This is a genomic window from Mycolicibacterium aromaticivorans JS19b1 = JCM 16368, assembly GCF_000559085.1.
Lineage (GTDB): Bacteria > Actinomycetota > Actinomycetes > Mycobacteriales > Mycobacteriaceae > Mycobacterium > Mycobacterium aromaticivorans.
Window position 1 is genome coordinate 975,290 of sequence record NZ_JALN02000001.1, and the last position, 113,987, is coordinate 1,089,276.

111 protein-coding genes, 1 tRNA gene and 1 pseudogene (2 of these 113 running past the window's edge) are annotated in these 113,987 nt (G+C 64.6%); 54 read left to right on the forward strand and 59 right to left on the reverse strand.

Annotated elements, in window-relative coordinates:
* The 16 genes from Y900_RS04700 to Y900_RS04775 all read right to left on the reverse strand — a co-directional run.
* Positions 1-138, reverse strand: partial view of a hypothetical protein gene (locus Y900_RS04700; protein WP_036345841.1) — the 5' portion only. 546 nt of this gene lie to the left of the window's left edge; only the first 138 of its 684 coding nucleotides appear in the window; its start codon is at positions 136-138; its stop codon lies off the left edge, out of view.
* A 1-nt stretch (position 139) separates the two neighbouring features.
* Complete coding sequence (locus Y900_RS04705) at positions 140-1,453, reverse strand: phytoene desaturase family protein (protein ID WP_036339558.1); 1,314 nt, start codon at positions 1,451-1,453, stop codon at positions 140-142.
* Positions 1,454-1,475: 22 nt separating this feature from the next.
* A complete protein-coding gene (locus Y900_RS04710) occupies positions 1,476-2,636 on the reverse strand; it encodes an acyl-CoA dehydrogenase family protein (RefSeq protein WP_036339560.1) in 1,161 nt (386 codons plus the stop codon).
* A 3-nt stretch (positions 2,637-2,639) separates the two neighbouring features.
* A complete protein-coding gene (locus Y900_RS04715; RefSeq protein WP_051659885.1) occupies positions 2,640-3,848 on the reverse strand; it encodes an enoyl-CoA hydratase-related protein in 1,209 nt (402 codons plus the stop codon).
* Between the two features lie 158 nt (positions 3,849-4,006).
* Positions 4,007-5,545 (reverse strand): class I adenylate-forming enzyme family protein, encoded by a 1,539-nt coding sequence (locus tag Y900_RS04720; RefSeq protein WP_081845271.1) that lies wholly within the window; start codon positions 5,543-5,545, stop codon positions 4,007-4,009.
* A gap of 59 nt (positions 5,546-5,604) precedes the next feature.
* Entirely contained in the window at positions 5,605-7,218 is a 1,614-nt protein-coding gene (locus Y900_RS04725; protein ID WP_036339565.1) for a class I adenylate-forming enzyme family protein, read from the reverse strand.
* The gene (locus Y900_RS04730) at positions 7,215-8,075 is read right to left on the reverse strand and encodes an SDR family oxidoreductase (protein ID WP_036339568.1); all 861 of its coding nucleotides are present in this window, start codon (positions 8,073-8,075) and stop codon (positions 7,215-7,217) included. Before Y900_RS04730 ends, Y900_RS04725 begins: the two co-directional genes overlap by 4 nt.
* A 25-nt stretch (positions 8,076-8,100) precedes the next feature.
* Entirely contained in the window at positions 8,101-9,303 is a 1,203-nt protein-coding gene (locus tag Y900_RS04735) for an acetyl-CoA acetyltransferase (protein ID WP_036339571.1), read from the reverse strand.
* On the reverse strand, positions 9,293-10,648 hold the full coding sequence (locus Y900_RS04740) for a zinc ribbon domain-containing protein (RefSeq protein WP_036339574.1): 1,356 nt from the start codon (positions 10,646-10,648) through the stop codon (positions 9,293-9,295). The genes Y900_RS04735 and Y900_RS04740 overlap by 11 nt, the downstream gene beginning before the upstream one ends.
* Positions 10,645-11,853 carry an acetyl-CoA C-acetyltransferase gene (locus Y900_RS04745; protein WP_036339576.1) on the reverse strand — a complete coding sequence of 403 codons (1,209 nt, stop codon included), beginning with the start codon at positions 11,851-11,853 and terminating at the stop codon, positions 10,645-10,647. Before Y900_RS04745 ends, Y900_RS04740 begins: the two co-directional genes overlap by 4 nt.
* On the reverse strand, positions 11,850-12,077 hold the full coding sequence (locus tag Y900_RS04750) for a hypothetical protein (RefSeq protein ID WP_237752505.1): 228 nt from the start codon (positions 12,075-12,077) through the stop codon (positions 11,850-11,852). The genes Y900_RS04745 and Y900_RS04750 overlap by 4 nt, the downstream gene beginning before the upstream one ends.
* 7 nt (positions 12,078-12,084) lie before the next feature.
* Entirely contained in the window at positions 12,085-12,615 is a 531-nt protein-coding gene (locus Y900_RS04755) for an aromatic-ring-hydroxylating dioxygenase subunit beta (RefSeq protein ID WP_036339581.1), read from the reverse strand.
* Positions 12,616-12,617: 2 nt separating this feature from the next.
* Positions 12,618-13,886 carry an aromatic ring-hydroxylating oxygenase subunit alpha gene (locus tag Y900_RS04760; protein WP_036339583.1) on the reverse strand — a complete coding sequence of 423 codons (1,269 nt, stop codon included), beginning with the start codon at positions 13,884-13,886 and terminating at the stop codon, positions 12,618-12,620.
* Positions 13,883-14,668: an enoyl-CoA hydratase/isomerase family protein gene (locus tag Y900_RS04765; protein ID WP_036339586.1), complete on the reverse strand. Its 786-nt coding sequence runs from the start codon at positions 14,666-14,668 to the stop codon at positions 13,883-13,885. Before Y900_RS04765 ends, Y900_RS04760 begins: the two co-directional genes overlap by 4 nt.
* Positions 14,665-15,465 carry an enoyl-CoA hydratase/isomerase family protein gene (locus tag Y900_RS04770; RefSeq protein ID WP_036339588.1) on the reverse strand — a complete coding sequence of 267 codons (801 nt, stop codon included), beginning with the start codon at positions 15,463-15,465 and terminating at the stop codon, positions 14,665-14,667. The genes Y900_RS04765 and Y900_RS04770 overlap by 4 nt, the downstream gene beginning before the upstream one ends.
* Positions 15,462-16,229, reverse strand: coding sequence for an enoyl-CoA hydratase/isomerase family protein (locus Y900_RS04775; protein WP_036339591.1), 768 nt, complete (start codon positions 16,227-16,229; stop codon positions 15,462-15,464). Before Y900_RS04775 ends, Y900_RS04770 begins: the two co-directional genes overlap by 4 nt.
* Before the next feature lie 108 nt (positions 16,230-16,337).
* Between Y900_RS04775 and Y900_RS04780 the strand changes: the two genes are divergently transcribed.
* Complete coding sequence (locus Y900_RS04780; RefSeq protein WP_036339593.1) at positions 16,338-17,135, forward strand: SDR family NAD(P)-dependent oxidoreductase; 798 nt, start codon at positions 16,338-16,340, stop codon at positions 17,133-17,135.
* Here the strand turns inward: Y900_RS04780 and Y900_RS04785 are convergent.
* Both Y900_RS04785 and Y900_RS04790 read right to left on the reverse strand, forming a co-directional pair.
* Positions 17,120-17,905: a hypothetical protein gene (locus tag Y900_RS04785; protein ID WP_036339596.1), complete on the reverse strand. Its 786-nt coding sequence runs from the start codon at positions 17,903-17,905 to the stop codon at positions 17,120-17,122. The two genes, Y900_RS04780 and Y900_RS04785, sit on opposite strands and share 16 nt — an antisense overlap.
* A 12-nt stretch (positions 17,906-17,917) precedes the next feature.
* Positions 17,918-18,919: a spirocyclase AveC family protein gene (locus tag Y900_RS04790; protein ID WP_036339598.1), complete on the reverse strand. Its 1,002-nt coding sequence runs from the start codon at positions 18,917-18,919 to the stop codon at positions 17,918-17,920.
* Positions 18,920-19,030: 111 nt separating this feature from the next.
* Between Y900_RS04790 and Y900_RS04795 the strand changes: the two genes are divergently transcribed.
* The gene (locus Y900_RS04795) at positions 19,031-19,630 is read left to right on the forward strand and encodes a TetR/AcrR family transcriptional regulator (protein ID WP_036339600.1); all 600 of its coding nucleotides are present in this window, start codon (positions 19,031-19,033) and stop codon (positions 19,628-19,630) included.
* Here Y900_RS04795 and Y900_RS04800 read toward each other — a convergent pair.
* On the reverse strand, positions 19,618-20,244 hold the full coding sequence (locus Y900_RS04800; RefSeq protein WP_109751020.1) for a TetR/AcrR family transcriptional regulator: 627 nt from the start codon (positions 20,242-20,244) through the stop codon (positions 19,618-19,620). The genes Y900_RS04795 and Y900_RS04800 overlap by 13 nt on opposite strands.
* 209 nt (positions 20,245-20,453) lie before the next feature.
* On the opposite strand from Y900_RS04800, the gene Y900_RS04805 reads away from it, so the two are divergent.
* The 5 genes from Y900_RS04805 (at position 20,454) to Y900_RS04825 (ending at position 24,858) form a co-directional block, all read left to right on the forward strand.
* Positions 20,454-21,488, forward strand: a complete 1,035-nt coding sequence (locus Y900_RS04805; protein ID WP_036339605.1) for a hypothetical protein — start codon at positions 20,454-20,456, stop codon at positions 21,486-21,488.
* Between the two features lie 88 nt (positions 21,489-21,576).
* Positions 21,577-23,298, forward strand: coding sequence for a phytoene desaturase family protein (locus Y900_RS04810; protein WP_036339608.1), 1,722 nt, complete (start codon positions 21,577-21,579; stop codon positions 23,296-23,298).
* Complete coding sequence (locus Y900_RS04815; protein WP_036339611.1) at positions 23,295-24,002, forward strand: hypothetical protein; 708 nt, start codon at positions 23,295-23,297, stop codon at positions 24,000-24,002. Before Y900_RS04810 ends, Y900_RS04815 begins: the two co-directional genes overlap by 4 nt.
* On the forward strand, positions 23,999-24,586 hold the full coding sequence (locus tag Y900_RS04820; protein WP_081844986.1) for a cytochrome c oxidase subunit 3: 588 nt from the start codon (positions 23,999-24,001) through the stop codon (positions 24,584-24,586). Before Y900_RS04815 ends, Y900_RS04820 begins: the two co-directional genes overlap by 4 nt.
* Before the next feature lie 2 nt (positions 24,587-24,588).
* A complete protein-coding gene (locus Y900_RS04825; RefSeq protein WP_036339614.1) occupies positions 24,589-24,858 on the forward strand; it encodes a cytochrome C oxidase subunit IV family protein in 270 nt (89 codons plus the stop codon).
* Between the two features lie 6 nt (positions 24,859-24,864).
* On the opposite strand, the gene Y900_RS04830 is transcribed toward Y900_RS04825, so the two are convergent.
* From Y900_RS04830 to Y900_RS04845, 4 genes are read right to left on the reverse strand one after another with little or no spacing between them, the layout of a single operon-like run.
* Positions 24,865-26,475: a phytoene desaturase family protein gene (locus Y900_RS04830; protein WP_051660313.1), complete on the reverse strand. Its 1,611-nt coding sequence runs from the start codon at positions 26,473-26,475 to the stop codon at positions 24,865-24,867.
* Positions 26,476-26,497: 22 nt separating this feature from the next.
* The gene (locus Y900_RS04835) at positions 26,498-27,487 is read right to left on the reverse strand and encodes a spirocyclase AveC family protein (protein ID WP_036339616.1); all 990 of its coding nucleotides are present in this window, start codon (positions 27,485-27,487) and stop codon (positions 26,498-26,500) included.
* A gap of 7 nt (positions 27,488-27,494) precedes the next feature.
* Positions 27,495-28,604: a phosphotransferase family protein gene (locus tag Y900_RS04840; protein ID WP_036339619.1), complete on the reverse strand. Its 1,110-nt coding sequence runs from the start codon at positions 28,602-28,604 to the stop codon at positions 27,495-27,497.
* Between the two features lie 13 nt (positions 28,605-28,617).
* Entirely contained in the window at positions 28,618-29,673 is a 1,056-nt protein-coding gene (locus Y900_RS04845) for a DUF7064 domain-containing protein (protein ID WP_051659887.1), read from the reverse strand.
* Positions 29,674-29,757: 84 nt separating this feature from the next.
* On the opposite strand from Y900_RS04845, the gene Y900_RS04850 reads away from it, so the two are divergent.
* Entirely contained in the window at positions 29,758-30,408 is a 651-nt protein-coding gene (locus Y900_RS04850; protein WP_036339622.1) for a TetR/AcrR family transcriptional regulator, read from the forward strand.
* Between the two features lie 4 nt (positions 30,409-30,412).
* Here Y900_RS04850 and Y900_RS04855 read toward each other — a convergent pair whose 3' ends face one another.
* Both Y900_RS04855 and Y900_RS04860 read right to left on the reverse strand, forming a co-directional pair.
* Positions 30,413-31,282, reverse strand: coding sequence for a hypothetical protein (locus Y900_RS04855; RefSeq protein WP_036339625.1), 870 nt, complete (start codon positions 31,280-31,282; stop codon positions 30,413-30,415).
* A gap of 86 nt (positions 31,283-31,368) precedes the next feature.
* Positions 31,369-31,941 carry a S1 family peptidase gene (locus Y900_RS04860; protein ID WP_237752667.1) on the reverse strand — a complete coding sequence of 191 codons (573 nt, stop codon included), beginning with the start codon at positions 31,939-31,941 and terminating at the stop codon, positions 31,369-31,371.
* A gap of 137 nt (positions 31,942-32,078) precedes the next feature.
* Between Y900_RS04860 and Y900_RS04865 the strand changes: the two genes are divergently transcribed.
* A complete protein-coding gene (locus tag Y900_RS04865; RefSeq protein WP_036339631.1) occupies positions 32,079-33,587 on the forward strand; it encodes a flavin-containing monooxygenase in 1,509 nt (502 codons plus the stop codon).
* Positions 33,588-33,905: 318 nt separating this feature from the next.
* On the opposite strand, the gene Y900_RS04870 is transcribed toward Y900_RS04865, so the two are convergent.
* The 3 genes from Y900_RS04870 to Y900_RS04880 are packed head-to-tail and all read right to left on the reverse strand — an operon-like array spanning position 33,906 to position 36,083.
* Entirely contained in the window at positions 33,906-34,952 is a 1,047-nt protein-coding gene (locus Y900_RS04870) for a zinc-dependent alcohol dehydrogenase family protein (protein WP_036339634.1), read from the reverse strand.
* A gap of 58 nt (positions 34,953-35,010) precedes the next feature.
* Positions 35,011-35,223 (reverse strand): hypothetical protein, encoded by a 213-nt coding sequence (locus Y900_RS04875; RefSeq protein ID WP_036339637.1) that lies wholly within the window; start codon positions 35,221-35,223, stop codon positions 35,011-35,013.
* On the reverse strand, positions 35,220-36,083 hold the full coding sequence (locus tag Y900_RS04880; RefSeq protein ID WP_036339639.1) for a slipin family protein: 864 nt from the start codon (positions 36,081-36,083) through the stop codon (positions 35,220-35,222). Before Y900_RS04880 ends, Y900_RS04875 begins: the two co-directional genes overlap by 4 nt.
* A 675-nt stretch (positions 36,084-36,758) precedes the next feature.
* On the opposite strand from Y900_RS04880, the gene Y900_RS04885 reads away from it, so the two are divergent.
* Both Y900_RS04885 and Y900_RS04890 read left to right on the forward strand, forming a co-directional pair.
* A complete protein-coding gene (locus tag Y900_RS04885; RefSeq protein ID WP_051660314.1) occupies positions 36,759-39,230 on the forward strand; it encodes a plasma-membrane proton-efflux P-type ATPase in 2,472 nt (823 codons plus the stop codon).
* A gap of 47 nt (positions 39,231-39,277) precedes the next feature.
* A complete protein-coding gene (locus tag Y900_RS04890; RefSeq protein WP_081844987.1) occupies positions 39,278-40,210 on the forward strand; it encodes a PPK2 family polyphosphate kinase in 933 nt (310 codons plus the stop codon).
* Positions 40,211-40,225: 15 nt separating this feature from the next.
* Here the strand turns inward: Y900_RS04890 and otsB are convergent, their stop codons facing one another.
* Together otsB and ppsA are read right to left on the reverse strand one after the other, a co-directional pair.
* Positions 40,226-43,888, reverse strand: coding sequence for a trehalose-phosphatase (gene otsB / locus Y900_RS04895; RefSeq protein ID WP_036339643.1), 3,663 nt, complete (start codon positions 43,886-43,888; stop codon positions 40,226-40,228).
* A 52-nt stretch (positions 43,889-43,940) separates the two neighbouring features.
* Positions 43,941-46,337: a phosphoenolpyruvate synthase gene (ppsA, locus tag Y900_RS04900; RefSeq protein WP_036339646.1), complete on the reverse strand. Its 2,397-nt coding sequence runs from the start codon at positions 46,335-46,337 to the stop codon at positions 43,941-43,943.
* 445 nt (positions 46,338-46,782) lie between these two features.
* Between ppsA and Y900_RS04905 the strand changes: the two genes are divergently transcribed.
* Positions 46,783-47,151, forward strand: a complete 369-nt coding sequence (locus Y900_RS04905) for a SpoIIAA family protein (protein WP_036339649.1) — start codon at positions 46,783-46,785, stop codon at positions 47,149-47,151.
* Positions 47,152-47,227: 76 nt separating this feature from the next.
* The gene (locus Y900_RS04910; RefSeq protein ID WP_051659888.1) at positions 47,228-48,031 is read left to right on the forward strand and encodes a GAF and ANTAR domain-containing protein; all 804 of its coding nucleotides are present in this window, start codon (positions 47,228-47,230) and stop codon (positions 48,029-48,031) included.
* A 100-nt stretch (positions 48,032-48,131) separates the two neighbouring features.
* Here Y900_RS04910 and Y900_RS04915 read toward each other — a convergent pair whose 3' ends face one another.
* Positions 48,132-48,461, reverse strand: a complete 330-nt coding sequence (locus Y900_RS04915; RefSeq protein ID WP_036339652.1) for a hypothetical protein — start codon at positions 48,459-48,461, stop codon at positions 48,132-48,134.
* A gap of 352 nt (positions 48,462-48,813) precedes the next feature.
* On the opposite strand from Y900_RS04915, the gene Y900_RS04920 reads away from it, so the two are divergent.
* Genes Y900_RS04920 through Y900_RS04935 form a run of 4 tightly spaced genes read left to right on the forward strand, consistent with a single transcriptional unit; the run spans position 48,814 to position 53,254 of the window.
* A complete protein-coding gene (locus tag Y900_RS04920; RefSeq protein WP_051659889.1) occupies positions 48,814-49,578 on the forward strand; it encodes a FadR/GntR family transcriptional regulator in 765 nt (254 codons plus the stop codon).
* A gap of 30 nt (positions 49,579-49,608) precedes the next feature.
* Positions 49,609-51,201: a class I adenylate-forming enzyme family protein gene (locus Y900_RS04925; RefSeq protein WP_036339655.1), complete on the forward strand. Its 1,593-nt coding sequence runs from the start codon at positions 49,609-49,611 to the stop codon at positions 51,199-51,201.
* Complete coding sequence (locus Y900_RS04930; protein ID WP_036339658.1) at positions 51,198-51,971, forward strand: class II aldolase/adducin family protein; 774 nt, start codon at positions 51,198-51,200, stop codon at positions 51,969-51,971. The genes Y900_RS04925 and Y900_RS04930 overlap by 4 nt, the downstream gene beginning before the upstream one ends.
* A 14-nt stretch (positions 51,972-51,985) precedes the next feature.
* Complete coding sequence (locus Y900_RS04935; protein ID WP_036339661.1) at positions 51,986-53,254, forward strand: amidohydrolase family protein; 1,269 nt, start codon at positions 51,986-51,988, stop codon at positions 53,252-53,254.
* On the opposite strand, the gene Y900_RS04940 is transcribed toward Y900_RS04935, so the two are convergent.
* Positions 53,255-54,202, reverse strand: a complete 948-nt coding sequence (locus Y900_RS04940; RefSeq protein ID WP_036339665.1) for a D-2-hydroxyacid dehydrogenase family protein — start codon at positions 54,200-54,202, stop codon at positions 53,255-53,257.
* Positions 54,203-54,347: 145 nt separating this feature from the next.
* Between Y900_RS04940 and Y900_RS04945 the strand changes: the two genes are divergently transcribed.
* Together Y900_RS04945 and Y900_RS04950 are read left to right on the forward strand one after the other, a co-directional pair.
* Positions 54,348-54,770 (forward strand): nitroreductase family deazaflavin-dependent oxidoreductase, encoded by a 423-nt coding sequence (locus tag Y900_RS04945; protein ID WP_036339668.1) that lies wholly within the window; start codon positions 54,348-54,350, stop codon positions 54,768-54,770.
* A gap of 16 nt (positions 54,771-54,786) precedes the next feature.
* On the forward strand, positions 54,787-56,226 hold the full coding sequence (locus Y900_RS04950) for an FAD-binding oxidoreductase (RefSeq protein WP_036339671.1): 1,440 nt from the start codon (positions 54,787-54,789) through the stop codon (positions 56,224-56,226).
* A gap of 10 nt (positions 56,227-56,236) precedes the next feature.
* Here the strand turns inward: Y900_RS04950 and Y900_RS04955 are convergent, their stop codons facing one another.
* Positions 56,237-58,762, reverse strand: coding sequence for a cellulase family glycosylhydrolase (locus Y900_RS04955; RefSeq protein ID WP_051659890.1), 2,526 nt, complete (start codon positions 58,760-58,762; stop codon positions 56,237-56,239).
* A 55-nt stretch (positions 58,763-58,817) separates the two neighbouring features.
* Entirely contained in the window at positions 58,818-59,510 is a 693-nt protein-coding gene (locus tag Y900_RS04960; protein ID WP_081844988.1) for an alpha/beta fold hydrolase, read from the reverse strand.
* Positions 59,511-59,577: 67 nt separating this feature from the next.
* Here Y900_RS04960 and Y900_RS04965 point away from each other — a divergent pair, with 67 nt between their 5' ends.
* Positions 59,578-59,976 (forward strand): VOC family protein, encoded by a 399-nt coding sequence (locus Y900_RS04965; RefSeq protein ID WP_036339674.1) that lies wholly within the window; start codon positions 59,578-59,580, stop codon positions 59,974-59,976.
* A gap of 60 nt (positions 59,977-60,036) precedes the next feature.
* Here the strand turns inward: Y900_RS04965 and Y900_RS32305 are convergent, their stop codons facing one another.
* Positions 60,037-61,560, reverse strand: coding sequence for a hypothetical protein (locus Y900_RS32305; protein ID WP_157838228.1), 1,524 nt, complete (start codon positions 61,558-61,560; stop codon positions 60,037-60,039).
* 709 nt (positions 61,561-62,269) lie between these two features.
* On the opposite strand from Y900_RS32305, the gene ctaD reads away from it, so the two are divergent.
* Complete coding sequence (ctaD, locus tag Y900_RS04975) at positions 62,270-64,012, forward strand: aa3-type cytochrome oxidase subunit I (RefSeq protein ID WP_036339677.1); 1,743 nt, start codon at positions 62,270-62,272, stop codon at positions 64,010-64,012.
* 96 nt (positions 64,013-64,108) lie between these two features.
* Here the strand turns inward: ctaD and Y900_RS04980 are convergent, their stop codons facing one another.
* The gene (locus tag Y900_RS04980; protein WP_237752668.1) at positions 64,109-64,741 is read right to left on the reverse strand and encodes a TetR/AcrR family transcriptional regulator C-terminal domain-containing protein; all 633 of its coding nucleotides are present in this window, start codon (positions 64,739-64,741) and stop codon (positions 64,109-64,111) included.
* Positions 64,742-64,998: 257 nt separating this feature from the next.
* Here Y900_RS04980 and Y900_RS04985 point away from each other — a divergent pair, with 257 nt between their 5' ends.
* The 3 genes from Y900_RS04985 (at position 64,999) to Y900_RS04990 (ending at position 65,921) form a co-directional block, all read left to right on the forward strand.
* Positions 64,999-65,451 carry a hypothetical protein gene (locus Y900_RS04985; protein WP_237752506.1) on the forward strand — a complete coding sequence of 151 codons (453 nt, stop codon included), beginning with the start codon at positions 64,999-65,001 and terminating at the stop codon, positions 65,449-65,451.
* Positions 65,452-65,517: 66 nt separating this feature from the next.
* Complete coding sequence (locus Y900_RS30775; RefSeq protein WP_081844989.1) at positions 65,518-65,691, forward strand: CsbD family protein; 174 nt, start codon at positions 65,518-65,520, stop codon at positions 65,689-65,691.
* A 50-nt stretch (positions 65,692-65,741) separates the two neighbouring features.
* Entirely contained in the window at positions 65,742-65,921 is a 180-nt protein-coding gene (locus Y900_RS04990; protein WP_036339683.1) for a DUF6131 family protein, read from the forward strand.
* A gap of 66 nt (positions 65,922-65,987) precedes the next feature.
* Here Y900_RS04990 and Y900_RS32310 read toward each other — a convergent pair whose 3' ends face one another.
* Entirely contained in the window at positions 65,988-66,410 is a 423-nt protein-coding gene (locus Y900_RS32310; RefSeq protein WP_157838229.1) for a hypothetical protein, read from the reverse strand.
* A gap of 294 nt (positions 66,411-66,704) precedes the next feature.
* Here Y900_RS32310 and Y900_RS05000 point away from each other — a divergent pair, with 294 nt between their 5' ends.
* Both Y900_RS05000 and mgtA read left to right on the forward strand, forming a co-directional pair.
* Positions 66,705-67,121 (forward strand): hypothetical protein, encoded by a 417-nt coding sequence (locus Y900_RS05000; RefSeq protein WP_036339687.1) that lies wholly within the window; start codon positions 66,705-66,707, stop codon positions 67,119-67,121.
* A gap of 277 nt (positions 67,122-67,398) precedes the next feature.
* A complete protein-coding gene (gene mgtA / locus Y900_RS05005) occupies positions 67,399-70,032 on the forward strand; it encodes a magnesium-translocating P-type ATPase (RefSeq protein WP_051660316.1) in 2,634 nt (877 codons plus the stop codon).
* Between the two features lie 58 nt (positions 70,033-70,090).
* On the opposite strand, the pseudogene Y900_RS32950 reads toward mgtA, so the two are convergent.
* Positions 70,091-70,225: pseudogene (locus tag Y900_RS32950) on the reverse strand (phosphate transport system regulatory protein PhoU); the annotation flags it as partial.
* A gap of 615 nt (positions 70,226-70,840) precedes the next feature.
* Between Y900_RS32950 and Y900_RS05015 the strand changes: the two are divergent.
* Positions 70,841-71,041, forward strand: a complete 201-nt coding sequence (locus tag Y900_RS05015) for a hypothetical protein (RefSeq protein ID WP_036339695.1) — start codon at positions 70,841-70,843, stop codon at positions 71,039-71,041.
* Between the two features lie 183 nt (positions 71,042-71,224).
* Here the strand turns inward: Y900_RS05015 and Y900_RS05020 are convergent, their stop codons facing one another.
* On the reverse strand, positions 71,225-72,361 hold the full coding sequence (locus tag Y900_RS05020; RefSeq protein ID WP_036339698.1) for a hypothetical protein: 1,137 nt from the start codon (positions 72,359-72,361) through the stop codon (positions 71,225-71,227).
* A 456-nt stretch (positions 72,362-72,817) separates the two neighbouring features.
* On the opposite strand from Y900_RS05020, the gene Y900_RS05025 reads away from it, so the two are divergent.
* Complete coding sequence (locus tag Y900_RS05025) at positions 72,818-73,354, forward strand: DUF6790 family protein (protein ID WP_131536090.1); 537 nt, start codon at positions 72,818-72,820, stop codon at positions 73,352-73,354.
* A gap of 183 nt (positions 73,355-73,537) precedes the next feature.
* On the opposite strand, the gene Y900_RS32315 is transcribed toward Y900_RS05025, so the two are convergent.
* Positions 73,538-73,696, reverse strand: coding sequence for a hypothetical protein (locus Y900_RS32315; protein ID WP_157838230.1), 159 nt, complete (start codon positions 73,694-73,696; stop codon positions 73,538-73,540).
* A gap of 54 nt (positions 73,697-73,750) precedes the next feature.
* Positions 73,751-74,008: a DUF3297 family protein gene (locus Y900_RS05030; protein ID WP_036345882.1), complete on the reverse strand. Its 258-nt coding sequence runs from the start codon at positions 74,006-74,008 to the stop codon at positions 73,751-73,753.
* A 954-nt stretch (positions 74,009-74,962) separates the two neighbouring features.
* On the opposite strand from Y900_RS05030, the gene Y900_RS05040 reads away from it, so the two are divergent.
* The 6 genes from Y900_RS05040 (at position 74,963) to Y900_RS05065 (ending at position 81,628) form a co-directional block, all read left to right on the forward strand.
* Positions 74,963-75,274, forward strand: a complete 312-nt coding sequence (locus tag Y900_RS05040) for a hypothetical protein (RefSeq protein ID WP_225509169.1) — start codon at positions 74,963-74,965, stop codon at positions 75,272-75,274.
* Between the two features lie 319 nt (positions 75,275-75,593).
* Positions 75,594-76,217, forward strand: a complete 624-nt coding sequence (locus Y900_RS05045; RefSeq protein ID WP_225509170.1) for a TetR/AcrR family transcriptional regulator — start codon at positions 75,594-75,596, stop codon at positions 76,215-76,217.
* 58 nt (positions 76,218-76,275) lie between these two features.
* Positions 76,276-76,719 carry a PaaI family thioesterase gene (locus Y900_RS05050; RefSeq protein WP_036345885.1) on the forward strand — a complete coding sequence of 148 codons (444 nt, stop codon included), beginning with the start codon at positions 76,276-76,278 and terminating at the stop codon, positions 76,717-76,719.
* The gene (locus tag Y900_RS05055; RefSeq protein ID WP_047329672.1) at positions 76,719-77,633 is read left to right on the forward strand and encodes an alpha/beta fold hydrolase; all 915 of its coding nucleotides are present in this window, start codon (positions 76,719-76,721) and stop codon (positions 77,631-77,633) included. The genes Y900_RS05050 and Y900_RS05055 overlap by 1 nt, the downstream gene beginning before the upstream one ends.
* 355 nt (positions 77,634-77,988) lie before the next feature.
* Complete coding sequence (locus Y900_RS05060) at positions 77,989-78,411, forward strand: DUF6188 family protein (protein WP_036339711.1); 423 nt, start codon at positions 77,989-77,991, stop codon at positions 78,409-78,411.
* Between the two features lie 121 nt (positions 78,412-78,532).
* The gene (locus Y900_RS05065) at positions 78,533-81,628 is read left to right on the forward strand and encodes an MMPL/RND family transporter (protein ID WP_237752669.1); all 3,096 of its coding nucleotides are present in this window, start codon (positions 78,533-78,535) and stop codon (positions 81,626-81,628) included.
* A 20-nt stretch (positions 81,629-81,648) separates the two neighbouring features.
* Here the strand turns inward: Y900_RS05065 and Y900_RS05070 are convergent, their stop codons facing one another.
* Positions 81,649-82,674, reverse strand: coding sequence for an AraC family transcriptional regulator (locus Y900_RS05070; protein ID WP_158423529.1), 1,026 nt, complete (start codon positions 82,672-82,674; stop codon positions 81,649-81,651).
* 318 nt (positions 82,675-82,992) lie between these two features.
* On the opposite strand from Y900_RS05070, the gene Y900_RS05075 reads away from it, so the two are divergent.
* Positions 82,993-84,090 carry a cytochrome P450 gene (locus Y900_RS05075; RefSeq protein WP_232248313.1) on the forward strand — a complete coding sequence of 366 codons (1,098 nt, stop codon included), beginning with the start codon at positions 82,993-82,995 and terminating at the stop codon, positions 84,088-84,090.
* A gap of 127 nt (positions 84,091-84,217) precedes the next feature.
* Here the strand turns inward: Y900_RS05075 and Y900_RS05080 are convergent, their stop codons facing one another.
* The gene (locus Y900_RS05080; protein WP_230986017.1) at positions 84,218-85,375 is read right to left on the reverse strand and encodes an MCE family protein; all 1,158 of its coding nucleotides are present in this window, start codon (positions 85,373-85,375) and stop codon (positions 84,218-84,220) included.
* 326 nt (positions 85,376-85,701) lie between these two features.
* A complete protein-coding gene (locus Y900_RS05085) occupies positions 85,702-86,349 on the reverse strand; it encodes a TetR/AcrR family transcriptional regulator (protein WP_036339721.1) in 648 nt (215 codons plus the stop codon).
* Positions 86,350-86,603: 254 nt separating this feature from the next.
* Between Y900_RS05085 and Y900_RS05090 the strand changes: the two genes are divergently transcribed.
* The 4 genes from Y900_RS05090 (at position 86,604) to Y900_RS05100 (ending at position 88,477) form a co-directional block, all read left to right on the forward strand.
* Positions 86,604-87,125 carry a PaaI family thioesterase gene (locus Y900_RS05090; protein ID WP_047333248.1) on the forward strand — a complete coding sequence of 174 codons (522 nt, stop codon included), beginning with the start codon at positions 86,604-86,606 and terminating at the stop codon, positions 87,123-87,125.
* 112 nt (positions 87,126-87,237) lie between these two features.
* On the forward strand, positions 87,238-87,549 hold the full coding sequence (locus Y900_RS32955; protein WP_225509265.1) for a TetR/AcrR family transcriptional regulator: 312 nt from the start codon (positions 87,238-87,240) through the stop codon (positions 87,547-87,549).
* Positions 87,485-87,769: a hypothetical protein gene (locus Y900_RS32960; RefSeq protein WP_225509175.1), complete on the forward strand. Its 285-nt coding sequence runs from the start codon at positions 87,485-87,487 to the stop codon at positions 87,767-87,769. Before Y900_RS32955 ends, Y900_RS32960 begins: the two co-directional genes overlap by 65 nt.
* 165 nt (positions 87,770-87,934) lie before the next feature.
* Entirely contained in the window at positions 87,935-88,477 is a 543-nt protein-coding gene (locus tag Y900_RS05100) for an HD domain-containing protein (protein ID WP_036339723.1), read from the forward strand.
* 16 nt (positions 88,478-88,493) lie between these two features.
* On the opposite strand, the gene Y900_RS05105 is transcribed toward Y900_RS05100, so the two are convergent.
* Complete coding sequence (locus tag Y900_RS05105) at positions 88,494-88,964, reverse strand: NUDIX hydrolase (protein ID WP_036339726.1); 471 nt, start codon at positions 88,962-88,964, stop codon at positions 88,494-88,496.
* A 20-nt stretch (positions 88,965-88,984) separates the two neighbouring features.
* Positions 88,985-89,704, reverse strand: a complete 720-nt coding sequence (locus Y900_RS05110) for a helix-turn-helix domain-containing protein (RefSeq protein WP_047329669.1) — start codon at positions 89,702-89,704, stop codon at positions 88,985-88,987.
* Positions 89,705-89,947: 243 nt separating this feature from the next.
* On the opposite strand from Y900_RS05110, the gene Y900_RS05115 reads away from it, so the two are divergent.
* The 5 genes from Y900_RS05115 to Y900_RS05135 all read left to right on the forward strand — a co-directional run bounded on the left by Y900_RS05115 (position 89,948) and on the right by Y900_RS05135 (position 94,956).
* On the forward strand, positions 89,948-90,331 hold the full coding sequence (locus Y900_RS05115) for a hypothetical protein (protein ID WP_036339731.1): 384 nt from the start codon (positions 89,948-89,950) through the stop codon (positions 90,329-90,331).
* A gap of 12 nt (positions 90,332-90,343) precedes the next feature.
* Entirely contained in the window at positions 90,344-91,870 is a 1,527-nt protein-coding gene (locus Y900_RS05120) for an FtsK/SpoIIIE domain-containing protein (RefSeq protein ID WP_225933664.1), read from the forward strand.
* Positions 91,871-91,881: 11 nt separating this feature from the next.
* Entirely contained in the window at positions 91,882-93,348 is a 1,467-nt protein-coding gene (locus Y900_RS32090) for a replication initiator (protein ID WP_036345898.1), read from the forward strand.
* Positions 93,349-93,499: 151 nt separating this feature from the next.
* Complete coding sequence (locus tag Y900_RS33670) at positions 93,500-93,691, forward strand: excisionase family DNA-binding protein (RefSeq protein ID WP_036339733.1); 192 nt, start codon at positions 93,500-93,502, stop codon at positions 93,689-93,691.
* Positions 93,691-94,956 carry a tyrosine-type recombinase/integrase gene (locus tag Y900_RS05135; protein ID WP_036345900.1) on the forward strand — a complete coding sequence of 422 codons (1,266 nt, stop codon included), beginning with the start codon at positions 93,691-93,693 and terminating at the stop codon, positions 94,954-94,956. The genes Y900_RS33670 and Y900_RS05135 overlap by 1 nt, the downstream gene beginning before the upstream one ends.
* Positions 94,957-95,084: 128 nt before the next feature.
* On the opposite strand, the gene Y900_RS32095 is transcribed toward Y900_RS05135, so the two are convergent.
* From Y900_RS32095 to pgm, 7 genes are all read right to left on the reverse strand, one after another.
* Complete coding sequence (locus Y900_RS32095; RefSeq protein ID WP_125477408.1) at positions 95,085-95,555, reverse strand: hypothetical protein; 471 nt, start codon at positions 95,553-95,555, stop codon at positions 95,085-95,087.
* Complete coding sequence (locus Y900_RS33675) at positions 95,459-95,845, reverse strand: ATP-binding protein (protein ID WP_036339737.1); 387 nt, start codon at positions 95,843-95,845, stop codon at positions 95,459-95,461. Before Y900_RS33675 ends, Y900_RS32095 begins: the two co-directional genes overlap by 97 nt.
* Positions 95,829-96,380 carry an ABC-three component system middle component 2 gene (locus Y900_RS05150; RefSeq protein ID WP_051659897.1) on the reverse strand — a complete coding sequence of 184 codons (552 nt, stop codon included), beginning with the start codon at positions 96,378-96,380 and terminating at the stop codon, positions 95,829-95,831. The genes Y900_RS33675 and Y900_RS05150 overlap by 17 nt, the downstream gene beginning before the upstream one ends.
* Positions 96,373-97,371 carry an ABC-three component system protein gene (locus Y900_RS05155; protein WP_051659898.1) on the reverse strand — a complete coding sequence of 333 codons (999 nt, stop codon included), beginning with the start codon at positions 97,369-97,371 and terminating at the stop codon, positions 96,373-96,375. Before Y900_RS05155 ends, Y900_RS05150 begins: the two co-directional genes overlap by 8 nt.
* A gap of 497 nt (positions 97,372-97,868) precedes the next feature.
* Positions 97,869-97,944, reverse strand: a tRNA-Ala gene (locus tag Y900_RS05160).
* A 165-nt stretch (positions 97,945-98,109) separates the two neighbouring features.
* A complete protein-coding gene (locus Y900_RS05165) occupies positions 98,110-99,372 on the reverse strand; it encodes an MFS transporter (RefSeq protein ID WP_036339740.1) in 1,263 nt (420 codons plus the stop codon).
* A complete protein-coding gene (gene pgm / locus Y900_RS05170) occupies positions 99,369-101,003 on the reverse strand; it encodes a phosphoglucomutase (alpha-D-glucose-1,6-bisphosphate-dependent) (protein WP_036339742.1) in 1,635 nt (544 codons plus the stop codon). Before pgm ends, Y900_RS05165 begins: the two co-directional genes overlap by 4 nt.
* Before the next feature lie 68 nt (positions 101,004-101,071).
* On the opposite strand from pgm, the gene crcB (Y900_RS05175) reads away from it, so the two are divergent.
* Genes crcB (Y900_RS05175) through Y900_RS05185 form a run of 3 tightly spaced genes read left to right on the forward strand, consistent with a single transcriptional unit; the run spans position 101,072 to position 102,890 of the window.
* Complete coding sequence (crcB, locus tag Y900_RS05175; RefSeq protein ID WP_109751021.1) at positions 101,072-101,470, forward strand: fluoride efflux transporter CrcB; 399 nt, start codon at positions 101,072-101,074, stop codon at positions 101,468-101,470.
* A 23-nt stretch (positions 101,471-101,493) separates the two neighbouring features.
* Entirely contained in the window at positions 101,494-101,832 is a 339-nt protein-coding gene (crcB, locus tag Y900_RS05180; RefSeq protein ID WP_051660317.1) for a fluoride efflux transporter CrcB, read from the forward strand.
* Entirely contained in the window at positions 101,829-102,890 is a 1,062-nt protein-coding gene (locus Y900_RS05185; RefSeq protein ID WP_036339750.1) for a putative PII-like signaling protein, read from the forward strand. Before crcB (Y900_RS05180) ends, Y900_RS05185 begins: the two co-directional genes overlap by 4 nt.
* Before the next feature lie 4 nt (positions 102,891-102,894).
* On the opposite strand, the gene Y900_RS05190 is transcribed toward Y900_RS05185, so the two are convergent.
* From Y900_RS05190 to Y900_RS05200, 3 genes are read right to left on the reverse strand one after another with little or no spacing between them, the layout of a single operon-like run.
* Complete coding sequence (locus tag Y900_RS05190; RefSeq protein WP_036339752.1) at positions 102,895-103,227, reverse strand: cupin domain-containing protein; 333 nt, start codon at positions 103,225-103,227, stop codon at positions 102,895-102,897.
* Between the two features lie 23 nt (positions 103,228-103,250).
* On the reverse strand, positions 103,251-103,634 hold the full coding sequence (locus Y900_RS05195; protein ID WP_420329798.1) for a hypothetical protein: 384 nt from the start codon (positions 103,632-103,634) through the stop codon (positions 103,251-103,253).
* Positions 103,635-103,694: 60 nt separating this feature from the next.
* Positions 103,695-104,549: an LLM class F420-dependent oxidoreductase gene (locus Y900_RS05200; protein ID WP_036339758.1), complete on the reverse strand. Its 855-nt coding sequence runs from the start codon at positions 104,547-104,549 to the stop codon at positions 103,695-103,697.
* Positions 104,550-104,582: 33 nt separating this feature from the next.
* Between Y900_RS05200 and Y900_RS05205 the strand changes: the two genes are divergently transcribed.
* Positions 104,583-104,780: a hypothetical protein gene (locus Y900_RS05205; RefSeq protein ID WP_036345906.1), complete on the forward strand. Its 198-nt coding sequence runs from the start codon at positions 104,583-104,585 to the stop codon at positions 104,778-104,780.
* A gap of 8 nt (positions 104,781-104,788) precedes the next feature.
* On the opposite strand, the gene Y900_RS05210 is transcribed toward Y900_RS05205, so the two are convergent.
* On the reverse strand, positions 104,789-105,124 hold the full coding sequence (locus Y900_RS05210; protein ID WP_051659899.1) for a hypothetical protein: 336 nt from the start codon (positions 105,122-105,124) through the stop codon (positions 104,789-104,791).
* 61 nt (positions 105,125-105,185) lie between these two features.
* Here Y900_RS05210 and Y900_RS05215 point away from each other — a divergent pair, with 61 nt between their 5' ends.
* From Y900_RS05215 to Y900_RS05230, 4 genes are all read left to right on the forward strand, one after another.
* Positions 105,186-105,692 (forward strand): hypothetical protein, encoded by a 507-nt coding sequence (locus tag Y900_RS05215; RefSeq protein ID WP_036339761.1) that lies wholly within the window; start codon positions 105,186-105,188, stop codon positions 105,690-105,692.
* Positions 105,693-105,811: 119 nt separating this feature from the next.
* Positions 105,812-107,023, forward strand: coding sequence for a PP2C family protein-serine/threonine phosphatase (locus Y900_RS05220; protein WP_036339763.1), 1,212 nt, complete (start codon positions 105,812-105,814; stop codon positions 107,021-107,023).
* A complete protein-coding gene (locus Y900_RS05225) occupies positions 107,020-108,612 on the forward strand; it encodes a sensor histidine kinase (RefSeq protein ID WP_036339765.1) in 1,593 nt (530 codons plus the stop codon). Before Y900_RS05220 ends, Y900_RS05225 begins: the two co-directional genes overlap by 4 nt.
* Positions 108,609-109,055 carry a response regulator gene (locus tag Y900_RS05230; protein WP_036339767.1) on the forward strand — a complete coding sequence of 149 codons (447 nt, stop codon included), beginning with the start codon at positions 108,609-108,611 and terminating at the stop codon, positions 109,053-109,055. Before Y900_RS05225 ends, Y900_RS05230 begins: the two co-directional genes overlap by 4 nt.
* A 35-nt stretch (positions 109,056-109,090) precedes the next feature.
* Here the strand turns inward: Y900_RS05230 and Y900_RS05235 are convergent, their stop codons facing one another.
* Positions 109,091-109,948 (reverse strand): extracellular catalytic domain type 1 short-chain-length polyhydroxyalkanoate depolymerase, encoded by an 858-nt coding sequence (locus Y900_RS05235; protein ID WP_036345911.1) that lies wholly within the window; start codon positions 109,946-109,948, stop codon positions 109,091-109,093.
* 36 nt (positions 109,949-109,984) lie between these two features.
* Entirely contained in the window at positions 109,985-110,737 is a 753-nt protein-coding gene (locus tag Y900_RS05240) for a ribonuclease T2 family protein (protein WP_036339770.1), read from the reverse strand.
* Between the two features lie 40 nt (positions 110,738-110,777).
* Here Y900_RS05240 and Y900_RS05245 point away from each other — a divergent pair, with 40 nt between their 5' ends.
* Both Y900_RS05245 and Y900_RS05250 read left to right on the forward strand, forming a co-directional pair.
* Positions 110,778-112,886: a hypothetical protein gene (locus Y900_RS05245; protein ID WP_237752507.1), complete on the forward strand. Its 2,109-nt coding sequence runs from the start codon at positions 110,778-110,780 to the stop codon at positions 112,884-112,886.
* On the forward strand, positions 112,879-113,987 hold the 5' portion of the coding sequence (locus tag Y900_RS05250) for an RNA-dependent RNA polymerase family protein (protein ID WP_036339779.1). It continues 226 nt past the right edge of the window; only the first 1,109 of its 1,335 coding nucleotides appear in the window; the start codon lies at positions 112,879-112,881; its stop codon lies off the right edge, out of view. Before Y900_RS05245 ends, Y900_RS05250 begins: the two co-directional genes overlap by 8 nt.

A 113,987-nucleotide genomic window follows, 5' to 3' on the forward strand; every position in this document is an offset into this window, starting at 1 on the left:
GAACGCGACGACTTCATCAGTGGTACTGGACGATCCCAGCGGCAACGGCAAGACGCCAGCGATGAGCCAGCCGACCAGCGCCACCGCCACCGTGGCCGGTCCCGACCAGGCGCACAGCCGCTTCAGTGTCTCCGACATGTCAACTGCGCACCGTCGGGCGGTAGCTGGCAACGATCTTGTCGGCCACGAGCTTCGCGGTTTCCGCACAGGCAGTGGTGCCGCCGTTGGCATACTCCTTGACCGCGTCGCCGACGTTCCACAGCCCCTCGATCGGGGTTTCGTGGGGCAGATCGAACCCTGCGACCGCGCGCTGCGGCGGCCAACCATCACGAGTGACTGCGACGTTGAGAATCCTTGCCCGCCTGTCGAAACCCTCGATAGTGTCGCGAAGGTCGTCGAGCAGCAGGTCCGTCTCGACGGCTTCGTCGAAGTCCCCGATCGAGGGCGCAGGCACCGAGGTGCCGACGTAAAGATGCCAGCCCGGCGGCGCCATCTCCGGACACAGGTCAGTGAAGTTGGCGATGTAGGCCAGCCGACGGGATTTCGCGAAGCTCAGCATTCCCGGTGCGGCGATCAGCGGCTCGGTGCTGGCGAAATTGACCGAGATCATCGACGTCGGCCGGTCACCGCGGGCCACAAGTTCGCGGTAATCGGCCGGGACCGCATCCGCGCCGAGCAACGTCAACGTCGCCGCAGGCCCGACGTCGCTGATCACGATCGGTGCGTGCACGGTGACCGGGGTTCCGTCGCGAACGACCTCGACACCGGTCACCCGGCCGTCGGCCGAGACGATTTCGGTCACCGGCGTCGACAACCAGACCTGGCCACCGTCACGCTCGACGGCCGCGGCCAGCCCCTTCCAGATGCCGATGGTGCCTTCGGGATGAAAGCCGAACCGTTTGAACGCGCTCTTGCGGGTGAAGTAGGTCAGGAACACCCGCGCGGGCAGATCTTCGGAGCCGACCGCGAAGATCGACGCACACATGTTGCGGAAGATCCCGTGCACACCTTCGTTCTTGGTGTACTTCGACACCCACTGCGCGGTGGAGATCTCGTCTTCGGGCAGACCGGAGTCGCTGCGGGCAGCCCCGATTCCCTTCACCAGCTTGGCACCCTGCCGGGTCAGCTTGCCCAGCAACAAACCCCAGCCACCACCCGTGACGTCGACATCCTTACCGCCGATGCGGTACAGCAGCGGCGGCTTGGGCTCTCTGATGTCAAACGGTGCGCCGACCTCCGCGCACGTCTGCTCGGTGATCCCACCGACTTCGATCACGATGGCACCGTTGTTCACCTTGAAGCCGTCGATGTCGTCGGTGGACGCCCGACCCCCGACCTTGTCGAGTCGTTCCACGACCAAGGTACGAAAGCCGCTGTGCGCCAAACGGGCCGCGGTGAACAGGCCACCGGCACCGGCACCGATCACAACGACGTCGAAGTCTGTTGATGCCATGAGTGTTTTTCCTCTTCCGTGATCAGTACGAACGGGGTAGTCCCAGTGAGGTCTGGGCGATGAAGTTGAGGACCATCTCGCGGCTGACCGGGGCGGTACGCATCAGGCGCGTGACGAACCACAGCTCCGACAATCCGTACTCGTGCGACAGGCCGTTGCCGCCGTGCGTTTGGATGGCTTGATCGAGCGCGGCGAGCGCCGCCTCCGACGCGGCGAACTTCGCCATGTTGGCGGCCTCTCCCGCCTGCTCGCCCGCGTCGAACAGCTCGGCGCTGCGCATGGTCGCCAGCCGCCCGACTTCGACGTTGATGTGGCATTCCGCCAGCGGATGGGCGACGCCCTGGTGGGTGCCGATCGGCGTGGACCACACGGTGCGCTCGTTGGCATACAGCGCGGCCTTGTCGACGGCATAGCGCCCGAGGCCGCCGCACAAGGCGCCCACCAGAATCCGTTCGGGGTTCAGCCCGTCGAACACCTGGCGCAGCCCATTGCCGACGCTGCCGATCAGGGCGTCCGCACCGACTTCGACATCGTCGAGGAACACGGTGAACTGCTGGTCGGGCGACACGATCGAGGTGTCGATCTGCTGGAAACTGAGCCCGGGCGCGTCGGTGGGCACCACGAACAGCGACAGCCGAGACTTCTCGGGGGTGGACTCGTCGGCGTCGCGGGTGACCAGCAGGATGGCGTCGGCTTGGTCGACCGCCGAGATGTAGTACTTCGCACCGGAGATCGACCAGCCCGAATTGGTGCGTCGCGCTGTGGTTTTGACGTTGTGGCTGTTGGAGCCGGCGTCGGGCTCGGTGAGCCCGAAGGCCATCTTCTGCGATCCGTCGGCGATGGCAGGCAGCCAGCGGCGCTTCATCTCCTCAGATCCGTGGTGGGCGAGGATGCTTCCGCAGATGGCCGGCGAGATCACCCAGATCAGCAGCGGCATGCCGTGCGCGGCGAGTTCCTCGACCACGACGACCGCCTCGGCCATTCCGCCACCCCCGCCGCCGTAGTCCTCTGGCAGATGTACGCCGAGGAGGCCGGCGGCGCCGAGCTCTTTCCAGAGCTCGTCGATGTCACCGCCACTACGGGCACGCTCCAGGAAGTACTGCGGGCCATAGCGATTAGCGATCGCCGCAACGGTCGCGCGGATCGCGGCGTGTTCTTCGGAATCGTGGATCAGTCCGGGCATCGGCTACCTTCCGGTGAATTCGGGTGTGGTCTTGGCCGCGAACGCGGTGATCGCGGCGGCAGCGTCACGCGTGTCGCCCGTGGCCTTCAGGCCCTGGGTCTCGGCGAGCAGCTGGGATGGCAGGTCGCGGTGCCACGATTCCCGCAGCAAGCGGCGCATGGTGGCGAACGCCCTCGTCGGGCCCTTGGCGAGGTCGCGCGCGACGTCGGCGGCCCGCTGGCGCAGTCGATCGGCGGGGACGATCTCGTTGATCATCCCCCACTCCAGCGCCTCGTCGGCGCTAATCGGGGTGTTGCGCAGGTAGGCGGCTGCCGCGCGACGGGCGCCGATGAGGCGGGGCAGATGCCATGTCCCGCCCCCGTCACCTGAGACCCCGAGCCCGGCGAATGCGGTGACGAAACGGGTTCCCTCCGCGGCGATTACGACGTCTCCGGCGTAGACGTAGCCGAGTCCGCCGCCGGCCACCGCGCCGTGCGCGGCGGTGACGATCGGAACGTCGAGACCGCTGAGAATGGCGAACGCGTCGTGGAAGGGCGTGGTCATCTCGACGAACAGGTCACCGAAGTGCTCGCGGCCGCCGTCCCGGAAGAACCCGATATCGCCCCCGACCGACAGGGCCGGGCCCTCCCCACAAATCAGCACGGCCCGCACGGTGTCGTCACCGGCGATCCGGCGGGCGACCTCACACGTCTCCTGCGCGACCCGCAGGTCGATGGCGTTGCGCTCATCGGGGCGGTTGAGGCACAGCGTGGCCAGCCCCGCGTCGACGTGATAGTCGATCGTCTCCAGCGCTGCCGGCGCATCAAGAGCTGCATGCCACGCCGCGGTGTCGGTGAGCTGGTGAAGTGTCGAGATGCGCCCGTCGGCGGCGAACTCGACGAGGTGGATGAACTCGGCGTCCAGTTGGTGGCCGGTGCGGCGCGCAGCTCCCACGTAGCGACCGATCACCATCAGGCGTCCGTCGCCCAAGACCTGGAAGTCGCTCGGAATGGCGCGGGCGGTGAAGTGCCGACCGATCTGCCACCACAGGTTGGCGCACATCGCCTCGGCCCCGGCGTGCCGGCCACCCATGTTCAGCGGCAGCCCCTCGGCGGCGTGGCCGACGAAATCCTGATGCAGCAGTGCATCGATGCCGGCTCGGTCTCCGGCGGCCAGAGCGTCGTAGAGCCGTTGGACGGCCACGACGCGTGCATCGTCACTCACGTCCGGCACTCGCAACGCTCCTTCTAATCTGGAATCAAAACTGATATCAGCAGTTCATCAGCCCGTCAGGTCGGACGCTACCACATTTTTTAGTGTCGATTAAATACTGCTGATCGAACCGGACCACCTCATGCGATTGCGATTTCGTCCAGCGGAAGCGGGGCTACTCAGTGCCCCTGTAGTCGCTCCACCAGACGGAACTTCTGCACCTTGCCGGTGGCCGTCGTCGGTAGCTCGTCGGCAGTGCAGAGCACGACCCGCTTGGGCACCTTGAACCGCGCCAGCCGAGATCGGCATCGGGCGAGGACGTCGTCTTCGGTCAATGCCGCGCCGGGGACTGGAACGACGACGGCGCACCCGATCTCGCCCCACCGATCGTCGGTCAGGCCGATCGCATACACCTGACTGATATCCGGATAGCCAGCCAGCAGGTCCTCGATCTCCTTGGGCATGACCAACTCGCCGCCACTTTTGTAGAGCTCCTTGCTGCGTCCGGTGACCCGCAGGTATCCGTCGGCGCCGACGCAGCCGATGTCACCGGAGTGCAGCCAGCCATCCCGCACTGCCGCAGCCGTCTCGGCCGGACGATTCCAGTAGCCGATCATCGTGGTAGGACCCCGCGAGACGAGTTCGCCCTCGATGGTCTCGTATTCCACCAGAGCATCGGTGCCCTCCACGCCGGCGGACCCTGCGAGCTTGGGACGGCCCACCGTCTCGGCACAACGGGTCAGCGGGTCCTCGGGCAGCGTGAGTGTCATGGCTCCGCCGCATTCGGTCATGCCGTACCCCGTCACGATCTCGCTGACGCCCAACTCGTCTCGGATCTGCTGCCACAGCCGGATCGGTGCGGGCGCCGATCCGCACAGCCCGGCGCGAAGCGAGCTGAGATCGTAGGTGCGGCGGGCCGCGCTCTCGACCATGGCGAGCGCCATCGTGGGGACGCACAGCATGTCGGTGGCGGCGTGCTCCTCGATGGCGGCGAAGTACCCTTCCGCACTGAATGTGGGTCGTAGGATCACGGCACCACCGACGAACATCACCGACAGCAGACCTTCGATGTAGGCGAACATGTGATAACAGGGCAGCGAGAACAGGGTTCGCCGCCCGTCCTCGTAGGCGCGCGTGAGGGCGGAGGCATACGCGGTCCGAAGCACAGCGTCGTGGGAGGTCACGACGCCCTTGGGGAACCCGGTACTGCCGGAGGTGTACAGCATGTCGGCGGGCGCATCGGGCGAGACCGGTGCCGGTGGCATACCCGAACCGGCGAGGTCGTCCAGACATAGCGCACCCGGCCGCCCTCGCGCAGTCAGGACCACGGTGAAGGCCGGCCCGTCCCAGCTCGCGAGGATGTCGTCGAACATGGCGCAGTAGTCGAGCTGCCCGAACCGGCTCATCGACACGACGACCCGACAGCCCGAATCCGCCAGCACATAACGCAGTTCGTCGTGCCGGTACAGATAGTTGAAGGGCACGGCGACGGCACCGAGCCGTGCGATGGCGAATTTCACCGTGACGAATTCAGCGCCGTTGGCCATCACCATGCCGACCCGGTCGCCCGGCTCCACGCCAAGTGCGGCCAGCCCTGCCGACAGTCGGACCGCTTCCTCGGCCACCTGCCGATACGTCAATGTCACCTCGTCAGTGATGACGAATGGCCGGTCGGGAAACCACGCCGCACAACGCTCGAGCCAGTCGGCAAGGGTCATCGGGTCCCACACCGGGAACTGTGTGCGTAGCGCCTCTCGGCGCGACTCGATGGTGGTACTCACAGTTCGGTGATCCGACCCTGCAGGATCGCCTCACGTACCGCGAACCGCTGGACCTTGCCCGTCGGCGTGACGGGGAATTGATCGGCGAGATACCAGCGGGCCGGCATCTGATAGCGGGCGAGTCTGTGTTGCGCGTAGCTCACCAGCTCCTCCTTGAGGCCGGGGTGCTGGTCCGAGGTGTGCACGACCGCCGCGACGATCTCGCCGAGCCGTTCGTCGGGTACGCCGACGACCACCACCTCCGCCACCGAATCATGTTCGGAGAGGACGTGTTCGATGTGAACGGGCGAGATGTTCTCGCCACCGCGGATGATGAGTTCCTTCAGTCGCCCGGTGATCGTAAGGTGGCCGCGGTCATCCATGACGCCGAGATCGCCGGTGCGCACAAAGCCGTCTGGATCGACTGCGGCCGAGGTGGCGTCGGGGTCATGCAGGTAATACGCAAACTGCTGGTAGCCCCGGGCGCAGACCTCGCCGACCTCACCGGTAGCCACCACCCGTCCCGTCGTCGGATCAGCCACCTTGCAGTCCACCTGGGGCAGCGGGCGGCCGACGGTATGGCGACGGTCCCCGATACTGTCCACCGGCCGGGTCAAAGTCAGCACCGGTGCGAGTTCGGTTTGGCCGTAGAGGTTGTAGACGGCGGCACCGAACACTTCGCCGGCGTCATCGATGAGTTGGGGATCCACCGGCGACGCTCCGCCCATGATCACCGCGAGTTGAGGAGCGGGCATAGCGCTGGCCCGCTGGTGATCGACCAACGCCGACAACACCGCGGGCACGTAGAACAACACATCGACGGCTTCGTCGCGGATCGTCTCGAGGACCGGGCCGGGCGCGAAGCGTTCGACCAGGACGATCGTGCCGCCGGTCCACAGTGGTCCGAGGGTGCCGATGACGCATCCCGCGGTGTGGAACATCGGCAGCGGGTTGAGGCACACCGGCCGATCGGGAAGCCCGGCGGCCTCGACGGTCAACTTGGCGACATTGACCAGCGAGCGATGCCGCAACGCAACGCCTTTGGGCCGTCCGGTGGTCCCCGACGTGTACTGCAGCATGACGATCTCGTCGGTATCCCGCGAACAGTCGTCGAGTACCGCTGGATCCGGGACATCGGCGCACCACATCGCGTGATCGGACAGCGAGATACGGCGGACACCCGGATTCCGGTCGGCCACCCGGATCGCCACCTCGGCCATCGAGTGTTCGCGGTTGACGTCGGCGTGCAGCAAGACCATAGACCCGGAATGCGCCACGGCATAGTGCAAATCGTCTTCGGGCAGTGCCGGGTTGAGCGCCACCAGCACCAAGCCGGCCAGCGCGGCGCCGTACTGGATGAGCGGCCATTCGACGACGTTGGGAGCCCACAATGCGATGTGACTTCCCGGCTCAGCCAGCCGGGCCAGTGCGGTCGCGACCCGGCACGCTTCGGAATACACCTCCGCGTAGGTCAGTCGCACCGGGGTTGAACTGCCGTGGCGCGTGCCGATCAGGGCCGTGCGCTGCGGTTCGCTGCCGGCCCGTTCGGCCAGCAGCTCACCCACCGTCAGGTCGACGAGCTCCGTCGAGCGGTCGGCCGCCCAGGAGGCACGCGCGAGGCCGACGGTCATACCGGGTTGGTGCCCAGCTTTGCCTGGCTCATGTCGCTGATCTCCGACCAGCGCCCGGTGATCTCATCCAGGCTCGGCGCTGCGGGGAATGTGACACCGTCGTTCTGGAACTGGGCGACCCGCTGCACCAGCCCGCCACCGACGACGAAGACCGAGCCGGTGTCGTGGTTCTGTTCGGAGAGTAGATAACCGACGGCCGGTGCGACCAGCTCAGGGTTGAGCTTGTCGAGGACTTCCTGGGGAGCGATGTCGGCGGTCATCCGGGTGGCTGCCAGCGGCGCAATGGCATTGGCGGTGATTCCGTACTTGGCGCCCTCGATGGCCAGGGTGTTAATCAGTCCGACCAGCCCCGCCTTGGCCGCGCCGTAGTTGGCCTGCCCGAAGTTGCCGTACAGTCCGCTGGTCGAGGTGGCGACGACGATCCGCCCGAAGCTCTGCTCGCGCAGATGCGGCCACGCCGCCCGGACGACGTTGTAGCCACCGGTGAGGTGCACCTGCAGCACCGCATCCCAGTTGTCCTGTGTCATCTTGTGGAACGCACTGTCCCGGAGGATTCCCGCGTTGCTGACGATGCCGTGCACCGCGCCGAATTCATCCAGTGCGGTGGCGACGATCTCGGCCGCACCATCCGCGGTGGCGACCGACGAGTAGTTGGCGACGGCCCGGCCACCGTCGGCGCGGATCTCGTCGACCACCGCGTCGGCCATGCTGGTGCCCGATCCCGATCCGTCTCGGGCTCCGCCGAGATCGTTGACGACCACCAGTGCTCCGTTGGCGGCAAGGAACCGCGCGTAGGCGCGGCCCAGTCCTCCCCCGGCACCGGTGACGATGACGACGCGATCCTGCAATCCTGGCACTGGCTGTTCTCCTTGAACTTGTCGATTACCTGGAGCCGCAACGCGGCTCGCGGGACACCACGGACACGAACGAGACGCACCCGCCCGGCCGCCCACCGAGGTTGTGCGTGAGCGCGGTGTGCGGATCGGACAGCTGCCGCGCACCCGCCTCGCCGCGGAACTGCAGCCACGCCTCGTAGAGCATCCGCAGCCCGCTGGCCCCGACCGGATGGCCGAAACTCTTCAGACCACCGTCGGGGTTGATCGGCAGCCGACCTCCGGCGTCGAACTCACCGCTCAGCACGTCTTTCCACGCCTGGCCGGGTTCGGCGAACCCGAGGTCTTCCATCAACACGATCTCGGTCGGGGTGAAGCAGTCGTGAACCTCGGCCAGCGAGAGTTGGGTGGCGGGGTTGTCGATGCCGGCCTGCGCGTAGGCGTCTTTGGCCGACTTGACCACTTCCGGGAAGCTGGTGAAATCGTAGCCGGGGTCGGTCGTCCCCCGAGTGGAGCCCGCCACCAGCGACAAGGCGTTGACATACATTGGGGTGTCGGTGAATTCGTGCGCCCGATCCGCCGACACGATCAACGCACACGCCGCACCGTCGGACACTCCTGAGCAGTCGAAGACGCCGAGGCGCCCGGCGATCGTGGGTGCGGCGTCGATGGTCTCCTTGGCGACGGACTTCCGGAACTGGGCCTTGGGGTTCCGTGATCCGTTGTCGTGGTTCTTCCAGGCGACGTGGGTCATCGCGGCACGCATCTCGTCGGGGTGCACACCGTATCGCGCACAGTAGGCCGGATCGAGCAGGGAGAACGCCGCGGGTGCCGTCATCGACAGCTCAGCGGCAGTCCCGTCGGCCGGCGGGTCCTGGCGCAGCAGGCCGGAATAACCGGAGTCCTTGAGCTTTTCGACACCGACTGCCATCGCGATGTCATAGGCGCCGGAGGCGACCGCATAGCAGGCGTTGCGGAACGCCTCCGAACCAGAAGCGCACATGTTCTCGACCCGGGTGACGGGCTTGTCGTCGCTGCCGAGAGCGCGACTCAAGGTCAACCCCGACATCCCGGAGCTCAGGGTGCCCAGCCAGTAGGCATCGACGTCTGCGGGTGACACACTCGCTCCGGACAGGCATTCCTGGTAGGCCTCGAGGATGAGATCCTCGGTCGAGGTGTCGAACCGCTCGCCGAAGTGGCTGCAGCCCATCGCGACAACGGCGACCCGCCCGGCGATTCCGTTACTGGCCATCGCGCAGCACCGCCTTCCAGAAGTAGTTGTGCACGCCGTCTGCGGTGAACAGGCGCCGGAATGTGAAGCCGACCCGGTCGCCGACCTGTACCGCCCGCGGACCGACATCCGCCATCTCGACGGTGAAGCGACCACCGTCGTCGACATCGACAACGGCCTGGACCATCGGTGGTGACGGCGAGTACGCCAGCCGATCGACGGTGGAGGTGACAACGGTCGCGCCGTGTTCGGTGATGCGGACCATGCTCATCGGCGCCGCCGACCCGCATGCGCGGCACACCCGCAACGGCGGCAGATGCACGAATCCGCAATCATCGCAGCGGGTTCCGGCGAGACCGAACTTCCAGTCCTGGGTCCGCGCGGCAGGTGGCCCCGCCGGCTTGTCGGGTTCAGGCCGTCGGGGTGGCTCGAAGTCGACCAGCCCGCACCAGGACAGATACGTCAGGTAATCGGCGGGGATACCGTCGGCCCGCTGGTCTGCCACGGCACGCTGTTGACGAGCACCGGGCAATGCCGAGGTGGCCTGCAGCACCGTCGCGTCGCATCCGTCGACCGCCGACACCACCAGGATGGTGTCGCCGGGTTCGGCGACATCGAGTGCGCCGCAGAGCGCGATCGCCGCATCCGCCGCCCCGCTGTGTCCAATCGGCGACGAGCGGATCGACTTGCGGCCCTTGACCAGAGCCCCGGCACCCTTGACGACTCCGGTGTTGGGGCAGGCCAGGACGACGTGGTCGGCCTCCACCACACCCGCGGCGTCCAGAACCTGCTCGGTGGCGGCGCGCACGAGCGCGGAGTAGCGGCCGAAGCCGAAGCGTTCCTCCCACTGCCGGCCGGTGACGTCGGTGGGCACCCGCCAGCGGTCCAGGAATTCATCGGTCAGTGCGGTGGTGGCCAGAACGTGGGCGATCGCCGGGCCGTCGCCGAAGAGCAGTGCTGCTGCGCCGTCGCCGCCCAGCTTCTCGTCGGCGGAGCGGGGTCGGCCGACGCGGACATCGGCACAAACGGCCAGTCCCCCGCCCGCCGCTGCGGCGCGGATCGCGGCGAATCCACTGCGGCCGGTGCCGCACAGGTCGGCGGCGAACACCTCGGGCGGCAGGCCCAGCGCGGCGTGGATCGCCGTGGCGTTGGTCTTGTCCGCGTACGCGGGGCTGGAGGTGGCGAAGTAGATCGCCGACGGTGTGGTGCCGTCGCGGAGAACCTCGCCCGCTGCGGCCACCGCCATCGTGGTGGAGTCCTCGTCGTAGCTGGCGACCACACGATCACACTTGGGTGTGCCGATGGCGGTACCGGCAAGGCGGAACCGCGGCAGATAGCTGGCGTACGCCAGCAGTCCGGCGGTCACGACACTCCCCGGAACACCGCGGCGATCCCCTGCCCGCCGCCGATGCACATCGTCTCCAGTGCCAATCCGCCTCCGCGCCGGCGCAGTTCGTGCAGCATCGTGGTCAGAATCCGGACACCGGTCGCACCGATCGGATGGCCCAGTGAGATTCCCGACCCGTTGACGTTCAGCCGGTCCTCGACGTCGTCGAGTTTCACTCCCCACCCACTGAGCACGGCCAGCACCTGAACGGCGAAGGCCTCGTTGATCTCGATCAAATCCAGGTCGTCGAACCCCAGTCCCGTCTTGGCGAAGAGCTTGTCGACCGCTCCGACGGGACCGATCCCCATCCGGGACGGTTCGCAGCCCACGGCTGCCCACCCCTCCAGATAGCCGATCGGCTCCAGCCCCAAGTCATCGAGCCGGTCCTCCGCCACCACCAGACAGGCCGCCGCCGCGTCGTTCTGCTGACTGGAGTTGCCTGCGGTGACCGTGCCGTCCGGCACCACGGTGCGCAGCCGGGCCAACGTCTCGGGTGTGGTGTCGGGGCGCACGCCCTCGTCACGATCGACGGTGACCGGCTCACCGCGGCGTTGCGGTACCGGCACGGTGATGATCTCGTCGGCGAAGGCGCCGGCCTGTTGCGCGGCCGCGGCACGCTGGTGGCTGCGGGCGGCGAACGCGTCGGCGGCGTCGCGGCCGATGCCGAAGTCGCGCGCCAGATTCTCGGCGGTCTCGATCATTCCGCTGATCGCCCCGAATCGCCATGCCGGTTGCGACATTTCACGACCACGGTCCAGCCGGTCGTACAGCGTCTGGTTGCCCGCTCTGGAACCCCAACGTGCCGTGGTGGTGTAGTGCTCGATGTTGCTCATCGACTCGACGCCGCCGGCCAGCACGACGTCGGCAGCCCCGGTCTGCACGGTCATCGCCGCAGTCACCACGGCCTGCAGCCCGCCACCACATCGACGGTCGATCTGCAGGCCCGGGACCGTGATCGGCAGATCGGCGTGCAGAGCCACCCAGCGCCCGATGCACGGCGCTTCGGAGTTGGCGTAGGACTGGGCGAAGACGACGTCCTCGATGAGTGCGGGGTCCACGCCGCTGGCCTCGACGACGGCGCGGGTGACCTGCGCGGCGAGGTCTTCGGCCCGCAGCGGCCGTAACGATCCGCCGAACGTGCCAACCGGGGTACGCAGGGGCGCGACGATCGCGGCCCGCCTCATGCGTCGTCCCGCCAGCGGTTCGCCGATGGATCGAGCAGCGCCGTGAGGCGTTCGTCGGGCAGCCACACGAGTGTCTCCAACTCCAATGCGTCGAGGTAGCGCACCCGTCCGGTGCGCAGGTCTTCCAGTCGCAACCGAGGACCGTTGGCATCGAGGTCGACGGTCACCGAGACCTGGGCGAACTCGCTGGCGACGACGCCGGGCGGGGCATGTTCGGGTTCCACGCGCATCTCAGATCAGGAAGCCGAGGGTGGGCAGCGGCCTGTCGTTGTCCACCAGGACAACCTTCTTGTAGACCAGTCGCAGGCCGGCGTCGGTTCGGCGTAGCCGGTAGGTGGTTCGGCCACCCCACAGATGAGTGCCCCGTGCGCGCGATTCCAGCAGCAGGAAATTGGCGCCGACCTCGAGATCGATGCCGCCCTCTGAATTGGTTCTGCCGCCGAGCAATTCGATGTTGCTCAGCAGCCGTCGCATATTCGACACGGGCGTCTGGGCGTACCGCTTGCCGGTGCGGATCTGCTTGAGCCGGGTGCCGATCCGGCTTCGGTTGTCGCAGATGATGGCCATCTGGTTACCGGGCCGGGCATCGGCGGAGCCGTTCGCAGGAACCCAGTAGAGCGCATCGTCGGTCCAGAGCGCTTCCCACGAGTCGTAGTCGCTCTCATCGGCGAATCGAGCCTCGCGATAGAGGAACTGCTCCACCTCGTCGCGGTCGAACCCGGTTGGCACAGTGTGTAATTCATCGAGGGTGGACGCAGTCATCGTCAGTCCTGTTCCATCAGCTGCTTGTAATGCGACCAGAACGCCCGCATACCGGTCTCGTCGGTGTTGGTGCCGATGGTGAATCCGTGCTCGTCGACCCGCTCGCGATTCAGCCCGCGCCGCACGTCCAGCCACTCCGGGTCGCGCACCTCCAGGCCGGCCTGATTGCGCTCATACATCTCGGTGTCATCGGCCAGCAGCATGCCGGCCGGTCCGACCGAGGCCAAACACTGTGACACCAGGCGCTTGTTGAGTTCGGGCGCACCCACCAGCTGCACGGCGGTGGAGTACTGCACGCACTCCCCGACGGAGACCGGTTGCAGGTTGAACACCTGGATTTCGGCGATGAACAGATTCGGGAAGATCATCACGTGCGGCGCACCCTCGATGAGGATCTTCTCGGCGGCCTCGCCATGGCGGGCCCGCATGGCCGCGACGTATTCGGGGACCCGGGCTTCGGTGGTGCCGAACCAGCGCATCGGTGTCGCGTGCTTGCGGAACTCCGGCCGCAGATCATTCTCGCTGTGGCCGTTGCCGAGGTCGCGCGTCACCGCGATCGACGAGTCACTGTAGAGCGGTCCGATCGTGGATTGTGTGACGCCGAGGATCGCACCGTGCACGAATTGCGGGTGGTAGCCATCGGTCTCGTTCTCCACCACCAGTTTCCAGTTGGCCCGGGTCTGATGCTGCAGCCACCCGGCGTTCAGCTCGACGGTGCCCTCCGGGGACAACCCGCAGAGCCGGTCGATCTCACCGGCCGCCGCACCGAGGTGTTCGAGCAGAGTCGGCCCCTCGGCGGCGAAGCTGCCGAACACGAAGCCGCGATAAGAGTCCATTCGCGGAACCCGGCCCATCGGCATGTCGAGCTGACGCTGCCCGTACCCCTTGAAGAACGGAAACCCGATCAGCTCACCGGTATTACGAAACGTCCAGCCGTGGAACGGGCAGCGGAATGTACTCGAATTGCCCTTGGCGTCATCGCAGACCTGGTTTCCACGATGACTGCACCGGTTGAGCAGCAAGTGCACCTGCCCGTCGCGGTCCCGCGTCATGATCACGTCCTGCAACCCCAGCTTCTTGCGGACGTAGTCGCCGGGCCGGGCAACCTCACTCTCGTGACCCACGAACACCCAACTGCGGTACCAGATCTTGTTCAGCTCGTCGGCGAAGATAGTCGGGTCGGTGTACATCGACCCGTGCACCTTGTCGTGGCGGATCAAGCGGTCGTAGCGCCCTGCGGTTCCCGCGGCCGGATCGATAACCGAGGTCATTGCCGTACTCCTTGTGTGGTTCCGAATACCGGATTCCGCTTGGCGGCGAACGCATCGACCGCTTCGGCGAAGTCATCGCTGTCGAACAGGCGCGCCTGTTCCGCGGCCTCCCGGTCGAGAACGTCCAATGGGTGCATGGTCGGGGCGATCGCCAGCAGCGTCTTGATGACGCCGAGCGCTTCCGCTGGGCGCTGCGCCAGAGCGGCCGCATCGGCGACCGCGGTGGCGAGCGCTTCGCCCGGCTCGGCCAGGCTGTCCACCAATCCGAGCTCCCACGCGTCGGTGGCGGACAGCGGAGCCGGAAACAGGATCAGCTGACGAGTCCGGGCCGCGCCGATCCGGGCCGGCAGCGATACATAGGTACCCATGTCGCCGGACAGACCGACGTTGGTGAAGGTCGCCGCGAAGCGGGCGTCGCGAGCGGCGACGACCCGGTCGCAGGCCGCGGCGAGCCCGGCACCCGCACCGAATGCGGAACCCTCCACCGCGGCCAGCACCGGCTTGGGGGTAGCCCAGATCGCCCGAATCACGTTCTGCGCAAGATTGATCCGCTCCAAAGCCGCATCGGGAGCCATCCTGGTCATGGTGGCGATATCGCCGCCGGAGCAGAACGAACCACCCGCACCGGTCAGCACGATCGCCCGCACCCCCGGGTCGGCGTCGGCCGCCTCGATCGCCTCTGCCAACTCGATGCGCAGCGGCAGGTCGATCGCGTTGCGGACCGCCGGCCGGTTGAGGGTGATCGTGCGAACCGGGCCTGCGTCGTCGATCAGGATGCTCACAGGCCGCCGAACTTCGGCGGGCGCCGTTCGATCACCGCGCGCAGACCTTCCAATGCGTCCGCGGTGCCGGACAGTTCGGAAACCGTTCGGGCCTCTTCAGCCAACCGCTGTTCGACCGACTGCCCGACGCCGCTCCACACCAGCCGCTTGGTGGCGGACAGGGCCGCGGTGGGCAGTTGGACCAGCTGGGACGCAAGGTCCTCGGCGCGTGCCGTCAGCGCGTCGTCGTCGACGACTTCGGTGATGAGCCCGATCTCGGCGGCCTCGTCGGCCGATAGCGTGGGATTCGTCAGCAGGATGCGCAATGCCTGTCGCAATCCGACCAGCTGGGTCAGCGTGACCGACGAACCACCGTCGGGTGCCATCCCGACCCGCACGGCGCCGGAGAAGAACTTCGCCGACCGTGCGGCCACCACGATGTCGGAGGCACACACCAGGCCCAGTCCCCCACCACCGGCCGCGAAACCCTGCACCGCGGTGACGACGGGGACCCGAAGTTGGATCAGCGCCGCAGTGGCCAACTGGAGCCAGGCCGTCGCTTCACGCAGGTAGTCGGGCAGGTCGGCGCCCTTGGATTCGAAGGTCTTGACGTCGCCGCCTGCGCAGAAGTTACGGCCCTCACCCGTCATCAGCACGACGCGTACGGCCGGGTCGGCATGACAGGCCAGGATCGCTTCATGCAGCGCCTTGAGAATCTCCACGTTGAGGCCGTTGGACGCCTCGGGCCGGTTCAGCCGTAGCCGGGCGATGCCGTCGCTGACCGCCACGGCGACCGGGGCCTCGATCGATGTCGTCATGCACGAACCTCTCTGCTCTGGAAGGCCGTGACGCTGTCCGATCCCGCGCCGCCGGCGATGTGGCGGACCACCGCAGCCATCTCTGCGTCGAGCCCCGCACGCAGGCCGTCGTCGACTCCGACGGCGACGAGCCGCTTGATGGTGGTCACCGCGTCCCGTCGCCGTTCGCCGAGCCGGGTGGCGAAACGGGCGATGCCGTCGTCGAATTGATCGTGGGGAAAGGCCCGGTAGGCCAAACCCAGTCGCACTGCGTCGAGCCCGGAAAGCCGATCGCCCGACAGCAATACGCCGAGCGCCTGCTGTCGGCCGATGAGGTGCGGCAGCCGCGCGGTTCCGCCGCCGCCGGGAACCATCCCGTAGTTGACGTGGTTGTCGGTGATCTTGGCCGTCTCGCTGACCAGGACGATGTCGGCGGCCTGCATCAGCTCGAAGCCGCCGGCCGCCGCGGACCCCTCGACCGCGGCGATCACCGGGGTCTCCACGCCGGCGATGGCGTCACAGGCGTCGCGAAAGGCTGCGAACAACTCGGTCAGTGCGGCGGGTCCCTGGGCACGCAGTCGTTGGACCTCGTCGAAGTCACCGCCGGCGCAGAAGTTTCCGCCGCTGCCCCGGATCACGATCACGTTGACGGCGGCGTCGGCGCCGACGGATTCGATGGCCGCGCGCAGTGCACGTGCGAGTCCGACGGTGATCGCGTTCATCCGATCCGGACGATCCAGGGTGATCCACCCGACGTGACCGTCGAGCGACGTCGTGACGCTCATCTGGGTCTCCTCAGAAGCCGGATATGGACAAATCTAATCATAATTTCTAATCTAGGTTAAACCAATCGCTGGGGTGGCCTCAAGTGCGCCCCGACCGGAAGGGTCAACGTGGATCTGGGACTGGCCGACGCCCGCGTCGTGATCACCGGCGGGGCATCCAACATCGGACGCGGCATCGTGCACCGATTCGCCGCCGAGGGTGCGCGAATTGTGTTGAACGACATCGACGAACCGCAGGCCGAGAAGGTCAAGGCCGAGGCGCTGGAGCTGGGCGCAGCCGCGGTCGAGCTCGCGATCGCCGATCTGACGGCGCCCGATGGTGGCGAGGTCGCGGTGGGCGCCGCGGTCAAGCACTGGGGCGGCGTCGACGTGCTGGTCAACAACGCCGGATGGAGTGTGCCCGGGTTCATCGCGACCGACACCGACCGCGACAAATGGCAGCGCACCATCGAGATCAACCTGTTCTCGGCCATTGCGGCGACCCAGGCTGCGATCGGACCGATGAAGGACGGCGGCGGCGGGTCGATCGTCTCCATCGCCAGTGACGCGGCCTTCGGCCAGATCCGCCAGGGGGTCTACGGCGCCTCGAAGGCGGCGATGGTGGCGTTGGCGCGCACCACGGCTCGCGAGCACGGCAGGCACGGCATCCGCTCCAACATCGTCTGCCCCGGTCTGGTGATCCCGGAGAGCGCCGATGCGGTGGGCGCGGCCAGCCTGTGGTCGGTCGGCCAGGACGAGGTGTTCAATCCCAAGCAGATCGAGTTCATGCTCAAGGACACCCCGACCCGTCAGCTCACCACCGCCGACGACGTCGGGAACGCAGTGCTGTTCTTCGCCTCCCCGGTGGCCGCCGGCCAGGTCACCGGACAGCTGATCTCGGTCAGCGGCGGCTACACGATGCCCTGAGACTCGGGCACCTTCGGTTCCACAAGCAGCCGGCCCAGCAAGCCCACCGTGCTGGCGATGCCGCCGACAACTGTCAGCGCGGCGAGATGGACCAGCACCATCGGCGGGTTGTCGACCGAGTGGCGCACCGAAAGGTACAGGATCCCGGAGCCGAAAAGCCCTGCCGCGAAGGCCATCGGGACGACCGGGATCAGGTACAGGTAGCCGACTCCGCGCAACCGCGGGACCAGTCGATAAATCACGATGCCGCTGACCAGAGCCGATATCGCGTTGGTGAAACCGAGGAAGATCGGGTAGCCGAGCACGACGAACGGCTGACTGTCCTGATACTCGTACACCTTCAGCACACTGATATAAGTCATCTCCGCCGCGATCGCCATCACGACGATGAATGCGTACATCGTCCACACGGTGCGCATGGCAGGCCGGCGGGCAATCGTGCGAGCGATGAACACGCTGGCGCCGCCGTAGAACGTCAGATATGCCGCAGGCACCCAGATCGGTTGATGACTACCAAATGTCGTGTAGAGGTGCCACTGGCCTTGCTCGCGGAACCATAACCCGTACAAGCGGTCGAAGAGCGGTTCCATCAGGCAGGTGAGCGTCCCGCTGACCAGGACGAACAGCGGCCAGACGATCGATTCCCGCCGGCACAGCCGCACAACCCACACCACCACCATGGCCGCCAGAGCGAACGTGAGCACGGTGGCAATCCATTGGCCGGTCGGCCACACGGGCGTATCGATTCCTAGCGTCGTTACCGGTGCCATCAGGTCCTCCGCTCAGCCCGCCAGCAGATAGCTGGGCAGATTGGCATGCGATGTTCCGATCAGCCCGAGCCAGTTGAACGGGAGGTGGTACACGAATACCAAAGTGACCATGCAGAATCCGAGGACCGCGAAGTTGCGGACGTGACCGCGCAGCGACGGGCGCCACCGTTCGGCCCCGAGTTCGATCGGCGACTCTCCCACCGGCCGCTCCTCCGCCTCCATCCTGGCCCAGGTGAAGACACATCCCACGAAGGCCACCAGAATCGACTCGTAGATCGGGAACTGGTGCACCTCACCGGACCACAGGGTCAGCGGCTCATAGGTTTTCGCAAACGCGTAGGCGTGGGTGGTCCTGATCACCACATTCTCCACGACAAAATCGAAGATGAATTCGAAAATGAAGACAATGGCGAACAGCCGAAATTTCGACATGGCCGGCCACCGGCGCCGCACCCGCTTCGCCTCGTGGCACGCTACGATGGCCACACCGGCGCAGAAGTAGATGTACATCGGCGGGCCCCAAATCAGCGACTCCGCATACCGGCTCGGCGCCTCCGGGTTGTGGAACGGCAGAAACCGAACCCAGACACCGCGATTGACGTTCGCGCTGTTCCAGGCGAATAGATACTGCTGCACATTGAGGAAGGCGTCCGCCACGAAGCAGATGATGCCGCCGATCACGAACTTACCGTCAAGGCTCAACGAGCGGGTCTCACGCAGCGGCTTGACCACGCAATACCAGACGAAGGCCGCCATCACCGCGAGGCTGATCGCCTCGAAGATCCGCAGCGCGACCAGTCGCCAATCTTCCATGACGTCGGGCCCGATCCGTGGCGCCGGGGTGAACTCCTCACCCGAAGTCACCCATCGCACAATGACTTCGACGCAGATCACGAACCACACGACGCCGATGAGAGCCAGGAAGGTGGCCGGACCCTGCCGCCCCAGCGGCGGCGGATCCGAGACGGCCCGCTTCGCGGCGACCGTGTCACCGGGGCCCGTGGTCACAGACATCGCGAAAAACCTCCAGTAGACAAACTAGTCATTTTGTAACCGTTCGGGTGATAATGACGGCATACACGCCGTGATGTCAACGGGCGGGTCGAACGCGGGTAGTCTGCCGAGATGACTCCGACCCCACGCGAAGCCGCCCGAGGCCGGATCATCGCCGCGGCGCGGGAGCTGTTCCGCGCCAACGGGGTACGTGCGGTGACGATGACGGATGTCGCCCGCGGCGCGGGCTACAGCAGGCAGATGGTGTACAAGGTTTTCTTCGATCGTCGCGAGTTGGTGCTGGCCGCCGCCATCGAGCGGATCGTCGAGATTGCCGATGCCGCCGCGCCTTGCGCCACCATTCCGGACGGTAGCTTCACCGAGTCGTTCGTCGAGCTCTCGGTGCAGATCATCGAGACATTGCGCAATGACCCCGAACTGTCGGGACTGCTCGGCGACGGCAGCCCGATCACCGCGCACGAGGCCCTGTGGTCAGCCGAACTGGTGGAGCGCGGGCTACGCTTCTGGCAGCCGTGGCTCGACGTCGGCCGCGCACGGCATCTGCTTCGCGACGATCTGTCGAATCGGGATATCTCCGACTGGCTCCACACCGTCTACGCGTCGATCATCCTGCGCCGCAACATCCCTGAGGACGACGAGCGGGCGATGATCGAACGGTTCGTGATGACGTCACTCGCCATGGCGAGCGTTACGCAACCTCACCTGCCGTAGAGCGTCCCGTTCCACATCGCGACGAGTGGGCCGACCATCGCCTCTTCGTCGGTCAGCTCGGGATCCACTCCCATGCCGGCGATGTGCAGCACCCGCTCGGTGCTCCAGAACAGGGTGGCTGCCAGCGTCCGGCTCGGCAGGTCCGAGGTGATGAGCCCGGCCGCACGCTCGCGATCGATCTCGGCGGCACCTGCGGCGACGAAGCGCTCGACGACCGCAAGCCAGAGCGTGCGCAACGCCGGCTCGCTGTGCCAGTGCTGGTTGGCCGCCTGCAACACCGCCCGGTGCCGATGCCAGGTATGAGTCACCGCACGGATACTTCGCTCCAACGCCAACGAGGGTGGGTCGTCGGGCGAGCGCTCGAGAAACGGCTGCACGGTTCCGAAGATGTCCTCCATCGCCGCCTCGAGCAGACCGGACAGCACCGAGAACTTCGACGAGAAGTAAAAGTAGAACGTGGCTCTCGAGATGTTCGCCTCAGTGAGGATCTGCGCCACGCTGATGTCGGCGAACGCCTGACGCTCCATCAGCCGGGCCGTCGCCGCGTAGATGGCATCGACCGGCGGCACCCCGTTGAGGTCAACCGAGCGCGGTCGACGCGTCGCCTCCGTCATCGCAGCCACCTTACCGTCGCCGAGAGCCGCTCCACGCGGGCCCGTCCAATCAATCTAATCTAATTTCAAAACAGCTATACACAATGTCTAGACACGATGTTAGTGTGAGCTGGTCCACAGGCGCCGAGCGGTGCCAGCGCCGCGGCAACCGCGGAGAAACAGCACGTCAGCGGGCATGCGGGCCCGAATCATAAGGAGAGGCCGAATCGATGAGTCCCACGTTGAGCCTGAGTTGGTCACCCCTGGTGCAGGGTCAAGGATGGCCGCCCAACATCCTGCCGGCGCCCGGTGATTTCAGCGTCAGCCTGACCGCGGAGATCGCCTTCTTCTTGATCGCGGGCGCGCTGGCGGTTGTCGTCGCGCTGCCCTGGGCGATCCGGGCCGCGGTGCGCAGCCGCAACTACGTCCCGCTGATCGTGCTCGCCAGTGGCCTGATCTGCAGCCTGCTCGAGCCGATGCTCGACCTGCTCGGCCATCTGCACTGGGCCAACAACCTGATCCCCGCGTTCACCAACTTCGGGATCACGGTGCCCCTGCTGATCCCGCCGTGCTACATGGCGTTCCTGGGACTCGAGGCGTATTTCTGCTACTTCGTGATCCGCAATGGCGCCCATGCCAGCCACTTCGTGATGTTGCTGGGGATGGGCATCGTCACCGACGCCATCATGGAGACCGCAGGCATCAACCTGGGCACGTACCTCTATTACGGCGTGCAACCGTTCAGCTTCCTGAACTTCCCGTACTGGTGGGGCTTCATCAACGGTGGTTCGTTCGTCACGATCGGCGCCATCCTCGCCTTCGCTGTCCCGAGACTCAAAGGCGCGCAGAAGCTCTTGCTGCTGCTGGTGGCTCCGTTCGGCATGATGGTCGCCTACTTCGGTGTGGGCTTCCCGCACATCCTGATCCACAACTCCACGCTGCCGACCGCCGTGCGTTGGATTGGCGCCGCCGTCATGATGGCGATGATGGTGGGCTGGATGTTCGTGCTGCATCGCCTTGTCGGACGGCCGAATTCGCAGCCCGCGCCCAAGTGGACCTTCTGGCGGGTGTTCGCCTACGGCAAGTTCATCCCGACCCGCACCGGCCGGCAGAACCTGTGGCGCAAGATGTGCGAGGAAGGCGGCGTCACGCCCGGCGACGGAATCGCCGTCGACCCCGAGGATCCCGCCCAGGCGCTTGTCGTCGGCCCGACCATCATCCTCAACGGATCCCAGCAGAACCGCCAGCCGGCAACGACGCTCTGACCCGCGAAGCGGTGGGCCGGTTCCGAGTGCAACCGGTTCCGGCCCATCGCCTTCCGTCCTTCCCTTCTACCTTCGATGAGGACTTGTCATGTCTGAAGTTGCCCAGCCCCCGCGCGAAGTCGACGTCGTTGTCGTCGGCTCCGGGCACAACGGCCTAGTCGCTGCGGCCTACCTGGCCAAGGCCGGGCTCAAGGTCTTGGTCGTGGAGGCGGCGGCCACCGCCGGTGGTATGACATCGACGAACTCGTTCGCCCCGGAAGCACCCGAATACACCATCAACGAGGCCTCGATTCAAGCGTCGTTGTTCCGCACCACCACGATCAACGACGACCTCGAGCTGTCGACCCGTTACGGGCTGCGCCAGACCGTCATCGACCCTGCGCATTTCCAGCTGGCCGCCGACGGCAGCTCGCTCGGTCTGTGGCGCGACCCACGCAAGACGGCCTCGGAACTGGAGTACTTCTCCCGCAGGGATGCTCGCGCACTCCTCGAGCTCTACGAAGTGATCGACGCCGCTGTCGAGATCGGCCTGCCGATGATGCAGACCAACGTTGTGGCACCCGACATCTCGGCAATCCTCAAGGCCGCCAGAGGCGTTGCGAAAAATCGCAGACAACTGAGTGCGATCGGGCGCTGGATGGCAAGCTCGCAGACCGAAGCGGTGGAAGAGAGCTTCGAGCACGACATGATCCGGGCGCCACTGCTGACATCGCTGCCGTTCATGCCGTTCGACGCCGACCTGTCCGGGTGGTCGCTGATCTATCTCGGCGTGCTGTCCAAGTACGGCGTCGCCATGTTCCACGGCGGTACCGGTTCGCTGCCCAAGGCGCTGATCGGGGTCATCAAGGACAACGGCGGCGACATCATCACCAGCTCACCGGTTGAGGAACTCATCGTCGAGTCCAATCGCTGCGTCGGCGTCCGGGTTCGTGGCGGCACCGAGATCCGCGCCCGGCGTGGTGTTTTGACCGCATGCAGCCCGAAGACCACCCTGACCCGGCTGCTCCCCCGCGGCATCCTCGAGCACAAGAAGCAGGTTGCCGCCGACCACATCCCGACCCGCAAGCGCGGTATCGCCGACGCGAAAGTCAATGTCGCACTGTCGGGCCGGGTGGACATGTCCAAGCACGAGAAGTGGCGCGGCGACGGTATCGACCTGCGACTGGCCTGCAACTGCTACCACACTTACGAGCAAGCCAAAGAAGCCGCAAAGTCGTGCGTCCGGGGCCAGGTGCCCGACGCGATCCCCGGCCTGGCGCAGGTGACCAACGCGTTCGATCCGTCGATGTCGCCGCCGGGCAAGGACCTGTGGTGGTTCTGGACCGGGCTGACCCCATCCTTTCCCGAAGAGGGGTGGGATGTGGCGCGCAAGAAGATCACCGACAGCATCATCAAAGATGCCGACCAGTACTACAAGGGTGTCGAGGATCTCCAGGTTGCCGTGCGGCCCTTGGTGTTGCCCGATATCGAGGAGCGGTTCTGGGCCATCGACGGCTCGGTGTATCACGTCGATCCGACGATCAGCCGATTCGGGCCCAACAAGCCGGTCAGCGGGTTCGCCGGCTATCGCACGCCGGTCGAAGGGCTGTTCCTGACCGGCTCGGGCACCCATCCGGTCGCCGGGATCAGCGGGATGCCCGGCCAGAATGCGGCGCGCACCATGCTCAAGCAGTTCCGCCTGGAAGATCAGGGCGGGCGCCTTGGCGCTCTGAAAGACCGGCTGCGGCGGGAACGTAAGCGCGTGGCGTTGTCCGAGAACCCATACGCGAGCGGGCCCAACGATCCCTTCCCGACTGAACTCTCGTCATGACGCGCGACGTTCAGCGCGTCATGGCGGTGTGCGGCGCAGCATTTGTATTGCTGCTGTTTCCGGCCATCATCATGATCGGGCTGCTGCCGCCGATGTCGCCGATGCGGACCGCCGAGCAGGTCGCGCAGTTCTGGTCGACCAACACCGGACTCAAGCGAACGGGTTTGGTGATCATGCTGGCCGCAGCGGGATTACAGGCGCCCTTCGGAGCATTGATGGCGGTCCGGATTCGGCAGATGGACGGCACTCGGTACTCGCCGCTGGCCTACACCCAACTGGTCGGCACCGGACTTGCGGTGGTAGCGATCCTGATGCCGACGTTCGCGTTCGCCGCGGCGTCGTACCGTCCGGAACGCGATCCTGAGGTCACCCAGGCGCTCAACGATCTGGGCTGGCTGCCCTTCGTGATGAACTGGCCGGCCGCCACCATCCAGTGCCTGGTGATCGGGTTCGCCATCTTCGGGGCCAAGACCGCCGTCTGGCCGCGGTGGCTGGGTTACTTCAACGTGTGGTGCGCCTTCATCTTCGCCGCAGGCGGATTGGTGGTGCTCTTCAAAGACGGTGTCTTCGCGTGGAACGGGCTGCTGGCCTTCTGGTTGGTCGCGGTATTCTTCGGAGTGTGGTTCCTGATCATGTCGTGGCAGCTGTGGGTCACCGCATCGAGCGACGAAAGATGTTCGGCACAAGGCGTTTTGGCGACGTGACTGCACTGCACGACGTGGAGCCGCAGACCCAGCGCAGGATTCCCGGCGAAGAAGGAATCTGGGTTTTCGTCCTCGGCGATATGACGGTGTTCGCGCTGTTCTTCGCGACCTTCATGTATTCGCGGGGCAAGAACCCACAGTCGTTCGCCGCGGGGCACGCCGACCTCCACGTCGCGCTCGGGACCGTGAACATCGTTCTGCTGCTGAGTAGTTCACTGCTGGTCGTCCTCGGCGTTCAGCGGGTGCTCGCCGGTCGGCATCAGAACGCCACCCGGTTGTTCACCGGTGCGATCGGCTGTGGTGCCGGGTTCGTGGTGGTCAAAGCCGTCGAGTGGACTCAACTGTTCAGCGCAGGCAAGGGTGTCAGCAGCGGTGAATACTTCTCGTACTACTTCGTGTTCACCGGAATCCACCTGGTGCATGTGCTGATCGGGATGGCGCTGCTCACCCGGTTGACCTTCCTCACCCGGCGGCCCACGCTCGAAGATACTCAGCGCCGGCTGTGTGAGACCGGTGGAATCTTCTGGCACATGGTGGATCTGCTCTGGGTGGTTCTGTTCGCGCTGTTCTATCTGGTGAGGTGACGATGACCGCCACGCGTCGGTTGACCCTGGTGTGGGCAGTGCTCCTGGCGCTGACCTTCGGATCGTTCGTGGTCGGTATCGAGCAGAGCGCCGATCTCGCTGGGGCCGCCGCGATCGCGATCATCGGGATCGCCCTGTTCAAGGTGCGCCTCATCGGTCTGCATTTCATGGACGTACGGATTGCGCCGACGGCCCTGCGTGTCCTGTTCGAGGGTTACGTGCTCGTGGTGTTCGCGGCACTGGTCGTCCTCGACCTGGTGGTCAGGCCCTGAGGGGTCTCAGCCCTTCGCGCGATCGCGAAGAGCGGTCTGCGCGGCCAGCTTTCCCGGCAGCGCACACACACCGCCGACCGGGTGAGTGCCGGCCCCGCTGAGGTACAGCCCCTTTACCGGGGTCCGATACGCACCGAGACCAGGCGCCGGCTTCAACGGTCCGAACCGGGTGATCAACGGATCGACGTGGTAGACATTGCCGGCGGGCGCATTGAAGCGCTGCTCGATATCGGGGCCACCCAACACCGCCCGGTCGATCTCGAGACTGTCGAGTCCCTCGTAGTACAGGGCGCAGTCACGCAGTACGGAATCGCCGATCTTGTCGCGGACGTCCTCCCACGGTTCCCGTGGGGTCACCGGAATCACCCCCGACCACAGCCACAGGTTGCTGCGCCCCGGCGGAGCCTGTGACGGATCGACCGCGGACGGGATGATCGCGCAGCTCACCGGCACCGGGTCGGGCCATTCGCCGCGGACCAGCGAGTTCCATCCGGCGTCCTGTTCCTCGAGCGTGTGCCACGCGACGAGATACTTGCGCAGGTCGAGATCGTTGCCTCGCCACTTCTCGTGGCGCTGCATCGACACTTCCCCGTCGATGGCGACATTGATCTTCAGCGATGTGGCATGCGTCTTGCGGATCGGGATGTCCTTGGCCCGCGCTGACAGCTTGGTGTCCAAAACCCCCTGGGGCAGAAGCTCATTGAGCGTGATCACCGGATTGCAGGTGGCGATCACGGCGGTGCGCGCCTTGACGACCTGCCCGGTGTCGAGCTGCACACCGGTGACCCGATCGCCGCTCATCACGAATTCGTGGACCCGACTGTCGGTGTGGACCGTCCCCCCGAGCGCGAGCAGGCAGCGATGCAGCGCTGCCGGCAGCGCACCGGTGCCCCCGACCGGCATCCCGTTCGCAACCTTTTGCACCACGCCCAGGTAGATCATCGCCCACGCCGTCATGTCCAGGCGCATCTGGGAGAAGGCCGCCATCGCCGCCAGGGCACCCTTGGGCAATTCGGACTCAAAGGTCTCTTCCAGGAACTCGGTGTGCGATGCGGTGGCCATGTGCCGCAGCGACCACAGCCGCTTGGGGTGCCGGGCCGCGCGGGCAAAAGCTTTGCCCATCTCGGCATTCCACGGCCGCAGCGGATGCGACTTCATATAGGCGACCACCACATCCATGGCCGGGTCCAGCGCATTGGCCAGATCCAGCCATGCCCGCGCATCCTTCGGCGAAAATCGCCGCAGTTCGTCGGCGGTGCGGCTGGCGTCCTTCCAGATCGCCAATGAGCTTTCATCCGGAGCTAATTGGACGTGGGCGGGATCGACCGAGATCTGCCGCAAGCCGTACTTGTGCAATTCGAGGTCCTCGGCGACCCCCGACAACTGAAATATGCCGGTGAGCTGGATAGCGCCCTCGTTGAAGAAATGTCCGGGTGCGCTGGGCAGGGTGGCGTTGGTCGACGTCATACCGCCGACCGTCGGTGACGCTTCGACGACGGCGACGCTGTGGCCGGCGCGAGCCAGATAACAGGCGGCCGTCAGCCCGTTGTGTCCCGCGCCGACGATGACGTAATCGGCTTCAGCGGGCAGCGGCTGGGGTTGGGTTTGCGATGACACGGGGTGCACTTCTCCTCGAGAGTTACGGCGTTGTGGGACCGGGCAGCATGTAGGACGGCGGAGTGATGATCGAGTCGGGATTGACCGACATCCAGCTCCAGGGGATGAAGTACGCCAGTGCCGCCCACACGGCGCAGAACCCGATGACTGCGAGCAGCTTCACCGGCGTCCGGAACTGGCTGGGCCAGCGCTGGATTCCGCGATGTAAGAACGGAGTCCCGTCCGCACTGTCGTGGGCTGACATCCGCAGATAGGTGAATCCGGCGGCGTAGATCGCGACGAAGATGCTCTCGTACACCGGGAACTGATAGGGCGTGCCGGCGAACAGGGTGAGGGCTTCCCACGCGCGGGGGAAGGCGTAGACCCGGGTGCGGATGAATACCTGCTCGATCACCATGTCCACGCAGAAGATGGCGACGAACGCCACGCTGAACGACCGAATGTTGGGGATGCTCGGGTAGCGCCGGCGCAGCGCGAGGATGATGCGGCACTCGATGGCGGCCAAACCAATGCCCAGGTAGAGGTACTGCGGCACGAACCAGGCCAATCCCTCGGCGTATCGCGTCGGTCCCTGGTGCAGCGGGAAGAACGCCAGCCACGATCCAGCGTTGAGCGCGTGCGCATTCCACGCGAACGTGTAGTGAAAGTAGTTGATCAGCGGGTCGATACCGGAGGCGAGCAGCGATCCGATGACGATCATCCCGTCTAGGGTCAGCTTGCGCTGCACGATCAACGGCTTGATGAGGAACACCCAGATGGTCGCCGCGGCGATCAGCAGGCTGACCACCTCGATGACGCGCAGCACCACCAGCGCGGTGCCGTCGAATACATCCGGCCCCTGGATGGGCGCCGGGCCGAACTGCGTGTCGGACAGAACCCATCGGGTCCACGCCTGCCCGACGAACAGGATCCACGCGACACCCAGTAGCGCCCACAGCGAGACCGCACCTCGTTGCGCGTCGGCGCCGAGCGTGTCTGGAGTGGTACGGCGGGACGGACTGTCGGTCAGCACGGGGTGCTCAACGGTTGCCGATGAACGTCGCGGTCTCACCCGTCAGCGCCGAGAGGCCGAGCAATTCGGCCAACAGCTGGCTGGCCGGATTGTTCAGTGCCATCGGCGAATCCGGCGGCATAAGGCCCATCGCGATCATCATGTGTGCGGCCCGCACCATGATGATGGACAGTTTGGTGGCGGCGAGGATCTCGTAATAGTCGATGTCCACCGGGGTGTAGCCGGTGATCGACGTGTAGTACGCCAGAGTGTCGGCGCGATCCGGAATGCCCTCCGGGAGCGGAAATCCGATCCCCTCGGTGTGGTGCCGCATCAGGAACAGCCACCAACCGAGGTCGAGTTCACGGCAGCCCAGGGTCACCATCTCCCAGTCGAGCAGCGCGGCGGCCGACAGGTCGTCGGCGAAGATGATGTTGCCGACCCGGGCGTCACCCCAATTCAGCACCGTCGCCGACGGCGCGGCGGGAACATTGTCGGCGAGCCATTCCAATGCGTGCTCGATGGTGGGATTGGCCTCCCCGTCGGCCGCCCAGGTGAACGACTCACGCCAGTTGGCGAGCTGGGCGTGCACTCCGCTGCCGTTGGCATCGGTGTCCAAGAAGTCCAGGCCCAGCGCCCGCCAATCAGCGGCGTGGATCTGTGCGAGCGCATTGATACTGTTGTGCCACATGGTGGTTCGTTGCTCCGGGGTGAGATCGAGGACCCACCCACCCGCGGTGAACGGCGGATCATCAGAGGGCACCCGGCCGTCGACCCGCTGCATGACCAGGAAGGGCGACCCGAACACCGCCGGATCCTGCTCGTAGAAATACACCTCGGGTACCGGCACCCCCACCGAGCCAAGCGCAGCGATGACACTGGCTTCCTTGCCGAGGTCATACGACGCGAACACGCCTTGGCCCGCCGGTTGCACCCGGGCCACCATCTTGCGGGTGTGGACCGTCCCAGCCTGGTGCCACGATGCCGTGAACAACACCGTTTCGTTGGACAGACCTGCCGAGGCAGGAACTTCCAGGTCGGTCACCTGAACATGTTGGGCTCCATCGATTTTCGATTCCATCCACGCGGCCAGTCGCCGCGATGCATCCTCGGTGTCGATCTCGTTCTTCAACGCCATGTCGGTGTTCCTCTCACGCTGTCGGTGTGGGCAGCAGGCGGTGACCGAGCATCGCCCGCTGGTAGGTGTCGAACCAGATCTCCTGGTAGGTGGCATGGGTGACCCGCCCGTGGTCGTCCTCCCACCGATAAACGCTGTCGTGGAACGAGACGTTGGGCCAGGCGGGAAGTACCGCCGACGCAATGGCTTCGCCGCGGAAACGGTAGGTGTCACCGCACGCGTCTTGCGCGGTGATCTCCTGGCGGGTGGCCAGGTGGATGGTGGGGTGGTACTCGAGCACGTCGCGACGCACCGATGTGACGGCTCGTGTTTCGTCACCACGTTGCACCCATGCGTAGTGGTGCGACGGACGATCGCCCACCTCGTACAGGCCCGCCCAGCGGGGATCGGTGTCGAGGGGTTCGAAGCTGATCTGGTTGAAGACGAGGTCGGGCCCGAAGTACATGGGCGACCAGCCGACCGGCGGGCTCGGAACCGCCCCGCGTCGTTCCACCCGGATCTGGCGCCAGGACCGGTCCCGCGGCGCGAAGCATTCGACGTCATAGCTGGTGCCGTCCAACCGCAGCTGACCGGTGACGTGCATGAACTGCTCGCTGCCCCCGGGCTGGCGGGAGTGCACGTGATGAGCTTCCTCGCCGGGCATGACGTGCCCGCGGGCCAGCAGCGGCGTGACCGCCTCGGCGATGAGATCGAACGACATGCGGTCGTCGACTGCGGTGTAGCGCAGTCGAGCCACCGCGCCGGGCTCGATGAATTCGATCGAGAAACCGTTGTCGGTGGTGATCGTGTTTCCGTCTACCGTCGGCCACGGCATCGTGATCTCGTAGTCGTGGTAGGCGATGTCGGTCAGTTCGATGTTGTCGTTGCCCTGGAACACGCACACGCCCCCCTGGGACAGCGGGAATGCCGGCTGATAGCGGATATAGAGGAACGCGCCGATCGCGGCCTCGGGAACCGAGAAGCCGAAGTAGTGCGTGTGGATCAGATGCGGATCCCAGCTCTCGCCTGCCGCCGGCAGCGGGATCAGCAGGTCGGTGTCGCCACCATGAATCCCCAATTCCGAACTCACTCCGCACCATCCCTCATGTGAACCTGCCCAACCTTCGCTAACATAACGTCCGATGAACGGACTATCAAGTATGAAAATTCATTCATGGTAGACAATCGCACTGTGCCGACACAGGACAAGCCCGCGACGCGGACCGAACGCCAGCGCGAACGCACCCGCCGGCAACTGCTGGACGCCGGCCGTACCCTGATCGCCTCGAAAGGCGTTCCCGGACTTCGCATCCAGGAGATCACCGAGCAAGCCGACATCGCGCTCGGTTCGTTCTACAACTACTTCCCTTCCAAAGAAGAGTTCTTGGAAGCGGTGATCACCGAGAGCCTTTCGGATCTGGCGTCGGCGACCATCAGCGACGTCGACGATTCGACCGATCCCGCCGAAGTCGTCACCTTGGCCTCGCTGCGGGTGATCAGGTTGGCGTACACCGAGCCCGATTTCGCCCGGCTGATCGTCAACATCGGTCATTCGGAGGCATTGTTCGGGGCCGCCATGCACCCCCATGCCCGGGTGGCCGTCGAACGCGGCGTTGCCAGTGGCCGTTTCGAGATCGCCGATCTCGAGGTATTGCTGACGACGGTGATCGGCGCTGCTTTCGCGCTGATCCGGGAGATTCTCGACGGTCGTCACAATGACCATGCCGAACGCGCGTTCGCCCGCCACATCCTCGCGATGCTGGGCCTCACGCCGGCCGAGGCCAAGGCGGTCGTCACCAAGGTCGCCAAGTCCGAACGGTCCTGACCGGTCAGGCCGTCGCCGGTTCTCTGGCCTTGACGGTGTCGCCCGCCCCGAATACCGCCGCCTTGAGAATGCCGGCCTTCGACTTGATGAACACCTCCTCGTCGGGGCGCGCCACCACGAACGACAGCACCCAGACGTAGGTCAGCGCCAGACCCAGAGTGACCAGCCAGGCGAAGTGCGTGACCCACAGCGAGGCGTCAAGGTTCAGCGCCGTCCACACCGGCCACGCGGCGGCACCATTGGCGATCCCGTCCGACATCGGAATGAAGGCGACGACCAGCGCCAGCCGCCATCCCGGCAGGTGCTGACGCATCCGGTAAATCAGTGCGCCAGCCGTCATCGGCATCAGCGGATTCACGCACACCCACCACAGCGGCAGACCCCAGAAGTTCAGCGGTTGCGGGCCGTAGTACTCATAGGCACCCATGAGTACCCCGGGACTCTCCAGAAAGATGTTGATGAACACGTCGATCACGTAGAGCTGGAAGATCTGCTTGCGGGTCACTCCCGTCGAATAGATGCGAAATGCCAGGTAGGCCAGGCCGCCGACGTACCAGATGTAGACGAAGTTGATGAACAGCGGAAAGTCGCGCCCCATCGAGGAGAACGTCGTCGTGACCGCGCCCTGGCGGATATAGCACAACCCCAACGTGTCCACAATCGGCTCGAACAGGCAGGCAATGCCACCGCCGATCAGGCAGAACAGCAGCAACGGCCCCTTCCCGACAATCAAATGCCGAACCGCGAAGAACACCATGACGACCACCGGAATACCGAGGAAGACGGTGAACAGCACCTCGGGCACGAACGGCATCGGGGTTGTCGGATGCGCGGGAATCGGCGGTGCGGCAAGCACATTGTCGAGCGCGGACATGTCTGTCTCCTTAGGTGCGCATTCATCGGCACCCGGAGCGTAACGTCGAGTGAATCAGTATTCAAGTATGAAAAGTTATTCAGTGATCACGGCAGGATCCGCAACCCCCACTGCGCCAGCAAGGGCTGCACGAGGGTGAAGTACGTCGTGTAGTCGTCGCCGTCGGGCGAGGACATCAAGATGCCGACTGCGCTGACGGTGCCGTCCGGATTCTTGACGAAGCCCGGACTGCCGCTGTCCCCTTCGAGGCTGTAGACGCTGGCTTCGACGACATCACCCTCGACGCCCTTGACTTCACCGCAGGTCTCCCCGGTGACCGCGCCGACCTTGCAGAACGGCATACCGGCGCGAATCTGGCTGGCGCCCAGCACGTCCCGAACCAAGTATCGGCCGCCGACGTCGCCGTTGGGTGGGCCAACGCCGGGGTCGAGACGAATGATGGCCGCGTCCCGCTTGTCGCCATTCACCTCGCTCGCACTGATGGTCCCGAGCAGAGTGTCGTCTTCGCCGTACGTCCACGCCGAGCCGTCGTGCGCATCGCAGTGCCCGCTGGTCAGCAGGTAATTGTTGCCGTCGTTGTCCTGTGCCGCGAAACCCGCTGTGCAGCGACCACTTTCGTCGTCGACCTCGATGCCTGGCGTGGGAGGCGGCGCCGCCATCGCTGGGCTGGCCAAGCCGACCGCAGCGCTCAGAGCAACACTCGCCAGGCACGCGAACCGCCACCGGACACCCATTTCGACCTCCCCTGGAGTGAATCGAGGCGATCGTACGACAGGACCGTGGAAGACTTCGTCCAATGACGGCGAACGTCGCGGTGATCGGTGCCGGCCCGGCCGGGCTGGTGGTGTCGCGGTGGCTGCTGTCGCAGGGTCTCCAACCGTCGATCTTCGAGGAGGGTTCCAGCCTCGGCGGACAGTGGACCGCACGACTTGGCCGAAGCGGCGTGTGGCCGGGCATGCACACCAACACCAGCCGCATCCTGACCGCGTTCAGCGATCTGCCGCTCGACGGCGATCTCGTATTTCCCTCGGGCACAGACATTCTCGACTACCTGCACCGTTACGCCCGCCTGTTCGAGTTGGACTCCCGGATTCGGTTCGGGGTGCGGGTCGATGCCGTCGCCCGCGCCGGACAACGTTGGGTCGTCAGCCATGACGGGATCGACGAACACTTCGACAGAGTCGTCATCGCCACCGGGCGGTTTCACTCCGCGTTCGTCCCGCCGGTGCCCGGCCTGGACACCTTCGCCGGATCAGCCGGTGCGATCACGTCGTATGAGTACCGCGGGCCGTCCCCTTATCGCGACAAGCGCGTGCTGGTCGCGGGGTGCGCGGTGAGCGCCCTGGAGGTCGCCGCCGACCTCGCCGCAGGGGGTGCGGACCGCGTGGTCGTCACTCAACGACGCCAGCGGTATGTGCTGCCGAAGTTCGTGGCAGGCGTGCCGTCGGATCACCGGATGTTCACCCGCTACGGAGCGCTGGCCGACGAGGCGCTGCCGGCCGCCGAGATCGACCGCCAGCTCAAAGAGATCGTCGTCGAATCCGCAGGCAGTCCCGAGCAGTACGGCGCCCCGCGTCCCGCCGAGTCACTCTTCGCTGCCGGCGTGACTCTCAACCAGAACTACTTGCCAGCCGTCGCCGAGGGCTCGATCACGATCCGACCCTGGCCGCAGGCGGTCGACGGCCCCACAGTGAAGTTCGGTGACGGGCACACCCAGGAATTCGACGGCATCGTGTTCGGAACAGGTTTCACGCTGAGCCTGCCGTTCCTCGCCGACGATGTCCGGGCGACGCTCAACCTCGATGCCGGGAAGTTCGACACCGACCGGCACACCTTCCACCCCGATCTCCCGGGGCTGGCCTTCATGGGCATGTGGGATCAGTCGGGCGGATACTTCGTCCCCCTGGAACTGCAGGCGCGCTGGATCGCGTACACCTGGGGCGGCATGATCGCACCACCGGACCATGCCCAGCAGCGCGAGGCCGTCGCCGCGTGCCACTCACTCGGGCCGCGAAAAACGCGAATGAACCTGGCCGCCATCACTTTTGCCCGCGCGGCGGGCGTAGAACCGCGGCTGGAGAATTGGCCGGGCCTGCGGCGGGCGCTGCTGTTCGGTCCGCTCGCGCCGAGTTGCTTTCGACTGGAGGGTCCCGACGCGCTGCCGGCCGCCGCGGCACGGTTCGCCCGGGAGGCGGCCGCCTTCGGCGCCATCACCGACAATGACCTGACCGGCCGAGAGCGCAGCTACTGGTCGGACGTCGAACAGGCCCGTGCGCAGGCTCACCCCACGGTTTCGGGGAAGTAACGGTCGAGCAGCGTTATCGCAAACAAAGCCCGCGCACTCCCCCGCACCGAACCGCAGGCCAGCGAAGAAAATAATGGCGTTCTGGCAAATTTTCTTAGCGACGTATTACCGCTTGGAGCTTGCCACCTTAATTTTGGCCCATACGTTGAACCTCATGTTGATCGACGTTCGCTGGCTTCAGTTCCTGCTGAAGCGCCCCGCGCACAAATAAGCCCGCCCCCGGCGGCGACGCCGGACCTGCCTCTGGGCATGGTCGGCGGTCTCGGCCATCATCGGCGATGCCGATTGTCCCCGCCTTGTGGCCCGCCGCCCCCTGGGCTATCGGGCTGCAGTCATTAAAACCTTCAATGCTCCGGTTTCGGCCGCGTTGGCGAAGGCGTCGTAGGCGGCCTCGAACTCCTCGAAACCGAATCGGTGCGTCACCATCGGCGTGGTGTCCAGACGGTGGCTGGCAACCAGCCCGATGAGTGTCGGCGTGGAATAGGTATCGACCAGGCCGGTGGTGATGGTCAGGTTCTTGATCCAGATGTCTTCCAGGTGCAGGGTCGCCGGCGCGCCGTGCACACCGATATTGGCGACGTGACCGCCGGGGCGGACCAACCGCACCGCCTGCTCAAACGTTTGCGGAAGCCCGACAGCCTCCATCACCACGTCAGCTCCCAGTCCCCCGGTCAGCTCTCCGATGACCGCCGCGGGGTCGTCGCGGCCACTGTTGACCATCATGTCCGCGCCGAACTTGCGGGCCGCCTCCAGCCGGGACTCGGCCAGGTCGATCGCCACGATGTGGCTGGGACTGAACAGTTGCGCAGTCATGATCGCGGCCAATCCGATGGGTCCCGCACCGATGATCGCGACGACGTCAGCGGGACGGACCGCGCCGTTGAGCACTCCCACCTCGTAGGCGGTCGGCAGGATGTCGGCGAGCACGATCATCTGTTCATCGGTGACCCCGTCAGGAACGTGGTGGGTGGAGTTGTCGGCGAAGGGAACCCGCACATATTCGGCCTGGGTGCCGTCGATCAGGTGACCGAGGATCCACCCGCCGCCGCCGAGGCACTGGCCGTAGCTGCTGTCGCGGCAGAACCGGCAGTTGCCGCACGACGAGATGCAGGAAACCAGCACTCGATCCCCGATCGCCAGCCTCTGCACCGACGAGCCGACCTCCGTGACCGTGCCGACTGCCTCGTGTCCGAGGATCCGGCCGGGGGCTACCTCCGGTATATCGCCGCCGAGAATGTGCAGATCCGTGCCGCAGATCGTGGCAGTGTCGACGTGTACCACCGCGTCCGTTGGTTCGTGAATGTTGGCATCGGGAACTTCTTCCCACGCACGGCTACCGGGACCGTGATACACAAGCGCCTTCATGATCGGTGTTCCTCTCTCAATATCATTGCGCAACTGTCCGGTTCGCCGTTGATCTGCTTCACGGTGCCTCGTCGCTCAGCAGCCGGACTAGCTGACGGTCGTCCAGCGCGGTCCAGGCGAGCCACCGATCGGGGGCATCTTCGGGCTCGATGGCTGCTGTCCTGGGTGGCGCACACCCGTCCGGCGCTATCGCCGGCCTGTCCCGTTTGGCGCGGCGCGCCCGCCAGATGCTGTAGGCGAACAGCGAGAGGCACTGAATCACGATGCTCACGGCCGGCTCCCTGCACTGGACGCCCCGTTGGCCACCGTGTCAACGGGCGTCGGGACCGGGATGGGCGGCTGCGGCTCCGGCCGGTCGGCCGCGGATGCCTCCCGCGCCAGAAACGCACCGAGTTCGGCGATGGTCGACATCAACGGCGCCGGAAACACGACGGTGGTGTTCTTGTCCACACCGAGCTCGACCAAGGTCTGCAAATTGCGCAGCTGCAGCGCCAGCGGGTGCGCCATCATGGTGTCCGAGGCGTCACCGAGAGCCGCAGCTGCCAGCGATTCGCCTTCGGCGTTGATGATTTTCGCGCGTTTCTCCCGCTCCGCCTCCGCCTGGCGCGCCATCGCACGCTTCATGCTGTCGGGCAGTTGGATGTCCTTGAGCTCGACCAGGGTGACCTGAACACCCCACTCGATGGTGGTGACGTCGAGGATGTCCTGGATGTCGAGGTTGATCTTGTCGGTCTCCGAAAGCGTCTCGTCCAGAGTGTGCTGACCGACGACCTTACGCAACGTCGTTTGCGCGATCTGATCGATCGCGGAGTGGACGTTCTCGATCGCCACCACCGACTTCACCGCGTCGACAACCTTGAAGTAGGCCACGGCCGACACATCGACACTGACGTTGTCCCGGGTGATGATGCCCTGGGACTGGATCGGCATCGTCACGATCCGCAGCGAGATCCGATGCAGCACATCGACGAACGGGATGATCAGCCGCAGACCCGGTCTGCGTTCCCCCACCACGCGACCCAGCCGGAACAGCACGCCATTTTCGTACTGCTTGACGATGCGCACCGACATGGCGGCGCCCAGCACGAAAAGGACAGCGAGGGTAGCGAGTACCGCGATCAACGTGCTCATCGCCGGCCACCCCTCGCATCTGCCGGCGAGGCGCAGCGTGATCGAGGAGAAGAATCGTGTGCAGAAATGAGTGAAGCCATCATGGTGATCCGGACGTCTGTGCGATCACCGGCATGTCACGGCTCGGAGCAAATGCTCCTGAGTTCTGCGGCGGACAGCCGAACTCATTCCGGACCAGCTGACATTCCCAGCCATACGCAACGCTACACCCCCGCTATAGCCGCCGCTCGTCGGTCACCGCAGCCGGATCGATCAGTCGACTCTCGGCCATCCTCGGCGCGGATCGACAGTGCGATCACGTTGTGCACCAGAAGCATTGGGCTACACATGTTCCGCGAATCGGAAATCACCCACCCAAGTCCACCTGGATCCGCGGCCCCACCTGACGCGATGCGCCTTGCGCGTCGATCGGACCCCATCGAGCGCTCCCCTGGGTTGTTGCCGCGGGCATCCAGCGGCTTCCAAGGATCTTGCTCATCAGACTGCGCCTGCGGCGTGTAGCGTCGGGCATGGTTGAGCACATCAGCCAGTCCCGGACGGTTTGCTGTCCGCCGCTGCGCTTTGTGAGCAGCCTGTCGCACCGGACTCCTCGGTGATGACACCACCATTTGGGATGCACAGTGAACGCTCCGCCAGCCTTCAGCGCCAGTGGCGTTCCGGCCTGCCGATTACACAATGACCGCTGATACGCCTGCTGCCGACCTGAAGTCGGCGCCACTGGCCGAGGTCGAGAATCGACTCGGTTACTCGCCCGATGGGTTAAGCGCAGCCAACGCCGTGAAGCGGTTGGAAAAGTACGGACCCAACGAGATCGCCGAACACAAGACCAACCCGTTGTTGAAGTTCCTGAGCTACTTCTGGGGTCCGATCCCGTGGATGATCGAGATTGCCGTCGTGTTGTCGGGTGCGGTGGGGCACTGGCCGGATTTCTTCATCATCCTGGTGCTGCTGATGGCCAACGGGGTAGTCGGATACACCGAGGAACGTCAGGCCGGCAACGCCATTGACGCGCTGAAGGCCAAGCTGGCGGTCAATGCCCGCGTGATCCGCGACGGTGTGTGGATAACCACCCCGTCGCGGGAGTTGGTGCCCGGTGATGTGATCCGGCTGCGGCTCGGTGACATTGTCCCGGCCGACGCCCGACTGTTGGATGGTGATGAGATCGAGGTCGACCAGTCCGCGCTGACCGGCGAATCGCTGGCCGCCACCCGCGGGGCCGGTGAGGCGGTGTTCTCCGGGTCGATCGTCCGGCAAGGCGAGATCGGCGCCCTGGTCTATGCCACCGGCGCCGGCACCTACTTCGGCAAAACCGCTGAACTGGTTCAGGACGCGCACACGGTCAGCCACTTCCAACGGGCCGTGCTCAAGATCGGCAACTCCCTGATCATCCTGGCCGGCGTGCTGGTGTCGGTCATCGTCGTGGCGTCGCTATTGCGCGGTAACGGCATCCTGACCACCCTGCAATTCGCGCTGGTGCTGACCGTGGCGGCGATCCCCGTGGCGATGCCGACCGTATTGTCGGTGACGATGGCCGTCGGCGCGCGTCTGCTGGCCAAGAAACAGGCCATCGTCAGCCGGCTGGTGGCCATCGAGGAACTCGCCGGCGTGGACGTGCTCTGCGCGGACAAGACCGGCACCCTGACCCAGAACTCCCTGACGTTGGGCACCCCGTTCGCCGTCGACGGCGTCACCCCCGCGGACGTGATCCTCGACGGTGCGCTGGCCTCCCGCTCAGACAACGACGACCCAATCGACCGCGCCGTCCTCGGCGGACTCAAAGACGTCGCAGTCTTAAACCCTTACACGATCACTCATTTCGCACCGTTCGACCCGGTGCACAAACGCACCGAGGCCGCCGTCACAGCCGCCGACGGGACCACATTCCGGGTCGCCAAGGGCGCCCCGCAGGTCATCCTGGCGCTGGCCCACAACGCCGCGCAGATCACGGCGGCCGCCGACAAGGCGGTCAACGATTTCGCCACACGCGGCTTCCGGTCGCTGGGCGTGGCCCGCGCCGACTGCGACGGCGACTGGCAGTTCTCCGGTGTGCTGCCGCTGTTCGACCCGCCGCGCGACGATGCCGCAGCCACGATTTCCACCGCGGCCGCGATGGGCGTCACCGTCAAGATGGTGACCGGGGATGCGCTGGCAATCGCCAAGGAAACGGCCGCCAAGATCGGTCTGGGCACCGATATCCTCGACGCCACCGGCCTGGGCGATACGAAGGAGGACGAATCGGCGGCGGTGGGCAAATCGATCGAGACCTCCGACGGTTTCGCGCAGGTCTTCCCCGAGCACAAATACCACATCGTCGATGTACTCCAGAAGCGTGGCCATATCGTGGGGATGACCGGCGACGGGGTCAATGACGCTCCCGCATTGAAGAAGGCGGACTGCGGCATCGCCGTGTCAGGGGCCACCGACGCCGCGCGGGCGGCCGCGGACATCGTGCTGCTGACCCCGGGTCTGTCGGTGATCATCGACGCAATCAAAGAGAGCCGCAAGATCTTTCAGCGGATGAACAGCTACGCGATCTACCGCATCGCCGAAACCCTGCGGGTGTTGCTGTTCATGACAGTCGCGATCCTGGTGTTCAACTTCTACCCGCTGACCGCGATCATGATCGTGATGCTCGCACTGCTCAACGACGGCGCGATCCTGTCCATCGCCTACGACACGGTGCACTACCGCAATGAGCCTGAGGCGTGGAACATGCGGATGGTGCTAGGAATCGCCACCGTGCTGGGCGTCCTCGGGCCGATCGCCGCGTTCGGCCTGTTTTACCTCGGTGACCGCGTTTTCGACCTCGGCCCTCAGCGCGTGCAGACTCTGATGTATCTCATGCTCTCCATCGCCGGGCACCTCACGATCTTCCTGACCCGAACCCGTGGACCGTTCTGGTCCATCCGTCCCGCGCGCATCCTGCTGCTCGCTGTCTTCGGCACGCAGGCCATCGCCACACTCATCGCCGTGTACGGACTGTTCATGACCCCGCTCGGCTGGGGGTGGGCGGCCGTAGTCTGGGCATACGCTCTGGTGTGGTTCCTCATCAGCGACCGTGTGAAACTCGTCGCCTATCGCATCCTCGATTCGGCGAAAACCCCTGAAGGCCAGGATGAAAGACGCGTCGTCATCGGTCAGGGGTGACGGCGCTCGCTGGAGAAACAGATATCTGACATCACCAGGAGGCGACGATGTCGGTGCAGTGGACAACGTTGGCAGCGGCCACTCGAGTCACGCCCGGGTCGACGGTGGATCTGATGAAGCACTTCGATCCCGGCCGCCGCGACGAGAAACTGGGAAAGGATGGCGGCATCGCTGCGCTCGCTGAGGCAGAAGCGGCGCTGCTGGATCTGCAGGACCGCTTCTTCGCCCAAGCCGATCGGTCGCTGCTGATTGTCCTTCAGGGCATCGATGCGGCCGGCAAAGACGGCACGATCAAGCACGTGATGAGCGGTCTGAACCCCGAGGGGGTCGATATACACAGCTTCAAAGCGCCCTCAGCGGGCGAGCAGGCCCACGACTATCTATGGCGCCACCAAGCCGCGCTGCCGGAACTGGGACGCATCGCGGTGTTCAACCGGTCCCACTATGAGAACGTGCTCATCACCCGCGTGCACCCGGAGTTGTTGTGGCCCCGCACCGCAGTGCTCGACTCAAAGGACCTCTGGCAGCGGCGGTATCGCGATGTCAACGAGTGGGAGCGCTACCTCACCGACAACGGGACGATCATCGTCAAGGTGTTCCTCAACCTGTCCAAGGGGGAACAGGAGCGCCGGTTCCTGGCACGCATCGAGGAGCCAGAGAAGAACTGGAAGTTCTCAGCTGACGATCTCCGGGAGCGCCGCTTCTGGGACCATTATCAGAAGGCGTTCGGCGACATGCTCAGCCACACCAGCACCGCCTGGGCGCCCTGGCATGTGATTCCGGCAGACCACAAGTGGTTCAGCCACTTGTCGACCTCCGCGGTGCTGCTGGAGACCCTGCGGGACCTCAACCCGCACTATCCCCAGGTCGATGCCGCCGTCAAAACCGAACTGGCGCAAGCAAAGAAGGAACTACTAGGCACCAACACCGGGAAGCGCGCGCAGCTGCCACCGCGACCGACGCCTGAAGAGATTGGGTGACCGCACCACCGACGCTCAGCCGGGGAATCGGACGGTGGTTCCTGGCGTGAGCGCGACGACGCGACCATGGCATTCCACGTCGACTCGGCCGGTGTCGCGCGGATCCACGCTGATGATCACACCCTTGCCGCTGACCCGAAGGTGCAGATGTAGGCCGCGATAGTGGATCGGAACTGCCAGCACGCCCAGTGTCTCCGGCCAGTGCGGGGACAGAATGATGCGGCCGGAACGGGTCTCCAGCCCGGTGAAGCACCGCTGCATCAGGTCGACGCTGCCAGCCATCGCTGCGAGGTGAATGCCCTCGGACGTGGTGCCACCCTGGATGTCGGAAATGTCGGACGTCAGAACCTGTTGGAAGAACTCCATGGCGCGATCACGATTCCCCCGGGCCAGCACCCAGCTGTGGACCACACCACTGAGCGTCGACCCGTGCGATGTGCGGGCGATGTAGTAGTCGACCGTCTTCGGGATCTGTTCGCGCGTGAAGCGGTAGCCGAGCCGGTCTAGTATCTCCCGCAACTCGTCTGACGACATGAGATAGAGCAGCATTAAGGCATCGGCCTGCTTGGACGCCTGGTAGCGATTGACGTCGTCGTCCTCGGCCTCCAAGATGCGGTCGAGGCGCTGGATGTTGCCGTATTTCTCGCGGTAGGCGTCCCAATCCAGCTCCTTGAGATCGCCGTAGCCTTCGAACTGACTGATGACATCCCCAACGGGCTCCGACCCGGTGCTCGGGGCAGAGTGGAACGGGACGAACATCCGGCGGCTCACCTGCTCCCAGTTCGCTAATTCGGCACTGTGCAGTCCCAGCGTCTCCCTCAGGTCGAGGCGGTTCGGCAGGGGTAGCAGATTCAGCGCGTCGAAGGCCCGCATGATCACCCACACCGCCATCACGTTGGTGTACGCGTTGTTGTCGATGCCGTCGTACGGCGCACTCGGATAGCCGGAGTGGAATTCGTCCGGCCCGATCACGCCCCGGATGCTGTAGCGGTCCCGCTCCTCGTCGTAGCTTGCTCTGCTGACGAAGAAGCGTGCGATCTCCGCCAGCATCTCCGCGCCGTAGTCGATCAGATACGCGAGATCGCCGGTGGCCTGGTAGAACTTCCACGCGTTGTAGGCAACGGCGATTCCGATGTGGTGCGCGCGAGCGCTCGAGTCGGGGTTCCACCGGCCGCTGCGCGGATTCAGGTGCAGCAGTGGGCTTTCCTCTCGCCCATCGCTGCCCGACTGCCACGGGAACATCGCGCCGGCATAACCGGCCGCCGCAGCGGCGTGCCTGGCCTCCGGCAGTCTCCGGTAGCGGTATCGCAACAGGGAACGGGTGATCATCGGTAGCCGCAGGTTGAGCACGGGGAAGATGAAAAGCTCGTCCCAGAAGATGTGGCCGCGATACGCCTCGCCGTGCAGTCCGCGCGCCGGCACCCCGACGTCGAGATCGGAACTGTTCGGCGACACCGTCTGCAGCAGATGCAGCAGATGCAGTCGCAGGATGCGCAATTCGCCGGTGAAGTCCTCGAACTCGATGGACAGCCGCTCCCACAGGTGCACCCACTCGGTCAGGTGCCCGTCGAGTAGGTCCGCGAACCGGCCGATCTGGCTCAGCCGGCGTTGGGCGGCGACGCTGGGTTCGGATGTCGCGACGTCGCGCCCCGTATAGAGGGTTACCACCTTCTCCACCGTCACCGACTCACCGATTGACAGCCGCACGGAGATGTCGTGGCCGATTTCTGCGTCCTCGTCGAATGGCTGATAGGCAGCCGGCACGGGCTCGCCGTCGCGCCAGACGGTGCTACGCGCCGCCATTGCGATGGGAATACGAGACTGGTTCGTCTGCATCGCCAAAAGCACCGAATTGCCTGAGATTTCGCGCTTCTCCAGCATTTCGAGATGAGCGTCGGCCAAGTCGCGATAACGCTCGACCAACGCGTTGCGGACATTGCCGTCCAGCGTCGAGCGAACCTCGATCACCCCTGACCAATTCTCGGCGACGATCGTCGTCGCGAGCGCACCAACGTGCGGCATGTGCATCGCGATGAACCGTTGTTGGGTCAGTGCGCTCGTGCGGCCTGCGTCATCGGTGAAACGGACCTCGCGCGTCAGAACCGCGCCGCGAAGATCCAGGGTCTGCCGGTAGGACAGCACCGTGACCGCGTCGATGTCGAACCAACTGCCGTCGTCGATCCGGAAGGTCAGCGCCAGCCAGTTGGGCAGGTTCACCAGACTCTCGTTGTCGATCGTCTCGCCCGAAATGTCGTCGACGAGACGGTTGTACACCCCTGCGGCATAGGTGCCCGGGTAGTGCACCTGCCCGGCTTTCGACTCGGGCGCAGCACCCCGGATGGCGAAATAGCCGTTCCCCACTGTGCACAACGCCTCCCGGAGCTTTTCGCTCTGCGGGTCATATCCCTCGAAGGTGAAGTCCCAGGCCTCGCCCGACGCGTGATTCTTGTAGGCCAGCCACCGAGACCCGCGCTCGATGAACGCACGCACCTGATCGGGACCGGCCAGGGTGAAATGAGCAGCGGTCTTGCGGTCGCCGTCCTCGTCGTGCCCCACGACGATCCCGATACCGTCGAATTGCACTGCATCGAAAGCATCTTCGTCGGTCATATCGTCGCCGATGTAGATCGGCAGCAGGGAATCGGACCCATCGATTCGGTCGAGGATCCAGGCCAGCGTGGTTCCTTTGTCCCAGTCGATGTCCGGGCGCAGCTCGACGAGCATGCGCCCGCTGGTGACCCGTAGATCATCGTGCTGTCCGAGCCGGTGCGTCGCGGCGACGATCTCGCCGACGTGTTCAGGGGCGACCTCGCGGTAATGCACCGCCACGGCGAAGCGCTTGTGCTCCACTCGTACACCGGGAATGTGCGCCAGGGTTGCGCGTAGCTCGTCGGCTGCGTTGCGCAGGGCGGCCACGGCCGCAGCGGCCGCCTCGTTCTGGTGGTACGTGCCGTCGGGTCCGATCAGCTCGAACCCATGGCTGCCGGCGTACCAGATGCCAGGTATGCCCACCCGGTCGCGGATGTCGGCGAGGTCGCGGCCGCTCAGGACCGCCACGGGGCACACCGCGGAGACGAGTTTCAGCGCCTCGGCCCCTCCCTCGACGAGCTCGGCCGCGGCGGGATCGGACACGATCGGGGCCAATGTTCCGTCGTAGTCGAGAAACAACACCGACTGTCGGGCATTGATGACACCGATGAGCTGACCGTAGGCTTCCAGCGCATTCGGGAGGTCGGAGATGCGCTTGTCCCCTGCCCGAACCGCGACGTCGGCAAGGTCTGCCAGCACGACATCGGCTCCGCACCGCACCAGCGTGTCGGGGTCCCCGGTTCCGTCGAGGCCGATAACAAGTGCGAATCCGCCATCGTGAGCCGCGGTCACCCCGGCGTCGGTGTCCTCCACGACGGCCGCACGTTGTGGACTGACCCCGAGGCGGCGTGTGGCGCCCTCCAGACTGTCGATGCAGACATCGAACAGATCATCTACCCCGGCTGCTTTCAACACGTCCTGAAAGCGCGGGTTGGACCCGTGGGCCGCCGTTGCGACGCCGCCGCCGCGCAGCTTGCGCGCCAGTTCGACCATCGCCCCGAACAGTCTCGGGTCATCGATCAACGCACCATCGAGGTCGAAGATCACCGCGTCGTGATAGCGGGGGTCGACAGTGACCGGCAACTTCACTGCTCAGCTCCTCAACAAATTGGCGATGGGCCGCAACGGAATTCGGCGGCGTTCATGACGAGTGCGCAAGCTGTTGCTCGAGCTGCAGCAACTGGCCGGTGGTCCTCACCACCGTGTCAGGATTGAGGCTGATCGAATCGATACCGAGGCGGACCAGGAACTCGGCCATGTCGGGATAGTCCGACGGCGCCTGACCACACAGACCCGAGTGGATACCGTTGCGGCGGCAGCCCTCCACGGCCAGGCGGATCATCTCCATGACTCCTTCGTCGCGTTCGTCGTAGTCGAACGCCACGATCTCGCTGTCTCGGTCGACACCGAGGGTGAGCTGAGTCAGATCGTTGGAACCGATGGAGAATCCGTCGAAGCGTTTGGCGAACTCGTCGATCAGGATCACGTTGTTGGGGATCTCGCACATCGCGTACACCTTGAGCCCGTTCTCGCCGCGGCGCAGACCGAGCTCGGCCATCGTCGCCAGAACCAGGTCCGCCTCGGCGACCCTGCGGACGAACGGCAGCATGAGCACGACGTTGGTCAGGCCCATCTCCTCGCGGACCCGCCGCATCGCGCGGCACTCCAGCGCGAAGCCCTCGGCATACGCGGGGTGGGCGTAACGCGAGGCGCCACGGAAACCCAGCATCGGATTACTTTCGGAGGGTTCGAAGCTCGCTCCGCCGACCAGGCTGGCGTACTCATTGGTCTTGAAGTCCGACATCCGCACCACGACGGGCTTCGGCCAGAAGGCGGCCGCAATCGTGCCGATCCCCTCGGAGAGGCGCTCGGAAAAGAAGGCAGCCCCGTCGGGATAACCCTGGATGAGCCGGTCGATGGTGCGGCGGGCCTCGGCGTCGTCGACCTTCTCCGGGTGCAGCAGGGCCATCGGGTGGACCCTGATGTATTCGCTGATGATGAATTCCATCCGCGCCAGTCCCACACCATCGTTGGGCAGGAAGGACGTCTTGAAGGCGAGGTCGGGGTTCCCCAGGTTGATCATGATCTCGGTGCGCGGCCGCGGCATGTCCCCCACTTCGGTGCTATCCACACGGAAGGCCAGCGCGCCGCGGTAAACGCGTCCCGAGTCACCCTCGGCGCACGACACCGTCACAACGGTGCCGTCGGGGACGGACGTGGTCGCGTCGCCTGCGCCCACCACGGCCGGGATACCGAGCTCCCGGGCGATGATCGAGGCGTGGCAGGTGCGTCCGCCCCGGTTGGTGACGATCGCGGCGGCGGTCTTCATCACCGGCTCCCAGTCGGGAGTGGTGGTGTCGGCGATCAGGACCTCGCCCGGCTGGAACTGCGCCAGATGCGTGACGTTCTCGATCCGCCTCGCGGTGCCCGACGCGATCCTCTCCCCAACAGAGCGGCCCTCGGCGAGGATCTCGCCCCGGCCCTCGAGCACGTAGCTCTCCAGCGCGGTCATGCTGCGCTGGGAGGCCACCGTCTCCGGCCGGGCCTGCACGATGTAGAGCTTTCCGTCCAGGCCGTCCTTGGCCCACTCCATGTCCATGGGGTGCCCGTAGTGCCCCTCGATCGTGCACGCATAGCCGGCCAGTTCCAGGACGTCTTCATCGGAGAGGCAGAATCGGGCGCGGTCGGCTTTGGGGGTGGGAATGTTGCGCGTGGTGTACTTCGTCTGCCCCTCGACGAAGATCATCTTCACCGCCTTGTCGCCAAGCAGTCGACGCAACACCGCGCGATGCCCGGCCAGGTAGGTCGGCTTGTGGACATAGAACTCGTCGGGGTCGACCGCGCCCTGAACCACGTTCTCGCCGAGACCGTATGCGCCAGTCACGAACACCACGTCGCGAAAGCCCGATTCGGTGTCCAGGGAGAACATCACCCCCGACGAGGCCAGGTCGGAGCGCACCATTTTCATCACGCCGATCGACAGCGAGACCTTGAACTGATCGAAACCCTGATCGAGGCGGTAGTGAATGGCGCGATCGGTGAACAAGCTCGCGAAACACCGGCGGCACGCATCGAGGAGGCTCTCTTCGCCCTTGACGTTGAGATAGGTGTCCTGCTGGCCGGCGAAGCTCGCGGTCGGCAGGTCCTCGGCGGTCGCCGACGACCGCACAGCCAGACTGACCTCGTCCCCGTACTCGTCTTGGAGCCTGCGGTAGGCCTCGACGATCTCGGTGGCCAGGTCATCGGGAAGCCCGGCGCCGTAGACGATCTCCCGGGCACGTTTGGCCTTGCGTGCCAGCGCGGTGACGTCGGTCGGGTCGAGATCGTCCAGTTCGGCATGCAGCGGTTCCCAGGCGCCGGCGGCATCCAGCATGTAGCGATACGCCTCGGCGGTGATGGCAAAACCGTTCGGGATGCGCACGCCCTGTCCGGCCAGCTTTTGGTACATCTCGCCCAGCGAGGCGTTCTTGCCGCCCACCAACGGCACATCGGCGATGCCGAACTCCTCGAAGAAGCGGACGTATTTGGGAATGCTCATGATCTATCCCTTCCCGACGCGCAAATGCGGTCGGATCCTGGCTCCCGCATGCAGTGGGGCCAAGATCCGCGAGTGCCGTTGCCCGACAACGCCTTTTCCACACCTGTCAACTTCGCACGGGGGGACACCCGCAGACAGGGCCGAAGGTCACCACATCGACACACGGCCGCAGGTCCCGGCGGAAAATGGCGTGGCGTATCTGCTGGTTCGCGTGCCGGGGGACGCCCCCAGCGGGGCTTGCGGTTGGTCGCTCTTTTAGCTGTTGCGCCGCACCGGGTTTCCGCGACGCTGTTCATGACAGACCACTCGGTGTTGAAGTGCTTCCGGACGAGGGTCGACGGGTGTCAGGCGTGACGACTTCTGCCGGTGGAGCCGTCCGCACTGCCCATGACTCGGTGACCTTGGACCCTTATCCATCCGGAATTGTGGGCGCAACATCGCCGGGATGATCACCTACGACCTGGACAAGGCGAGTTCCATCCTCACGGTGCACCCGGAGTCCTCGCTCGACAAGGACGACTTCGATCAGATGGCCAAGGCGATTGACCCCGAGATCGAGGCCCACGGCGATCTCGCCGGCCTGATCATCAATGCGCAGGCCTTCCCCGGTTGGGACAGCTTCGGCGCGATGGTGACCCACTTCCGCTTCATCCGCGACCATCAGAAGCACATCAAGAAGGTTGCGGTGGTCACCGACTCCCACATGGGGGATGCCGCCGAACATTTGGCGTCGCATTTCGTCTCAGCGGAGGTCAGGCATTTCCCCGCTGACCACGTCGAGCAGGCTCGACAGTGGATCTCCGACGGTCCATAAAGTGCTGTGCTGCAATGCCACTGGTGGATCAGTTTGGCGGACTCAGCTGGCCTAGGATGTGAGCCAGGCACCCCGTATGACCAAACTGACCGAGAATAACCCCAGCTCACCCGGCGGGTCTCTGACTCCTGAGCAGGCTCGCGCGGACGCCGCAGACCTGCGGGCCGCGATCGACGACCTCGCCGGTCTGGTGTCGGGAGGTCTCGGACTGCCCGAATTGCTCGCTGAGGTTGCGGCTTTTGCCGTTCACGCGATCCCGGGTGCTGAGGGAGCCGGGGTGACCTTGCTGCGGGTCGACCGGGAAGAGAATATGGTCCAGGCGCTGGCCGCGAGCGCGCCGTTCGTCGCCGAGATCGACGAGATTCAGTACGTGAGCCTGCAGGAAGGGCCCTGCATCACAGCGGCACGTGAACGGCGCACGGTACGGTCCGGGTCCTTGGGTGGGGAGGCCATGTGGCCGCGGTTCGGCCCACGGGTGGGCCGGCTCGGAGTGCACAGCGTGCTGTCACTGCCGCTATTACTGCGCGATCAGGTTGTCGGGGCGATCAACGTATACGCCCACGGCAAAGACGCCTTTGACGCGCACGCTGCCGAACTCGGCGAACTGTTCGCCAAGCCCGCCGCCGTGGCGGTGCACAACGCCCAGGTCCTCGCGCAGGCTAGGGCATTGTCCGCCCAGTTGCAGACCGCGCTGGCGACTCGACCGGTAATCGACCAGGCTATCGGCCTGATCCGCGGACGCACCGGGCGCAACGACGAGGAGGCCTTCGCACAGCTGCGGGCCATGAGCCAGTCCGAACACCGTAAGTTGACGGACGTGGCTCAACGCATGATCGACGAAGCCGTGCGCCGCGCCCGCGCCCGCAACAACCCGAGCTGAGGCCACATTCTCCTGCCGGCCCACGGCGAAATGTGCGCCTCGGTTGTCAGGACCAACGTGAAAATGTTTGTGAGCGAGGATATCTCGGCAATCTCGTTGCTCAGCCCTCCGAGTCGTGAAGCTTGTTCAACGTCCGGTCCGCGCTGCGAACGACGCTGCGCAGAAACTGGTATTGCGTCGTGACGAGCTCGTCGGCCAATTCGAGAGCGCCGTCGACGAGCGTCTCACGCAGCGGATGTACCGCCTCGGGAAGTGCCTTGTCGACGGTGTCGACGAACTTGCGGATGGCCGCGATCGCAGCCTGCTGTCCGGTTTTGACCGAGTCGAGCACCTCGTCCGACAGGTCTACTGCTCGGGGCAGCACATCCACGGTCTTCGCGGCGCCCTCGCTCGTCTTGCCGTTCTTGGTCGTTTCGGGGTGCTGAGTCATGGCGAAGCTCCTAAATACTGAACACAGACGGGTGCCGTCAGGTCGACCGGCCTGCTACGAATGGAACCCGGACACGGTGTCTCCGTGGTTTCCAATCCTCTTACTTCAGCATCCGCACTTGTGGTTTCGCCCGACAGGGTCTTTCGACCCCGGAAGCAGGGCGGCGCATGCTTGGCGGCGGCAAGTGGTGAGCGGTGAGCGGTGAAAAGGGATCTGTGAATACACGATTCGTGGCCGAGTCGGCCATCGGGCTTTGCGAACGCAAAGTCCACGCTGCTCGGCGTTCGCCTCAACCGTCGAGCCGATGCTTGTACGATGCACATCATTTGCAAGCGCGATAGAAAACCGGTCCGTGTCAGAACCAACGATTCAATTCCGCCGCCTCGCCGAGCAGGTTGCTGATCAACTTCGACGGCGAATTCTGTTGGGCGAGCTGGCCGACGGCAGCATCCTGCCCAAAGAGGACGAACTGCTGCGCGAGTTCCCGGTGAGCAAGCCGTCGCTGCGCGAGGCGATGCGGATCCTGGAGGCCGAGGGACTGCTGCGGGTGCGGCGCGGCAAGCTCGGCGGCGCGGTGGTGCGCCGCCCCAACGCCGCGAACGTCGCCTACACCATCGGACTGGTGCTCGGCTCGCAAGACGTGAGCCTGTCGGATGTAGGTGGGGCGCTGCGGCAGATGGAGCCGGCATGCGCAGCGTTGTGCGCCGAACGCGCCGACCGAGGACACATGGTCGTTCCGGCGCTGCGTGCACTGCACGCCGAGGCAGTCGAGGCCGCCGACGACTTCCAGAGCGCGATTTCGGCGAGCCGTCGCTTCCACGAAGCGCTGGTTGCCCTGTGCGGGAACCAGACCATGATCATGCTGGCCGGGGCGCTCGAGACGCTGTGGTCGGCACACGAGCAGGGCTGGTCGACGCGGGTGACCGACGACGGCATCGTGCCCATCGACGAGCGGCTGGCCGTCCTCGAGGAGCACCGGCAGGTGATCGACGCGATCGAGTCCGGCGATGCCCACAGGGCCCACGACCTCGCCGCCGCGCATCTGATCACCGCACAGCACTACCCCGGATCGGCGGGAATGGTCGACCCCGCGATGGTGCGGCACTGGGATCATTGACTCCGGTCCTTATTTTCATATGATTTGGTGATGGCTGATCCCGCCGTCGTGAGCAGCGCCGAAGCGGCGCACTACCGGGCCGCCGGCTGGTGGACGGACAGGACGCTGTCCGACTGCGTACGTCGCAACGCGGCGGGCTCCCCCGACAAGGCCGCCTACGTCGACTTCACCCCCGACTCTTCGGACCGGGCGCTGACCTGGTCGGAGTTCGACAACGCCGCCACCAACCTGGCCGTGCGGCTGCATCGTCTGGGCGTAGCCCCCGGTGACCGGGTGGCGGTCTGGCACGGCGACAGCATCGCCATCCACGTCCTGCTGGTGGCGATCGAGCGCTGCGGCGCGGTGAGCGTCGGCCTCGGCGCGCGCGCCGGGGTCCGCGAGGCCACGCAGATCATGCGGACCGCGCAGCCGTCACTTCTGGTCAGCGACGAGGGGCGTGCCGCGCAGGCCGCGCAGGCTGCCGCCGACGCATCGGTGCGGGCGGTGGTGATCGGGGCCGGCGACCTCACCATCGACACCGCTGCGGCTTCCATGACCGAGCTCTCGCAGGTCGGGCCGGACGACGCCTTCCTGATCAACTCCACCTCGGGAACCACCGGGCTGCCGAAATGTGTTGTGCACAACCAGAACCGGTGGCATTACTTTCATCAGAAGGCGGTCGCCAACGGCGAGCTGACCGCCGACGACGTCTTCCTGCCGGTCATCCCCACCCCGTTCGGATTCGGAATCTGGACCTCCCACACCACACCCATCTACCTCGGGGCGACGACCGTGCGCATCGAGCGGTTCGACGCCGCGGCGACATGCGCCGCCATCGAACGCCACCGAGCGACCGTATTATGCTGTGTAAGTACACAATTGATGATGATCCTGGCCAACGACGCCTCGCGCGAGCATGACCTGTCCAGTCTGCGGGTGGTGTTCACCGGCGGCGAACCGCTGCCATACACCCAGGCCGCGCGATTCGAGGAACTGACGGGCGTCACGATCCTGCAGTTCTACGGCTCCAACGAGACCGGCATGCTCAGCGCCACGACCGTCGACGACTCACTACACCATCGGCTGCGTACCGCCGGGCGCATCGTCCCCGAGATGCAGGTCCGCCTCTTCGACGGAGACGACGATGTCACGAAATCCGGTCGGGGCCAGCCTGCTTGCCGCGGACCTGCGCTGAGCCTCGGCTATCTGGGCGGCACCGATCACGACAAGCTGTACACAAGGGACGGCTGGATGCGGATGGGTGACATCTGCGACCTGGACGACGACGGCTACCTGGTGCTCGCCGGACGAACCTCGGATTTCATCCTGCGCGGCGGCAAGAACATCAGCGCGGTCGCGGTGGAGGAGGTCGTGGCCAGCCACCCCGCCATCGCCGTAGCCGCCGCCGTGGCGATGCCCGATCCCCTGTTCGGGGAGCGGGTGTGCGTGTTCGCCGAACTCAAGAACCCCGGTGACACGCTCGTGCTCAGCGAGCTCGTCGAGCACCTGCTGGCGCAAGGTGTCTCCAAAGAACTGCTGCCCGAACGGCTCGAGGTGCTCGACGAGTTGCCGCGGTCATCCGGCGGCAAGATCGCCAAAGGCCAACTCCGCGAAACCATTCGATCGATACTGGAGCAATCATGAGCACACCGGAAGTGCGCCGGGGCGGCCTGGGAGTATGGGCGCCCTCGACGATGCCGCCCATCGGCGTCGACCTCACCGACGAGCAGAAGATGGCGATCGCGTTTCGCCACCTCGCAGACATCGGGTTCGCGGAGAACATGGCCGGCCACATCACCTGGCAACCCGACGGGCACAGTGAGATGTTCGTCAACCCCTGGGGGCTGTGGTGGCAGGAGCTCACCGCATCCGACATCTGCGTCGTCGACGAGGACGCGCACGTGCTCCGCGGCCGCTGGGATGTCACTCCGGCCATCCACCTGCACACCGAGATCCACCGGCAGCGACCCGATGCCCGGGTGGTGATTCACAACCACCCGTACTACGTCAGTCTCATCGCCGCGCTGGGAATGCTGCCTGAACTCGTCCACCAGACCGGGGCGCTGTTCCTCGACGACATGTATCTGGTGGAGAAGTACGACGGCGAGATCGACGCTCCCTGGCGCGCAGCCGAACTCGCAGGCCAGATCGGATCGGCCAACCTGATCATCCTGGCCAACCACGGCGTGATCGCCACCGGTCATGATCTGGCCGCGGCGGTATACCGCGCGGTGTCCATCGAACGGGTATGCCGACTGGCCTACGACGTGCTGGTCAGCGGGCGCGAGCCGTCGAAGATGAATCGCGGCGACCTGGTCGGCATGCAGGCCTCGCTGATCGAACGTGCCGCCGACGTGTACTGGGCCGGCGCTGCGCGCATAACCATCAAGGCCGACCGCGGCGTGCTGGACTGAAAGGGACTCCTGTCATGGCTTCCATCGAGGATCTGCAGTCGAATCTGAGCTTCACCACCGCCAAGACCGGTGCCGAAAGGACCGTGACATTTCTGCCGGAACCGGAACGCGCCGAACGGTTTTACACGGTCATCTCGGTCGACGATCACATCGTCGAACCACCCGACACCTTCGAGGGCCGGGTGCCGAGCAAGTTCGCCGACCGGGCGCCGCGGGTGGTGGACACCGGGGACGGCGGCCAGACCTGGATGTACGACGGGAAGTCGCTGCCCAATGTCGGGTTCAATGCCGTGGTCGGCAGGCCGGTGTCGGAGTACGGCTTCGAGCCGGCCCGATTCGACGAAATGCGCCGCGGCGCTTGGGATATCCACGCCCGAGTCAAGGACATGGATGTCAACGGCGTGTACGCGTCGCTGAACTTTCCGTCCTTCCTGCCGGGCTTTGCCGGTCAACGGCTGCAGCAGGTGACCACCGATCGGGACCTGGCGATGGCGTCGGTGCGGGCCTGGAACGACTGGCACATCGACGCGTGGGCCGGGGCCTACCCCGACCGGATCATCCCCTGCCAGCTGCCCTGGCTGCTCGACCCCGACGTCGGCGCACAGATGATCTACGAGAACGCCGAACGGGGATTCCATGCGGTGACGTTCAGCGAGAATCCGGCGCTCCTGGGGCTGCCGACCATCCACTCGGGTTACTGGGAGCCCATGATGGCGGCCTGCGCGGAGACGGGCACTGTGCTGAACCTTCACATCGGCTCGTCGGGAACCTCACCGTCGACCACCGATGACGCCCCGCCCGACGTGCCCGGTGTGCTGTTCTTCGCCTATGCCATCAGCGCGGCGGTGGACTGGCTGTACTCGGGAGTGTGCACCCGGTACCCGGACCTTCGAATCTGCTTGTCGGAAGGCGGAATCGGCTGGGTGGCCGGCCTGCTGGACCGTCTCGACCACATGCTGAGCTACCACGAGATGTACGGGACGTGGAAGCGCCTCGGGGAAACGCTGACGCCGGCGGAGGTGTTCACCCGCAACTTCCGGTTCTGCGCGGTCGAGGATCAGTCGTCGTTCGTGCAGTACGACCGGATCGGCGCGGACAACATCATGCTCGAGGCGGACTACCCGCACTGCGACTCGACGTGGCCGCACACCCAGCGCACCATCCGCGAACAGATCAGCGGTCTGCCTGACGAGATCATCCGCAAAGTGACATGGGAGAACGCGTCGCGGCTCTACCAGCACCCGGTGCCGGTGGCCGTTCAGCAGGATCCGAACGCCTACTGATCAGCGCCGGTCGAGCCACTCCCCGATGGCGGCGACCGCATCGCGAAAGAAGATGCGGTACGGGCGGTCGGCGACGTAGCCGATGTGCGGGGTGGCGACGACGTTGTCAAGGGTGCGCAGCGGATGCGCCTGCGGCAGCGGCTCGGTGTCGAAGACGTCGAGCGCGGCCTTGATGGTGGTGGTCCGCAGCGCGTCGACCAGCGCCGCCTCGTCGACGATCGGGCCGCGAGAGGTGTTGACCAGCAAGGCTTTTGGCTTCATCTGCGCCAGCTCGGCCGCACCGACCAGACCGGTGGAACGCTCGCTGAGCTTCATGTGGATGGTCAGGACGTCGGACCTGCTGAACAGCTCGTCCTTGCCGACGTAGGTCGCCCCGGCCTCGGCGGCCGCCTCCGGGGTGAGATTCTCGCTCCAGGCGATGACGTCCATGCCGAACGCCTCACCGATGCGGGCGACGCGGGCACCGATGCGGCCCAACCCGAGGATGCCGAGGACCCGGCCGGACAGTTCGCGGCCCACCCCGGTCTGCCATCCGCCGTCGCGCACCGACCGCGCCTCGGTGACCAGATCCCGGGCGCCGGCCAAGATGAGCGCCCAGGTCAGTTCGACCGTCGAGGCTACGGTGCCGCCGGTGGTCCCGACATGGATGCCGTGATCCTCGGCGGCAGCCATGTCGATGGACGCGTTGAACGGGCCCGTCGAGGCGATCATCTTCAGATTCGGCAGGCGCTCGATGATGCTGCGCGGCAGGGGTGTTCGCTCCCTCATCACGAACACGACGTCGAAAGGCGCCAGGCGCGCGACGAGTTCATCAGGATCGGACACGTGATCGTTGAACACCGTGATGTCGGCATGGCCGGAGACCGGGGACCAATCGGTCATGGTCAACGCCACGTTCTGGTAGTCGTCGAGGACTGCCACGTGCGGCCGTCCGGTGTCACTGATCATGCCCGCAGGCTAACCCGATCGGCGCTAGAGTCAACGACCAGTGACCGGTCCGCCGTCGTGATCCGGCGCGGTTTCCGTCGCACAGCGCCGGTTATCGCGCCCAAGATGAGGGAATAGTCCACACACGAGAGGAGTTGAGCGGTCCATGACTGAGAACGCGGAATTGAGCCCCACTGATTGGGTGCGGGAGCAGACCGAACAGATTCTGAAGCAAGGCACCACCGACGGCGTCCACATCATGGACCGCCCGGTCGTCCTGTTCACGACCACCGGTGCCAAGTCCGGCAAGAAGCGCTACGTGCCGCTCATGCGCGTCGAGGAGAACGGCAAGTATGCGATGGTCGCCTCCAAGGGCGGTGACCCGGCGCATCCGTCATGGTATTTCAACGTCAAGGCCAATCCGACGGTGACCGCCCAGGATGGCGACACGACCGTGACGCTGACCGCCCGCGAGGTCTCCGGCGAGGAGCGCGAGCACTGGTGGCAGCTGGCCGTCGAGGCCTACCCGCCCTACGCCGAATACCAGACCAAGACCGAACGTCTGATTCCGGTTTTCGTACTGGAGTAGCACTAGCATTCAGCCTGTGTCGGGGCAGATGTCCCGCCAGGAGTTCGTCCGGCGGGCAGTGGGTGGGCTGGCGGTCACTGCCGTACTGAGCGCGTGCCGTACCGTCACACCCCGCGCGGTCTCGGGTCCAGGCCCGTCGGACTGGGCAGGTCTTCGCGGCCGCCTCGACGGCACGCTGTGGCTGCCCTCCGACCCGCAGTATGCGGCGGCCAAAAGCACCTTCAATTCACGCTTCGACGCATCCGCGCCTGCCGCGGTGCTGGCGGCAGCCTCCGTCGCGGATGTGCAGAAAGCCGTCGAATTCGCCTCCAGTCACCACATCGGGGTGAGTGTGCGCAGCGGCGGGCACTCCTACATCGGTGCGTCGTCGCTCAATGCCACTCTGGTGATCGACCTACGGCGGCTGCCCGGTGGCATCGACGCCGGCACCGACACGATGACGGTGTCGCCCGCCACTGACCTGGACTCCGTCCAGACCGCACTCGCGTCTAGGAGCCGGTCGATTCCGTCCGGCAGCTGCCCGACGGTCGCCATCGCGGGACTGACGCTGGGTGGTGGTCTGGGTCCGGACGCCCGCCTTCACGGGCTGACCTGCGACGCGCTGGTGTCGGCGACGTTGGTATTGCCCAGCGGCGACATGCTCTCGGCGTCCGCTGACGATCATCCCGACGTGTTCTGGGCGCTGCGTGGTGGCGGGGGCGGCAGTCTCGGCGTGGTGACGTCGATGACGTTTCGCACCTTCCCCGTCACCGACCGCGACGTGGTCACCGTCGCATTCCCGACGGACGCAGCCGCTGCCGTCATCGCCGGTTGGCAACAGTGGCAGCAGGCGGCTGATCGGGACATCTGGGGCATGGTCAACATCACCGTCGGGGACGGCCCTGGCCGCTGCACGGTCATCCTGGCGACTCCGCCGGGCAGCGGGCCTGCGGTCGCCGGCGACATGCTTGCCACGGCCGGGTTGTCGGCGTCGTCGACCCGAACCAGAACACTCGACCGGATGGACTTCGTGCACTACTTCGAAGGCGGCGACGCCGCCCGGGCGCCCCGCGCGTTTGTCGCGGGCTCCGACATCATCGGCGAAATGACCACGTCGGCAGCGGAATCCATCGTCACCGCGATGGCGGCGTGGCCGGCCGGCGCGGGTTCGGCGACGGCGGTGGTGGAGTCGCTTTCCGGCGCGGTCGGCGACGTCGATCCGGCGGCAAGCGCCTTCCCGTGGCGTCGGCAGGCAGCATGCGTTCAGTGGTACACCGAGGCAAGCTCCGAGGCAGCAACTGGCTGGCTCACCGCGACGCACCAGGCGCTGGGGCCGGCGTCGGTGGGCGGCTACATCAACTACCCCGGGAGCGGCGAACCGCTTGCACGGTACCTCGGCCCGAATGTGCAGCGATTCAACGCCATCTGCCGCACATACGACCCGGTCGGAGTGATGCTGTCCGGTATCGGCGGATGACGCGAGCCGACTACGGCGCCGGGCTCACCACGACGTTGACCGCGGTCACACCGGAATCGGAGGCGACCACCAATTGTGCGGCGTTGACAGCCGAGACGACGTGGCCGCCGGTGACAGTCACCTGGTAGCCGTTCGAGAACTCCACTCCTGGTACCGAAATCGTCGTCAGGGATCCATCGGCGAACGTTCCGGAACCGTCGACCTTCGCGGTGGAATAGCCAAACGTGAAGGTTCCGTTGCTGAACGACCAGGACATCGGCGTGCCCGACACCATCTGCGGGTAGGGCGACGCCAAGGTCAGCAGATTACCGGTGTTCACGTTGTCGCCAACCGGCGGCTTGGTCGGGTCGTACACCAGACCCTCGACATCCGGCGACCCGGTGATGTCACCGACGCCGGTGTACGCCCATTCGGCCCAACTCATGAGGTACCGGTCGCCGGACTTCATCTCCTTGGTGAGCGTGACGACGTCGCTGGTGGCGCCGAACTCGTTCATCATCACCGGAACGTTATGCCGCTTGGAGTAGTTCTCCGCCTGTACCGCAAGCGTATTGGCGATCTTGGTGCAAAGCGCACCCCCGATGGGGCCGCAGTAGTTGTGGAACGCCAGGACGTAGTTCGGGTCAACGACGCGGCCGAGCAGTGCAACGGGGACGCCGAGCAGGGTCGGGACTTCGGTGACCGCGGGGTTAGGCGGTTCCAGATAGAGCGGTGTGGTGCCGTCGACCGAGCGGATGGCGGCAGCGACCTGGTTGTACATCGGCGTCAGTTGTTGCGTGACGAAGAACGAGCCGCCGAGCAGCGCGACCGGATAGTTCGAGCCCGGGAACGGTTCGTTCATGATGTCGTAGCCGATGACCGCGGAATTACCCGCGAAATAGCTGGCGACGTGCTGCCAGGTCAGCGCGTAATTATCCAGCAGCCCAATGTTATTCGGCGCATCGGCGTTGCCCCAGAACGCATCCCAGGCGTGCCCGAGGGCACCGTTGACGTAGTAGTTGCCGGGGAACCCGGAGTTCTGGTTGGGCCGTCCGCCACCGTCGGATGCCCATTCGGGCGCACCCTCGCCGTAGAAGGTGCCGCTGTAGAGGTCTTGGTGCATGTCGATGACGGTGTAGATGCCGTGGTCGGCCAGCATCTGCACCGTGGCTTTGATCGAGTCGAGGTAGGCGGTGTTGATCACTCCCGGCTGCGGCTCCACGCCGGCCCAGATCACGCCCAGCCGCACGACATTGAATCCGTTGTCGGCCAGGAACTGTGCGTCCTGCGCATTGAAGCCGCTGGCCGACGGTTCGTACGGCGCCAGTTTGTAGACCTCGTTGACACCGTGCAAGATGACGGCCTGTCCGGCACTGTTGGTGAGCCAGGTACCGATCTGCGACAGCGGCGGTACCGATCCGGTTGCGGGCGCGGCTGCGGCTTGCGCACCCGAGTTGCCCACGGCGCCATGGTTTCCGAGCCAACCAGCCGAGCCGCCGGCGCCACCGAGCGCCGGTAGACCCACGGAGGCTCCGCCCACACCGCTCTTACCCGCGTTGCCACCGCCTCCGCCGCTGCCGAGGAACGTTGCGCAGTTGCCGCCGTTACCGCCTCGTCCGCCGTCGGTGCCGTCACCGCCGGCGCCGCCGTGCCCGCCGACGCCGAAGATCAGGCCGGTTGCGTCGCCGCCGGCACCCCCGCGTCCTCCGACGGCGCCGATGACAGCGGCGCCCGCATTACCGCCTGCCCCGCCGATTCCCATCAGCTGCCCGCCGGCACCGCCCGCACCGCCATCAGCCCCCGCCCCACCGCCTCCGCCGGCTCCGCCATCGCCCACTGCCCCGGCTCGGCCACCTGCACCGCCCGACACCCCGGCCTCGGTGCTGTTCCAGCCGGCGCCGCCGTCGCCGAGAAGCCACCCGCCGGCGCCGCCGTTGTGGTTGGCCTCGGTGCCGTCAACGCCGTTGCCGATCACATAAGACCCGGCAGCGGAGTTGATGAAGTCGTCGACCTGCCGCCCGATCTCACTGGCGATCCACGCCTGCACGACAAGGTGAAGCGGGGTGTAGACCAGCTGCTGGAATACCGCCGTCAGGTTCGGCGGCGCCGAAATATGCGCTACCGCCGCGGCATTCGTCGCAGTGGTGGCGGCTGCGATCGGCTCCGCGGCTGCGCTCCTCGCGGACCTGCTTTGGGTGGATGAGGTTTCCACCGTCCCAACCACGGTGGCCAGGGCGAGTTCACCGGCGTTGACCGGCTCCATGGGATCAGCTGCGGCGGCCCGGGCGGTCGCTTTCACCGTCGTCGACATCACCGCCGTCGACGTCACCTTCTGCGTCGGAGCCGGCCGTTTGAGCACCGAATTGGCGCCTGCCTTGCTTGCTCGCGGAGCGCTCGGACCGGCCGCATGGCCACGCGCAGAGGAGGCCGCCGGGCGGGCGCTGCCGGAGCCGTCAGAGTCTGCCCATGCGACCGCTGTCGACGAGGCCAGTGCCGCACCGATACCCAGCGCGACCGCCAGACCACCGACTCGACCGATATGAGCAGACGCTTTCATGCATCTGTGTATACGGGACCTGGCGCAGCAGTGGAGTCAATTTGCCGCCACCGTCTCATTCCGCGGCGTTCAGCAACCGCTCCGCGAAGTCGGCGGGCCGGACGAACGGAGACATGTGAGCCCACGCGTCCACGGTCTGCAGGCGGGCATCGGGCAGGTCAGCCGCCAGTGTGGACATCACTTCGGGGGTGCACCCGAGATCCTGGCGCCCGCAGAGCAGGGTCGCCGGCGACCGAATCTGCGCAAGCTCCGCGCCGCGGTCGTAGGTTGCCAGCGCTTCCAGTGTGGTCGCGTAGGCCGACGATGACACCGCTGCCAGGCGCCGGCGGACGTCCTGGATCACCGGGCCCTCATCGGCGATCTCGGCTGCGGTGAACCAGCGCGTGATGGTTGCCTCGACGTCGAGCGGCGCTCCTGCGCGCAGTGCTCGTGCCGCTTCGTGAAATTCGGCCACCGGGATATCGCGCGTGCACACCAGGATCAATCGGCGAACACGGTGCGGCGCAAGCAAAGCCATTTCCATGGCCACCTGGCCGCCTAGGGAATGCCCGACGACGATCAGCGGGCCGTCAGGCTCCCCGTCCAGGACCGCGGCGGCGAGGCGCTGCTGGAGGAGACCGCCGGCCTGCGGTCGGTTGAGGTCGGCGGCAACCGAATCGGCAGGCAGGTGGACGCGGACCGCATCCCAGATGCTGGGGTCAAGCGGTGTGCCGTGGAGAAGCATCCATCGTGCTGCGGGTGTCGGCATAAGTCCTCGACGTGATACCGGAGTAGAGCGTTTGCGCCGCGGGTGGGCAGGGGTGCAATCATGACTGATGCTCGGGCATCTGGGAATCAACGTCACTGACTTGGCGGCGGCCAAGGCCTACTACGACACGCTGATGCCACTTCTCGGGTTCGAACCATTTCTCGCCGACCATGACCAGTTCGCCTTCCGTCCCGCGGGCGGCAAGCCCGGGACGTATCTGTTCTTCTATCCAGCGGGCGATCCGTGCCCGTACTCCCGTGATGGCGCGGGCCTGCAGCACCTCGCCTTCATGGTGAAAACCCGCAACGCCGTCAACGAGATTCACCGCCAGGTACAACAGCTAGGTGGGCAAATCGTGCATGAGCCGCAATTCTTCCCGCAGTATCCGCCGCCCTACTTCGCGACGTTCTGGCTCGACCCGTTCGGCGTGTTGTTGGAAGCAGTCTGTCACCACGACCGCAGCTGATCGTACACAGGTCGGTGGCTCCGGCACACAAGCCGGAGCCACCGAATCAGCTACTGCGACTTAGCCGTTCTGGCCGTTTGCGCCGTTGCTGGTCGTACCCGTGCCGCCCTTGCCGCCGTGGCCCGGACGGCTGCCGGCCAAGCCACCACCGGTGCCGCCGTTACCGCCCTTGCCTCCGGTGCCGACGCCGGTGACCGCAACGCCTGGCCCGCCGTTGCCGCCGTCTCCACCTGAACCGGTGTACGCACCGCCGCCCCCGCCGTTTCCACCGGTGCCGCCGGTACCGTTTCCGGTGCCGGTGGATATGCCGCTGCCCGCAGTGCCACCCTTACCGCCGTTACCGGCGAATGTGCCTCCGCGACCGGCATTTCCACCGTCGCCACCGACGCCGGTGCCGGTCACCGAGGTGCCGCTGCCACCCGTTCCGCCGTTCCCGCCGGAGCCGGCCAGGCCGGAATGACCACCGCGACCGCCGGTGCCGCCGGTCGCCGTCCCGGTCGTCGAGAGCACGTTGCCACCGGTGCCGCCATTGCCGCCGTTCCCGAAGGCGCCGGATGCGCCACCGCGACCGCCGTTGCCGCCGGTGCCGTCACCGGTAAGGGCGAGGTTGGAACTTCCGTTGCCGCCGCTCCCGCCGTTGCCGCCGAATTGGCCGCCGCTACCGCCGTTTCCACCGTCGTTTGGCGTGCCCGTCACCGCGTCGGTGGTGCCGCCGCCGCCGTTACCGCCGTTGCCGATACCGCCGGAGTTACCGCCATTGCCGCCCTTGCCACCAAGGACGGCACTGCCATCGCCGCCATTACCGCCGTTGCCGTAGAAGCCGCCGTTACCTCCCCTGCCACCATCGCCGGCGGTCAACACATTTCCGGCGCCACCGTCGCCGCCGTTGCCATAGATGAGCCCGCCGTTACCGCCGTTGCCACCCAGGACACTGCTTCCGCCGTTGCCGAACAGACCGGCGTTGCCGCCATTGCCCGTGCCGGCCGTACCACCGTTGCCTGCGAAGGCGCCGCCGTTGCCGCCATTGCCGCCGGTGGCACTGTTGCCGCCGTTGCCGATGAATCCGGCATTGCCACCGTTGGCGAATGCGCTGTTACCGCCTGAGCCGTAGAACAGTCCGCCGTTGCCGCCGTTTTGCCCGGGCAGCACACCTGCTGCACCGTTGCCGATCAGGAATCCGCCGTTCTGGCCGGGCAGTGTTCCGTCGCCGATCATCCCCCCGGTGAACACGAGCGTGAGCGGATTGGCCAGGATCGGTTCGGCGAACGCGTTGATGATCGTGATGGGATCCAAGCCGGGGATCCCCGGCGCGGCATTCGCGTGCAACAGAGCCTGTGTAACGGAGCCGGCTCCGGAATCCCCGACCAGTGAACTCGCGGGCAGGGCCGTGCAGAGCGGCGCCACGTTGCAGGCCGGAGCGGTTGGAATGGTTGGCGCCGCCGACGCGGTCGCAGCTCCGAATGCACCGGTGACCCCAGCCGTCAGAGCTGCCCCGATCATCGCGCCGCCGGCAGCCTTCCTGGCCACCGAACCTCGATTGACTTGTGTTTTGCGGTGTTTGCCCATCGCCATTGATTTGGACATATTTTTTCCTTTCGGAGCCCGGATCCCCCGATCCGGATACTGATGTGCTGATCCCTGTGAATTAGCTGAGAACACGAGTCGTCCCAGCTCGGCGCGACTTGGACCCCCGCCACAGTGCCTGCGGCTTAACCACTGCGATCAGTACGAAAACTCCGGAAAGCCTGGGCCCACCCCACCCGCTACGTCGGCCCGAACGACCGCCCAGGCCGACATTTGCCACCGTAACAGTTAGCTGTAGAAATGTGAGCACTATTTTCCGTCAATATATGACGAATTAGAGCGAATTATTTTCGCGCACGCAGATTATTTGCTTGCGCGGTTAATTACAACCACAAGCGGTATTTGCAGGTCGCGGAATTGCTGAAAAGTGGGGCTGCCCGTTCCACGAAGTGAGTGAGTCGCCGCCCTTAGCTGCCTGAACGAGTGACCCAAGTTGCCCCCTCTGTCGTAACGACAATTAACCAACAGAGGCCGAAGACATCTGCTGGCGCGGGTGAGCGCACTTGACGAGCACCGGCAAACCGTCGTCAATCGAGTGGTGAATTGTCCATGTGATCGGTGACCTTGTTCCCTGGTTGGTCGCGAATTCGAGACGCAGGCTCTAGCTGGCGGCATTGGCCGACGAGCTCAGAGCGGAAGGGATCGGAGACCTACGTGATCGACCACGACATCGACGTAGCACCCGCACTGCCGAGATGCGGAACCGGCCATGACAGCTGAAGCTCCCCCGCGGGGGGAACTCGAGGCCGGCCGTCCATTTCCGGCCCGTACGGGTCCAAAGGGCAACCTGATCTACAAGCTGGTCACGACGACCGATCACAAGTTGATCGGCATCATGTACTGCGTCGCCTGCTTCAGCTTCTTTTTCATCGGCGGTCTGATGGCGCTGTTCATTCGCGCCGAGCTGGCTGTGCCGGGCTTGCAGTTCTTGTCGAATGAGCAGTACAACCAGCTGTTCACCATGCACGGCACGGCGATGCTGCTGTTCTATGCGACGCCGATCGTGTTCGGGTTCGCCAACCTGGTGCTGCCGCTGCAGATCGGCGCCCCCGATGTGGCGTTCCCGCGGCTCAACGCGCTGTCGTTCTGGCTCTTCGTGTTTGGGGCGATGATCGCGCTGGCCGGGTTCATCACCCCGGGTGGTGCCGCCGACTTCGGCTGGACGGCCTACACGCCGCTGTCGGATGCGATGCACTCACCGGGCGCCGGCGGTGACCTGTGGATACTGGGCGTTGCGGTCGGCGGTCTTGGCACCATCCTCGGCGCGGTGAACATGATCACCACCGTGGTGTGTATGCGTGCGCCCGGCATGACCATGTTCCGGATGCCGATCTTCACCTGGAACATCTTCGTCACCTCGATCCTGGTGCTGGTGGTGTTCCCGCTGCTGACCGCCGCACTGTTCGGCCTGGCCGCCGACCGTCGCCTGGGCGCGCACATCTACGACCCGGCCAACGGCGGCACCGTGCTGTTCCAGCATCTGTTCTGGTTCTTCGGCCATCCCGAGGTGTACATCATCGCGCTGCCGTTCTTCGGCATCGTGACCGAGATCTTCCCGGTGTTCTCCCGTAAGCCGGTGTTCGGTTACACCACGCTGATCTACGCGACGATCAGCATCGCGGCGCTGTCGGTGGCGGTGTGGGCGCACCACATGTACGTCACCGGTGCAGTCCTGCTGCCGTTCTTCTCGTTCATGACGTTCCTGATCGCGGTGCCCACCGGCATCAAGTTCTTCAACTGGATCGGCACCATGTGGAAGGGCAGGCTGACGTTCGAGACGCCGATGCTGTTCTCCATCGGCTTCCTGGTGACGTTCCTGCTGGGTGGCCTGTCCGGAGTGCTGCTGGCCAGCCCGCCACTGGACTTCCACGTCAGCGACAGCTACTTCGTGGTCGCGCACTTCCACTACGTGCTCTTCGGCACCATCGTGTTCGCGACCTACGCCGGGATCTATTTCTGGTTCCCGAAGATGACCGGCCGTCTGCTCGACGAGCGCCTGGGCAAGGTGCACTTCTGGCTGACGTTCATCGGCTTCCACACCACGTTCCTGGTGCAGCACTGGCTCGGCAACGCGGGCATGCCGCGCCGCTACGCCGACTACCTACCCACCGACGGATTCACCACACTCAACATCATCTCGACCGTCGGTGCGTTCATTCTCGGTGTGTCGGTGCTGCCGTTCGTGTGGAACATCTTCAAGAGCTGGCGCTACGGCGAGGTCGTCACCGTCGACGATCCGTGGGGTTACGGCAACTCGCTGGAATGGGCCACCTCCTGCCCGCCGCCGCGACACAACTTCACCGAGCTGCCCCGAATCCGTTCGGAGCGACCGGCATTCGAACTGCACTACCCACACATGATCGAGCGGATGCGTGCGGAGTCTCACGTCGGTAGCGCGCACGGTCCCGCCAGCGGGGACATGACCCGGGCCGACGAGAACGTCCGCACCTAAGTAGTGCCACTACTGTCCCAGCCGGTGGGCACGACCGAGCCCTCGACGGGAGGCAGTCGAGCGTGCGCCTGTATCGGCTCAGGGGCATCGGGATCGCTAACTGTCTGGAGTGAGATTCACAGCCAACCCGTGAAGAAGCAGATCGAGGAAGCGGTCCAGTTCGGCGGCGCCGTCGTAGGAGGCCAGGGCAGGTGCGACTGCGCGCACAAGGGGGAATTCGGTGATCGCGAGCCGATGCAGACCGAGACGCAGTACGTGGTCGGTTTCCTCGGGTCGCTCGATCACCTCCTGCAACTCGTTGAGGATGTGGCCGTAGAGGAAGCCAAACAGCAGCCGGTAGATGTGGAGCGCCTCGTCGCCGGTGAACCCGGCAGAGGTGAGCAGTGCGAGGACGTCTTCGAGTGGGCGCAGCATGCCTGGTGGTCGCTGTCCAAGCGGAGTGGCCAACGGTCGCGTGACCAGCAGCGGCACCACATTCGGATGGGTCAGGGCCAACTGCCGGAAGGAGTGCGCGACGGTGCGCAGTTGACCTGCCCAGTCAGGGTCTGCGGTGTCTACCGATAGCTGCGCGAGCACAATCTCGGCGACGCCGTCGAGCACCGCGGCCTTGTTGGGTACGTGCCGGTAGATCATCACCGGATCGCGACCCAGTGCCTCGCTGAGGCGGCGCATGGACAATCGATCCACGCCGTCCCGGTCGACGATCGCTTGCGCCGTTTGCAGGATCATCGACCGGGTGAGCTGATCGTTGTCTCGAGCGGCGACCGGCGCGAACTGTTCGCCGTCGCCAGTGCCTGCAGCTGGCTCGCCCGGCGGTCTCGTCATTGCCGTTGCACTTCCTTTCCGCTTCCCGCCTCGTCGTGGGGTCCTACGGGGCGGGTCCACACTACATGTCAACGTTGTGCGTCAACAGTGTGTTTACGGTGTTGACATCGACCCATATGCGGCGTGTACTGGAGGTCTAACACCGGGATCAGAGGCGCAACATGATCGTCATTATTGGATTGGTCGTCCTGCTCATCGCGGTGTTCGTGGGGTTCACCGGCGTACTTGCCAACGCGGGGGCTACGCATCCGTTGACCGAAAACTTCTCGGTGCTCGGCTATCACGTGACCGGCTCGACCGGGACATTGTTTCTCTTCGGCATCGTCGTCGGCCTGGTAGCGATGCTGGGACTTTCAGTGTTGCTCGCCGGAGCGCGGCGCACTGCCGGCCGCGGCCGCGACGCCCGAAATCAACTCGCCAGGTCGCAGCGCGAAACGGAGTTTCTCAACCACGAACGCGACGAAAGGGTCGACAGGCGGCCCGTCGCTGCGACCACCGACCCTGAGACGAACCCGCAACCGGCACCGACCCGCCGCGGAAGGATTCGCCTGCTCAGTCGGTTCTCGCGCGACACAGAATCCACCGAAACCGCACACGTCGCCGAACGCCGGTAGCCGGTTCACCCGAGCCGAATTCTGTTGCATACAAAAGTTTTTGACCCATGAAAGAGAGAATCCGCAATGAGCATCGGAAAGAAGCTCGCGCATAAGGTCCAGACCGCCAAGGGCGCCACGAAGAAGTATCTCGGCCGCGCCACCGGCAACACCCGGCTGCGCATCGAGGGACGCGTCGATCGGTTCAAGGGCAACAGCAAACAGGCAGGAGACAAAATCGCCGACGCTCTTAAACCATGACACGACGGCCCCAACGCCACACACCACCGCATCGAAATCAGGTAAATGTCATGATCGTCCTCGGAATCATCCTCATCGTGCTGGGGCTGCTGCTGCCCAGCCTCGTACCGACCTTCGCCTTCGCGCACATCGTTCTGGTCATCGGAGTCATCCTCCTGGTTGTCGGATTGCTGCTCATGCTCATGGGGCGAATGGGGCATGCGGTCGGCGGCCGGCGTCACTACTACTGATCGGACTACCGAATCACCGGGGCGCCAAATCTCACAGCGGCGAATTACCAGATGCCCCAGTTCAATTCAGACCGCCGAGCAAGCTCCAACGCGATCGGTGTCAACTAACGAACCATTCAACCAAGTCAAGGAACCGCCATGACAACAAGCACCATCCTTCTGATCGTCGTCATCGCGGTCGCGGCACTTGTGCTCGTCGCCGCAATCGCGGTGGTGGCACGTAACAAACGGATCCAACACCGTCGAACCGAAGCCGCAAACATCCGCGACAAAGCCACCGAAGAGTCGCACATGGTCAGGCAACGCGAGGCGCTCGCCGATGAGATAGCCGCCAGGGGCCGTGTCGCCCACGCCGAGGCCGACGCCAAAGCAGCCCATGCCGCGGGCCTGGAGCATCAAGCGCACATACGTCGCAATGACGCCAGCACCGCCCGCGACAAAGTGAATGAGGAGTTCAAGCGCGCTGACAAGATTGATCCAGACACCCACGCCCGCGATGACACACCGCGGGATGACGCCGAATCCCAAGACAGCGTTCGCGATATCCCCGCGTCAAGCAACGCAGCCCATCGATGACCAGACCACCTAGCCTCGCAGAATTCCGCTAGCCAGCCGTGGCCACACGCACCAAAATGTAAGTGCGTCTGGCGATTCCGGGGCCGGGCGCCGGCAATTCTTGGGCTTCAAGGCGTGCTCAGTGACTCGTGTTCCCTCAGATCAGCCGCGACTAGCCGAGCCAATTAAGACCCACCGACGACAAATAGACCACGGAAAGGACCGACGATGTCAGAAAAATGGGGCATATCCAGAATTGGTAAGCCGGAGCTTGAAGTCGGTGAAACCCTTCAGGAAGCGATCATTCGGCTTCAGATCCTGCCTCTCCCCCCGTTTGCCTGGACGGATTGCTTCCTGCAAACGGTTCGCGGACATCAAGTCACGATCACCGGGACAGAGAACCACCCCGACAAAATTGAGGCCGTCGCACGTCCTGCGGATGTCGAGGAAGTCCTTCGAAAGATCGACTCCGCGATCGACAATGCCAACAAGTACGTGGAGAAGGTCGTGCACGCCACGCGACTCACCGACAGTGCCATCAAAGAGGTCGCGGACGATGACAGGAAGAAGCTTCAATCTGAGCTCAACCAGCTCGCGGAGCGACTCGCCAAGCCGGAATACGCGGTAGCCCCAGGCTCCGAGTGAGCGCATTAATTCTGGCTGGCGGCCCCTGGAGGCACGGGGCGGTGGTTGCTGTGGACTACGGCATGCGTTTTGGATTCCGCGGACTTGGAGCCCGTTGGGAGATGGATCGTCGAGATTGATTCGGCGGGAATTGGTTTGCCTGCAGATGGCGTCGGGGTGAAAGCCGAATCTTCGTGGCGCAGGTTGTCCGACGGGGCTACAGTTCGCTCGGCGAGGGCAACTCGTTGAGACGCCTCGCCGCGTTCGTCAGCCGATCGTCGGGAGAGCTGCCATGTCGATGACGCCGAAGGCGCCCGCCGCGGCGTTGCCGGCGGTGCTGCCCGCCGCACAGGTCGCGGCGGCTCCGGTTGATGAGGTCCTCGGTTGGCTGGATAGTTCCGCGCAGGGGTTGTCCAGTGCGCAGGCGTCTGAGCGGCTGCAGAAATTCGGCCCGAATGCCGTTCGGACCCATCATGTCAACGCGCTCGCGGTGCTCGGGCGTCAGTTGCGCAGCGCGGTTCTGATCTTGTTGGCGGCCACCGCCGTTGTCTCGTATTTTCTCGGGGACAGCTTGCAGGCGATCATCATCGGCGTGATCTTGGCCGCCAGTATCGGTCTGGGTTTTATCAACGAGTACCGCGCCGAGCGGGCCGCCGCGGCCCTGCACTCGGGTGTCCGCCACACCGCGGTCGTTCGCCGCGACGGCGCGTTCGCCGCGCTCGATGTCACCCAACTGGTACCAGGCGATGTGATCCGGCTGTCGCTCGGCGAGGCCGTTCCTGCGGACCTACGCATGATCGAGGCGACCGGCCTGGAATGCAATGAGAGCATCCTGACTGGGGAGTCGACAGGCTCGGAGAAGTCGCCTCGCCCGGTGGCCGCCGATGCCGAGCTGGCCGAATCTAGCGATCTGGCATTCATGGGCACGATCGTGAGCGCCGGCGAGGGAGTAGGGGTGGTGTATGCCACCGGGCGAAACGCCGAATTCGGCCGTATCGCGGCCGGTCTGGGTGAGCGGCAGCCCGAGACCGACTTTCAGGTCGGTCTGCGCCGGTTCTCCTATCTGCTGCTGCAAGTTGCGATCGCGTTGACAGTCTTGATCTTGGTCAGCAACCTGTTGCTGCGTAAACCGGTGATCGATTCAGTGCTGTTCTCACTCGCGATCGCCGTGGGGATCACTCCACAACTGCTGCCGGCGGTGGTCAGCGCCAGTCTGGCGACAGGGTCACGCCAACTGGCCAAAGCCAGGGTGTTGGTCAAACGCTTAGTGTGTATCGAAGACCTCGGCGACATCGACATCCTGATCACCGACAAGACCGGTACGTTGACCGAAGGCCGGATCAGCCTGGTCGACGCAGTCGACCACGCCGGCACGCATAGCGATTCAGTCCTGCGTCTTGGGCTGCTCGCCACTGATGTCGACCCGACCTCGGGTGGGGTCAGCGCGAATGCGTTGGACGCCGCACTCTGGGAATCGCCCAAGGCCAAGGATCTGGTAGGCGCCGGAGTACGACATGTCGCGAGCGTGCCCTTCGACCATATCCGCCGCGCGACCTCGGTACTGGTCGATGACAACGGGAAACAGATCGTGGTCCTCAAGGGTGCACCTGAGCAAGTGCTGGCCCGATGCCGGATGACCCCGCAGGACACACAGGAAACGCTGGACGTGTTGTTCGCCGCCGGCCGCCGGGTGGTCGCGGTGGCCGCTAAACCAGCGGCCGAGCTGACCACGATCACCGCGGACGACGAGTGCGATTTGATGTTGGCCGGGTTCGTCGTCTTCGCCGACGAACCGAAAGCCGCTGCGCGCCAGTCCCTGAATCAACTGGCCGCTCTGGGCATCGAGCTGAAGATCGCCACCGGCGACAACCCCCGTGTTGCCGAAAAAGTCTGCGCCGACTTGGGTTTGGCGTCCAAGGGCACCATCACCGGTGCGCAACTGGAGGCGCTCGGCGCCGACGACTTCAGCGATGCCGCGCAGAATCACACGATCTTCGCCCGCATCTCCCCGGAGCAGAAGGCGCAGCTGATCACCTCCGCGCGGCGCACTGGTCGATCGGTCGGCTTCCTCGGAGACGGTGTCAACGATGCCTTGGCACTGCACGCCGCCGACGTCGGGATCTCGGTGGAAAGCGCCACCGACGTCGCCAAAGACGCCGCCGATGTGGTGCTGTTGGAGAAGGACCTCGGCGTGCTGGCCACCGGGGTGGCCGAGGGCCGGCGGATCTTCGCCAACACCATCAAGTACGTGCTCATGGGCACCTCGAGCAACTTCGGAAACATGTTCAGCGCCGCCGCCGCGTCGGCCCTTTTGCCGTTCCTGCCGATGCTGCCCAGCCAGATCCTGTTGAACAATCTGCTCTACGACAGCTCACAGCTCGCCATTCCCACCGACCGCGTCGACGAGGACCAACTGCAAGCACCCTCACACTGGAACATCGGCTTCATCCGACGATTCATGCTCACCTTCGGCCCGATCAGTTCGCTGTTCGACTTCCTGACCTTCGGCCTGATGTTGGGTGTGCTGCACGCCGGTGCCACTGAATTCCGCACCGGCTGGTTCGTGGAATCGCTTGCCACACAAACGTTGATCATCTTCGCGATCCGTACACGCAGGGTGCCGTTTTTCCGCAGCCGGGCCAGCGTTCCATTAACGCTCACCAGTTTCGCCGTGGTTGCAATCGGCATCCTGATCACGATTTCGCCGCTGGCGCGCCCACTGGGCTTCACGGCGCTACCGCTGCAGTTCTTCGCCGCGCTTGCCGGCTTCGTCGTTGTCTACCTGATCCTGGTGGAGTTCACCAAGAAGTGGTTCTATGCCGAGCAGACCCGCATGGCCGAAAAGCCGCAGCGCACCCGCGGCCGCGAACATCGCATCCATCGAAGGGCCGCACGGTTCAGTCACCCCGGTGCCATCACCGGCAGCACATAAACGCTCGCATTCCTTGCGTGTCAGCTTCGTTCGCCGGCGCCCCCGGCGTCTCCGCTGCTCATCGAATCTGCTCGCGCACAGCAAGACGCAGACCTGATCGACGGCGGCCGACCTCGACGGCATGGTCGGCGAAGCGTTCGTAGAAGCAACCAAGCAGCGCGGTGTCGGCTGCCGCGGGTATCCCATGCTGCCACGTCGGGCCACAGGTAGCGCATGCGTTGCAGCTGTTGGCGATTCGATAGACGTTAAAGCCGGCGATGTCGAAGGTCAGGATTTGGTTCGAGAGAACGCCGCGCCCTGCCAGTCGCTCATTTTAGAGCTTGTTCGCTCGCCGCAGGCGGTAGCTGGGGAGTTGCAGATAGCCGCGCACCCGGCGTAGTGCCCTAGGAGACAAGCTGAACTGGTTGGTATCGGCTAGTTCGGTAGCCATCGCCTGGTCAACCCGGATGGTGCCCATGCGGGCGATGTTGGCGAGGCGCGCGGCGATATCACCACGGAGCCGAACACGTCACCATCACGGTCAAGCACCGGCCCGGACGCTAGCCCGGCGCGCACGTGCGGCAGGGTGTCATCAGCAGTGAACATGTCGAGCAACTGCAAGGTGGCCTACGCCGCCGATACGGAATCACTGATCACGAAGAGGATTTCGTCGTCGAGGTTTCTGGATCACAAGGGTGAAACGCTCGTGCCGCAAAGTAGGTTCCAGGTAAACACGAAGCAGCAGCGCGCCTTGCGCCGGCGCCCCCGTAACGCGCTCATGCGGAATTGGTGATCTGGTTGTCATCTAGTCCCGATAACGTTCCGATGCATGAGGATCGTCTTGCCTGTGATCGCCGTGGTGCTGCTCGTCGGCGCGATTGCGGAATTCATGTGGTGGATCCTTGCCGCGATCGTCGTGTACTGGCTCTACTGCGGCGGCCGGCGAGTCCTGCGCTGGTATCAGGCCCAAGCATTTGCCCTCAGACCTCGGCAAGCTGAGATCCCAGGCTACGGAGTCTCGGCCTTCTGAGCTACGGGCCTGGCCGGTTTCCGCACGCAGGACATAAGGCTATGGCGTCAGCTGATCAATCAGCTGTTGCTCGGTGAACGCGGCCACACTGTTTAGGTTGCGCGCGGCGGTGCGGGCCCGTCAATAGGCCGAAGACACTCCCGACCACCCAGTGACCGACGCCGAGTCGGTGCGTATGGCTGCTCACTCATCTAAGTGGGGGCGGTCATCGATGGCGACATCGCTCACCTGCGGTGGCGGTGGCATGCCCGGGCGTTCGTAGTCACCGCGGCGCACATCGTCGTCGATGACGGCAGCGTCGGCCGCATCAAGCCGCGGAATGCCGTAACGCAGACGCAGGTCTACAACCTGCTCGGTGGCGACCGACCAGAGGTCCCAGTGCCCGGAGTAAAGATCTTCGGTGGTGGCCACACCGCGATCCCAGGCGACCCAGAGCTTCGCCAGATCAAGTCCAAGATGCACGTTTCCCTGATAATTATCCCGCCAGGACGGGTCGGCCGCGATCCGATCATGATCGCCGGCGTTCAGACCCTTATTGATGTCAATGCCCATGTGATAAATCAAAATCGTTGGAATGATATGACTTTCCATCAAATCGGTGTTGCCTCGCTTGGCGGCGCCGGTGAACGCCGCAACCAGGAGTTCCCCCTGCGCCGAGGTGCTGTAGCCGCTGAGCACATGCAGGCTGTCGTGGGGTGTTGCCCACGTCTCGTTAAGCGCCCGCGGGTCGCCGGGAAACGCGTATCCGTTGTCGCGATAATGCTCGAAAAAAGCGCGCCCGAGGCTTCCTGCCGGAAAATCTCTGAGCGCATCGTAGCGGGCGCGCAGCTGGGGATCCGCCCGATCGCCGCCGTACGGCAGGAACGGCCCGTACGGATCGTCGGGGATCCACGGCATCCCGGGGATGGTGGCGACGTTGTGGCGAATTTGGTCGAAGGCAGCCCATGCGATGTCGTTGGCCAGCAGCGCGGCCATAGCGGCGACGAAGTCCGCACGGACATCGAGGGCGGACGCATAGCGCCCCACCAGAGCGAGCTTGGCGTCTTCTATGACGCCATCATTGAGCGCCATCACCGAGAGCATCCGGATCGCGTTGAGCCGCAGTCCTTCGCTCGACAGGATGTCACCCAGTTCGGTAGGCGTGATGGTCGGCAGCGCGTCCACGTCGACATCATCAGGCTGCCCGAACACGGTGTTGAAAGCGCTGCTGATACCGCGTGCGTCAGCCGCGGACAGCGGAAGCGTGTTATCGGCGCTGGCAACCGTTCGCATCGCGCGCAACACCGCAATCGCTTCGGCAGGACTCGCGGCAACGAACATCAGAACTCCGATCCGACGGACGATTCTTGATCCGCAGCGCCCACTGATCCTTTGGGGAAGGCTTGTTGGAAACATACTGTAATTGCGGTGTGCCTGGCACTTGCTGCGTGATTCCCATGCAACCGCTGTGGGTTTCCTACGCCTTCGAGAGCCCGTCGACGGTCGAGAGCCCGTCGACGTTGGCTTATTGTGACAGCAGATAGCGTTGCTGGACTTGATGATTGAGATCATATTGTTAGGCGCCTCGCGGCCCCGTACCGCGGAACCTGCACCTGTCCGTTGAGCGATGCCGTACCGAACAACGTTGACTTCGATGGGGTCCGGCTGTCAACCTCAGGCGGCCAGTTTGGGCGATGTATCAATAGTGTGGGCTGGAATCCCCGATCTGCTCGGGCACATTGGGTAGCGATATCCGCGAACGTAGATTGCCTCGGGGCCAGCGAGATGGAGATAGCCATGATGTGGTCGGCTTGGGACAGTCTGGCGGATTACGGCCCGCTGTTCACCCCTATCGCCGCGGGGATCGGTGCGGCCGTGCATGTTTGGCGTGTTCGCCCGTGTCCGCCCGGACGGCCCAGCGAGATCGTGCTGCTGTGGCTATTCGGCGGGGTGGTGGGGATAGGAGGGCTGGTGGTCACCATCTCGCACGTCTTCTTCGCCCAATCCACGGCTCAGCAGATCGGCTTTCCCGCCGGTAACCCGTTCCAATTCGAGGTCGGCATGGCCAATCTCGCCTTCGCGCTCCTGGGCCTCGCCTGCATCTGGATCCGCGAACGGTTCTGGGAGGCTACGGCTGCCGGTTTCGCTGTGTTCTACTGGGGTGCCGCAGTCGGCCACTTCATCGAGCTGTTCGGCCACGGTGACAACGCACCGTATAACGCCGGACCCATCCTCGTCACCGATGTCGGCTTACCCGCACTCATTCTCATTGCGCTGGCGAATCTGCGGCACACACAGCGTCTGAGCGGGCGGACCGAAGACGACCAGCGGTGAAGCAGAGCCCCCGCTGGATCAAGACGATGCTGGATCAAGACGATTCAGCAGGAGCTGGCAACCCCGCCCTCGCGGGCTGATCGTGCGCCACCGGCGGGCAATCGAATGAGGGCACCGGCTACAGTGCGCGACGCACCTCAGCCACCATGTCAACTCGCCCAGCTCGGCGAATTGCACGGTACGTCACGCGAACAAGAGGCGCCAGCACTGATCACGGTGCCGGGTGACCGCGCGGGATGCCAGCACGCTCTTGAACGCTTGGTAGCGGGCGGTGCTGATTTGGTTGTCCTGCAACCGATTCGCGGCAGGGAAGAACAGCAGATCGCACACGCTAAGGCCCATCTGATTCGCAGGGTGTGACCCCCCGACCGTGAGCGGCCCGCCAGGCGGCGTCCGCTATTGCGCGCCGCGGAAATAAGGTTCGACCGTGCCGCTGAGCTTGACGACCATCGGATTTCCCCGGCGATCCTTAGCGGTAGGAACTTCAACACGCACCCAACCCTCGGTCACGTTGTATTCGTGGACGTTGGTTTTTTCAACGCCGTTGAATCGAATACCGACGTCGCGCAGAAGCACTTCCTCGTCGTAGAAGGCGCTTCGCGGATCGATGGAGAGGTGATTCGGTGGAACCTCTGGGTTCGGGTCCTCGGACATGATGGCTTTCATTGAAGGCTGCATTCGATCTTGGATGTGGTTCTCAAGGAATCTACGCGACCCCGGGTTGGCCGGTCTCACGTAGGGGATGGCGGGCCGACTCCGGGGATCACGAACGGTGGCCCGTCAGGCGAGTCTCACTGCGCACTCGACGTCTGCAGCCACGAACTGGCCGCAAACACGGCACTTGATGACAGTGGAGAACGTTGCCACAGCCTCAATCCGCTAGGGACCGGTGTGGCCCGTCAAGACGGTTGGCCGCCTGCGTCAACGCCACGACGGCGCCGTTCCGAGTTCGTCATCCGAGGTCAGGTGCGACCGAGCCAGCGGTACTCGGCAGCGAAGTTTCAGATGCAGTCAGTCGACAACGTCGATAGAACAACGTCCAAATCCCTCTGAGCAACAGAAAGAATGCCATCATGCCTGGTGGAGCTAAGGGGATTCGAACCCCTGACCCCCACACTGCCAGGAGCGGGCAGAGTCCGTGACCAGGCACGATAGGTCGCAAGTTGTCGTGTAGGGGACGTCGTTGAGGCAGCAACTGTCGTCAGCGTTGTCGTCAAAACTGTCGTCACTCGCCTCGTAAAAGCGGTGCCACTAACGGGCCGCTCCCCATGCGGCCGTCCTGTCGCTGCGATCGGTTGTGTCAAGGGTGGCGAAGCCACGACGAAGTCGCGCCGAAGGCGCTCTTTACTCGGCCGATCAGCGGGCCAGACACTTCGGAAATGGAGGGTGGCAGCCGACCAGCTGCGCGTCGCGACCGCCGCCGGGGTCTCGTGACAACAGGCGTCTCGGCGTCGGTGGGCAAAGGTCGGCTTACGGGGCGATTGCCGCTTCAGACCGCTGCTTATGGGCCCAGAAAAACGCTGGGTGAGCTCTTAGGCTCGATTGATGGCTTCCTCACCGCTTCCTTCCGGTGCTCGTAGCGGCCGTCCAGCCCGGTGGCGACGTTGGATGCTCGAGGGGCTGTACAGTTTCGACCGCCGCGCAATCGCAGACTGGACAAGCCTGATGTCCAGCAACCTCCAGCGCCCTCAAGGCGCGGCGCCGACCGCGACCACCCGCTACATCGTGGACCTCATTCATTACACGACCGATCTCCGATATGCAGCACGGGTGCTGGCGGCACACGGTCATCCAGCCGGCCGCGCCTCGCTGGCCGATGCCGCGCTTGACTTCAATTCAGCATTAGATGGGCTTTGCGCCGCCCGCGACAAACTGCTGAAAGTTGTTTCCGCTGAACAGGTTACCGACACCGACGGCTAGGCGAGGTCGCATCTAAGCGGCCCGTGTTACGTAGGACCACGCGACCCCCGGGAAGCGGCGGTGGCACGTTTTCGCAGTTCAGCAGCAGTTGTAATGGTTTCAGGGCAGCTCGTGACATTGACGGACGCGCACGCCGTTCGGCATCGCGCAAGCCGTTTGGCCCCAAAGTGGTCCCAGCAGAGAACGGTGCCGCGAACAACCACGCTCGTGGTCAGGCGGGGCCCCTCTCAGGGGCCCAGGAGTGCCTTTATCTGAGACAGATTAGAAACTCTGTTGCATAGTTGATCGCGTAGTGCTGAGTCGTGTGCATACTGATCACGTGGCGACAAAGTCATTGCGCTGGGGCGCGTCCGCTGCGGCGGATGGGAGATCAGGGCGCGACCGATTGCTCGACGCCGCTGAGCGCTGCCTTGAGGTGCAGGGTCTCGCAGGCACCACTATGGAGGACATCGCCAGAAATGCCGGTGTGTCACGGGCGACGGTTTACCGGTACTTCGCGAGTCGCGAGGCCGTGATCTCTGGGGTCATCATTCGCGCCACCGAAGAATACCTACGCCGGATGGAACCGCGGTTGTCCGGCCATAGTGACTTAGGTTCTGCGATCGTTGATTTCATCGATCACACTGTGATTGCGGCCCGCCGAAGGCCCATCATCGGCGTCCTATTCGGCAGCGATCGTGAACTCGCGGGTGTGGGCCTTGCCGAGGGAACATCGACCATGCTTTTCGAACTCGTCACCGAGTTTCTTCGGCCTCTCTTCGCGACGCACTGGAACCAGTTGGCGCCCGGGGTCTCCGTTGATGACGCCGCGGAATGGATACTTCGCACCGTGCTGAGTCTGCTCACCGTTCGTGGCCCAAGGGATCGAAGCAGAGACGGACTGCGCACCTATCTGCAACGTCTTCTTCTACCCGCAATCGTCTCTGGCCAAGACGCAACGTGATGTAACAAGTCAGGCGTAGTGTCTCAAACACCAGCCCCCACACCGAGGAGAGGTGAACATGTCCGCGAACTTCGCCGCATTCGACGCGCAGGTCGCCAACCAGTTAAAAGGGGCGGCGTTGACGGCCGGCGGCCTGGCTGGCTACTTAGGATTTCGTCATACCGATTTCTTAGCGGGACGCCTCGTCGTCGAGATGGACGCCCGGGACGACTTAAAGACGCCCTTCGGCTCGTTGCACGGTGGCTGTCTGTCGGCGCTCGTTGACCACTGTCTCGGCGTCGTGTTCTATCCCGTCATTCCTGCCGGATCCTGGGTTGCGACCACCGAATTCAAGCTGAACCTACTCCGACCGGTGTCCAGCGGCACGTGCGTCGCGGTAGCCGAGATCATCTCGCTCGGGAAGAGCAGCGGTGTCGCGAGAATCGATATTACCAACGACGGGCGGGCTGTGTGCGCTGCCCAGGGCACTGTGACTGTTGTGGGCCAGAAGGCGGCCTCGTGATGTCCCCCGGGCTCGGCAGGCGGCGCAGGGTAAGACCTGTCCTCCAGCGAGTGCCCACCACCGACGGAGTCTCCTTGGCGGTCGACCTGTATCCGTGCGCGAAGCCGCGGGCAGCCGTATTGCTGCTACACGGAGGAGGCCAAAGCCGTCATGCGTGGGATGCGACAGCGCAGCGCTTACACGCACGCGGCTACCTCGCGGCGGCCTACGATGCGCGCGGACACGGGGATAGTGACTGGGACCCGGATGGCCGCTATGACCTTGATCGACTCGGCGGCGACCTGCTCGCGGTGCGTTCGCACGCGGCAGGTGGGCACCCTGTTGTGGCCATTGGAGCTTCCCTCGGCGGTCTGACGATCCTGGGCACTCACCTACTCGCATCACCTGACCTGTGGGACGCCGTGGTGCTGGTGGACATCACTCCACGCATGGAGATGCAGGGCGCACGGCGCGTCGTCGCATTCATGGCGGCGCACCCCGACGGTTTCGCCGATCTTGAGTCTGCCGCCGAGGTTATCGCCGCGTACAACCCACACAGATCGAAGCCAAGCAGCCTCGACGGACTACGGAAGGTCTTGCAGCAGCGCGCCGACGACCGTTGGGTATGGCGGTGGGATCCGGCCTTTGTGGCGTCGAATTTTGGCTTCCTGCAAGGTAATCCAGATGAGGGCGCAGCGGAGTTCGACCGGATGAGCATGGTGTTGATCGACGGCGCACGGCAGGTATCTGCTCCTACGCTTCTTGTGCGGGGGCTGTTGTCGGACGTGGTGTCGGAGGAGACAGTGAACGACTTCGTCGACCTCGTGCCGCACGCGCGCACGGTGGACGTGACCGACGCTGGTCACATGATCGCTGGAGACGACAACGACGCGTTCTCCGAAGCCGTCATCGATTTCCTCGACGAGGTTGTCTAAATCGAGCTAGAGGGAGAGCTTGTCCCGGGCACGTTCAAGCTCGGCCGGGTCGTGGCATGCAGTCACCAGGACACGCGACGCCCAGGGGCGCGTGCTGATGTAAGCGACGGTCGGCCAGGTCACGAGAATGCCGAACGCCAATAGCGCGGTCGCTGCGGGATCCGACAAGGAACGCACCCCTTGACGAATGGTCCCCAACGACTCGTTTGCTCGAAGTTGCCCGCCGTGCCCGTCGCAGCAAAATGCACAGCACCACCGCCGCACCCACGAGCTGCAAAATAGGACCTTCTGGTATCGCTCCGATACTAGCAGTACCATAAATACAACACATCGGAGTGTTGAACAGGAGACCGACATGCATACGCAGTGGATCGAACAGCGCACCGTCCAGCGAGTTTCGTTGCGAGAAGGCCTGGTTCTGAGTCTCGACGACTACAACGAACTCGTCATCGCGCGGCCCATGAGGCTGACCTTGCCGGCGATCGGGTCGCATCCGTCCGAAGAAGTGCTTATCGATCCCGCCCGGGTGTCGGCTCAGGAGCGTCCACTACTCGATTTGGCCGGCGCAGTGTGCACACGGGCCTGGTGCGATGACGAGGGGGCGCTGCATTTGGGCTTCTCCCGCGGGCATTGCATCGATGTCGATCCCGACAGCCACGAGACGGCGTGGGAGCTGTACGGCAAACGGCATGGCTACATGGCTTGCCTCCCGCATGGACGTGTGCGCGTCGTTCGCCATGACCTGGTCGATGACGAAACTGACGGTGCTGCAAATTGATTCGATGATTCGGAGCCGGGTTGCCGAGATAGCCGCCGTTTGCCCGGGGGTCGCGCGGGCAAATAGGAAACCGTTAGTATCGGTGCTATACCGATAGTTCCACTCTTGAGGGGGCGTGACGGTGGCTGATGATGTCCACGGTGTCGGGACCGTTTCTCGACGCGTCCGTCTTGCCGACCCCGCAGCGTCGCCGGAATACAGTGCGCGGCTGGCCAGGCTTGCCGCCTTCACGGTTCACCACAAGGCGCTCGTGATCGGTGGGTGGCTCGCCATTGCAGTGGTGCTAGCGCTGTTGTTCCCACAGCTCGAAACCGTTGTGCGGCGACAGTCGGTCGACCTCATTCCCCGGGACGTGCCGTCATTTCAGACTGTTGACCGCATGAGCGCTGCGTTCGGCGAGCAAGGGTCGAAGACGATGCTGTTCGTCGCCATGGAAAGCCCCGCTGGGCTGACGCAGCAGGCGCGGGATCGATACTCGAGGCTCGTCGAGCGCCTTCGAGCCGATCACGCCCACGTGCTGCTGGTGCAGGACTTGCTGGCCGATCCCGTGATGAAGGCACAAGCCGTCAGCGCAGACGGCAAAGCGTGGTTCCTACCGGTGGGGGTGGCCGGGACTCTGGGTGATCCCACTGCAGCGGAATCGGTGCAGGCAGTCCGCGCCACCGCCCAACGCGCCTTCGACGGGTCGGACATCACCGTCCGCGTGACCGGTCCCCCGGCAACCTTCAGTGACCAAATCGCTTCTGCCGAACACGATTTGCTGTTCATCTCGATCGCAACGGCCGGGTTGATCGCGTTGATCCTGCTGATGGTCTACCGGTCGTTGTTTACCGCGTTATTGCCCTTGCTAGTCATCGGGCTGAGTCTGGCCGTCGGCCGTGGTGTCTTGTCCGCATTCGGGCAGCTGGGCATGCCGGTTTCGCAGTTCACCGTGGCATTCATGACCGCGATCCTTCTCGGCGCAGGAACCGATTACACAGTCTTTTTGATCAGCCGGTACCACGAACAGCGGCGCGCCGGTACCCCTGCCGATCTCGCTGTCATTCACGCGACGGCCAGCATCGGACGAGTGATCTTCGCGTCGGCAGCTACTGTCGCCCTGGCTTTTCTGGCCATGGTCTTCGCCACGCTGAGCGTGTTCGCCGGATTGGGACCAGCGTGCGCGGTTGCCGTACTTGTGGGCTTCCTGGCTACGGTGACACTGTTGCCGCCAGTGTTGGCGTTGGCGGCCCGACGCGGTATCGGTGAACCCAAGCCCGACCGCACCCGCCGGTACTGGAACAGCGTCGCTGTGGCGGTCGTGCGTCACCCTCGGCCGTTGCTCGTTGCTAGCTTGATGATCCTCCTGGCTCTTTCCGGTGCAGCTGCCACGATGAAGATCAGCTACGACGACCGAAAAGGACAACCTCCCACCACGGCTAGCAATGAGGGCTACCAGCTCCTCGACCGACACTTTCGCAAAGACGTCGTCATCACCGAGTTCCTAGTGGTCGAAAACCCCGTCGACATGCGCACCGGGAAAGGGCTGGCCGACCTCGACGAAATGGCATCGCGCATCTCCCAGATCCCCGGCGTGGTCAAGATATCCGGAGTCACCCGTCCGGCAGGCACCCGCCTTGACCAAGCGCAATTATCGTGGCAGAACAGGCAAATCGGCGACAAGATGGCCGGTGCCGTCGCCGATGGCAATTCCCGCCGCGATGACCTCGCCAAGCTCACCGATGGAGCCAACCAACTGGCCAACGGACTCGCGCAGCTCGACACATCTGTACGGACCGCACTGAAACCATTAGGCCCAGTGCTCACCCAAGCACAGTCCGCCGGCCAGGACTTCCAACGGTTTGCCCCACTTCTGCACCAACTCTCAGCGACCAGCCCCAGTATCGACAACGCAATACAAGCCGGCCCAGGCATCCGCCCGCTGGCCGAACGCACACAAGGCGCCATCGACACCCTGAACCCGCTCGTCGACCTGCTCAATGGGTCACCCTGGTGCGTCACAACTCCCCAATGCGCTCAAATCCGCGACCAGGTCCAGATCCTGGTTGCTCTGAGAAACAACGGATTCTTCTCCCAGGTCGCCGCGCTGGGTGACCGCTACGACCCCGCCACCAACGCCACCGTAACCGGCACCATCGCCGACGTTCAGACTGCCGTCAATGCCATAAACAAGGCATTCGGCGCGCTGGGAAAGCCCGCCGATCTCGCGGCCAACATCACCCGGCTACAAGACGGCATCAGCCAGCTCGCCTCCGGTTCCCGCGCGCTGGCCGATGGGGTAAAGACGCTGGCGGACAGCAATATTGAGATGCTATCCGGTATGAGCCAAATCGCCACCCAGCTTCAGAACTCGTCTCGCGCGTCCGCGGGTTCGGATGCCGCGTCCGGCTTCTACCTGCCCGCAGACGCCTTTGCGAACCGCCAATTCGCCGACGTCGCAAAGCAGTTCCTGTCACCCGATGGGAAAACGGCGCGATTCGCAGTGGAGACCAGCAACGATCCCTACAGCGTCGAAGCGATGGACCTTGCCCGCCAGATGACCCAAGTCGCCGATGGAGCCAGGCCGAACACCTCGCTGGCGAACGCCACGATCTCTGTCGCCGGCTTCCCCGCGGTCAATTCTGATATCCAGCGTCTGCTCTCGTCCGACTTCATCCAACTTGCCATCGCCACCCTGGTCATCGTTGGACTCATCCTGGTGGTGCTACTGCGCGCGCTCGTGGCACCGCTGTATCTCCTTGGCACCGTGGTGCTGAACTACCTCGCCTCACTCGGCATCGGAGTCATCGTTTTCCAATGGATACTCGGTCATGAAATCGCCTGGCCTGTACCGCTATTAGCCTTCATCATTCTGGTGGCAGTCGGTGCCGACTACAACATGTTACTGGTATCGCGACTGCGGGAGGAGAGCGGCAGCAATCTGCGTATCGGCGTTCTACGGACGGTCGCCACCACAGGCTCGGTCATCACCTCCGCCGGCCTGATCTTCGCCGCGAGCATGTTCGGCTTGATGATCGGCTCGGTCGCGATCATGATCGAGACCGGCCTCATCATTGGCTGCGGACTGCTGTTGGATACTTTCCTGGTCCGGACGCTGACCGTACCCGCCATCGCTACTTTGCTGCGCGAACGGAGCTGGTGGCCACAACGTCTCGCCACTAGACCAAGGACTGCGGCACCGTCGCGATACCGCCCGACAGTCGACGTCGGCGCGTGAGCATGCAGCTTGCCCTCACATCACGTTTGAGCCGTTGACCGCCCACGGCGCTTGGACTCACTGGGTGGGCGCCCATTCCACCGAATATGGGCTCGAGTGAATGCGGCCGTCTCCGAATAGCCAAGTCGGCGTGCAGTTTCCTCGACAGTGAGTCCCGAACTCAACAGCTCGGCGGCCAGCGCTGCGCGAACCTCGTCTGCGAGTGCGCGGTAGCTGGTTCCCTCTCCCGCCAAGTGACGGTGCAACGTGCGATCGGTGATGCAGAGTTCCCTCGCGATGGTCGCCATGGATGGGATCTGGGTCGAATCTTGGATCATCCGCATCCGCACCCAGGCTGATATGCCACGACGGGTTCGTCGACGGTTCAATAACTCCTCGCACTGGCGGATACAGATCGCCGCAGTCTGGGGATCTGGCGCGGGCATCGGTTGGCTCACCAGATCAGCGGGGACAATCAGGGCGTTGCGCACCGCGTTCTCCACAGTGACCGTCACGTTGTCGATCTCCACCAGACTTGCCGGCAGCTGCAGATCCGCCACCTCCAGTCGCATCGCGATCGGCGCGTCAACGCCACGCATGAGCGGCGGCAAGATCTGCAGGAACATTGCAAAATCGCGTTCGAGCAGAAACCTCCGCACATCGGGAGGAACCTGGGCGTTATCAAGACCGATGACCGCTTCGGTGTTGTTGAGTTCTGGTGCGGCCAGACTCAGGTAGACGGTACTGAGTGCGGCGTACCGGCAGGCGACGTCTATCGCGTCCCCAACGGTTGGACTCGAAATCAGTGCATAACCCAGAATGCCCATGTCGGCGAAGGTGTAGCGCGCACCGGTTTCCGTACCCAGTCCCGGTTGATCGCCGAGTCGGCCGATCAGGTTGCGAATCATCGTCAGTTCCTGACTCGCATGCATCTCGCTGGTCGGGTCCCTCAACCCCTGCGACGTGAGTCCTGTTCCAGACAAACAGATTTCAGGATTGAGGCCGTGGTGTACCGCGGTCTCCAAGATGTGTCGACCCGGCGCCGAGGAGCGCGCCACGTCCCACACCGGGGCCATCGGACTAGGCATGTGTCTGAAAATATCAAATGTCTGTCTGATTCTGTCATTATCGAGCCATTGCGACCGGCCTAACGTCATGTTATGTCGACGGATCTTCTACGGCCCCCACCACGCGCGGTGCTTTCTGCAACTCGCAGCTCCGTCACTGATCTGTGGCGTCCGGTTGCGACAGGGGCTTACCGCGATCTACGGCGCCCACGCACTGCATCGGCGCCGAAGTCGGTGCCACGAACCACATTCGATCCGACGCTCGCCGAGAACATCGCCGACCCCTATCCCGAGCTGCTGCGCATTCGTGAGCATCCGGTGGTCGTCAACGAGCGGCTCGGCGTCTGGATGATGGGGCGCTACGAGGACGTGCACAAGGCCGTTCGCAACAATGAGGTGTTCTCGTCGAGGGACGGCATCATGCTGCGGTCGTTTGTCACCAGTGCTGTACTCACCACAGACCCACCCGATCACACCCGCCTGCGGCATCTGACCGCGCCCATGTTCAGCAAGCGTTCGGTACAGACTCTGGCCACAGATATTCGCGCGTTGTCCGATGAGGCGATCAGGCCACTGCGAGACGGCGACGTCATTGACATGGTCGCGGCGCTGACGATCCCCATGCCCATCAACGTCATTGCCACAATCTTGGGTATTCCCCATCCTCAGTGGCCGGCCTTTCGCACCGTATCCAACAAGTTCGCGAGACTATTCGGACCGCGGTCGGTGCACGAGGTCATGCGATACGTCGGTTCGCTACTTCAGTCCTACGTGCAGATGCGCAGCTTCATAGACGTCGAGATGGGCCGGCGGTCCAGCACGTCGGCAGACGATCTCTTGGGTTGGTTGCAGGCAGCCAAAGAATCCGGCGAGCTCAGCGATCAGGAAGCTTTCTTCTACGCGCTCATCCTTCTGGTCGCCGGCAACGAGACCACTACAAACCTGTTGGGCATGCTGCTCGTCAGGCTCGCCGAGGACCGCGAGTTCTTCCTGACGTTGAAAGCCGACCGCAGCCTGCTTCGCCCGGCGGTCGAGGAGACCGCGCGTTGGGGCTCGCCGGTGCAGTGGGTCACCAGAACCGCTACCGCGCCCTATCGGATCGGCGACACGGTAATCCCTAAGGGCGCAAAGGCGTTGCTCTTCTATGCCTCGGCGAACCGAGACCCGGCGAAGTTCAGCGACCCCGATCGGTTCGACCCTCATCGCGACACGACCGGGCACCTGGCATTCGGCCATGGACTTCACTTTTGTCTGGGCGCTCATCTCGCACGACTCGAAGTGATCACAGCGGTGGACCATCTGCTGGACGAACTCGACGGCCTGGAGCTTGCTGGACCCGTGCGCTGGGGTACCAATCCTTCACTGCGAGGACCTGTTTCGATTCCCTTACGCGTCCGGCGAGGAAGCGCTTCCTGAGCGACTGCATGCCGCCCCAATGTCGCTGTCTCCCAGTTCCATCGGAATATGACGATTCTATGTATCGAGGCCGCTGAGCGCCGCTTCGACGTAGTCGTGGACCGGTGGGTCCGCAGGCCTGCTCGTCCTAGGGATTGATGGTGTTTTCACCGACCTGGCGTCCCCACACATATTCGGTAAGCAATGGCTGCCCGAGTTCGAGGTGGTTGTAGGGAGCCAGTGATGCGCCGGTGTCGGCTACCAGGTAAGGGGCGGGCCAGAAATCCTTGGTGACTGTCTGCCAACATCCAGGGGCGCCGCCCGGGCCGCCTCGCGCATTGGAACGGGGCAGGTTATCCGGATAGACGTACGGATTCGGCGCACCGGTGAGCCCGATACGGAAGTCGATCGAGTAGCCGTTGCCGCCTGCGGATTCAACAGTCTGCGGCAGGATCGCAGCATAATTTCTTATGCTGCACAGGAATTCGGGACTGTAGGTGTTCAAGGTGCCGGTGGTCGTCACCAGGTCAGCCAGACCTCGCACCAGGTAGGGACTTCCCCGCCCCACGATGTCAGCGCCAGCGTTGCCGAAGCCCGCGGCAGCCAGCAGCGCCGCATCGAGATCGGCTCGCTGCTCATTGACGGTGCCTGCCGTGGTCGCTGCATTGTTGAGGAATTTCCAGAAATCGGGTGAGGATTGGGCATAGACGTCGGCGAGGTCGGTAAGGCGTTTGATGTCTTCGCGGATCTGCGGCATTTCAGGGTTGATGTCGTCGAGGACAGCATTGCCCGCGATGATTGATCGGCCGAAGTCGAGGCCGTGCCCGTCCAGTGCCTCGGCGGTGGCCGCAAGAGTCAGGTTGAGTTTGACGGGATCGACTTTCTGCGCGATCGACATCAAGGTTTCGAACAGGGTGTTGAATTCGGTCGTCACGTGCGAGACGTCGATCACCTGCGAGCTCGACACGCGCGCAGATGCCGGTCTCGACGGGCTACGGAAGGCTACATACTTGTTGCCGAATACCGTGCTGGCCTTGATCTCGGCGGTCACGTTGGCCGGGATCAGCTCGATGTACTTTGGAGCGACGTCCAGGGACAGTTTCGCCTTGGTGGTGTCATCTTGCTGGATCGCGCGCACCGCGGCGACCCGGCCGATTTCGACGCCGTTGTAGGTCACTTTTGCCCCGGGCTCCATGACCAGCCCAGCGCGATCCGACACCAGGGTCAAGTGCATGGCCGGAGTGAACTCACCGTGAAATTGCAGGTAGACCGTCGATACCACTACTACGACCAGGGCCAGCGCCACGGTCCCGGCCGTTCGTAACGGTGGATGGTGCCGCCAGTGATTCAGCGTGCGACCAACAGCGGCGCGATTCGACGAACGACTCACGCGGACAGGGGTTTTCATATGACGGGCTCACTGGATCGTGGTCGACTGAACCTCATAAGTGTACCTATAGTAGCACAACGCTACATAGCGTTTTGAAACTGTTAGTAGCGTTTTCTCAGCGCGGCTGGCGGATGGCGATGACGCAGGGTCACCAGGAAGTTTCAGCCAGGCCCAGTGCGAGCCGCCCGGTCCCAGCGACGACAAGCCGCAGGCGAACCGCCGGCGCACCTACCAATTCGCCGTCACGCCTCGGTTCGGGTGCGTGAGTGTGCGGCCAGAAAGTCGTCGACGATGCGGACGCACTGGTCACGGCTGATGGTGCAGAGTCCGGTCATGCGTGCGAAGACCAGCGGACCGACGAGCTGGCACTCAGCCAATTCGAGGTCGAATTCGTCAAGTTCTTCGCGAGCCTGGTCGCTCGACAGGATTTCGTCGAACGGTTTGCGGTATTGCTCGACGACCCTAGAACGCAGGCTGCCAGCCGGGCTGTCCTCATCTGCGGTGCCGTCAGCAGCAGGATCGGTGGGCCCAAGGGCGACCCAAGCCAGCGTGGTGACCTGGATCGGGGCATCGGCAAAGAGTGCGGCCTGCCGGCTGAGGATTTCAATCAGCCTCTGCCGCAGCGACCCCTCGTCGGGTGTCGGTGTAGTGACGTGCGGCAGCAGGCGCTCGAATGTGGCCGCCAGCAACTGTGATGAGCTTGCGAAATGCCGATAGAGGGTGGTGCGAGCCACCTTGGAGGCTTTGGTCACCGCGTCGATCGTGACGGCTTCGATTCCCCCGGTGGTGAGGAGTGCCGCCGCCGCGTCGAGCAGTCGGTTACGCGACCTGATCCGGCGGGGGTCGATGTCATCATCGTCGTCTGCGTATGCCGCCGGTTGAGTGCTCACTGCGTTGTCCCTTCGGAAAATGGGACCTGCGGGCGGCGTTTCCAGCAGGCGTCAAGGTATGGTACCAAGAGTAGCGTAGCGAAACTGTTCGTAGGTTTGTCCGCGGTTACGGAGAACACCCTGGTCGGTAGGCATGGCCGTCGTGTCTACGCGGGAGGGTCTTGGTGCGTCCAGAAGCTGCCAAACGAAGGCTCGTTGCAGTTGCGGTGCGGGCCCGACGATATCGCGAATCAGTGCGAAACAAGGGGATGACGATGGGTGACACAGCACATCCGGGGCCATATCTACTGCCTCCGCATACCTCGACGTGTACCGGGTGCGGGCCCGCGAATTCGCATGGATTGCAGCTGGTTGTCTATCGCGACGGTGACGAGGTCTACAGCGATGTGACGTTCGATGAGCGCCATATCGGCGCCCCAGGACTGGCGCACGGCGGCGCAGTAGCGACAGCCTGTGACGACGTACTGGGCTTCACGTTGTGGGTGGCCGGCACGCCCGCGGTGACACGCAGTCTGACAGTGGAGTATCTGCGACCTGTCCCGTTGCACGAACCGCACAGGATTACTGCCCAGATCACCGGCCGCCAAGGACGTGCTCTTCACGTCAGCGGAACGGGAGTCAGTCACGATGGCATCACCCGGTTCACCGCCAGCGCAGTCTTCGTGACGGTGGGTGTCGATCATTTCGCTGCGCACGGCGACGTGAGCGGATTCGAGGACCTGTTTGATCGGCTAGCCGGCGCGCTTCACCAACCAATTGGTGATCACAGCGTCTGAGCGTGGCGTTGGCAGCATGGCTTCGAAGTTGAGGCAGCATCGCCCCGATAGGGCGGCCGACCTTGGCGGTGTCGACACGTACCGCCGTAACAGTGCAGTAGATGCCGCGATGATGCTGGCAGTTAGCGGCGGTTACGAGGCTGTGCACGTTCGCGCGGTGGCCGCGCAGGTCGGAATCGGCGTCAGCACGCTGTACCGGTACTTCCCCTCCAAGATCCACCTCTTGGTGTCGGCGTTGACCCGCGAGTTCCAAGAGTTTGGAAACAGCCGCGATTGGACCGTCACCGCGTCGACACCGCGCGAACGCCTTCGCTTGCTCGTCGACTGCCTGCACACCGAATGGCAACCAAGACCCGCGCTTGACCGAGGCGGTGACGCGCGCCTTCGTCCTCGCCGACCACACCGCCGCCGCAGCCACCGATGAAGCGATCGACGTCATTGAAGGTCTGCTGGCAAGGACTTTGAGCGGCGGCGAGCCCACGGTCAGAGACCAGCGACTAGCGGGGCTGATCGCTGATGTGTGGCTTGCCAATTTGGCGGCGTTCAGCAGTGGGCGAATATCGGGTGAAGTCGCTCGGGATCGAATCGATAGGGCCATCGACCGCTTTGTGGACGCCACTCATGGCGATCCCGAAGTGGGCTGAGAACCTGTTCTTGATAACAGTAGAGAAAGTTCTCACAGCCTCGATCCGATAGGCATTTTTCGGTCCGTGGTGGCGGACGGGAGCGCCAGCGGACGGGAGCCGCCGCGGCGTGGATCTTTCGCCCAAATCGCGTCGGTGCTGTGTCGGGCACATTCGTAGACTTGCATCGTGGTGACGGACGCGGCACGTGCACGGGCGATCGCCGAGGAGCGACTGGCCGATCTGCCGCATCGGTGGGCCCATGTCTGCGGAGTCGCGGCGACGGCGGAGCGATTGGTCGTCGGCTTGGGCGCCATGGATGCCGACGCGGTGGTGGCTGCCGCGTGGCTTCACGATGTTGGCTATGCGCCGTCAGTTCGATCGACTGGTTTCCACCCCGTCGACGGCGCAGTGTTCGTCCGCGACGAGGGCTTTCCCGCAGTGGTGGTCTCGCTGGTGGCCTATCACACGGGCGCGGTGTTCGAGGCGCGGGAGCGCGGCCTCTTAGACGCGCTGGCCGAGTTCACGGCACCTCCGTCGTTGTTACTAGACGTGCTGACGTGCGCGGACTTGACCACTGGCCCGCAGGGCTCGCCTGTGCGAGCTGAAGATCGAGTCACGGAGATCCTGTCGCGTTACCCCGATGGGGATCCTGTGCATCGTGCGATCGAGCGGGCGGCGCCGAGCCTGTTGGCGGCGGCAGCACGAGTTAGTGCCTCCGCCGGCTAGAGACGACCTTGCCGGGCTACCCGAGGTATGGGCTGTCGCGGCGTTGAAGGTAGTGCTGAATGCGCAGCCGCATCGAGGGGTGGACGTCCAAAGATGCAAGTTCGCCTGGTGACGTCCAGGCGATGTCGGTGCTTTCCGAGTCGACTCGCAACTGTCCACCGAGCAGCCGGGTGGTGAAGCACAGCGAGAACTGTTGACGGACTTCACCGTCGGCGTAGGCCATAACGTGGCGAGGATTGGTGTAGACGCCGATGAGTCCGCTGATCTCGACGTCGAGACCGGTTTCCTCTTTCACTTCACGAACCGCCGCGTCGACGATGGATTCGCCCAATTCCATTGCGCCACCCGGCAATGCCCAAAGGTTATTGTCGCGGCGGCGAATTAGCACGATGCGATCATGTGAATCGGTGACGACGGCGGTAGTGGAGGGCACCACACTGTTTGCGGCTGGCGCGTGGGGATCGTTGTAGTAGTCGGTCCGGGCCATACGGTTCTCCAATCGGCAGGTCAGGCGTGCGTGGGTAATGGTTGGGCGGTGTTCCACACCCGTTCGAAAGAGAGTTGGTGATCGCGCCACAGCTCGGGCGCGTCGTCACGTCGAATAAAGAGGACGGGATTGTCGCTGGCGGGAGCACCGTATAGGTGCGGGTTGGCAATCAGGGTGTTGTCCGCGCGGAACATCGACGTGTACAGCGGTGTGGCGTGTGTGCGCACCTCCAAGCCTGGGGCGTCGGCGAGTGAAGCCAATCGTGCGAGTGTGATCTGGCAGCGAGCTGCTAGAACTGAGCCAATCGTCTCCTCTTCCCCGCGTTGGCTTACCGCAGCGCAATCGGGATCACCCACGATGAAGCGAATGGCGACTCCGCGTTCGGCCGCGACTGCGAGCGTTGAGCAGAACCTGGGAATGCCGTCGAAGAGGAAGGTGCCCCCGTAGACCAGGATGTCGATCTGCTCGGCGGCGCCGCCGAACAGTTGGGTCCACACGGCGACAGGGACGTCCGCGCGGCTTCGGTACACACTGACCGCGACCGTGCCGGTACCAGGTGGGCGCAGGGTGGGAAAGATGTCTGGCCACAGCGTCTGCGGATCACAGCCCAGTGCGTCGGCGGTGGCGCGCGCGTTGACCGCCTGGGGCAGTGATTCACCCCTGACCCAGCGGCCCACCGTCTTGACGTCGACACCGGCGGCTGTTGCGAGTCTGGCTTCGCTGAAACCCTTTTCACTCATTCGCGTCGTCAGTGCGTGGTTAGGAACAGGTAGCTTCTCGATCTGCTCATGCTAGGAGCGCGGTGCCAGCGTTAGCGACGCCCAAAGCACAAAAGTTGGCGCGCGATTGTCGTCCGAGTGTCCGCGTTGTCCAGGCGTCTGTCCGCTTTGTCTAACTGATGCCCTGGGAATGTCCGAGTTGTCCGCCTGAACTGGTGGTCGCGGCCGAGCGGTCGCGAGAAAACAGCAGGAAGGACAGTTGGAATGAAACTACGTATTAACACCGGCGGTGTGTCATTTGTGTGCACGCGGGCACCCGAACAGCGGATCGCGTTTGACACCGGCCAGCCGAAGCTGGATCGCGAGACGGGTCTGCCGCTGTGGCAGGTCCAGGTGATGGCGCTGGACTCCACGGGCGGCGACGTCATCACCGTGACGGTTGCCGGCGACCCGAATGTGACGGTCGGGCAGCCGATCCACATCGAGGGCTTGGTTGCCCTGCCGTGGAGCCAGGACAGTCGCAGCGGAGTCGCGTTCCGCGCTGAAGCGATCCGCGCTTCAGGTGCACCACTGGCGGGAGTCGTTGCCGCACCTCGGAATGCGTCACCGAGCGGCGTACCCGGCGGCACGAGCAAGCCGGCCGCCTGACCCTTTCGTCGAGTGGGCGCAGCACCGCAACACCAAGAGACGGTGGTGCTGCGCCCGCTCGGCCGAAGCCTCTCCTTACCCCGATCCCGCAAGCCTGCCGGAAGGTCTGCCATGCCTGGCCACCCACGAGCTCACCGCTCCAACCGCTCTCTTCCGAACCACTCGGACTCCGATGACATTGCCCTCCGTGCAGCCACGGCGCTTGGCAAAGCGACTGCTGCGCTGGTATGGGCGTCGGTGTTGTTTCCAATGATCAGCATTCCGGCCATCACAAGCGTCTGGATGGCCGTCACTTGCGGTCCCTTGGTCGGCCTCTTGGCGGCGATCTGGTCGGCTCTCGCATTGTTCAGCTGGTTTCTGTTATCCCCCCAAACGTTCCGTCAGTGGGTGACGGTACGTCTGCGGGTCCAGTGGCGCACATGGGGTATCTATCGAGGCCGATGGGCCACGGTCTGCACGCTGTGTGGCCTGACCGCCGGTCTCGACGGTCACGTCATGGTGCCGATTCTGCGTTCGGTGACGATCGGTGTCACGAGCGACGTTCTCGAGGTACGCATCCTCACGGGCCAGTCGTTGGCCGACTGGCAATCCCGAGGTGACGCGTTAGCCGAAGCGCTGAGCGCCCAGCGGGTGACCATTCGCTCGACCCGACCGGGCTCGATCCGCATCACCGCCCATCACGGCGATCCGCTGACGACACCCATCCAACTTCCTCGTCCGGCCAGGGGCACCACACCGGACCTGTCCCGCCTGTGGGTGGGGCTCACCGAGGCCGGTGAGCGTTGGCGCCTACCGCTACTGGGACAGCACATCTTGGTCGCAGGCGCGACCGGCTCGGGCAAGGGCTCGGTGCTTTGGTCAATCATTGCCGCCGTCGGCCCCGCCGTGCGGGCGGGCTGCGCACGCCTCGTCGTCGTAGATCCCAAGGGAGGGATGGAGTTCGGGCGCGGACAAGTGTTGTTCACCTCGCTCGCCCATGACAACGGTGAACAGACACTCGCTGCGCTGCGGGCGGTTGTCGCGGTGATGCAGAAACGTGCGCAACGGCTGCGGGGGAAGACTCGGCTTCACACTCCGAGTGTCTCCGCACCACTGATTGTATTGATTATCGACGAAATCGCCTCGCTGACTGCCTATCTCGGGGACCGCAGAACACGCGCCGAGGTTGAGCAGCTGCTGGGGCTGCTGCTGTCCCAGGGCCGCGCAGTCGGTATCTCGGTGGTCGCCGCGGTACAGGACCCGTCTAAAGATGTTTTGCCCATCCGGCAGCTCTTCTCCATCCGGGTCGGGCTGCGCATGAGTGAAGCCACCCAGACCGCGATGGTGCTCGGAGCCGCCGCCCGAGAAGCCGGCGCCTTGTGTGATGGAATCTCCACCGGTACTCCCGGTGTCGGTTACGTCTGCACTGACGGCAACGCTGAACCGTTGCGAGTTCGGGCCTTCCACGTCACCGATTCCGCCATTGATGATCTCGTCGCTCGCTTTGCCCCCACAAGAGCGCATCCTCGGACCGCCGAGACTGAAGGTCGCCAGTCGTGACCACTGCTGCGCTGGGCATTGCGGTTTCGACACTGCCAGGCCTTCCGGCCGGTACCGACACCATCGGCGTGGTGGCGCAGATGGTGCGTCGCGCCGCCTCCCGCGACTTCGAGACCTGGTGGAATAAAGCGGAGAATGCTGGGTTCTGTGCGAATCCGATCCGTCTGACAGGAACCGACAGCTTCGGTCGCGAGCTTCGGGTGTGGACCCGATGCAACAACCGACGCGCTGTCGCCTGCCCGTCCTGCTCTGATCTCTATGCCCGCGATACCTGGCAACTCGTACACGCCGGCGTGCACGGTGGCCATCACGATCTGCCGCCCACAGTCGCCGAACACCCTCAGGTGTTCGTCACGCTGACCGCGCCCAGTTTCGGGGCCGTGCACACCACACGCGATGACGGCCAGCGAGGCCAGGCTCGGCGGTGCCACGACCGGGGCCGGAATGCCCACCAACGTTGCCAGCACGGGAGACCCCTGTGGTGCAGCTCCATCCACCACGAGGGCGATGCTCATGTCGGTCAGCCGCTCTGCGAGGACTGTTACGACTACATGGGGCATGTCCTGTTCGCCTGGCATGCCCCTGAACTGTGGCGGCGCTTCACCATCGCCCTGCGCCGGCTGTTGCGTAGACGCTTACGCGCGCTCGGCGAATCCCCCACCGCTGCCCGAATCAATTTCGTGAAGGTGACCGAGATGCAACGTCGGGCGATCCCGCACTTCCACGCCGTAATCCGCCTCGACGAGCCGCCACAGCCGGGCCAAGCCCCAACACCACCCAAGTCCTCAATCACAGCCACCGACCTGGCCCTCCTAATCCATCAGGCCGCAAGCGGCGTCGCACTCACTGTCGCCGCCCCAGCACACGGCGCTGAAATCAGTAGCCGTGTAATACAGTTCGGCACTCAGACGGATGCGCGGCCATTGCGGTCGGACAGTAGTGACTGCGGCGGGGCAACACCTCGCCAGTCGCGTCGGTCGGTCCCGGCCTACCTGGCCAAGTACGTGACCAAATCCGTCGCCGACTTCGGCGTTGGGGTCCGACGGATGTCACCGCTCGCCGTTCCCGATTTAGACGTCCCCACACATATCCGGGCGATTCTGACCACAATTCTCGATCTAGCCGATCATGGCGCCTACTCGGAGATAGACCGCTGGCTGCACACTCTCGGCTTTCGTGGGCATATCACCACCAAATCCCGGCTGTTCTCCACCACGATGAGTGCGCTGCGCGAGCATCGAGCTGAGTGGACTCGGGAGCAACGCCACCGCTCAGACCTCGCGACCGACGAACATGATCGGGCGCTTCACGGTGCCGAAGAAGAAGTGGAATGGACATTCGATCGAGCCGGGCTGGGCAATCTCGGTGAACGCACTTTGGTCGTGTCTGCGGCGCACCGAATGATCGAACATCGCCACATCGTCCGTGCGAATCGCTGGACGCACGATCAATCCTCGCCACCAGACTGGTCGACATGACTACGCCCGTATTCGATCGCGAGAAGACCGGTCCCGGGACCCTGCGAATAGCTGAAATTGCCTCGCCCGCAGCACAACCCGTATGTGTTACTTCACCCCCACAAGCCGTACGCCGGCATTCCGAATTACTTCCACACGGAGAGGAAAACGGATGCATACTGAATTCAGTGCTGAGCTGATCACCGTGCAGGCCGCGGCGGATCGTCTCGCAGTCAGTCGATGGATGGTGTACCGGCTGATCTGGGACGGACGTGTCAGATCGGTACAGATCGGTAGGTGCCGGCGGATCGTGCGGCAGTCTTTCGACGACTACCTATCCGGCTTGATTGAAGGAGCCGCGTGATGGCTGCAGGTGGGAAAGCACGTCGCAACGCGAACGGCCAGGGCGGCGTGTACCGACGAGGTGATGGGCGCTGGGAGGCGAAAGTCTTCGTCGACACGCCGGACGGACGACGGAAGCGCATCAGCGTCTACGGCGATAGTGAGCGTGCCGCCTTGGACGAACTCGGCAAGGTTCTCGATCAACAGCGACGCGGCATACCCACTGCAACAACGACGTTGACGGTCGCTGAGTACATGACCTACTGGCTAGAGCACATTGCGGAGCCTAGCGTTCGGCGCACGACGTATGCGACCTATGAGGGCGACGTGCGCCTGCACATCATCCCGGGAATTGGCAATCGGAAGCTGAAGTCACTGCAGGCCTCGCATATTCGCGCATGGCTGACCGGATTGCAGACCCGATGCCAATGCTGCGCCCAAGGGAAGGACGCAGCGCGAGGGCGCAAGTCGCAGGCACGGTGCTGCGCTCTCGTGCCTGCCAAGTGCTGCAACGACGCGTTGTCTGCCAGCTCGATTCGCCACATTCTGCGCGTTTTGCGGGCTGCTCTGCAGGATGCGGTCGACGAAGAGATGTTAAGCCGCAACGTCGCCCGACTCGTTCAGTTGCGCGTGACCGATGACCGGAAGGTGCGCTCTTTCACGCGGGCTGAGGCGATGCGCTTTCTCAAGACCGCTGAGACGACGCGACTTTATGCACTGTGGGCAGTCGCGCTGTCGATGGGACTCCGTCGTGGTGAGGCGCTCGGGCTGCAATGGTCCGACGTCGATCTAGACGCTGAGCGGATTACAATCAGGCGAGCGTTGCACCGCGTGGACGGCCAGCTGAAGCTTGAGAACGTCAAAACTGAAGGATCCGTCGCAGTTCTGCCAGTACCTCGGACGCTTGTGCCGATTCTGACTAACCACCGCCGGCGCCAGCTGGAGGAGCGCCTGGCCGCCGGATCAACGTGGCGCGACACGGGACTGGTTTTCACGACCCCTAAGGGCGGCGCGTTGGAGCCGCGCAACGTCAACCGAATGTTCCACAGCCTGTGCGCGAAGGCGGAGGTGCCGCAACTTCGCGTCCACGACCTCCGACACTCGTGCGCCACCCTGCTCTTCACAATGGGAGTTCAGCCGGCGACGGTTCAGAAGATTCTGCGCCACAGCTCAATCACGGTGACGACGGGAACCTATGTCGAGGTCATCGAAGCCGTTCAACGGGATGCTTTGGACTCGATGGGCTCACTGTTCGCCTCCAACAGCCTCGGCGACGAAACCGGGTAGCGTTCGCCTGATGGAATTCAGCGGATACGTTCAGCTTCGAGTCCGTACAAGTCGACCGCAACGACGCGCGATCGAGTGCCGCAAGCCGACGATGACGTTGCCGTTGTCGAAATATCAAAGGTCTCTGGTTACGACGGCAACGGCTGAGACGGAAAAAAGCCGAATCGGCCTTCCCCCGCAACGCCTGTGAAAAATACGTCGGTTGACTCCTTCCGGAGTCCAGATGGTGGATCCATGTTCTCCATGATGATGACCTGCCCACCAACCGACTGCTGAATGTCGTCGTAGAACCGCGCAGCAATGCCGATGTCGAGAACCTCACGATCGACGGCTTCGCCAGGCTTCGGTGGGCGATAGGTCACCAATGGTGAATCCAGAACGACAAATCCAGGGTGTGGAAGATCATTTTCAAAGCAATACTGAGCAAGGCCAATGGTGAAGGCGGAGTGGAGGATTGCGCGAACGCCTTTACCGTGAGCAGAGCGTAATTGATCGCCCGCTATCAGATCCTGCTCATCCCGGTCATAACGGACCTCATCACCATCAGGGACCTGCCACGCGGAAAGCCTCTCACCGATCGCTTTAGAGAAGCGCCGCACAGTACTCCCTCCAGCAAGCCAAAACTGCCGCCCTCGACCCCCCTGGTGAGCGTGACGTCTTCACCAGTCGGCGTCCGAATTCCCAATAGGACTGTGCTGTAGCCCGCGCGCTGCGGAATCTCCCGAAGAGTGGAACCACGAAGCATGAAGTCAATGGCGTCGACAATGAACGACTTCCCTGTGTCAGAGGGACCATGGATGACAGTCGTTCGTGGCCCGAAATCAACCGTCGCTGGAGCCTTGCCGGGCCCCACGAAAGTCAGATGCGTCAGGCTAATGCGGTTTGCCATTGTTCCCGTCCGTATCGGGCCAGTGAAATTCTTCGGACCAGGAATCGAATATCGCCTTTGTCTGCCGTCGCAGATTCGCTTCGTCCAGATCGGGAAAACTTCCCAACACCCATCCGACACGATCGCGCAAGCGATGTGAGTACGACGAGCCCAAGACTCCCACGAAGTGCAGGGCGCCGTCGCCGGCAAGAAACCGCACCCCGTTCATTCCAACCGCAATCTCGGCGAGATGCAGCCTCAGCAGAAGACCAATTCCTGCCTCGATAGATTCACGCTTGGCCGCAATCTCGCCTGCACGGATCGGCAGAGCCGGATGCAGACTTTCAGGGCCACCGACGTCCCTGCTGTGGAGCACGAAGTGATCAAGCAGGACAAGCTGATTCAGGTCGAGTTCAGCTGGGAAGGCCTGGGTCAAGATCATCAACACGCGGATGCCGACCTCCAAAGGGCCGTTCAGCGGCGATTCATTGATGCTTTGCGGCCTCCGACGGTCGCCCGCTGGACCGTTCGGTGCCCGATTGTCGTAGTCATTCATTGCGCGACATCCATTGAATCCGATCGACGTTCGCCAGCTGGTGGCACATGCCCTGTCGATCATCGATCTCGACCACCGAAATCAGACGATGCCGACTCAGATCCAGCTGTCCAACTAGCGAAAGCACACTCGTCAAACGTCTCAGGCCCGTGGCGTGGTGGTCCTCGACTACATCGATAACACCCGAATGAATGTCATCCTGCAATCGCTCAAAAGTCCCCGGCGGCACTGAATCCCGCGCGTACACTCGTAGCGCCTCCGCCTTGTAGAAGTTCTCGCGGTGGCGGCGAAAGCGTTCGCCCACTCTGGGATTTGATGCCACTGATTCGGGTTGGAGGCTTTCCTCGGGGTGTGCTTCGGCGTAAACATCAACCAGTTGTTGTACGTATCTCCGTTCGTGTGTCGCCAAGTCACCGGGAGCTGGCACATGAGCGGGTCGCGGCTGAAGCGCTGTGGCGAATCGGTCGCTGTACCAACAAGTTGTCTTATGCAGTTCAAGCACATCAGTCAGCTCGACGGATCGGAACATCGAGAAATCCGTGACCGACGCCAGTTCCTGAACCGAAGAGACGAGGTCCGACTCAAGGCCCCTCGCGAGGGTGCTGTCGTCGTCGGCCAAGTGGTCGAGGAACTTTTTCCTCAACTTCTGCGGGCTGCTGAGCATCCGACCGCAGTTTGTACTGCAACCGCGGGGAGCCAAGATCTGGTAGCTGTCCGGCAGAACGCACTCTCCGACAACAGTTGCCACGAAGATCTTCAGAATCTCGGGAAGTATGTCTCCTAGGGCGAGAGGTTCTGCATAGTGCTTGCACTGGAAACAGTCCCAAGCACCTTCTAGGCCGTTTGCAGTCTTGAACGCCGCAATGTCCGCGCCCCTGTCACCGGCTCCACCGAACCGCTTGACCTGAACGTAGCCGGATCTCAGGGCATGCACCCATTCAAGGATGAATAGTTCCCATTGGACGTCGTCGTACAGGGAAATGCGTGCCATGGGCGATATTGGTGGCCCGGACAGCGCGACACCAGTCTCTCCATGTAGGGGTTCTGGTATGTCGCGAAGACCACTAGAGGGACCCCCAGGAGCCTGGCTATCTCCGCTCTGAGCTGCGTTCAACCGACTCTTGCCTCCCGGCGGTCAGGATACGACAAGTCGTAGGATCGCCAGCCGAGACACGACATGCCCCGGCCGGGAGGCTCACGGTTCGCGAGCAGGCATCATGCTGCAGCGTGACGGAAATTCGACGATCGGAGCGGGGACGCTGACCGCCGCTGGTTGGTTGGGACCAATGGCATGGCCATCACCCCGCCACACCGCAGGGGCCGTCACGCCGCAGGGGCGGACTGTGTTGACCGACAGCGCCGTGGCGGCCATCCGGGAGCTGATGAGAAGGGGGCGATGCGCTCCTGCTCACGGCTGAGATGAACCGAACTGTCGTCAGAACTGTCGTCAAACGACCTTCTGAGCACTCAATCGAGTGCTGTTTTGCCTGGTGGAGCTAAGGGGATTCGAACCCCTGACCCCCACACTGCCAGTGTGGTGCGCTACCAACTGCGCCATAGCCCCAGGTGTGCCCACCGAAGTTACACCACCGGCACGCGTGCCTCAAAATCGCTGCTCAGAGCAGGCAGCAGCCGACGACATGCGGCGAGATCGCGTCGAGATCGAACTCACGCAGACGTCTCCTCCTCGCACGTTTCCTGCGCCAGTGCAATCTCGACCTAGGACGGCCTAAGGCAGCTCACCGGCGGCCTCCGGCCCCAGCGGCCGCGCGGGGGTGTGTTCCAACGGCGGCCGGTCCCGCGTCTCCGGCGCCAGCAGCCAGCCGATCGACGCCAACACCAGGATGGCTCCACTGATCCCGAACGCCCACTCGAACGACAGATGCTGGGCGATCTCGCCCACGCCGAGTGATCCGGCGATCGACCCCAGGTCCGACATCATCTGGAATGTCGCCACCGCCGTCCCGCCCCGAGCCTTGCCAATGATGTCGGCCACCGCTGCCTGCTGCGGCGCGGTGAACACACCCGTGGCCGCCCCGGCGATGAAGGCACCAACCAGGAACACCGGCAACGCTGTCGCCGCACCCACCACGGCCGTCGTCAACCCTGATGCCCCCAACCCGGTGATCAGCAAGGGCCGCCGCCCGGTCCGGTCGGACAACCTGCCCGACGGAATTACCGCCGCCACATTGCCGGCCGCGAACGTGGCCAGCGCGGCGCCAGCGACCCCAGGCCCGCGATGCAACGCCTCGGTGATGAACAGCGGCACCAACGCCACCCGCAGGCCGTAGGCCGACCATCCGGTCGCGAAATTCGACAGCAGCGCCGCCCGATAGGCCGGGTGCCGCAGCGCCACACCCAGGGTCACCGTAAGTTCGTCAGCCGGCGCCGGTGCGGCCAGGTGGGAGTGCCGCAGGTTGATGAACACCACCGCCGCGGCGATGAGCAATGCTGCACCGTAAATGACGAACGGCGCCGCCAGACCAAGACCCACGGTGAGGCTGCCGAGGAGCGGGCCGGCCACCGAACCGACCAGGAACGCCGACGAGAACATGCCCGCCACCCGGCCGCGGGCGTTGTGCGGGCTGATCCGGATCATCAATCCCAGCGCGGAGACGAAGAACATCGTCGAGCCGATTCCGCCGAGCGCCCGGAACACCAACAGCTGCCAGTACGTGTGAGCGAACGCGCACGCACCGGTTGATAGCGCCACGATCAGCAGGCCGCTGACGTAGATGCGCCGCTCCCCCAGCCGCTGGACCAACATGCCCGACGCAGGGGCGAAGCACAGCCGCATCACCGCGAACGCGGTGATCACAAACGTCGCGGCGCTGATACTCACACCGAAGTTGCGGGCGAACTGCGGCAGCACCGGCGCCACCACGCCATAGCCAAGGGCGATCACCGCGTTGGCGGCGATCAGAACCCAGACCTCCCGCGGAAGCTTGTCCTCGGCCTCCGCGGGACAGTCACCTTCGGCGACAGAACTCACGAGATGACTGTATTCACCACTTCACGGGCCGCTTCCTGCACCTCGGCCAGGTGTTCAGCTCCCTTGAACGACTCGGCATAGATCTTGTAGACGTCCTCGGTGCCCGACGGCCGCGCGGCGAACCAGCCGTCGGCGGTGGTGACCTTCAGCCCGCCCAGCGGCGCGCCATTGCCCGGCGCGGTGGTCAGCTTGGCGGTGATCGGCTCACCGGCCAGCTCGGTGGCGGTGACCTGTTCAGGGGACAGCTTGGCCAGCCGCGCCTTCTGCTCCCGGTTGGCCGGGGCGTCGACGCGGGCGTAGACCGGCGCGCCGTACTCGGCGGCCAGCTCGGCATAGCGCTGTGACGGCGACGACCCGGTGACCGCCTGGATCTCCGACGCCAGCAAGGCCAGGATGATGCCGTCCTTGTCGGTGGTCCACACCGAGCCGTCGCGACGCAAGAACGAAGCCCCAGCAGATTCTTCGCCACCGAAACCGATTGTGCCGCTGATCAATCCGTCGACGAACCATTTGAAGCCCACCGGCACCTCGATCAGCTTGCGACCCAGGCCGGCCACCACCCGGTCGATGATCGACGAGCTGACCGCCGTCTTGCCGACGGCCACGCTGGCCGGCCAGTCCGGCCGGTGCGAGAACAGATAGTCGATCGCTACGGCCAGATAGTGGTTGGGGTTCATCAGCCCCGCATCCGGGGTGACGATGCCGTGCCGGTCGGAGTCGGCGTCGTTGCCGGTGGCGATCTGATAGGACTCCCGGTTCGCGATGAGCGACGCCATCGCGTTCGGCGAGCTGCAGTCCATCCGGATCTTGCCGTCGGTGTCGAGCGTCATGAACCGCCACGTCGCATCGACCAACGGGTTGACCACGGTGAGGTCGAGGTCGTGGCGTTCGGCGATGGCCGCCCAGTAGTCCACGCTGGCGCCGCCCAACGGGTCGGCCCCGATGCGGATCTTCTCGGCGCGGATCGCATGGATGTCCACGACGTTGGGCAGATCGGCAACGTAGGCGTCCAGGTAGTCGTGGCGCTGCACGCTGTGCAGGGCCCGGGAAAGCGGCACCCGATTGACCTCTTTGAGACCACCGCGCAGAATTTCGTTGGCGCGCTTGGCGATCGCCCCGGTGGCATCCGTGTCGGCCGGGCCGCCGTTGGGCGGGTTGTACTTGAACCCGCCGTCACGCGGCGGATTGTGCGACGGTGTGACGACGATACCGTCGGCCAAACCCGAGCTCAGGCCGCGATTGAAGGCCAGGATGGCGTGGCTGACCGCCGGGGTCGGGGTATAGCGGTCGGCCGAATCAATCATCGCCACAACATCGTTGGCGGCCAGCACCTCCAATGCAGACACCCAGGCCGGCTCGGACAGCCCGTGGGTGTCGCGTCCGATGAACAGCGGCCCCGTGGTGCCCTGCGCGGCGCGGTACTCCACGATCGCCTGGGTGGTGGCGAGGATGTGCGCCTCGTTGAACGCCCCGTCCAGGCTGGAGCCGCGGTGCCCCGACGTGCCGAACACCACCTGCTGGTCGATGTCGTCGGGGTCGGGGTTCACCGAGTAATACGAGCTGACCAGATGGGGCAGATCGACGAGGTCTTCGGGGAGCGCCGGCTTACCGGCGCGGGGGTTAGCCGCCATGGCGCCAATTCTGCCCTCCCTAGGGTGATACTTGCTCGCGGATTCATCGACGGTTAAGGGGATTGCCCGTGTTCGGTCACGACAATCGGGAACTGGCGGCCGTCTTCGTCGGCGGCGCGGTGGGAACCCTCGCGAGGGCGATCCTCGCTACGGTCTTCGCCGACGACCCGGCGCGCTGGCCGTGGGCGACGTTCGGGGTCAATATCGTGGGCGCGTTCCTGCTCGGCTATTTCACCACCCGCCTGCTCGAACGACTCCCGCTGTCGAGTTACCGCCGACCACTACTGGGCACCGGCCTCTGCGGCGGACTGACAACGTTTTCCACCATGCAGGTCGAGACGCTGAAGATGATCGAGCACCACCACTACGGCCTCGCGGCCGCCTACAGCGCGGTCAGCATCGTCGCGGGACTGCTCGCCGTCTACGTTGCGACAGCGGTGGTTCGCCGGGTCAGGATCCGCGCGTGACCGTCGCGATCTGGGCTGGCGTGATGCTGATCGGCGGGCTCGGCTCGGTGGCCCGGTTCATGGTCGATCGCGCGGTTGCGCGCCGGGCGGCACGGTCGTTCCCCTTCGGCACGCTGACGGTCAACATCACCGGCGCGGTGCTGCTCGGCTTTGTGAGCGGGCTCACCCTCAGCCAGCACGTCGCGCTGCTGGCCGGCACCGCCTTCGTCGGGGCGTACACCACGTTCTCGACCTGGATGCTGGAGACGCAACGGCTGACCGAGGAACGCCAGATCTGGCCCGCGATAGCCAATCTCGTCGTCAGCGTCATCCTGGGTGTCGCCGCGGCGATGCTCGGCCAGTGGATTGCGGGGATGCTGTGAACGACACCTATCTCAAGCTGACCGCCTTCTTCGGCGAGCGCCAGCGCGCCGATTCCCGCTTCTTGGCCGAGGCGATGCTCGACCTGTACGCGCGGCGCCAGGTGGCCGAGAGTGTGATGCTGCGCGGCATCGCCAGCTTCGGACCGCGGCACGTGATCCGCAGCGACCAATCCCTGACGCTGTCCGAGGATCCGCCGATCGCCGTGGCCGCCGTCGACACCGCGGAGACCATCGGCGGATTGATCGACGACGTCATCGCCATGACCAAGCACGGTTTGATCACCCTGGAGCGGGCCCGGCTCTACAGCGGTGAGCTGCCCGACGGAGACGACGGGGTCAAGCTCACGATCTACGTCGGGCGACGACGCCGGGTAAACGGGGCGGCCGCCTTCTACGCGGTGTGCGATCTGCTGCACCGCCATCGTTTCGCCGGCGCGACGGTGTTCCTGGGCGTGGACGGCACCGCGGACGGCCGGCGGCGCCGCGCCCGCTTTTTCAGCGGCAACACCGACGTGCCGATCATGATCGTCGCGATCGGCACCGCTGAACAGGCGCGGCGCGCTCTGCCCGAACTCGAAGGACTGATGGATCAGCCGCTGGTGACGGTGGAACGCGTACAGATCCTCAAACGCGACGGCCAGCTGCTCGCGCGTCCGCCGGCCCTGCCTGCCGTGGACGCGCACGGCCGCGAACTACGCCAGAAGCTGACAATCCACACCGACGCATCCACCCATCACGACGGCGTCCCCGTCCACCGGGAACTGGTGCGACGGCTGTGGGAATCCAACACCGCGGCCGGCGCCACCGTCCTACGTGGCATCTGGGGCTTCCACGGAGACCATAAACCCCACGGCGACAAGCTGATTCAGTACGGCCGCCAGGTTCCGGTGACCACCATCGTCGTCGACACCCCTGAGGTCATCGCCCAATGCTTCGACCTCATCGACGACGTGACCGGCCGCCACGGGCTGGTCACCTCCGAGATGGTGCCGGCCCTGTTGCTGCTCGACGGCGACATCCGCCAGGGCGCCACCGATCTGGCCGACTACCGGTACTGACCGCTCAGCTGTCGGCCAGCACCGTCAGCAGGATCACCGAGTCGTCGATGGCCTGCAAGCCGTGCCGATCCCGCGGGACCACCAGCAGGTCACCTGCCTGGCCTTCCCACGCGTCGTCGGGGGTGGCCAGCCGGACACGGCCGCGAAGCACCTGCAGCGTCGTCTCCCCCGGCGTGTGGTGCTCACTGAGTTCATGGCCACTGGCCAGTGCGATCAGCGTCTGCCGCAGCTGGTGATCGTGGCCGCCGTGCACGGTGTGCGCGGCCCGGCCGCTGTTCGACGAGCGGGCCGCGGTGAGCTGTTCGTCGGCGAGCTGGTTCAGCGAGATCGATTCCATGATTCCTCCATCAGCTTCCTTTATCAAAAGCCAAGCAGCAGAACGCCACTGGACAGCAGCGCCACCACCTTGACTACTTCCAACACGACATAGACGTAGTGCGCGCGCGACCGTCCGCTCTCGGCCTGGCGGGCGTCGGCCAGGACGGCATCCGAGCGCCGCGTCAGCGCCGGACGCACACCGACCACTTGAATCACCAACGCTGAGGCGGCCACCAGCACCCCCACGACGACACCCGAACCGGGGCTGCCGAGCACCAAAGCCGCGACGATGACCACCGCCAGCACCGCTTCGCAGATGTTGAGAGCCCGAAACACAAGCCGGCCGACACCCAGACCGAGTGGAATCGTGACGCCGGGGGCCCGGAATTTCAGCGGCGCCTCGAGGAATGAAATGGCGAGCACCATCCCCAACCAGACGAACACCGCCGCACCCGCGACTGCAGTCCAGTGGTTCACCGTGCTCCCTCACTGCCAATCCGCGGCTAGGTCAGCTACCCAGTCGGCGACGGCAGCCGGATCCTGCGGCGGCGAGGCGGCCAGAACCAGCTCGTCGACCCCCAACTCTGCCAGACGCCCGACGTCTGACGGCCTCGAATCGCGCAGCGCCACCGCCAGTCGCAGCTCACCAGGGTCACGCCCGGCGTGACCACACATCTCACGCAGCATCGACACCCGGGCCGCGACATCGTCGGGGTCAAGATTGAAGCCGTACCAGCCGTCCGCCCACCGTGCGACCCTGCGCAGCGCAGCATCGCTGTTGCCGCCGCACAGGACCGGGATGCGGCGCCGTCGCGGTTTCGGGTTCACCCTGATCGCGTCGAAGTCGACGAATTCGCCTGCGTAGGAGGCAATATCGTCGCGCCAGATGGTGCGCATGGCGGCAACATAGTCTGCGGTGCGGGCGGCGCGCCGTTCGAACGGAACTCCGAGAGCGTCGAATTCTTCACGCGACCAACCGATTCCGATGCCGAGCGAGAAGCGGCCGCCGCTGATCTTGTCCAGGCTGGCCGCCTGTTTGGCCACGATCACAGGGTTGTGCTCGGGCAACAACAGGACGCCGGTGCAGAGCCCGATCGTCGTCGTGGCCGACGCGGCGAAGGCCAATCCGATCATCGGGTCGATCCAGTCCGCGTCGGCGGGCACAGCGATCTTGCCGTCGTCGGAGTACGGGTACTCAGAGTCGGACTTGTCGACCATCACCACGTGCTCGCCGGCCCACAAAGTTGCGAATCCATGGCGCTCGGCCGCTACGGCCACCGCTCGGATCACCTCGGGTTCGGCGCCTGCGCCGATACCCAGGGCGTGCAACCCGAGTCGCATCCGTGAATCATCCCACGAGCCATGATGTTGGCCATGAGTGACTGCGACGACCCGGTGGCGGTCCTACAGCGGTGGGAGGACGCCGGTGCACACTGGGCGGTGATCGACCGTCACGCCCACCGGGTCACCGTCGGCTTGTACCGCTGCGACGGCGGCGAAGAGGTCGACCGGTTCATCTCAAACGACCCCGCACTTCTGGAGTTCGTGCGGGGTCGTGAGAGCAGCTTCTGATTTGCGGCCTACAGCTGTATGAAGCCGCCGTTCCACCACACGCCCCAGGCCGGCAGGTCGGCATTCCACACCACCGGTAGCCACGGCGCCCAAGGCGGCGGTGGCGGCGCAGGCGGGGCCCAAACGGGGACGACGTTGTCGTAGTCAGCGCGATGTCCCGGCGGAGGCAGGTATCCCTGACCCGGAGGCAGCGGGTTACCTGGCGCCCCGGCATTCACGCCCGGTCCGTTCGGGGCCCAGGGCGGCCCCGGCGGACCATGCGGATCGGCGTGAGCCAGGCCGGCTCCCGCGGACACCGCGGTCGCAACCGCCGCGGTCGCGAATGCCATCGTGGCGGTCGACATATGCATTCTCATGATGCAAAGCCACGTACCCTCCCGACGCGCTGCGGTAAACAGAAGCGTGATGCGCAGCACGACGCGGGGCATCGTGATCGGTGTCGCGATCACCGCGACCGCAGGCTGCGGTGGGCGCGTGGACACCACTCCGACCCCGACCACCACATCTGCTCCGACCTCCATGCACACCACCGCGATGCCCGCACCGGCGGTGCAAACCCGCTCGGTGAAGTGGGTGGACCTCCAAGCCGGCGACTGTCTGGCCGACCCGCCGCCCACCGATCCCGCGGTGGTCCAGGTCAACGTCGTGGACTGTGGTCAACCCCATCTGGCCGAGACCTATCTGCGTGTGCCGATCCCGGTGAACTCCGCCCTCGACGACGTCGCGGCCCGCGAATGCGCGACCGGCTTTGCGCGCTACACAGGCACCGCCGCCACTGCTGGCTCGTACACCACCAGCTACCTGATCGACTCCGACCAGGACCGGACGTCGGACAATCCTTATCCCAGCACGGTAATTTGCCTGCTACAGGGCGCTCAAGGCCAACCGCTGACCGGCTCGGCACGCCGCTGACCTGCGTCGCGCCCCACCAGGCTTGGGTACGACAGCAGTCAGCCGGTAGGGTCGATATGTTGTCTAACGAATACCTAGGTCAAAGCGCGGCCGATCTGAACTTAAGGATCTGATCTTTCATGCGCGCACCCTATGACCCACAGGTGCTGAATCCTGCCGGTTTTGCCGGTGCCACCAAGCGACCGATTTCGTTGCTGCTGATCGAGGACGATCAGGGCGATGCCATTCTGGTCGAGGAACTGATCTCTGAAGCCGGCGCCGATATCAGCGTGGAGTGGGCCGCATCGATGGCGATCGCCCAGGAGAAGCTGGCCGTCCATCGGCCCGATTGCGTCCTGCTGGATCTCAACCTGCCCGACGCCAATGGCGTGGCCGCCGTGGACCGGGTGGCCAAGCTTGATGCGGGGCTACCGATCGTCGTGCTCACCGGCCTCAACGACCAGCACTTCGGCATGTCGGCGATGGCATCCGGCGCCCAGGACTACCTCGTCAAGGGACACGTTGAACCTGAGACTCTGCACCGTTCGGTGCTATATGCCATCGAACGCAAACGCACCGAACTGACCGCCGTCGACCTGCACACCAGCCAGATGCGTGCTCAGGAGAACGCCCGTCTGGAGCGCGCACTACTGCCGCTGCCACTGCTGGATGACGACCCTGGCGTCGAGATCGTCATGCAATACCGGCCCAGCCGGGAGAACGCGTTGCTGGGTGGCGACTTCTACGACATGGTGCAGACCCCGGACGGGACCGTGCACGTCATGGTCGGCGACGTGGCGGGCCACGGCCCCGACGAAGCGGCGTTGGGCGCGGCACTGCGCATCGCATGGCGGGCATTGACGTTCGCGGGACTCCGCGGCAACGACCGGATGCGCCGCCTCGAGCAGGTCCTGCGCGCCGAGCGCGCGGGCACCGGAATCTTCGCGACTGTGCTCAGCATCGCGATGTGGCCTGACTCGCGAGGCTTCACCGCCGTCCGTGCCGGTCACCCGGGAATGCTGCTGCATGGACCGGGCACCGTGGAATGGGTCGAGCCGCCGGCCGGACCAGCTTTGGGTTTGGGAGCACAGCAGTGGCCGCTGAACGAGTTGGAACTGCCCGACGGCCACGGGCTGGTACTGCTCACCGATGGGCTGTTCGAGGGGCACTCGGGTATCGGCGAGAAGAGACTCGGCGAAGATGGTCTGCTCGAGCTGGCCCGCTCGATCGCGGAGCTTCCCGGCCCAGAATTCGTGGCGGGCCTCATCGAAGGCGCCGAAGCACGCGCCGCATCGCACGGCGGCATGACCGACGACATCGCCGTGCTGCGCGTTGAGCGGACCCGCCGATGAAAGAGGTCGCGGGCACCCGGCTGTCCGGTATGACGGTGCGGGGCTGGTTGAGCGTCGTGTTGCTGGTGCTTGGCGTCGTAGTGCTCGGCGGGACACTCGTTGCAGCTGTGCTACTCGACCGAACTGATGAGACAAGCAGGCAGCTGATCGACGACATTCAGCCCGCGCGGGTCGCCGCGTATCAGCTGCAGGCCGCGTTACGCGATCAGGAGACAGCGGTCCGCGGCTACGTCATCGCCGCCGACACGCAATTCCTGGCGCCCTACTCCGACGGTCAGCGCACCGAACAGGCTGCGGCGCAGTCTATTCGGAGTGACCTGGCTGGGCGGCCGGAGTTACTTGCGGACCTAGACGCCATCGAGAACGCGGCCGCGACCTGGCGCAATGAGTACGCGGATCCTGTGATCGCCAGCGTCACACCGGGCTCACCGAGCGTGTTGACGAGAACGAATGCGGAGGCCGGGAAGTCGAAATTCGATTCCCTACGAGCACTTTTCGACGCTCAGAACAGCCATCTCGCCGCCGTCCGCACCGAAGCGGTACACGAGCGCGATACCGCACGAGAGTGGCGCGACCGCGCCTCCGCCGTCGTGATCGCCGCATTCCTGATCACCGGTGTGGCGATCACGATCCTGATTCGCAATGCGGTCACTCGGCCCATGGAGGCGTTGGCATCAGCCTGCCGGCGGATCACCAAGGGAAGCTTCGACGAGCGGATTGTTCCGGAGGGCCCCAAGGATATTCGTTCGATCGCCGCCGACGTCGAGGACATGCGACGCCGCATCGTCGAAGAACTCCAGGCGTCCAGCGACGCGCGTACGCAACTGGACGAGCAGGCCGCCGAGCTGCGACGCTCCAACGCCGAGCTTGAGCAGTTCGCCTACGTCGCTTCGCACGATCTACAGGAACCGCTGCGCAAGGTCGCGTCGTTCTGTCAGCTGCTGGAGAAGCGCTACGGCGACCAGCTGGACGAACGTGGCCACCAGTACATCGATTTCGCCGTCGACGGCGCCAAGCGGATGCAGGTTCTGATCAACGACCTGTTGACGTTCTCGCGGGTCGGCCGTCTGCACTCCACTCAGGTCGACGTGAAACTCGATACGGTGCTGGACGCCGCCCTCGCCAATGTGGCCACGGCGATCGAGGAAACCGGTGCCGAGATAACCCGTTCCGGCCCGTTGCCCACAGTGACGGGTGACCCGACCCTGCTGACCATGTTGTGGCAGAACTTGGTCAGCAATGCGGTGAAGTTCCGCCGCGATGGCGTCGCCCCACGCATCACCATCACCTCCGAAACCGGTACCGGTGAAGATGATGGGCAGTGGGTATTCACCTTCTCCGACAATGGAATCGGAATCGCCGATGAATTCGTCGACAAAGTATTCGTGATCTTCCAGCGCCTACATGGCCGAGATGCCTACGCGGGCACCGGAATAGGCCTGGCCCTGGTCAAAAAGATCGTCGAACACCACGGCGGCACCATCTCGATCGACACCGCCTACGACGGCGGGACCCGGTTCCGCTTCACCTTGCCCGCCCGTATCGCAGCAGAAACACAAGCGTTGCAACTGGAAGGAACCGCTTCATGAGCGACAGCACTCGCGCCATCGACGTCCTGCTCATCGAGGACGACCCCGGAGACGAACTGATCACCCGGGAGGCGTTCGAGCACAACAAGCTCAAGAACACCTTGCATGTGGTGCACGACGGGGAGGAAGGCCTGGATTATCTGTACCGGCGCGGCCCGTTCGCCGATGCCCCGCGGCCGGACCTCATCCTGCTCGACCTGAACCTACCCAAATACGACGGGCGTCAGCTGCTGGAGAAGATCAAGTCCGATGACGACCTGAGCACCATCCCGGTGGTCGTGCTCACCACCTCGTCGGCCGAAGAGGACATCCTGCGCAGCTACAAGCTGCACGCCAACGCCTACGTCACCAAACCGGTCGACCTCGATCAGTTCATGAGCGCGGTCCGACAGATCGACGAGTTCTTCGTGCAGGTGGTTCGCCTGCCGGGGGGACAGCGATAAGCTTCACCGCCGCCGTCCGCCGCCCCTCATCTAGCTCAGGCTCCGTGCGCGGCGAAGAACTGTGCGCCGGCCTGTGAGGCGTCGAAGGCTGTGGCGCGGCCCGACGGCCAGGTGTGTCCCCACCCCTCGATGGTGACGAACGCGACTTCGGTGCCATCGGCACAACCGTTGGCGGCGAGACGTTTTCCCCCGTCGATTGGAGTGCTCACCGCCCGCGGGCACCGGTCGAAGGCCAGCCACCGATCCGCCATCGTGGGTGCCGACACGACAGTGCTGGCTCCCCCTCTACCGACCACGCGGCCACCGCGGTACGGCACCACCGTGTCGGCGGTGCCGTGCACCGTCAGGACCGACACGGGTCTGGATGGGTTGCAGTGCACAGCATTACCCAATGTCGAGGCGACCGGCGCGATCGCAGTGACGAGATCGGCGCGGTCGCACGCCAACCGGGTCGCCATGAAACCGCCCGCCGACATGCCGGTGACGAACACCCGGCCGGGCGCGATGCCGAAGTCATGCGAGAGCCGGCCGATCAGTGTCGCCAGGAAACCGACGTCGTCGACACCCCGGCGGTCCGGGATCGACGCGCCGCGGCCGTCAGCCCAGCTGAAATCGATGCCGTCGGGATAGGCGACAACCCACCCGCGCTGGTCGGCGATCGCGTTGTAGTTGGTCAAGGCGGCCTGGGTGCGGCCGGTCTGCCCACCGCCGTGCAGATTGAGCACCAGGGCGGTGGGATGTTGCACACCGGCGGGCACGTGCAACACATACGTCCGCTGTACGCCACCGAAGGTGAGCGCGCCGGGCAGATCACCTGTCGCCGAAGCGTGCTCGGCGGGCAACGTGAACAGAAGCAGTAGGGCAACAACAAATGCTGTCGGACGGCGGCTCACGGGTTGATTGTGCACTGGCACAGGTCTCGGGCGACGTCAGGATACGAGCCCGCGTCGACAACCCGCCACGATCGTCGGCCCCTTGTCCAGCAGCTCACCCAACGACGCGTTCGAAGCGCTCCGCAGGTCCGCAACCGGCGGAAGCGACAGATGCAACTCGTAGATGATCATCCCGCTCCCGCCCACTTCGCGACAGTTCATGCCGACCCGGTCGCCGGTGCGGGCACCGAATGCGGCGTCGAACCGGTCTCGCACCGTGCTCAGTGACACGTTGTCGCCCTGCGCATTCCGAAAAACCGGGTTGAGGACAGCGGTCACCTGTTCGGTGAGCCTCGTGGCAATGGTGAAGTAGTCGGCCGGTGGGAGCCCCGAGCAGGTGCCATGCGCAGACCATTCGTGGGGGGCCATGACGCCGGCATCAGACATCATCGATTGAAGATCCGTCTGCACGCCCTGGGGCAGCTTCAGCTCCGCCAAGCTGGGATTCCGGCCTCCTTTCGGCACTCCACAGAACTGCTGGGTCGGCGGCTGCGGCCAGAGGCCGTGCAGGATGAACGCCGGTCCCAATGACCCGACATGGCCGCTTCGGCAGCCAGGATTGGGTGGGTCGACCTTGCAGAGCGCAGGACCCCACGTCACCACAAGCAGACTCGAGTTGCTCGTGGACTCCGCGGCTCTGGACGGCTCGCGTGGACGATCGACGACGAGGACGCTGACGACCACGGCCGCGACGACCACTGCCCCCAGTGCGGCCGATATGGACAATACGGCCACGTCACCTCGCCGCATGCGATACAGCTTGTCACGACCACGCGTCAGCGTTGACGGATTGCGGAAGGTCACGCCCGATGCCGATGCCGAAGTTCACCCGACCGTGAACGACATCCATCGCTGGTTCGAGCGCACCGCCCGTGGCCAGACCCGGGTGCCTTCCCTCTATGCGAGTCTCCTCACGGGCAGGGTTTTCAGGTACCTCGCGTACCGGCTGCGTTACCCGCTCGTGCTCGCCACCGTGCAGTTCGCGGTCCACGTCGCGGAGTTCTTCCTGATCCTCGCCAGCCTCGGCGGCATGGCGGCGTTCACGGTCATGATTCTTCGCGCGGGCAGCCTGACCGTCGGCGGCGCGTGGTGGGGACTTCTGGAGATCATGCGCGAGCGCCTTCGTGACTTCTCCCGGTCAGGTGAGCGTGACGCCGCCGGGTACGAGATCGGCCGTTGGCTCGTGCTGGCGGTGGCCCTCACGATCGCGATGACGATCGGTGGCGGTGTGGCGCTGCTGGTGCTGCGCCCGTCGGGCAACGATCCCGTCGCGCACCTGTACGCCTTCCTGGTGGTCGTCGAACTCGCGGCCAATTTTCCGGTTCGGGTCCTGCATTCCGGTGTGTACGCGACCCGACGGGTCTACCGACCGCGTTGGTCGATATTCCTTTCCCCCGCAGTGCAACTTGCGGTGATCACCGGGGGGTTCTACTTCTATCCCACGGTCGCCATCATCATTGCGATCGTCGCGTCGAACGCCATTGCCATCGCGATCACGATTCATTATTCGCTGGAGACCTACCGACTGATCGGCCTGCGGCCGCGGCTACCGTCGCCCCGCCGTCCAGTCAGGCGGCTGCTGCCGAAAATTCCGCCCTGGCTTGGTATCCAGACCACGGTGTCGGGTCTCGGCCTGCGGCTGGATGCCGTGTTGGTTCTCGCGATCGTCGGCATCTATGGCACGAACACCCGCTCGTTCGACCTCACCGCCGCCGTGGCGTCGTGGCGCCAGGTGGATGCCTTCAGATTCTTCTATCTGGTGCTACCGCTGTTTCGCGGTTCGTACGAGTCTGCCGGCATCTTCTATTTCGACTTCGTGCGGCTGCGCAGCGTGTCGGCTCTGCACGAATTGCGGCGGGTGTTCTTTCACCGCCTGCTGTGTGTGGCGCCGCTTGCCTCACTGTACTTCTGGGCGCTGGGTGCCGCCCTCGGACTGCTTGTCCTGAAGGATGTTCCACTGACGTTCCTGCTTGCACTGGTACCACTGTTCGTGGTGCGCAGCGTCATCGGGATCTACCAGATCCGGCTGTTCGCCGAAGGACGGTTCGGTATCCACCTCATCACCATGCTGTTTCTGGTCGTGCTCTTGTGGCTGGTATGGATCAAACCTAATCCCGCCTCCGACCTCATCCAGATCACGGCCGCGATGATCCTGCAGCTGATCCTTCTGATCAACCTGCAACACCTGCGAGACCGTCGTTACCCGCCGTTGCCGACCGTGCTGAGCGTCGGCGACTGGCTACGCCGCCTGGCCCGGGAGCCGGCCGCAGTGCGCGTCGGCCACGTCACAATTCCGAGATCGACCACGGCGAAGCAACGCTCTGCCGCGTTGAAGCTGATTCGCCAATCATTCGATGGCACCGGGCATGTAGCGTTCCGGTCCCCGACGAAAATCATGTATTACCACCGTACGCAGGAGGATACGGTCGGCGCCTCACCGCACCTCGTGTTGCAAACCGTCAGCGGCGGCGTGGTGACCCGGGGCAGCTCGTCACCACAGCCGATCGCCGACGGACGTGAGGCGTTCCAGTTGTGGCGGGCCTCCAGCGAAAGTGGCTCTGCACCAATTGGACTGACCGACCTGGTGCGCGCGTTTCATTCACTCTTCCGGACTGGGATCGCCCTGGATCTGCAAACCCTCGACGGAACACGCGAGATGCGGGGTCTGGGCCAGAGTTTCCTGGTGGCAGCCGTGCCCGCCGTCACGCGCAGTGTCGATGAGGGATCCACCGTGGTGGCGGTGTGTGATCGCCAGCTCGCCCCCGTCTATCGACACGGAACACTTCGGATGCTGCTTGTTTGTCCGCCCGAACCCGATCGCGAAAAACTGAAGAGCTTGGTCAAGCTCATACGGGAGTGGGAAATCGGCCAGGCCGCAAGGGCTGTCCCCGATGGCTGATCCCATCGACATCGAACGGCTGCTGGTCGATCCGAAGACCTACGAAGACACCATCCTCCGGATCTTCTCGAAGAAGAGGCAGCGTGGACTGACGTTCGGTCAGCTCAGCGACAGCGACCTGACGTACTTCGACGCCGCCACCAATCGCCGGTCCCTTGCCCGCGCGATCGCGCACAGCGTGGCCAGCGACCAGTACCAGGCGCTGCCGGTGGATCTGTGGATTTTGGACAGCAACGGCAAGCGCCGTGCCGCGCACATGCCCGCTTTCACCGACCACGTCGTGGGATCGGCGCTCTTCCAACTCATCTCGCACAACGCGTGCTGCTTCGGGTTGCCCGGTGTCTACTCGTACCTGCCCGGTACGACCAATGTCGGCGCAATGCGCGTCCTTGCCGAGTTCGTTCGCGCTCATCGCGCAAGGGTCGGGCCCAAAGGCCCTCCGCTGTATATTCTGCAGTCCGATTTCGAACATTACGGCGACAATCTGCCGGTCGGCCCGGACGCCGCCCTCTGGCCGATTCTGCGCGAGGTGGTCTCGCTGGGCAGCCCGACCGGCGCGGTGTCAACCCGGGTCTGGAACCTCATCACGGCGCTGACTCGGCCCGTCGTGCGGGACGGCGACGGCGCACAATTCAGCCGGTTGCGCGGTGTGGCCATGGGCACACCGCTTGTCCCGATTCTGGCCAACCTTGCCGTCGTTCCCATGGACAAGGCGATTTTGGACATCGACGGAGTCTTCTACGCCCGCTACAACGACGATTTCTTGATCGCTCACTCGGATCTGTCCGCTCTGCACGAGGCCGATACGCGCATCGACGCGCTGCTGGGCGAGTTGGGCGTCAAACGCAAACTCGGGAAGGAAATCCGAACCGCGCTGAGCCCGACCGGCCGACCGTCTACCGACGATCCCGCCTACCTAGGGCGCGGACGCGTCGATTCGCTGGGCCTCTCGGTTGGCTACGACGGCAGCATGGCCGTGGCACCACATCGGCTGCGCCGCTTCGTCGGCCGCGTTGCCGCACGGATAGACGGGGTGGCGCCCGCCTTGCGTCCATTGTCGCTTCGGGACCGGGCACATCAGCTGGTGATGGCGACGAACGT

Bases quoted from the DNA above. Each gene is read 5' to 3' on its own strand.
- Y900_RS04705 (WP_036339558.1), bottom strand. From the start codon at position 1,453: ATGGCATCAACAGACTTCGACGTCGTTGTGATCGGTGCCGGTGCCGGT.
- Y900_RS04710 (WP_036339560.1), bottom strand. From the start codon at position 2,636: ATGCCCGGACTGATCCACGATTCCGAAGAACACGCCGCGATCCGCGCG.
- Y900_RS04720 (WP_081845271.1), bottom strand. From the start codon at position 5,545: ATGACCCTTGCCGACTGGCTCGAGCGTTGTGCGGCGTGGTTTCCCGAC.
- Y900_RS04725 (WP_036339565.1), bottom strand. From the start codon at position 7,218: ATGACCGTCGGCCTCGCGCGTGCCTCCTGGGCGGCCGACCGCTCGACG.
- Y900_RS04735 (WP_036339571.1), bottom strand. From the start codon at position 9,303: ATGGCCAGTAACGGAATCGCCGGGCGGGTCGCCGTTGTCGCGATGGGC.
- Y900_RS04745 (WP_036339576.1), bottom strand. From the start codon at position 11,853: ATGAGGCGGGCCGCGATCGTCGCGCCCCTGCGTACCCCGGTTGGCACG.
- Y900_RS04755 (WP_036339581.1), bottom strand. From the start codon at position 12,615: ATGACTGCGTCCACCCTCGATGAATTACACACTGTGCCAACCGGGTTC.
- Y900_RS04760 (WP_036339583.1), bottom strand. From the start codon at position 13,886: ATGACCTCGGTTATCGATCCGGCCGCGGGAACCGCAGGGCGCTACGAC.
- Y900_RS04770 (WP_036339588.1), bottom strand. From the start codon at position 15,465: ATGACGACATCGATCGAGGCCCCGGTCGCCGTGGCGGTCAGCGACGGC.
- Y900_RS04775 (WP_036339591.1), bottom strand. From the start codon at position 16,229: ATGAGCGTCACGACGTCGCTCGACGGTCACGTCGGGTGGATCACCCTG.
- Y900_RS04785 (WP_036339596.1), bottom strand. From the start codon at position 17,905: ATGGCACCGGTAACGACGCTAGGAATCGATACGCCCGTGTGGCCGACC.
- Y900_RS04790 (WP_036339598.1), bottom strand. From the start codon at position 18,919: ATGTCTGTGACCACGGGCCCCGGTGACACGGTCGCCGCGAAGCGGGCC.
- Y900_RS04795 (WP_036339600.1), top strand. From the start codon at position 19,031: ATGACTCCGACCCCACGCGAAGCCGCCCGAGGCCGGATCATCGCCGCG.
- Y900_RS04800 (WP_109751020.1), bottom strand. From the start codon at position 20,244: ATGACGGAGGCGACGCGTCGACCGCGCTCGGTTGACCTCAACGGGGTG.
- Y900_RS04805 (WP_036339605.1), top strand. From the start codon at position 20,454: ATGAGTCCCACGTTGAGCCTGAGTTGGTCACCCCTGGTGCAGGGTCAA.
- Y900_RS04810 (WP_036339608.1), top strand. From the start codon at position 21,577: ATGTCTGAAGTTGCCCAGCCCCCGCGCGAAGTCGACGTCGTTGTCGTC.
- Y900_RS04815 (WP_036339611.1), top strand. From the start codon at position 23,295: ATGACGCGCGACGTTCAGCGCGTCATGGCGGTGTGCGGCGCAGCATTT.
- Y900_RS04825 (WP_036339614.1), top strand. From the start codon at position 24,589: ATGACCGCCACGCGTCGGTTGACCCTGGTGTGGGCAGTGCTCCTGGCG.
- Y900_RS04840 (WP_036339619.1), bottom strand. From the start codon at position 28,604: ATGGCGTTGAAGAACGAGATCGACACCGAGGATGCATCGCGGCGACTG.
- Y900_RS04850 (WP_036339622.1), top strand. From the start codon at position 29,758: ATGGTAGACAATCGCACTGTGCCGACACAGGACAAGCCCGCGACGCGG.
- Y900_RS04855 (WP_036339625.1), bottom strand. From the start codon at position 31,282: ATGTCCGCGCTCGACAATGTGCTTGCCGCACCGCCGATTCCCGCGCAT.
- Y900_RS04860 (WP_237752667.1), bottom strand. From the start codon at position 31,941: ATGGCGGCGCCGCCTCCCACGCCAGGCATCGAGGTCGACGACGAAAGT.
- Y900_RS04865 (WP_036339631.1), top strand. From the start codon at position 32,079: ATGACGGCGAACGTCGCGGTGATCGGTGCCGGCCCGGCCGGGCTGGTG.
- Y900_RS04870 (WP_036339634.1), bottom strand. From the start codon at position 34,952: ATGAAGGCGCTTGTGTATCACGGTCCCGGTAGCCGTGCGTGGGAAGAA.
- Y900_RS04880 (WP_036339639.1), bottom strand. From the start codon at position 36,083: ATGAGCACGTTGATCGCGGTACTCGCTACCCTCGCTGTCCTTTTCGTG.
- Y900_RS04885 (WP_051660314.1), top strand. From the start codon at position 36,759: ATGACCGCTGATACGCCTGCTGCCGACCTGAAGTCGGCGCCACTGGCC.
- Y900_RS04890 (WP_081844987.1), top strand. From the start codon at position 39,278: ATGTCGGTGCAGTGGACAACGTTGGCAGCGGCCACTCGAGTCACGCCC.
- ppsA (WP_036339646.1), bottom strand. From the start codon at position 46,337: ATGAGCATTCCCAAATACGTCCGCTTCTTCGAGGAGTTCGGCATCGCC.
- Y900_RS04905 (WP_036339649.1), top strand. From the start codon at position 46,783: ATGATCACCTACGACCTGGACAAGGCGAGTTCCATCCTCACGGTGCAC.
- Y900_RS04910 (WP_051659888.1), top strand. From the start codon at position 47,228: ATGACCAAACTGACCGAGAATAACCCCAGCTCACCCGGCGGGTCTCTG.
- Y900_RS04915 (WP_036339652.1), bottom strand. From the start codon at position 48,461: ATGACTCAGCACCCCGAAACGACCAAGAACGGCAAGACGAGCGAGGGC.
- Y900_RS04925 (WP_036339655.1), top strand. From the start codon at position 49,609: ATGGCTGATCCCGCCGTCGTGAGCAGCGCCGAAGCGGCGCACTACCGG.
- Y900_RS04930 (WP_036339658.1), top strand. From the start codon at position 51,198: ATGAGCACACCGGAAGTGCGCCGGGGCGGCCTGGGAGTATGGGCGCCC.
- Y900_RS04935 (WP_036339661.1), top strand. From the start codon at position 51,986: ATGGCTTCCATCGAGGATCTGCAGTCGAATCTGAGCTTCACCACCGCC.
- Y900_RS04940 (WP_036339665.1), bottom strand. From the start codon at position 54,202: ATGATCAGTGACACCGGACGGCCGCACGTGGCAGTCCTCGACGACTAC.
- Y900_RS04945 (WP_036339668.1), top strand. From the start codon at position 54,348: ATGACTGAGAACGCGGAATTGAGCCCCACTGATTGGGTGCGGGAGCAG.
- Y900_RS04955 (WP_051659890.1), bottom strand. From the start codon at position 58,762: ATGAAAGCGTCTGCTCATATCGGTCGAGTCGGTGGTCTGGCGGTCGCG.
- Y900_RS04960 (WP_081844988.1), bottom strand. From the start codon at position 59,510: ATGCCGACACCCGCAGCACGATGGATGCTTCTCCACGGCACACCGCTT.
- Y900_RS04965 (WP_036339674.1), top strand. From the start codon at position 59,578: ATGCTCGGGCATCTGGGAATCAACGTCACTGACTTGGCGGCGGCCAAG.
- Y900_RS32305 (WP_157838228.1), bottom strand. From the start codon at position 61,560: ATGTCCAAATCAATGGCGATGGGCAAACACCGCAAAACACAAGTCAAT.
- ctaD (WP_036339677.1), top strand. From the start codon at position 62,270: ATGACAGCTGAAGCTCCCCCGCGGGGGGAACTCGAGGCCGGCCGTCCA.
- Y900_RS04980 (WP_237752668.1), bottom strand. From the start codon at position 64,741: ATGATCCTGCAAACGGCGCAAGCGATCGTCGACCGGGACGGCGTGGAT.
- Y900_RS04985 (WP_237752506.1), top strand. From the start codon at position 64,999: ATGATCGTCATTATTGGATTGGTCGTCCTGCTCATCGCGGTGTTCGTG.
- Y900_RS30775 (WP_081844989.1), top strand. From the start codon at position 65,518: ATGAGCATCGGAAAGAAGCTCGCGCATAAGGTCCAGACCGCCAAGGGC.
- Y900_RS04990 (WP_036339683.1), top strand. From the start codon at position 65,742: ATGATCGTCCTCGGAATCATCCTCATCGTGCTGGGGCTGCTGCTGCCC.
- Y900_RS05000 (WP_036339687.1), top strand. From the start codon at position 66,705: ATGTCAGAAAAATGGGGCATATCCAGAATTGGTAAGCCGGAGCTTGAA.
- mgtA (WP_051660316.1), top strand. From the start codon at position 67,399: ATGACGCCGAAGGCGCCCGCCGCGGCGTTGCCGGCGGTGCTGCCCGCC.
- Y900_RS05015 (WP_036339695.1), top strand. From the start codon at position 70,841: ATGAGGATCGTCTTGCCTGTGATCGCCGTGGTGCTGCTCGTCGGCGCG.
- Y900_RS05020 (WP_036339698.1), bottom strand. From the start codon at position 72,361: ATGTTCGTTGCCGCGAGTCCTGCCGAAGCGATTGCGGTGTTGCGCGCG.
- Y900_RS05025 (WP_131536090.1), top strand. From the start codon at position 72,818: ATGATGTGGTCGGCTTGGGACAGTCTGGCGGATTACGGCCCGCTGTTC.
- Y900_RS32315 (WP_157838230.1), bottom strand. From the start codon at position 73,696: ATGGGCCTTAGCGTGTGCGATCTGCTGTTCTTCCCTGCCGCGAATCGG.
- Y900_RS05030 (WP_036345882.1), bottom strand. From the start codon at position 74,008: ATGTCCGAGGACCCGAACCCAGAGGTTCCACCGAATCACCTCTCCATC.
- Y900_RS05040 (WP_225509169.1), top strand. From the start codon at position 74,963: ATGCTCGAGGGGCTGTACAGTTTCGACCGCCGCGCAATCGCAGACTGG.
- Y900_RS05050 (WP_036345885.1), top strand. From the start codon at position 76,276: ATGTCCGCGAACTTCGCCGCATTCGACGCGCAGGTCGCCAACCAGTTA.
- Y900_RS05055 (WP_047329672.1), top strand. From the start codon at position 76,719: ATGTCCCCCGGGCTCGGCAGGCGGCGCAGGGTAAGACCTGTCCTCCAG.
- Y900_RS05060 (WP_036339711.1), top strand. From the start codon at position 77,989: ATGCATACGCAGTGGATCGAACAGCGCACCGTCCAGCGAGTTTCGTTG.
- Y900_RS05090 (WP_047333248.1), top strand. From the start codon at position 86,604: ATGGGTGACACAGCACATCCGGGGCCATATCTACTGCCTCCGCATACC.
- Y900_RS32955 (WP_225509265.1), top strand. From the start codon at position 87,238: ATGCTGGCAGTTAGCGGCGGTTACGAGGCTGTGCACGTTCGCGCGGTG.
- Y900_RS05105 (WP_036339726.1), bottom strand. From the start codon at position 88,964: ATGGCCCGGACCGACTACTACAACGATCCCCACGCGCCAGCCGCAAAC.
- Y900_RS05110 (WP_047329669.1), bottom strand. From the start codon at position 89,704: ATGAGTGAAAAGGGTTTCAGCGAAGCCAGACTCGCAACAGCCGCCGGT.
- Y900_RS05115 (WP_036339731.1), top strand. From the start codon at position 89,948: ATGAAACTACGTATTAACACCGGCGGTGTGTCATTTGTGTGCACGCGG.
- Y900_RS33670 (WP_036339733.1), top strand. From the start codon at position 93,500: ATGCATACTGAATTCAGTGCTGAGCTGATCACCGTGCAGGCCGCGGCG.
- Y900_RS05135 (WP_036345900.1), top strand. From the start codon at position 93,691: ATGGCTGCAGGTGGGAAAGCACGTCGCAACGCGAACGGCCAGGGCGGC.
- Y900_RS33675 (WP_036339737.1), bottom strand. From the start codon at position 95,845: ATGGCAAACCGCATTAGCCTGACGCATCTGACTTTCGTGGGGCCCGGC.
- Y900_RS05150 (WP_051659897.1), bottom strand. From the start codon at position 96,380: ATGAATGACTACGACAATCGGGCACCGAACGGTCCAGCGGGCGACCGT.
- Y900_RS05155 (WP_051659898.1), bottom strand. From the start codon at position 97,371: ATGGCACGCATTTCCCTGTACGACGACGTCCAATGGGAACTATTCATC.
- pgm (WP_036339742.1), bottom strand. From the start codon at position 101,003: ATGGCGGCTAACCCCCGCGCCGGTAAGCCGGCGCTCCCCGAAGACCTC.
- crcB (WP_051660317.1), top strand. From the start codon at position 101,494: ATGCTGATCGGCGGGCTCGGCTCGGTGGCCCGGTTCATGGTCGATCGC.
- Y900_RS05190 (WP_036339752.1), bottom strand. From the start codon at position 103,227: ATGGAATCGATCTCGCTGAACCAGCTCGCCGACGAACAGCTCACCGCG.
- Y900_RS05195 (WP_420329798.1), bottom strand. From the start codon at position 103,634: ATGGTGCTCGCCATTTCATTCCTCGAGGCGCCGCTGAAATTCCGGGCC.
- Y900_RS05200 (WP_036339758.1), bottom strand. From the start codon at position 104,549: ATGCGACTCGGGTTGCACGCCCTGGGTATCGGCGCAGGCGCCGAACCC.
- Y900_RS05205 (WP_036345906.1), top strand. From the start codon at position 104,583: ATGAGTGACTGCGACGACCCGGTGGCGGTCCTACAGCGGTGGGAGGAC.
- Y900_RS05210 (WP_051659899.1), bottom strand. From the start codon at position 105,124: ATGTCGACCGCCACGATGGCATTCGCGACCGCGGCGGTTGCGACCGCG.
- Y900_RS05215 (WP_036339761.1), top strand. From the start codon at position 105,186: ATGCGCAGCACGACGCGGGGCATCGTGATCGGTGTCGCGATCACCGCG.
- Y900_RS05220 (WP_036339763.1), top strand. From the start codon at position 105,812: ATGCGCGCACCCTATGACCCACAGGTGCTGAATCCTGCCGGTTTTGCC.
- Y900_RS05225 (WP_036339765.1), top strand. From the start codon at position 107,020: ATGAAAGAGGTCGCGGGCACCCGGCTGTCCGGTATGACGGTGCGGGGC.
- Y900_RS05230 (WP_036339767.1), top strand. From the start codon at position 108,609: ATGAGCGACAGCACTCGCGCCATCGACGTCCTGCTCATCGAGGACGAC.
- Y900_RS05240 (WP_036339770.1), bottom strand. From the start codon at position 110,737: ATGCGGCGAGGTGACGTGGCCGTATTGTCCATATCGGCCGCACTGGGG.